Below are 115343 nucleotides of genomic sequence, written 5' to 3'. Positions count from 1 at the left end.
AGCGTTGCGCGTCGGTCGCCATTTTAAGCGCCAGCCCAGCAAGCACCGTGCCCATCATCCAGCGCTGGATGACCATCCATAGCGGCCGTCCGGCAAGAAAGGTGGCGATCGAACCGGCCGTTACCGCGATGATGGCATTGACGGTCAGGCTGATCGAGATCTGCGTGGCGCCGAGCACCAGAAGCTGCGACAGCACATGGCCCTTGCCCAGCGAGATGAACTGCGGCAGCAGCGACAGATAAAGCACCGCCACCTTGGGGTTGAGGAGATTGGTCATCAGGCCCATCGCGAACAGCTTGCGCGGCCTGTCCTTCGGCAGTTCGCGCACCTGGAATGGTGAGCGCCCGCCGGGCCGCACTGCTTGCCAGGCGAGCCATAGCAGATAGAGCGCGCCGGCAATGCGCAGTGCGTCATAGGCAAACGGCACGGCAAGCAGCAGCGCGGTGATGCCCAGCGCAGCCGATACGACATAGAACAGAAAGCCGGCCGCCACGCCGCCGAGCGAGATCAGCCCGGCCTTGGGGCCTTGCGACAGCGAGCGCGAGATCAGGTAGATCATGTTCGGCCCGGGCGTCAGCACCATGCCCAGGCAGACCAGCGCGAAGGCGAGATGGTTGGCGGTTTCGGGCACGGGCAATCTCCGGGAAGCGGTGACGATACCGAGCACGCGTTTTGACTCACCGCAAGAGCATGATGGCCGGAGACTTTGCGCCAGCGTCGAAAATGTCGAAAGCGGCGAAGCCGTCAATTTCCCCCGCAAGGGGGAAGATCAGCAGCTTCAACCCTCAGCTCACCACGCGCAGGTTCGAGAGCTCGTTGGCGATTTCCTTGAAATTGTCGGACAGCGTGGCGCCGGTCGCGTTCCAGAACAGTTTTGCAGGCTTGCTCGGGTCGGTCGGATCCTTGCGGAAGCGCGAGTCCGATGAGCACGTCTTCAGTGCCTCCATCGCGCTCTTGTCGCCGGCGTCGGTCGTCGACATGTCGAGCGCCACCGTCATCACCATGATGTTGGCCGCCTTGGCGTTGTTGCACAGCGTCGCCATCTGCTCGTTGAGCGCGGCGGTGTAGTTGCTCGACGAATAGTTGAGCTGGCCGATGGCGCTCGACGTGCCGCCGAACAGGCGGGTGACCGCAGTGCCGTTGTAGCCGACGCCGGTATAGCCATAGCCGGCATAGGTCGACTTGTTGCCGGCGGGGTCGGAACTCAACGTCGAATAGGTGTTCTCGCCGTCGGTGAGCACGATGACCACCTTGTCATTGCCTCGTTCCGTCTCAGGACGTCCTCCTGTGAAAGGCTCCGTGCTGGAGACGGTGCGCCAGCCCCAGGCCATGCCTTCCGGCACATTGGTGTTGCCGTTGGGCGTCATCAGGTCGATCGCAGCCTTGATCTTGGTCAGCCCGGCGGCGTTGGCGACGTCGGTCAGCGGTGTGATCGGCGTGGTGGTGCAGCTGTAATTCGGACCGGCACCCGTCCCCAGCACCGGCGCGTTCATCGGCCGTGGCTGGAAATACTTGGCCATGTTGGACTGCCTGGTCTTGCCGGTGGTGCTCGCCGGATCGTCGTTCCACCAGCTGTTGGCCGCGCCATAGGTCTTGGGGGCCACCTCGTCGGGGTCCTGCGTTATGTACCAATGATTGCCCGGCTCGTCTGGCGCGAACATCGGCACGAACATGGTCGCGGGATCGCCGACGCCGGTGCCGGTGTTGTTCGGTCCGCCGGAGGCCGGCGCGTCGTTGACATTATAGGGATAGGGCCGCACTTCGACGCAGCCCTGCCAGCTGGCGAACGGTCCGTATGTGTCGTTGTAGTCGTATTCGTTGTGGCTGTCCGAGCATGTATGATTGGCGCGATATTTGTCGCAGACCACGCGTTTGCTGCCGACGATGCGCTCGTGGCTGGTGACCACCTTCATGTCGCGGTAGAGCGAGAAGCGGGTCAGCATCTGCCCCTCCTGCTCACCCCAGCCAGTGCCTTTCTTGTACCAGATGCCGCCGATCTTCTGGGCATATTTGTCGGCTGCGTTAAGCGTGGACCAGGCGAAATTCTCATTGTGGATGGGCGACAGTCCGTAGGCGTCGATCCACGACGCGTTGTCGTTGCTGGCGCCGACATTGACCGAGGCGGCGAACGGCACAAGGCTGAACTGGACCGGCTTGTCGATCTGCTTGATCATCGCGGCCTGCAAGGCAAGCGTGTCGACGAGCTGCTTGGCGGCTTGCTTGAGAAGGTCGATGCGCTTTTGTCCGGCACCCGTGCCCGTGTTCGACATCGACCCCGAATTGTCGAGCACCATGGCCACTTCCAGCGTGTTCTTCAGCCGGACTTGCGAACACACGGAGTAGGTGACGTTTTCCGACGTCCTGCCGATCAGCATCGCCGCTGCCGGCAGGAAATAGGGCTTGTAGACCAGGCTGGCGCACAGCTTGACGATGCCGCCGCCGGTCGTGCTGCTGGGCAGCGTAACGCTGAGCGTCGTGTCGGCGGGATCGACGTCGTTGAGGTTTGCCTTGAAGAAGTCGAGCGCATAGGCCCGCAACTGGTCGTCGGTGGCGCCTTCCACCAGCCGGCGCGCGGTGGCGAAGTTGGCGGCGTCGAGCGCGTTGACCACCCTCTGCTTCTCGCTGACCACGCCGGTGTAGTCGACGGCCATGGCCACGCCGCCCATCAGTGGCACCATCGCCACAACGGTCATCAGAGCGTAATTGCCGCGGCGGTCACGCCAGAAGTCACGCCGGAATGTGCGCCAGAGTTCACGCATGTGATGTAAGCGGCCCCGCCTGCGGATTCTTCAATGCCGCCACAGTTTCACAAAACGTTGAAGGACGGGTTTGGGAAACTGCTCGATTGCGCGGATAGCGCTTCACCAGGCGCTAACCAAATGCGCCAGCTGCCGAACGCAAAACGCCCCGCCGAGGCGGAGCGCCTTGTTCGAAAGATCGCGCCGATCAGCTGACGATGCGCAGGTTCGACAGTTCGTCGGCGATTTCCTTGAAACTTTGCGACAAGGTGGCGCCGGTCGCGTTCCAGTACAGCTTCGCCGGTTTGCTCGGGTCGGTCGGATCCTTGCGGAAGCGCGAATCCGAGGAGCATTTCTTGAGCGCATCTATGGCAGTCTTTTCCGCCGGCTTGGAACTAACAAGGTCGAGCGAGACGGTCATCAAGAGAATGTTCGAATTCTTCGCATTGGCGCAAAGGGTTTGCATCTGCTCGTCAAGCGCGGCCGTGTAGTTGGTCGCCGTATAGGTTGTCTTGGCGACGGTCGTGTTGACGAACAGGCGGGTCGCAGGCTCCACTGGCTTCGGAAAATTAGGGCCGGTGTAGCCATAGGCGGCGTAGGTCGATCCATTCTTGGCGTAGTTGCTGGTCATGTCGTTGCTGGGGCCGATGCTATAGGTGTTTGCGCCGTCGGTCAGGACGATGACCACTTTGTCGTTGCCTCTTTCGGTGTTCGGCCGGCCTTGCGTAAAAGGCTCGTTGCTCGACACCGTCCGCCAGCCCCAGGCCAGCCCTTCCGGCACGTTGGTGTTGCCCGTCGGGGCCATGGCATTGATGGCATCCGTCAGGATTTTCTTGCCATCGGTGGTGGTTATGTCCTGCAACGGCGTGATCGCGGCGGTCGTGCATGCCGAATTGGGTCCATCATCGGCCGCAGCGGCTGCTGCGTCCCAGGGCTTTGTCAGAAAATACTTGCGCATATCCGCCTGGCGTTTGGGGACAGTCAGCGTGTCGGAATAATCGATCCACCAATTGTTGGCGTAACCCCACGTCGATGTGCTGGTGCGAGTTGTGTCGGTCCAGAAATTGCCAGCTTCGTCCGGCGCGAACATCGGCACGAACATGGTGGCGGGCGTGCCAGTGGTCGGCGACGTGTCGTCGTCATTATAGGGATACGGCCTCGCCTCCACGCAGCCCTTCCAGGCTTCGTATTTGGCGACGACGGAAGTCTTGCAAGTGCCGTTCGAGTTTTTCTTCGTACAGGTCGTTGCCATCATGTCCTGATAGAGGGTGAAACGCGTCATCTCCTTGTCTTTGTCAGTGCCCCAGCCCGTGCCGCGCTGGTAGTAAACGCTGCCTACTTTTTCGATCCATTTGGTGGCATTTGCCGCCGCTGTCATCGTCGACCAATCGAAGTTCTGATGATGGATCGGGGAAATGCCGGTCGTGTCCAGCCACGTCGGCAATGGAGCCGGGGGGATCGGAGCGCCGACATTGACCGACGCAGAAAACGGGACCAGCGAGAACTGCACCGGCTTGGTCACCTGCTTCATTTGTGCGGCCTGGAGCGCCATTGTATTGACAAGCTCGGTCGCGGCCTTCTTGAGCAAATCTATTCGCGGCTGGCCGGTGCCGGAGCCGTTGGTGCTCATAGAGCCGGAATTGTCGAGCACGAGAGACACTTCCAGCGTGTTTTTGAGGCGGATCTCCGAGCATGCCGATGTTGTGACGTCGGCGGCGGTTCTTCCGATCATCATGGCCGCTGCCGGCAGGAAATAGGGGTGGTACGTCAATTCGGCGCACAGCTTCAGCGTGCCACCACCTGCGTTGTTGTTGGGAAGCGTCACCGTCAGGGCCGTATTGGCTGCTTTGACGCGGCCGAGATTGGCTTCGAAGAAATCCTTCGCATAGGCCTTGACTGCCGTGTCGGTCGCCCCGGTGACGATCTGCTGCGCTGTGGCGATCCCGGCGGCATCCAGCGCATTCAGCATGTTCTGCTTTTGGCGCAAGAGATCGGTGTAGTCGATGGCAAGCGCCAGCGCGCCAATCAAGGGCACCATGGTGATCACTGTCATCAAGGCATAGTTGCCGCGTCTGTCGTTCAGAAATCTGCGGATCATGCCTTCAGCACCCCTGCCAGGACCCCAATATCGGTCCGAAGATGCCCACAAAATCGTTAAATTTCAGGTTGCTGAAATGCGTTCAACATAGGCCCATCTTTTCAAGGCTCGTTAACCACTCGGCCCTGGTGATCAGCGGTGCGACATTGTTTCGATAGACCGAAGCTCGGAGAAGGGTGGTTCCTGCCTGTGCAACCTTCGATCAGCCGTTGCGCAACAGCCTGGCAAGTGCCGAAAAGCTGGTGACAGGATGAAACGCTTCGGTTAATGCGGGGCCGGTTGCGGCGGACCGTCGGCTGCAGCTCTCGCAATGATCGTCACAGCAGGTAAACGGCATGGCGGATTCGCCTGATATCATCGGCTCGCTCGCGGATTTGTCGGGCGCCTACTCGGCCATCCTGTGCGATGTCTGGGGCGTGATCCACAATGGCGAATGGCATTTTCCGGCGGCTGCCGAAGCGCTTGCCGCCGCGCGTGCGGCGAAGGTCCCGGTCGTCCTGATCACCAACTCGCCGCGCCGCAATGCCGATGTGGTGGCGCAGATGAATGCGATCGGCGTTCCCGCCGCCGCCTACGACCGCGTCGTGACCTCAGGCGATGTGACCCGCGACCTTATCGCCGAAGGCCCACGAAAAATCTTCCATATCGGCGCCGACCGCGATTTCACCCTCTATGACGGTCTGGACGTCGAGCTCGTCGAGGAGTTCGAGGCCTCCGGCGCGGTCTGCACCGGGCTGTTCGACGACGAGGTGGAAACGCCTGAGGATTACGCCGATCTGCTGCGCCGGCTGCGCGCCAGGAACCTGCCTTTCATCTGCGCCAATCCCGACATCGTGGTCGAACGCGGCGAGCGCATGATCTGGTGCGCCGGCGCCTTGGCGCGCGACTATGCCCAGCTTGGCGGCCGCACGCTGATCGCCGGAAAACCTTATGCGCCGGTCTATGACGTAGCGCTGCGGGAGGTTGCCGTGCTTCTAGGCCGAGACGTCGCGCGCACCGAGGTGCTGGCCATCGGCGACGGCATGATGACCGACGTCAAGGGCGCCGCCGACAACGGCATCGACGTGCTTTACGTCTCGGGCGGCATTCACGCGCGCGACTATGGCGATCCCATGCAGCCGGACCCCGCCAGGCTTGCAGCCTTTCTGCAAAAGCACGGCTACCGGCCGGTCGCCGTCATTCCGAGACTGCGGTAGGGTTGCTGCATGAGCGCAGCTTTCGAACACATTTCAGCAACCGCGCCGCTGCCGCCGCATTTGCGCGGCGGCGTGGTGGCGATCGGCAATTTCGACGGCGTCCATCGCGGCCACCAGGCGGTGCTCGATCGCGCGCTTGCCGAAGCCGGGCGGCGCGGCGTGCCGGCGCTGGTGCTGACCTTCGACCCGCATCCGCGCAAGGTGTTCAGGCCCGATATGCCGCTGTTCGTATTGACGCCGCCGCCGATGAAGGCGCGGCTGCTGTCGCATCTGGGCTTTGCCGCACTCGTCGAACAGCCGTTCACGCGCGCCTTTGCCGGCCTGTCGGCCGAGGCTTTCGTGACCGATGTGCTGGAGACGAACCTCGGCATCACCCATGCCGTCACCGGCTTCGATTTTCACTTCGGCAAGGACCGGCAGGGCGGTCCTGCGTTTCTGATGGCGGCAGGCGAGCGCCATGGTTTCGGCGTCACCCTGGTCGACGCCTTTCGCGACGAGGGCGCCGAGGTGGTGTCGTCGAGCCGTATCCGCGAGCTGCTCTGCGAGGGAGAGGTCGCCGAGGCCGCAGGCCTGCTCGGCTACCGCTTCACCGTCGAAAGCGAAGTGATCGGCGGCCAGCAGCTCGGCCGCACGCTCGGCTTCCCGACAGCCAACATGAGGCTTTCGCCGGAAACGACTCTGAAGGAAGGGATTTATGCCGTCCGCTTTCGCCGCGCCGACGGCACGCTCTATGATGGTGTCGCCAGCTTCGGGCGTCGCCCGACTGTCGACGACAATGGCGCGCCGCTGCTCGAAACCTTCGTCTTCGACTTTGCCGGCGATCTCTATGGCGAGATCTGCGACGTATCGCTCTTCGGCTTTTTGCGTCCCGAGGTGAAGTTCGATGGGCTCGATGGGCTGGTGGCACAAATGAAGCGCGACGAGGCGGAGGCGCGCGCGCTGCTGGCCGGCGTCAGGCCGCTTTCGGATCTGGACGGCGCCATCGCTTTTTGAGCCTTCCGGCCGCTTACCTCTTCAAGCCCTACTTCTTCAACGCCAGTCCGAGAGCGATGAAGCTCCAGCCCTGGAAGATCAGGTCGATGGCCAGGAACAGGCCGAGCACCCACAGGCTGTTGACCGGCCAGCCCATGGCGATGGTCAGCCCCGCCAGCACACTGATCAGGCCCGCCGCGACGACCCAGCCCCAGCCCTTTTCCGGTCGGTGGCTATAGCCGACCCAGGCCCTGAGCGCGCCTGAAGCGACCAGCGCCACCGCCAGCAGCAAGGTCAGCACCGTCGAGGCCAGCAGCGGATTGTCGAAGGCAAAGAAACCGGCAACGGCATAAAGTAGGCCGCTGAGCAGCCAATAGAAGAAGCGACTCCAGGTCTTCACGCCGAAGGCATGCACGATCTCGATGATGCCGGCCATCAGCATCAGCCAGCCCACGACATAGACCGAGGCGACGGTGGCGATGAACAGATTGCCGAAGGCAATGCCGCCGAAGATGAGCAGCAGCACGCCGAGCGCGACGAACCACCCCCATTTGTCCCGTGTCCGGCCGATCGCATCTTTGAGGGTATCACCGTGCAGGGTCATGGCTGCATCTCCTCGAAATCGCCTGGCACCTTGCCGGGAGGTTAGCCCCGGCTGTAGCGGACGTCCAGCCGATGGCGACGGCTAGCAAAACAAACAAAGCGTCGGTGGCTTGAGGTTCGCGCGTACGTGTCAATTTATGGCAGCCCACCCAGTCACAAGGACGAGGACAAGCGTGACGATCGCTCCAGAGACGTAGACGATCGTTCTGACACTGCCACCCTTGGCGGCATTGCCGCCGCGTAGGTAAACCCCCAGGTGAAGCAGGCGTATCGCCACATGAACCCAGACAATGGTCGCCAACGTGGCCGACCCAACGCCAACCATCATGGCCAGCACCGCCGGGACGACAAAAGGCGCCAGCGCCTCGACCGAGTTCATATGCACGCGGTCGATCCTGTAGAGGAGATTGGCGTCGTCGGCCGGGATCACCGGACCGGAAAGCGCTCCGGCAAATCCCTTGGACGAACCCGAGTAAACCGCCAGCGCGACTGACAAAAGACAGAGGATCAGTACACCGAGGATGCTTAGCCAATAGGGTTCCATAATTGTGCTCCTTCAGGTCACCTCGCTGGCAAAAAGATCTTGGAATCGCCTGAGATACAGCGGCCAGCCTCGATCACCGTCAATCCCAAAGCGCACGCCTTCCCAGCCTTCGCCATGACGTTCGAGATTGCGATGCTCGATCTCGACGCGGGTCCGGCTATTCGTCTCCGCCGTAAACCGGACTTCCCACTCGCTGGTCATGTCCGGATTGGTCTCGATCTGCCATTGAGGGCTGATATCCCAACTCAGAAGCAGTCGGTTCGGCGGCTCGTAGGCCAGCACCCGTGCCCAGCGGCACTCGCTGCCATCCACACCGCGGTCGTAGACGTGACCGCCAACGCGGGGTTCGAAGATCGTCTCCGCGATCGGCACCGCAAGCAGGTTATGCTCTTTGGGTTTGAAACTGCCGAAGTCCTCGGTGAAGACCTTGAAGGCATGTGCGATCGGAGCCTCGACAAGGATGGAGTGCCTCACGGGCGGTTGATGTGTGCTCATTCCTGCTCCTTCAAGGGCTGTTCGACGACCACTTTGTAGGCGGCCAAGGTCTTGCTCCAGAACCGGTCGAGTTCGGCGCGCAGGCTGGCCAAGCCTTCCGGTTCGACCCGGTAGATGCGTTGCTTGCCTAGCCGTGTGTTGGCCACGAGGCCGGCGTCCTTGAGCACCTTCAGGTGCTGCGAGACCGCCGGCCGGGTGACAGGAAGCGCACGAGCCAATTCCCCGACCGAACAGGGTTGTTCGACCAGCAGTTCGAAGATCGTCCGCCTGGTCGGGTCGCCAAGCGCTGTCCATCTGTTCATGTTAGTCTGCACTAACGCGAATTTAGGCAACCTCGCTATTTCTGTCAACTCGCCACAGGCCCGGCGGCGCCCTGTTCAAATTGGCCACAGCGCAAAAAACAGGGTCGCAGTTGCCGCCACTGCTGTAGATTTTAAGTCAAATTTTACCGAACCGGCGCCATGGCTTTGGCTGCCGGGTGTTCTCTCCGTTTGTTTCGCGTATGGGGTGATGATGCGTATTGTCTGGACGATTCCGCTGTTTCTCGCCTCGGCGCTGCTCACTGTGTCCACCGCCAATGCGGGCGAGGGTGCCTTCGGCTGGATGTCCGGCGACTGGTACCTGACGCTTGGCGCCACCGGCATGGTCGCGCCGAAATTCGAGGGCTCCAACAGCTATCTGCTCAGCGCATCGCCGATCATCTCGCTGGGCAAGGCCGGCCCGGCCGCGCGCTTTACCTCGCGCAACGACAACATCTCGCTGGCGCTGGTCGACGATGGCGGCGTCCGCGCCGGCCTGACCGGAAAATTCCTGTTTTCCCGCGACAGCAAGGATGAGCTCAAGGGCCTCGACCCGGTGCGCTGGGGCGGTGAGGTCGGCGGCTTCTTCGAAATCTATCCGACGGACTGGCTGCGCGCCCGCGCCGAACTGCGCCATGGCATTCGTGCCCAGGATGGCTTTGTCGCCGACATCGCCGCCGATGCTTTCTACGACGTGACGCCGACTGTCAGAATTTCGGGCGGACCACGCGTGTCCTTTGCCTCGTCGGGCTATTTCGACTCTTATTATGGTGTCAACGCCAAGGAGGCTGCGGCCTCGGGCCTGAGCGAATACCATCCTGGCGGCGGCCTGAAATCGACCGGCCTTGGTGGCGCCATCACCTGGAAGGTGACCGATCCGATGACCGCCAGCCTGTTCGGCGAATATGCGCGCCTGATGGGCCCGGCTGCCGATTCCAGCCTGGTCAAGGAGCGCGGCGACCGTAACCAGTTCACGGTCGGCGTCTCGACCACCTATCGCTTCGACTTCGCGATGTAAGTGAATCGAACAAGAGACGCTTTATTCCTGCGGCTTTCTCGGCTAAAAGCCCGGCAATGACGAGCTTTTCACGCCTTCGCGCGCTGACGATACGAATTACAGGCCCGGTGTTCCGGGCGGCCTGAGCGCCGCCGGAGCCGCCGGGAGTTTTGCGCGCCCCCTCGCGCTTTTTCCAAATCATGATAGTTCACGCCCGAGCTTTTACGCCCGCCGGGCAATGCACATGGCAGACCAATGACCGACACTGTTGAAACGATCGACTATTCCAAGACGCTTTACCTGCCGCAGACGGATTTCCCGATGCGCGCCGGCTTGCCGGAAAAGGAACCGCTGCTGGTCAAGCGCTGGCAGGATATGGACCTTTACGCCAAGCTGCGCGAGGCGGCCGCCGGCCGCGAAAAATACGTGCTGCATGACGGCCCGCCCTACGCCAACGGCAACATCCATATCGGCCACGCGCTGAACAAGATCCTCAAGGACGTCATCACCCGCTCGTTCCAGATGCGCGGCTATGACTCCAATTACGTGCCCGGCTGGGACTGCCACGGCCTGCCGATCGAATGGAAGATCGAGGAACAGTACCGCGCCAAGGGCAAGAACAAGGACGAGGTGCCGGTCAACGAGTTTCGCAAGGAATGCCGCGACTTCGCCGCGAACTGGATCACGGTGCAGGGTGGCGAGTTCCAGCGGCTCGGCGTCGTCGGCGACTTCAAGAACCCCTATACGACGATGGCTTTCCACTCGGAGTCGCGCATCGCCGGGGAGTTGTTGAAGTTCGCCATGTCGGGCCAGCTCTATCGCGGCTCCAAGCCGGTAATGTGGAGCGTCGTCGAGCGCACCGCACTGGCCGAGGCCGAGATCGAATACCATGATTATGAGAGCGACACGATCTGGGTGAAGTTCCCGATCGTCGGCGCTGGATCAGGAAGAACTGTCACGACACCCGAGTTGGGTGGCGCTTGGGAAGCTATCAAGGAACTGAGGGATGCCCACGTCGTCATCTGGACGACAACCCCGTGGACGATCCCCGGCAACCGTGCCGTCAACTATTCGTCACGGATCGGCTACGGCCTTTATGAAGTTACCGCAGCCGAAAATTCGTTCGGTCCACAGCCCGGTGAAAAGCTGATCTTTGCAGATGCGCTTGCCGAAGACTCTTCGGCCAAGGCCAAGGTCACCTTGAATCGCCTTCGCAGCGTTTCGGTCGAAGAGCTTGGAAGCCTTACACTTTCACATCCCTTCAAAGGTCTCGGCGGCGGCTACGAATTCGCCGTGCCGATGCTGGCCGGCGATCATGTCACCGACGACGCCGGCACCGGCTTCGTCCACACCGCGCCCGGCCATGGCCGCGAGGACTTTGATGCCTGGATGGATGCGGCATCGGATTTGCGCGCACGCGGCATCGACCCTGCCATCCCCTTCACTGTAGATGATGCCGGCTTCTTCACTAGGGACGCGCCGGGTTTTGGCCCGGATCGCGAAGGCGGGGCGGCGCGCGTCATCGACGACAACGGCAAGAAGGGCAATGCCAACCAGGCGGTCATCGACGAACTGATCAAGCGCAACGCGCTGTTCGCGCGCGGCCGGCTGAAGCACAGCTATCCGCACTCGTGGCGGTCGAAGAAGCCGATCATCTTCCGCAACACGCCGCAATGGTTCGTCTATATGGACAAGGACCTCGGCGATGGCACGACGCTGCGCAGCCGTGCGCTGAAGGCGATCGATGACACACGCTTCGTGCCGGCGGCCGGCCAGAACCGTATCCGCGCCATGATCGAGGAACGCCCGGATTGGGTCTTGTCGCGCCAGCGCGCCTGGGGCGTGCCGATCGCCGTCTTTGCCGACGAGGACGGCAATGTGCTGAAGGACGATGCCGTCAACCAGCGCGTCATGGACGCATTCGAGAGGGAAGGCGCCGACGCCTGGTTCGCTGCCGGCGCCAAGGAGCGTTTCCTCGGCAATCACGATGCCTCCAAATGGAAGCAGGTGATGGACATCCTTGACGTCTGGTTCGATTCGGGCTCGACGCATGTCTTCACGCTGGAAGACCGTCCGGACCTGAAATGGCCGGCCGACGTCTATCTCGAAGGTTCCGACCAGCACCGCGGCTGGTTCCACTCCTCGCTGCTCGAAAGCTGCGGCACCAGGGGCAGGGCACCTTACGACACCGTCGTCACCCATGGCTTCACCATGGATGAGGAGGGGCGAAAGATGTCGAAATCGCTCGGCAACACCGTCGTGCCGCAAGACGTCATCAAGCAGTCCGGCGCCGACATTCTGCGGCTATGGGTGGTGACGACGGATTATTGGGAAGACCAGCGTCTCGGCAAGAACGTGCTGCAGACCAACATCGACGCCTACCGCAAGCTTCGCAACACCATCCGCTGGATGCTGGGCACGCTCGCCCATGATGATGGCGAGGAGGTGCCGCTGGACAAGATGCCGGAACTGGAGCGGCTGATGCTGCATCGGCTGGCCGAACTCGATGAGGTCGTGCGCTCGGGCTACGACGCGTTCGAGTTCAAACGCATCACCCGCACTTTGCTCGACTTCATGGTGGTCGAGCTGTCGGCCTTCTATTTCGACATCAGGAAGGACGCGCTCTATTGCGAGGGACCCGCCAGCGTGAAGCGCAAGGCCTCGGTACAAGTGGTGCGCCACCTCTTCGACTGCCTGGTGAAATGGCTGGCGCCGATGCTGCCCTTCACCACGGAAGAAGCCTGGCTCGACCGTCATCCGGATGCTGTCTCGCTGCATCTCGACCAGTTCCCCGACATTCCGGCCGACTGGAAGAACGAGGCACTGGCTGAGAAATGGCGCAAGGTGCGGCAGGTTCGCCGAGTCGTCACCGGCGCGCTCGAGATCGCACGCGCTCAGAAGGTCATCGGTGCCTCGCTGGAAGCCGTGCCGGTTGTGACCCTCGACGATGCCTCGCTAGAAACCGCGATCGCCGATGTCGACATGGCCGAAATGGCGATCACCAGCGATCTCGTCATCGCCCACGGCAAGGCGCCGGAAGGCGCCTTTGCGCTCGACGATGTCAAAGGTGTCGCGGTGGTGGTCGAAAAGGCCGAGGACCGCGGCTTGGTCAAATGCGCGCGTTCGTGGCGCTATACCGCCGATGTCGGGCAGGACGTGGAATTCCCCGACGTGTCTGCCCGCGATGCCGCCGTGCTGCATGAACTCAAGGCTCTGGGGCGTTTGTAAGCGCTCATAAGCCGGTGCACAAATGCCACGGCGGGCGGGTGAAAACCGCCCGCGCGTTGCCCTTAACGAGTGGTTCAGCTAAACAGACGAAACTCCGGAAGACAAATTGTCGCCGGAATTCCGTCGCAAGAGCGTGGACGATGGGGACCGGACCTTCGGCCGGTGGCGATCGAGAGGCTGTCTAGAGTGGGACTTTTTGGCATGACCAAGAGAACTTATGCGCGCGTTGCGCTGCTGGCGCCGCTTGTCGTGTCCGGCCTCGCTCTGTCCGGCTGCATGGGTTCGCCGACCTACGGCACCGACAAGACGGCTGGCGAGCAGCTTGCGGGCGACCTTTCCGGCGCCTTCGCGATCACGCCCAAGCACAAGGAACAGATCGACTACAGGCCGCGTCCGGAGCTGGTAAAGCCGGCGCCGGGGCAGAAGGAAGTGCTGCCGCCGCCACAGGAAAGCATCGAGACGGCCAGCACCGAATGGCCCGAATCGCCCGAGCAGCGCCGCGCCCGTCTGCGTGCCGACGCCACTGCCCACCAGGACGACCCGTCCTATCAATCGGGGATCGTCGACGACGTGCAGACCGATCCGGCTTCCGTGAAGAAGGCGCTGGCGGATTCGGGCTCCAGCCACCCGCCGGCCTGGTCGCCGAAGGATTCAGACAAGGGCCGCGCCGCCGAGATCCAGCGCCGCACCGCAGAGCAAAAGCAGGGCGACCCCAACACTCGCAGATATCTGAGCGAGCCGCCTCTGGCCTATCGAGCTGCCTCCGACACGGCGCCGCAGGGCGAACTCGGCGAGGATGAATACAAGAAGGAACGCCGCCTCAAGAAGGAAGCGGCCGCCAAGGGCAAGAGCGGCGGGCTCTTCGACTGGCTGCCCTCCTGGTAGGAACCGTCGCCTTCGGTAGCTGAAGGCTCTACGTTTCGCGTCTTTCCCGAAAGAATTCCCTTAGCAGCAGCGCCGCGTCGGCCTCGGCCATGCCCGGATAGATGTCGGGCTTATGGTGGCAAGTCGGCGAGGCGAAGAAGCGCACGCCGTTGACCACCGCGCCGCCCTTCTCGTCGGCCGCGCCGAAATAGAGCCGGCGCAGCCTGGCGAAGGAAATGGCGCCTGCGCACATGGCGCAGGGTTCCAGCGTCACATAGAGGTCGTGGCCGGTCAGCCGCTCGCTGGAGAGCGTTTGGCAGGCCGCGCGGATGGCCAGCATTTCGGCATGCGCCGTCGGATCGGCAAGTTCGCGGGTGCGGTTACCGGCGGATGCCACCACCGTGTCGCCGCTGGCGATGACGGCGCCAACCGGAACTTCTCCGCGCAAGGCGGCGGCTTGCGCCTCTTTCAGCGCCAGCGCCATGAAATCCGGCCGCTTCACGCGGTTTCCATTCCGATTATCTCCTCGCCACTTGGCGGTGATCCTGTTATGGAGCGCGTCAACCCGAATATCGGAACAGATTTTCGGAAATGATCATGCGCCAAATCAAAGTGCTATAGCGTCCTTTGCGCGTCCGAAAGGATGCGCCACGCTGTAGCAGCGCAACAAGGCAAAGGCCACATGGACGACAACGACAAGAAATCTCCGCGCCACAAAGGCCCGAGCAAAAGCGGCCCTGGAGCCGCGGGGCCGCGCCGCGATGGCGCCGCCGGCAAAAGCGGCAAACCCTCCTTCGGGGCCAAGAAACCCTATTCACCGCGCGGCGCCCGGCCGGCAGCGGCTGAGGGCGAGCGGCCCAAGCGCGATTTCAAAAGTGGCGACCGGCCATTCAACAAAGGTCCGCGCCCGGAAGGCAAGCCCTACGAAAAGCGCGACGGACCGCGCAAGCCATATGCACCACGTGGCGATCGCCCTATGGCGGCCGAGGGTGAACGCAAGCCCTATGAGAAGCGCGAGGGGCCGCGCAAGCCTTATGCACCGCGCGGCGATCGGCCGATTGCGGCCGATGGCGAGCGGCCAAAACGCGATTTTAAGGGCGGCGATCGGCCATTCAGCAAGGGGCCGCGTCCCGAAGGCAAGCCTTTCGAAAAGCGCGAAGGGCCACGCAAGCCTTACGCACCACGCGGCGACCGGCCGGTGGCTGCCGAAGGCGAAAAGCGTTTCGACCGACCAAAGCGCGATTTGGGCGATCGCGCGCAGCGAGACGCCGGAGATCGTCCCAAGCGTGACTTCAGCGATCGCCCCAAGCGCGATTTCGGTGGTGACCGGCCGCAAGCATCTGGCGGCGCCTTCAAGTCGCGCCCGCGTCCGGCAGATGCGGAAGAAGCCGGCGAGCGTATCGCCAAGCGGTTGGCCCGCGCCGGCCTGGCGTCGCGCCGCGACGCCGAAGACCTGATCGCGGCGGGCCGTGTCAAGGTCAACAACCGGGCTTTGACCTCGCCGGCCTTCAACGTCATGCCGGGCGACATCATCCATCTCGACGGCATGGAGATCCCGCCGATCGAGCGCACCCGCCTGTTCCTGTTTCACAAGCCGGCCGGCGTCGTTACCACCAACCGCGACCCCGAGGGCCGCAAGACCGTGTTCGACGTGCTGCCGGCCGAATTGCCACGGCTGATGACCATCGGCCGCCTCGACATCAACACCGAAGGCCTGCTGCTGCTCACCAATGATGGCGGTCTGTCGCGCGTGCTCGAACTGCCTGCCACTGGCTGGCTGCGCCGTTACCGCGTGCGCGTTCATGGCAAGGTCGAGGAAAGCATGCTCGCAGGCCTGCGTGAAGGCATTGCCGTCGACGGCGTCTTCTACGGCGCCATCGAGGCGACGCTCGATCGTGAACAAGGCACCAACGCCTGGCTGACGATCGGCCTGCGCGAAGGCAAGAACCGCGAAGTGAAGAACATCCTTGGATCGCTCGGCCTCGACGTGACGCGGCTGATCCGTATCTCCTACGGACCGTTCCAGCTCGACGATCTCGCCGAAGGCCATGTGCTGGAGATCAAGGGCCGCGTCTTGCGCGACCAGCTCGGCGAGCGACTGGTCGAGGAATCCGGCGCCAATTTCGACGCCGAGATCATCAAGCCGTTTTCCAACCAGCCGGTGCGGCGAGAGCGTGACGCGGAGCCGGAACGGCCGAAAGTCACCCGCGAGGGTGACCATCGGCCGATCGGCGAGGGCGGTCTTATCAAGAACCGCAAGCGCCGCGAAGGCAGCCGCGACGAAGCGCTCGGCAAGCTGTCGACCAGTCCCGAAAGGGGCGCGAGGCCGGAAAAGAGCTTTGGCGAACGCGGCCCGAGACCCGAGCGCAGCGAGTTTTCGGACAAGCCGCGCAGCGAGTTTCGCGAAAAGCCGCGCGGCGATTTTGGCGACAAGCCCCGTGGAGGCTTCGGCGACAAGCCGCGCGGCGCCTTTGGTGACAAACCGCGCGGCGGCAAGAAGCCCGAGCGCGAGCAGCGGCCGATCGATCCGCCGGGCCAGCGCAAGGCTAATGTCTGGATGGCGCCGGGCGCGCGTCCGATCGGCAAGGGCAGGGCGGAAGCCGATGCCGCCAAGGTGGCCGAGGCCAAGGCGCGCAAGGCGTCGTTCAAGCCGTCCTATGGCAAGCCGGCCTATGGCAAGCCGGGCGGAGCCAAGCCGTTCGGCAAGCCGGGTGGCGAGCGTCCGGATGGCGGTCGGGGCGGCGAGCGGCCACGCAACGGTCCCAAGGGCCCGAGGACCAGATGATGCCGGGACTTAAATGAGATCCGGCCTTAAATGAGACCCGGGCATAAATGAGAATCGTCGGCGGCCAATTTCGCGGGCGTCCGCTGGCGACGCCGCGCGACCATGCCATCCGCCCGACGACCGACCGCGCCCGCGAGGCCGTCTTCAACGTGCTGGCGCACCGCTTTGCCGACAAGCTCGACGGCGCGCGTGTGCTCGACCTTTTCGCCGGCACCGGCGCTCTCGGCCTCGAAGCGCTGTCGCGCGGCGCTTCCTATGGCGTCTTTATCGAAGAATCGGCCGAAGGGCGCGGCCTGATCCGCACCAATGTCGAGGCTTTTGGCCTTACCGGCCGCACCAAGATCTTCCGCCGCGACGCGACCGCCCTGGGTGAGGCCGGTACGCTTGCGACATTCGGCCTGGTCTTCGCCGATCCGCCCTATGGCAAGGGCCTTGGCGAGCGCGCCCTGCGCTCGGCCAGGGATGGCGGCTGGTTGCTGCCCGGCGCGCTCTGCGTGATCGAGGAAGCCGCCTCGGCGCCCTTCGAGATTGGGCCGGAATTCTCGGTGGTTGATGAACGAAACTACGGCGAGACGGTGGTCCGGTTCATCGAGCTTGCGTAAGGGTGTGGCGATCGGCGCCTTCAAAATGACGCACAATTCACTTTGCCTCCGCGGCTGACCTTGCCTATCGTCGCGCGATAACAACCGGAGCCATCAATGACATCTCATACTGAATGGCTGCGGAGGGCCTTGCTCGCCACCGCGCTGACCATGGCCGGCCCGGCCCTGGCCGCGGATGATGGCAAGGTGGCCAACTTCCTGCTCGACAATGGCATGGAGGTGGTGGTCATTCCCGATCATCGCGCCCCCATCGTCACCCATATGGTGTGGTACAAGATCGGCAGCGCCGACGAGCCGCCAGGCAAGTCCGGCATAGCGCACTTCTTCGAACACCTGATGTTCAAGGCCACGACCAACCACGCCGCGGGCGAGTTCGACCGCGCCATATCGGCCATCGGCGGCTCCAACAACGCCTTCACCTCATATGACTACACTGCCTTCCACGAGACGGTGGCGCCCTCGGCACTTGGTGAGATGATGAGCTTCGAGGCCGATCGCATGCGCAACCTCATCTTGACCGACGAGGTCATCAAGACCGAGCGCGACGTGATCCTGGAAGAGCGCCGCGCGCGCATCGACAGCAATCCGCAGGCGGTGCTCGACGAAGAGGTCGACGCGACGCTCTGGCAGAACCAGCCCTACCGCATTCCGGTGATCGGCTGGATGCAGGAGATGGAGCAGTTGAACCGCACCGATGCGGTTGCCTTCTATGACAAATACTACCGCCCCAATAATGCGGTGCTGATCGTGGCCGGCGATGTCGAGCCGGAGGTCGTGAAGGCGCTGGCCGAAAAAACCTATGGCAAGGTCGCGCGCGGTCCCGACCTGCCCCCGCGCATCCGCCCGGTCGAGCCGGAGCAGAACACCAAGCGCACGGTGACGCTCACCGATGGGCGCGTTTCGGTGCCGAGCTTTTCGACGCAATGGGTGGTTCCGTCCTACCACACGGCAAAACCCGGCGAGGCCGAGGCGCTCGACCTGCTGGGAGAGATCCTTGGCGGCGGCAGCCGCAGCAGGCTCTACCAGCAACTCGTGGTCAAGCAAGGCATCGCATCGGCGACCGGCGCCTTCTTCCAGGGTACGATGCTCGACGCCACCAATTTCACCGTCTATGGCGCGCCGCGCGGCGACGCCAAGCTGAGCGACGTCGAGGCGGCCGTCGACGCCGAGATCGCCCGCATCGTCAAGGACGGCGTCACCGCCGATGAGCTGGAGAAGGCCAAGGCCCGCTATATCAGGGCCATGATCTTCGCCCGCGACAAGCAGGACGAGATGGCCAATCTCTACGGCGCCGAGCTCGCCACCGGCGGCAACGTCAGGGATATCGAGGAATGGCCGGACCGCATTCGCAAGGTCACCGCCGATGAGATCAAGGCGGTCGCCGCACGCTATCTGCTGCTCGATCGTACGACGACCGGCTATCTCTTGCCGCAGCAACAGGCGGGGAATTGATGATGACGAGATTGAGCGTTAGCGCTGCCCCTCACCTGCCTGCCGGCATCCTCTCCCCCTATAGTGACGGGGAGAGGGGCGCTGTCATCGTCGATTTCGCCAACCATCAGCGTCGTAAGAAGAGCGCCAGCGTCGCGGCGAGACCCCTTCTCCCCGTCACTATACGGGGAGAAGTGCCCGGCAGCGCGATGAGGGGCGGAGCTGACCTTGGCGATCAATGGCCTGATGCGATTACTCATAGGCGCATCGCGGTTCTCCACGTCTTCGCCACACTGTTCCTCGGCATCTTCTTCCTCATCCTGCCGGCGCTTGCCGCGCACGCGATGGACATTCAGCCGGTGACCTCATCGAAAGGCGTCAACGCCTGGCTGGTCGAGGACCACTCCATTCCGATCGTCGCCATCCGCTTCGTCTTCGATGGCGGCTCGACGCAGGATCCGGCGGGGCGGGAAGGGCTGGTCAATCTGATGACCGGCCTATTCGACGAGGGCGCCGGCGACCTCGACAGCGAGGCCTTCCAGATCAAGCTTGACGATGCCGGCGCCGAAATGGGCTTCGAAGCGGCGCGCGACGGCACCTATGGCGCGATGCGGATGCTGGCCGAGCAGAAGGATGCGGCCTTCGACCTGCTCAGGCTGGCGGTCACCAGCCCGCGCTTCGACCAGGCGCCGATCGACCGTATCCGCGCCCAGATCCTGTCCGGCATCATCGCCAATGAGCGTGACCCCAACACCGTCGCGCAAACCAAATGGCTGCGCGCCATCTATGGCGACCATCCGTATTCCAGGCCCGACCAGGGCACCAAGGACAGCATCGCCACCATCACGGCAGCGGATCTGGCTGCCTTCCACAAGGCCAATTTCGCCCGCAGCGGCCTGCATGTTGCGGTGGTCGGCGACATAGATGCCGCGACGCTGAAACGGAAGCTCGATGAGGTCTTCGGCGATCTGCCGGAAAAGCAGGTGCTGCAACCGGTTGCCGATACCGAGCTGAAGCTCGGCCAGCAGCTCGAGGTCGACTACGACCTGCCGCAGACCTCGCTGCAGTTTGCCTACCCCGGTGTGAAGCGCGATGCGCCGGATTTCTTCCCCGCGGTGCTGATGAACCAGATTCTCGGCGGCGGCACCTTCACCTCGCGCCTCTATGACGAGGTGCGGGAAAAGCGCGGCTTGGCCTACTCCGTCGATTCCAACCTGGTCGACCACCAGCATTCCAATGCGCTGATCATCACCACGGCGACGCGTTCCGACCGCGCCGCCGAGACGCTCGGCATCGTCAAGGAGGTGGTCAAGAAGATGGCGCAGGAGGGGCCGACCGAGGCCGAGCTGGACGCGACCAAGAAATACATGGTCGGCTCCTATGCTATCAGCAATCTGGATTCTTCCAGCGCCATTGCCGCGACCCTGGTGGAATTGCAGCTCGACAATCTCGGCATCGACTACGTGCAGCGCCGCGCGGCGCTCATCAACGGCGTGACGCTCGATCAGGTCAAGGCAGCGGCGAAGAAGCTGCTGACGCCGGCGCCCGCGATCATGAGCATCGGGCCGAAGCTGGAGGCCAAATGACAGGTCCGACTTTCGGTATCGCCTTTGGCGGCGGCGGCGCGCGCGGCCTCGCCCATATCCACATCGTCGAGGCGCTGGACGAGCTCGGCATCAAGCCCGTGGCCATCGCCGGCTCCTCGATCGGCGCCATCATGGGCGCCGGCATGGCCTCGGGCATGAGCGGCAAGGACATCGAGGACTACGCCCGCTCGATCCTCGGCCGCCGCGCCGAGGTGGCGGCGCGCATGTGGCGCTCGCGTCCCGGCACCATCGCCGAGGCGATGCAGGGCGGCATCCGAGTCAGCCAGTTCAACATAGAGCGCATCTTGAAGGCGTTCCTGCCGGAAGCCATCCCGGAAACCTTCGCCGAGCTGAAAATCCCGCTGAAGGTGACGGCGACGGACTATTTCGGTCACAAGCTGGCCGTCTTCGACGAGGGCGACCTGCATTCGGCGCTCGCCGCCTCGGCTGCCATTCCCGCCGTGTTCCGCCCGGTGACGCGCGACGACCGCGTGCTGATCGACGGCGGCATCTACAATCCGGTGCCGTTCGACCTCATCGAAAACGACGCCGACATCATCATCGCCATCGACGTCGTCGGCGCGCCGAGCGAGGCCGAGCGCAAGCACCCGACCACGGTCGACCTGATGTACGGCGCGACGCAATTGATGATGCAGTCGATCATCGCCCACAAGCTGAACCAGCGCCCACCAGACATATTGATCCGCCCGCCAGTGTCGAAATACCGCGTGCTCGATTTCATGAAGATCGACACGCTGATGGCCGAGACGCAGGAGGTCAAGGACGAACTGAAGCGCGAGGTGGAAAGAGTGGTCGAGGCGCGTGCCAAGGGCAAGCGGGGGAAGAAAGTAGGGTGAGCTGCCGATCTCCCCCCTCGAGGGGGAGATGGCCGGCAGGCCAGAGGGGGTCGTCTCGCGTGAAGCTAGACCTCCTACTGTCGATAGGAGGTTGCGTCAGGACGGACCGACCGCCTCTGTCGCCTTCGGCGACATCTCCCCTCAAGGGGAGATTACCCACCAGCGTCTCACACCCTCCCAGCCGCATATTCCAGCGCCACCACGCCATTGCTGAACTGTACGGTCGAGATCGGCTCCAACGCCACCGGCATATCGGGCGGGAACAGCTTCTTGCCCTCCCCGACGGAGCCAGGGTAGCTCAGCAGCCTGACGCGATCGACCAGACCATGGCGCAGCAATTCCCGCGCGACGCTCAGGCTGCCATGCACATAGATGTTGCCGCCGCTGCCTTGCTTCAGCGCCCGAACCGCTTCCGGCAACACACCCTTCAGCAACTCGGCCGGTTTCCAGTCGAGTGCCTTCGGGCTTGTCGACGCGACATATTTCGGCAGCGCATTGAACCGGTCGGCGAAGTCTCCGGTTTCCTTGGGCCAAGAGCCGGCAAAAATCTCGTAGGTCGTGCGCCCCAGAAGCATGGCCCCGCTGTCGGCAAGCTCGTCCTCCTTGAACCTTTGCATCTCATCGTTCCAGGTCACGCTGGGCAGCTTCTCGACCTCGGCGATGCCATCGATGCTGATGAACTCGGTGATAATAAGGTTTCTCATGGCGCTCTCCTTCTTCTGTCAAAGGACGAACCGTGTGAGCCTTTTGCGACCGCTCTGCGAAAAAAAAGCGCTTTGTTGAGCAGGCGTTGCTGTCGGGCGCTGGCCCATCGCGCTTAAAGGGGGGCGCTTCGGACACCATCGACAAACGCCAGAACGACCACACACGGAGCAACGCAGTAAACCAGTCTCGCTCTGCGGCCCGTCTTCGTCACAGCGTCGTTTGCGTCGAGATCGACGGTGATGTCCTCATAGCCCAGCACTTCGCCATCAAGCGGGTAGACGGCCTTGTAGACAGCTTCCTTGGCGGCAAAAAGCATGCGACCGGCAAGACACAAGTCGGTTGCGTCGATCCGGTCAGCGGGGACTGCAACCAGCGCGAAGATGTCGTCGGGCAGGGGCAAAGCGGGCTCGATATCGATGCCGAGCGAGGCGACGTGGGAGAGCGGCGCGACGGCCGCCACGGCTATCTCGTCGTCGTGAGCCAGCGACCCCGTTACTCCATGAGGCCATACCGGTGCGCCGGAGGAGCCGCGGAGGATAGCGACGTCGTTCAAGCCCATATCCGCCAGCAGCTCGTGCGCGATCCACCGCGCCGCGCCACTCGCCCGCCGCATCAGCGGCAGGCGTGACGGGATGGAGCGTGCTTCCTGCGGCAGCAAATGGTTCTCATCGCCTTCGCGGATCGTGCGGCATCCGATCCGAACGCCGGCGGGTGCCATGGCGGCCATCGCCGCCAGCAACTGCGCCGACAGGCTGGCGCCGGCATCGAGCGGGCGCGTCATGGCTGTTCGCCCCGCAGAGCGAGGTCGGCGATCATTTCCCCGTCCTCGTCGGGCCCTTCTTCGACGAAACCGGCAGCGCGATAGAGGCGGCGTGCCGCTTCATTCCCAGGTTCGTAGCAGATCGAAACGTGGCTGATGTGGCCGAGCCGCATGATTTCATCCAGCACTTCGCGCAAAGCGGCCTTGCCGTAGCCTTGGCCCTGATGGACGCGATCGATCATGAAGCGGTAGATCCGCGCCTCGTCGTCGTCCTCTGGCGCCTCATACATCAGGAAACCGACGACGCGATCCCCTGCCATGACGACGCGCGGCCGTGCGTCCCCGTCGGTTTCGGCTTCGTCCAGCGACTCCGCATTGCTGGCGACAAAATCGATCTGATCCGCGGCCAGTTCCAGAGCCGCGACCAGGGCCCGGTTGGCCGCAGTCACCGAAACGAGACGGACGTCTGCGCCCATCAAGCCGTTGCCTTGACGCTATCCTCCGGCAGCGGCTCGACGAAGCGATGCAGCTTGGCCGGGTTGCCCCGCCAGATCGAGTTGGGCTCCAGCTCTTCGCCCTTCATCACGAAGGAGTCCGCGTCGACCATCGAGCCTTTGCCCATCACCACGCCGTAGTGGACAAAGGCGGAAGGCCCGAGCGTGCAGCCATCGCAGATGCGGATGAAATCGGACTTGAACGCGCCTTCTTCCAGCGAATGGGCCTGGATCACGCAGCCCTCGTTGAGCGTGACGTCGTCGCCGATCTCGACCAGCGAACGCTCGGTCAAATTGCTGCCGCCGTCATAGACCCGGCTGCCGACCTTGACGCCGAGCAGGCGCAGGATCATCGGCCGGAACGGCGTGCCGGCGAACAGGCGCACGATGGGCGAATCCGCCAGCTTCCAGTGGCGCTCGTGGCGCCAGAAGGCGACGTCGTAGATGGTCGTCATCTGCGGCTTCAAGCCGCGGAAACCAAGACTTGCCCGCTCGACCAGAATGTAGAACGGAATGGTGATCGCCGAGGTCAAGATGACGGCGGCGAACAGCGCCACCTCCGCCCATTCCGTATAGTAGTTCAGCGCCCGGTCCCAGATCGCCAGCGTGACGAACAGCATGACCCATTGCGTTGCCAGGAACAGAAGAATGGTCACCAGGTTGTGGCGGTTCTTGAACGGGATGCGCCGGCGCCGGTCTGCCTCGTCGACGCCCGCGATAAGCTCCTTGTCGCGGTTCACCATGCGCGGGATTTCAAAGGCGGGCGAACCGAGAAGGCCGACATTCTCGCGCAACGGCCCGTCGATGGGGATCATCACCTTGGTGCCGAGCAGGACGTTGTCGCCCGTGCGCCCGTCCGGCGGATAATAGATGTTGTTGCCGAGATAGTTGCGCTCGCCGATGCGCGTCGGCTCGAGCCTGAAGGCCGAGGCGGACTTGTGCATGTTGATCATGAACAGCCCGTCCGACACCATGGTCTCGGTGCCGATCTCGCACAGAAGCGGGTTTTCGTGCTGCTGGTTGGAGCCGAAATTGGAACCGGTCTGCACCACTCTGTTGAGGTTCCAGCCGATGGCGCGCATGTAGTGCACGATCGCCGAGCTGTCGCCGGCCAGGAGCCCGAGCACGCGGGAATTGCTGGCGAATTCGGCGACGGTCTGCAGCCAGTAGCGGAAACCGTAAAGCGTGTAGGTGCGGCCCGGCTTCAAGATCAGGCTCGTCAGGCGCGGCACCAGCGTCGCTGCCAGGAAAGCCGCCGCGATATAGCCGAAAAGCGTGACCGTGGTGCCGATTGCGACAAGGCCGATCGTCTCCTGATAGTCGTCGCCGACATATTCCCAGTAGCTGTGGAACAGGAGCGGCAGCGGGGTGACGAGGCCAAACAGGCCGACCAGCTGCAGCGCTTCATAGAGGAAGCGCCGGACCTGGTAAGGATTGACATTGCGCACCTTGCAATAGTCCGCCGTGGTCGGCACCGCCGGCGATCCATGCCAGTGCTCGCCGTCGGGAATGCTTTGCCCGCGATGCAGCGAGGACGAATGGCCGAGCTGGGCGCCGTTGCCGATCCTGGTGTCGATGTCGAGCGTGGAGCCGACGCCGACGAAGGCATCGCGGCCGATGGTCAGCGGCCCGGTGTGGATATAACCGGACTGGGCCCTGAAGCCGAGGATCATCGATTCCTTGCGCAGGATGGTGTTGGCGCCGATGGAAATAAGATCCGTGCAGACGGGCACGGACTTCGATTCGATGACGGCGTTTTTCCCGAGTTTGGTGCCGAGCAGCTGCAGATAGAGGCTGTAGAGCGGGCTGCCGCGGAACAGCACGACGGGTGCGGTGCGGATCAACGTCTTGACCACCCAGAAGCGGAAGTAGCGCACGCCCCAGATCGGAAACGCCTCGGCCTTCCAGCGGCCGATGAGCACCCATTTCGCCAGGACTGCAAAGCCCGACATGCCGAAGAACACGGCGGCCGAGAGCGCCACGCACCGGATATAGAGCTGCAGCGGATCGTCGAGCGCGTCATACATCCAGTTGAGGCCGTCATTGATCGCCCAGAGCGCCACGTAGCTGTAGAGGCCGTAGAACGAAAGCTGCGCCGCGCCGCAGGTCCAGTAGGCGAAATTCGAGGCCCGGCGGGTGAGGACCGGCTCGTTGGTTGCCGTCGTCATCTCCTCCGCTACCCCCAGATGCAGCGCCAGGCGCGCCACTGTGGGATAGAGATAGATGTCGCGCATCGACGTAGTCGCCCATTCCTTCCTTGTGCGCACGCGCGCGCAGAAATGCGCCATCAGCAGCGAGTTGGCGCCGAGATCGTCGAAGAAGTGGTCCTCGACGGACACGGCGTCGAATTTCAGCACCGTGGCCAGTGCGTCCGCCAGGAAGCGCTCGTCGTCATTGGCGGGCGGCACCATGGCGCGATCGGCCGAAAGCCGGACGCTCGTCGGCTTCGGCAGCTGGCGCAAATCCACCTTGTTGGAGACCGTCATCGGGATCGCTGGCAGTTCCTCCAGATAGGCGGGCACCATGTAATCCGGCAGCCGCCGCTTCATCGTCTGGGCGAGATCGGCGCGGGAAATCGCCGCTACGCCGGTTTTAAGCGCGTAGTAGGCCACGAGTTCGACGCGGCCGGGCTCGATCTCCCAGGTGGTGACGGCAGCCTGCGCGATCTCGGGCTGGTCGAGCAGCACCGCCTCGATCTCGCCGAGCTCGATGCGATAGCCCCGGATCTTCACCTGCGTGTCGATGCGCCCGGCATACTCGATCTCGCCGCTATCGTTGATCCGGCCAAGGTCGCCGGTGCGGTAGATGCGCTGCGACGGGTTGTTCGGCAGGCCGACGAAATCGGCAATGAATTTCTGCTCGGTCAGCTCCGGCCGGTTGAGATAGCCGACGGCGAGCCCGATGCCGGCAATGCCGATCTCGCCCAGTTCACCGGGCTCGGCAAGTTGCGGCAGCGAGGCGTCGAGAATGACGATCGAGTAGGTCGGCAGCGGCGCGCCGATGGTCACCGGACGGTCCGGCGTCAGCGCCCCCATCGTCGCGGTGACGGTCGCCTCGGTGGGGCCATAGGTGTTGAGGATCTGCCGGCCCGGCTTCGACCAGCGCACCACCAGATTGTGCGGGCAGGCCTCGCCGCCCACCAAAAGCGTGCGCAGGCTGGGCACGTCTGATGTCATCGACGACAGCAAGGTCGGGCTGCAGGCCATGCAGGTGATGTCATGGAGGCGCAGGAAATCCGCCAGTTCCTCGCCCACCAGCGGCATCTGGCCGGGTGCCGGCACGACCGTCGCGCCGGCGACGAACGGCACCCAGATCTCTTCGGAGGAGAAGTCGAAGGCAATGGTCATGCCTTGATAGACCCGGTCGCCCGGCCGGTAGCCGTAGGAGGCGGCGGCGACGTGTATGAAGTTGACAAAACTCTGGTGCCTGATGACCACGCCCTTGGGCTTGCCGGTGGTGCCCGAGGTATAGAGGATGTAGCAAATGTCGTCGGAAAACTTCGCATGCGGCTTCAGCGGCGCGGACGACTGTGCGGAGATTTCCGCGGCGGCGCTGTCGATCAGCACGTGCGGAACCGGCAGTTGACCGGCGCGCGACGCATAGGCGGCGATGGTGACGATCATGCTCACGCCGGCGTCTTCGATGATGAGCGCCATCCGCTCCTGCGGAAACGCGGTGGCCAGCGGCACGAAGGCAGCCCCCGCCTTCATCACCGCCAGCACTGCCACATAGGTTTCCGCCGACCGGTCGAGAATGAGCCCCACCCGGTGGCCCGGCCGCACGCCGTGCTTGATCAGCATGCGGGCGCACTGGTTGGCGCGGCTGTTCAGCTCCTGATACGTCCAGACACGCCCGTCGGAGATCACCGCCGGCAACGCGGCGAATGTCACGGCGAGCTGCTCGAAGACCGTATCGAGCCGCTCACCCGGCTGCCGGGCAAAGTCGGCGCCCGTCAGAACCTGGCCGTCCCGTGCCGGGCCGCGAGCGATCCTTGCCAGCGCATCGATGCTTCCCAGCGCATCGATGCTTGGCAGGCCGCCGATCGGCATTGCCGTGTCCAGTCCGGCGATATCGTAGTCCATTTCCATACTCTCTCGTCCTGGCCGGGCACCGCCCGGCTGTTCATGCCGCCGCGCGAGCAGGCATTGTGCCGCCGCTGCGATTTGACCGTTGTTTGTGGAGGACCGACGCTGCCAAAAAGGAAGAATCCGGAATCCCGACTGGGAAGCTTATGCCACCCGATCTTTTCGCCGGTTTTTCCGAACTGTTGAATTTTGTTTCTGGAGTGTGTCTGGGCGGGGCGGGCGAGACCCGCGGCCTGGTCTGATCGACCGCCAGCATTTCAACGTGCTGGTCGACGTGCTGATGGCCAAGACGGAGGAGATCAAGGACGAGCTGAAGCGGGAGGTGGAAAGAGTGGTCGAGGCGCGCGCCAAGGGCAAGCGAGGGAAGGAGGTTGGGTGAGGCGAGCTGGGCGCCGACGCTGATGCTGCCGATCTCCCCCCTTGCGGGGGAGATGCCTGGCAAGGCAGAGGGGGGTGTGAAGGAACGCCAGCATTTGAGGCTTCACCAGCCAGTAGCTGGCGCAACGCGCAAGTGGGGATCTCGTCGAAAGGCTGGCGGGACAGCACCCCCCTCTGGCCTGCCGGCCATCTCCCCCGCAAGGGGGGAGATTATCCTTCACCCCCCCAGCCGCATATTCCAGCGCCACCACGCCATTGCTGAACGTCATGGCCGAGATCGGTTCCAGCGCCACCGGCATGTCTGTCGAGAACAGCTTCTTGCCCTCACCGACGGAGCCGGGGTAGCTGAGCAACCTGGCGCGGTCGACCAGGCCGTGGCGCAGCAATTCCTGCGCGACGCTCAGGCTGCCATGCACGTAGATGTTGCCGCCGTTGCCTTGCTTCAGGTCCCTGACCGCTTCGGCCAGCGACCCTTTCAGCAATTCCACCGGCTTCCAGTCCACCGTCTTCAGGCTGGTGGAAGCGACAAATTTCGGCAGCGCGTTGAAGCGGTCGGCGAAATCGCCGGTTTCGCTCGGCCACAAGCCGGCAAAGATCTCATAGGTCGTGCGCCCCAACAGCATGGCGCCGCTGTCGGAAAGCTCATCTTCCTTGAACCTTTGCATCTCGTCGTTCCAGGTCACTTTGGGCAGCTTCTCGACCTCGGCGATGCCATCGACGCTGATGAATTCGGTGACGATCAATTTCCTCATGGCGGTACCCTCCTTTGTCAGAGGACGGATGGTGGGGGCCGGATGCGACATGCTCCGAAAAATGGCGCGGTGTTGTTCGCAAGAACTCAGCCGACATGAACGATGACATCATAGCCCAATGAGCGCAGCGCCTTGCTCGTACGTCCGTTTCTCGGCGGGAATCGTCCCGGCAAGGCCCATCCGACGATCTCTCCAAGGGCACTTACGCCAAGGAGGCCGACCTTTCGCTTTGGGTCTGAGAGGGCATCCCAAAGTCTCTGCGGCACGTCTTCTGGACGTCCACCATACAGGATAAAAACCAAGGTCTCGATCACCGACACCCCGCCTCGTTCTGGAGCGCGATAAATGTGCTTGGCGAGCGCATCAACCTTCTCGGGAATATCATAGGGCCGCCCGTCCTTGAGGCCGATAAACCGATTGGGAGCCCGTCTCGCGTACTCCCGGGCTGCATGGATACGGCCGAGCACTTTAACGAACTGATCCTCGGTCAAGGTCGGTAGAATTCTCTCCGAGAATGCCCTCTGTAAAGCCGGCGCGGTCTTGTTGAGCATTTTGTTCTCACTCGACGACGAGGGCAGCCTACGCCACCACCGGATTGCCGCTTCAACGGCGGCATCCGGGTCGTTCCGATTTCGCTGATAGTGGGTTTCGAAATCCGCCCGCCGACCATCAAACGTTTTCTGATAGTAATAGGCATGGAGGAATTGGTCCGCCTGCGCCCCGAGCGGTACAGCCGGACTGACCCACGACGGCCTGTTCTCGTTCGTCGATATCTTGGCGGCAATGTCTCTGATGGTCTGGAGGGTGCTGTTCCATTCGTCTAGAAAAGCTTGGCGGCGCCGATCGCTGGCAGATTTCGCGGTCGCCCGGACAAGCCCGTCCCAGTGAGGTACCAATCCAGTCGCCAAGGTCGCATCGTCGGCCTCCTTCTGCGCGAGCTTGCGCCGGGTCAATTCTTTGTTGCGGGCGGCGAGTAGGTCGAACAATTCCTGGGTGAGGGGTGCGGCATGCTTGTCGATTGCAGAGAACATATCTTCCAACTCGAGATCGTGTCCGCTCTCGAGAAGTTCAGCTTCCGTCAGAAAGACACCCGCCTCGACGTTGTTCCACCATGCACTCTGGGTGAGGTTGGCAGAGCCGATATAGGCGCCGTAACCTCGCCACCAGATGACCTTGGGATGAAACTTTCTGACAAGCTTGCAGACATATCGCCCCGACCTACGGTTCAGGAACCTATCGAGAACAGGTATGCTGACTGGGACCTGTTCGTCAAAGCGGCCCCAGAAACGAAGCGGTATCTTGTTGTCCCAGCACCAGTCGAACAAAAGATCGTTCTCACTGGCGTAGGCGACTGCCGCATCCACACGTTCGGTTTGGTCCGACGCATTGAGAAGGATGTTGCGTAGATATCCTCCGTTTATCCCATTGAGCACTAGTTGCAATTAAGGTCTCTCCCCCAAGAGATTACATTGCAGCAGAGATCGGAGCTCTCAATATTGATGCCGCCCTAAATGATCCGAAATCTTACTCGGGAAGATCCCAGTTCCGATCAGCATCGTTTCGGCGGTTATCCGCTTCAGGTGGCACGACCTCGGATGATCGCGGCTTGCCATCCGTTCCCGTCCAATCAAATCGCACGTGCCAACCTGTGCTCTTACCGCTATTGGTTTTGTAGCCTGAAATCTGCTTGTGAACTTTGATGCCAGCCAAGATCATCGATCCAGATCCGGGGCCGTGGTTTGCCATGAATACGCTATCCACGAGCCGATGGTCGGTCAAATCAGCCTCCACGAGGAGCGATGTGTCATTAATCGCAGCGGCGCGGCGCCGTTTTTCTGCGATCTGTGCTCGTAGTACTTCACTTTGTTCTAAATACACCTCGGCCCGTGGTGCCTGCTCGGGCTTGGTTCCCCGTTGCATAGGAAGCTGCCCAGCCTTGTATGCGGCGAGAACTGCAGCAGCCGCATCGGGGCCAATATCCACGACAAGATCGAAAATGCTGTCACGGTAATGGATGTCTGATCTTAAGCCTCCGACTAAAATGTCGCCTTCCAGGATGAGCTTGCGCGCCTTGCGAGGCATAATATTCGGTAAGTCGGCGAGAAAGTTTGTGAGGGACTGCATTTAATCAGGCCGCCATGTAGTGCGTATCTATGGGCTGGATTGCACCGACGGTCTCGGGGATGTCTAAGCCATCGCCGAAAAACATGATCTCGGTCCCTTTGCCTGCGGATCGAGCACTATAACCGATGCTGTAGGTAATAAAGCGTTCACCTTCGTAGATCGCCTGTATCTCAGGCACATTGTCGTATGAGACAATCCAGCTCTGGTCTTTGATCTGCGTCCGGACAACATCTGCGACGCGTTGATGGTCGTTTGGCAAGTAGAAGTCGTAGTACAGGTCTCGCCCCTTTACGTAGTAGGGTGGATCGAGATAGATCAGGGTCTTAGTTGGCCACCGCTTGATACCTGAATTGATAAAGCGGACTGCGTCCAGGCACGTCAGATTGATACGGTTCCTCATCTTCGCGATCGATTGTATCCGATGGATTAGCTCATCGGCGTTGTATCGAGCGTCGATCTTCCAGGGGCCTGTTTGGTCGCGACCACCGATGATACCAGCGTTCAAGATGCCGGATCGGTTTGTTCGATTGAGGAAGAACGTGGCAAAGCCGACTTCCAGATCTGTGTGCTGAGGTTCGTTTTTGAAGATCGCTTTCTGTTTATCCCAAGCCTCGACGGTTCGGGGGGTGTCTCGTATCAGCGCCGATAGTTCGTCGGTATGATGAAGGACGCTTTGCCAGAAGGACCAAACCGGACGGCTCACATCGTTAATATGGATCCGCGTGACATACTCGTGGAAGAGCAATTCTAAAGCGATGGCTGCACCGCCAGCATAGGGTTCGACATATTCCCCGTCCGTCAGCCTATTCGCCTTCATGATTCGCTTGACGTAGGCTGCCAGCTTTCCTTTTCCGCCGGGGTATCTCAAGGGAGTAAAGTGGTTCAACCTCCCCAATGGGCCATCGTTCGTCATTTCCAAATATTCCCGAAGAAGGCCTCAGAATTATTCCATGCCAGCACCAAATCGCCTTCTGACGGAGTCAAATTGCGATTGTGGACATAGGCATGTTGCAAATCAATCGATAAGGAATCGTTAGGGTTAGAGAGCGCCCGCTTGATGCCCTTGAAATCGTCGGTGTCTGCACCGGCGGCGGTCATCAGAGCGATTGATTCCTCGATCTTGTTCTTTAGAGATTTGTAATATGTCTTGCCGTCTTTGGTGTATTTAAGGCCGGTTCCATTGGCTGCCAGGTAATGGTCGACAGATAGCTCTGTGAAAACCCGATAGAGCACCGCGATAGCATTGCGGTGGGTGGCCAGCCTAAGGCTCATAAGCTCCGTATAAATCTCACCAATTCGGTTGTTTGTTACTTTTAGCTGGCAACCTTTTGGTATGATATGAAGGCGTTCGGGAGGTTTTTTCGTGCGCTTCTGTTTTGCAGGTCTGGTCTTGAATTCAGCTGCTGGAATATCTTCGATTGCTCTAGTCGTCTTTCCTGCCTTCGACAAGTCGGGTAGGTCGCTGGCATCAATAGTTTTGATGTAGTCTGTTTGCTGATGAACCAGCTTTAGATCTGTGACTTTTACCTTTTTTCCGTCACGGCCGACCGTCAGATCGAGTGCTATTCGCTTCAGTGGCTTAATCGCTTCGTCCGCTGGTAGATTGGTTCGAAGCTTGTTGTCCTTGATCTCGAAGCCAATGTGTTTCCTGACTGCGGGGGTGGATAGAAGGCGATCGAGCGTAGTTATCGGGAACTTCGCCAGGGCTTTCTGCTCTTCGTCACTTAGACCGCCGTGCTGTCGCACGAAATCGAGGGCTTGCAGGGCAGGATCTCCTTCACTGAATCGACGACCTGCCTCAGATGACCATCGTACGATACCCTCCCTTCGTCTTCCCCGCGATGCCGTTGGTCAATCCATGTGGCCGCCGCCGCCCTATCGGCAACCTCGAAGCAGCGCACCGGCTCAACAGTGGCCTTGTCAAATCTCTTCGATGCAGCCTCTATTCGCTTCTGAGTTGCTGAAGGAATCGCCAGCCCGGTCATCGCGGCAGGATTGGTCAGCAGTTTCAACGCAAGGGTGCGGCGGTTACCTTCCAAGGCGATGTAGCGGCCGTCCGCATCCTTTAGAACAAGCAGAACATCCATAGGATTGAGCCCGCCTTCGTCAACGATGCTCTCCGCTAGGTTCGCGAGCTTCACACCTTGCTCGTCAGCCATGGCCTGCATGGCTGCATGCTGATCATCGACCTTTCCAATACGCGGATTAAGCAGGTCGAGCTTCAATTGGTCGATCTTTAGATTCTTCGAAGCCATTATTGTCCCCCCATCTTAGGTTAAACACCTTTCAAGAGAAGCGGAAGTAGCTCCAGTCCTACTTTTCTACATTCACAGAATTCTGTTGTAGCTCCGGCCGTGCCTCCACTTATGAGACTGGAACATTCCAGCTGGCGGCCCTTGATGCCTGTTCCACCACTCGGTGTAGTCGAGCCGCTCTGGGCCGGCTTGCACGAACCAATCCGGCTCCGGATACCTCGGTCTGGCTACGAAGGCGCGGCGCTGCCATTTTGACGGAGGACGCGACGAATCCATCCCCTTGCCATCCCTAAATCCTTCCCCTAATCTCCTTTGAGAAAACCTTTTCCCAATCGCCCTGCGGCCGCTGACCTCACCCGTCATCACTCCACAGGGCAATAAGAGAAAACCTTTTTTCAAACGAGGATCACCACCCGCAAAATGGCCCCCGACACATCGCCACCACCCGCCAAGACCCCCGTCACCCTCCGTGAAGTGGCGGCGATGGCTGGCGTCAGCGTGGCCACGGCGTCGAAAGCGCTGAACGGGCAGGGGCGGATGACGGCCGAGACGCGCCAGCGCATTCGCGAGACGGCGCAGCGGCTTGGCTTTCGCCCCAACAGCCTGGCGCAGAGCCTGCTGCGGCGGCGCTCCTTTACCGTCGGTCTGCTGACCAACGACACCTATGGCCGCTTCTCGCTGCCGGTCATGTCGGGCATTTCGGATGCGCTGGTCGATGCCGGCGTCTCGGTGTTCATGTGCAATGTCGAGGACGATCCGCGGCTGGCGCAGCTGCATGTCGAGGCGATGCTGGACAAGCGCATCGACGGCATCATCGCCAGCGGCAAGCGCATCGACCGCCATCTGCCGGTCGACCTCGCCAATCTGGGCGTGCCCGTGATCTACGCCTTCAGCCAGCCCGATCCCGGCGCCATCGCCTTCGTCTCGGACGATGCCGGCGGCGCACGGCTGGCGGTCGAGCATTTTTGCCGGCTCGGGCGGCGGCGCATCGCCCATGTCAGCGGTCCCGCCAGTTTTGCCGTGGTGAATGAGCGGGCGCAGGCTTTTCGCGATGTGCTGGCCGCACACGGCCTGCCGGTGACCGAGCCCTTGCTCGGCTCGTGGTCGGAAGCCTGGGGGCATGAAGCCGTCGGAAAGCTGTTCGACGGCCCAACGCTCTTCAACAAGAAGGGAGAGAAACCCGACGCCGTGTTCTGCGGCAACGACCAGATCGCGCGCGGCGTCATCGATGCGCTGCGCGAGCGCGGCTTAGGCGTGCCTGGCGATGTCGGCGTCATCGGCTTCGACAATTGGGAGATCGTGGCGGAGGCAACCCGCCCGCCGCTGACCTCGGTCGACATGAACCTGGCAGCGCTCGGCCGCGAGGCCGGCCTCACACTGCTTTCGCTCGTCGGCGGCCAACCCGCCGCGCCGGGCATTCGAAAACTGCCGTGCCGGCTGGTGGTGCGTCAGTCATGCGGCCGTCCGCCGGACGGCTAGGAGAACGCGCGGCGCCATCTAAGGGAGCGCCGCAACAGGGAGGAGAACAGAACCATGAGGAGGAAAACCATGAAGACCGTGATTACCGGGTTCGCGCTCGCCGCGAGCATCATTGCCTTGCCTGCAATGGCCGCCGACACCGCCAACATCTGGGTGCGCGCCGACGGCTCGAACTTCATGCCGCGCATCGTCGATGCCTTCAACAAGGGCCATGAGAACCAGGTCAAGCTGGACATCATTCCCAATGCCGAGATCATCCCGAAATATGGCGCCGCCGCCGCCGGCGGCACGGCGCCAGACGCGCTGTCGCTCGACCTGATCTACACGCCGTCCTTTGCCGCCGCCGGCCAGCTCGAAGACATCACCGACTGGGCGAAATCGCTGCCCTATTTCGCCAGCCTGTCGCCGGCGCATGTCAAGACCGGCACCTACAAGGACCACATCTACGGGCTGCCGTTCTCGGCCGACGCCTCGGTGCTGATCTGGAACAAGAAACTGTTCAAGCAGGCGGGGCTCGATCCCGACAAGGGGCCGGCCAACTGGGCCGAGATCGAGGCCGATGCCGAGAAGGTCAACGCGCTCGGCGGCGACATCAAGGGCTTTTATTTCTCCGGCAATTGCGGCGGCTGCAACATCTTCACCTTCACGCCGCTGGTGTGGGCCTCGGGCGGCGATATCCTCTCCGAGGACGGGTCGAAGGCGACGCTGGACAGCCCGCAGCTGCGCGGCGCCATCGACCTCTACCGCTCGATGGTCAAGAAGGACCTGGTGCCGGCCGGCGCGCAGACCGACACCGGCGCCAACTTCTTTGCCGCCTTCGCCACCGGCAATATCGGCATTTCGCCGTCCGGCGCCTTCGCCATCGGCGCGCTCAACACGCAGTATCCGGATATCGACTATGGCGTCACCTTCCTGCCGGGCAAGGACAGCGGCTGGTCTTCGTTTGCCGGCGGCGACAATTTCGTCGTCACCAAGGGCACCAAGAAGCTCGCCGTGGTGAAGGAGTTTCTCGACTTCGCCTATTCGCTCGAAGGCCAGACCATCCTGGCCAAATACGGCAGCCTGCCGGTGCGCGGCGACATCGCCAAGGAGGCGCTGAAGGATCTCGATCCGCGCTACCAGATCGCCGCCGAAGCCATGGCCAAGGGCCGCACGCCCTATTCCGTGGTGTTCAACGACCTGATCAACTCGGCCAACGGTCCGTGGACGCAGATGATCAACGAGGTCGTCTTCGGCGACGACGTCGATGGCGCCATCGCCAATGCACAAGAGACCATGCAGTCGATCATCGACCAGGCGCCGCAAAAGTAAGCGCCGCCCCTACCTCCCCCTCGAGGGGAGGTCGGACCGCAGGTCCGGGTGGGGTCGTTCCGGCAGTGCTCGACGTTCTTTTTCGTCGGCGCACTGCGCGGAGGACCCCACCCCCGGCCTGCGGCCGGACCCTCCCCTCGAGGGGGAGGGGGATCACCGCACCCGGAGCCCACGTATGACCGCAATCACCACCACCCCGCCACGCGCCAGAAAACTGGTCGGTGCCGGCCGCCGGCAGTGGATCGGCCTGCTCTATGTCGCGCCGGCCGTGGCGCTGGTCGTCGTATTCTTCATCATCCCGCTCGGCATGACGGCCTGGATGTCGCTGCACAACTGGCCGCTGATGGGCGAGCATTTTTACATCGGTTTCGACAATTACCGGGCGATCCTGCGCGACAACCGTTTTTGGAACGCGCTGAGCTTCACCGCCTACTACACCGTGATCGTCACCATCGTGATCTTCGCCGTCGCCTTTCCGCTGGCGCTGTTCATCGAAAAGCCCAGGCGGCTGACCGGCTTTTACCGGACATCCTTCTTCATGCCGGCGGTCGTCGGCTTCGCCTCGGCCAGCCTGCTGTGGTCGTGGCTGCTCAATGTCGATTCCGGCCTGTTCAGCCCGGCCGCCTACGATTTCGGCCTGACCGCGAAAAAGTTCAACCTGCTGGCGACGTTCCAGCCGGCCTTCTGGTCGATCATCGCCATGGTCGTGTGGAAGGTGGCGGGCTTCACCATGATCATCCTGATGACCGGCCTGCAGTCGATCCCGACCGATCTGCAGGAAGCGGCGATGATCGACGGGGCAGGGCCGTTCGCGCGCTTTCGCGCCATCACCCTGCCGCTGATGCGCCGCACGCTGGCGCTGGCGCTGATCCTGTCGATCGCCGGCTCGATCCTCGCCTTCGACCAGTTCTACATCATCCTGCGCGGCGGCCCGCGCAACCAGACGCTGACCGCCGTGTACTGGATTTTCAACCAGTCCTTCGTCTCGTTCAAGCTCGGCTATGGTGCGGCGCTGTCGATGATCCTGCTGGCCATACTGGTGGCGCTCAGCCTGGTTCAGCTCTGGCTGCTGCGCAAGCCGGAGGGCATCGACTGATGGCGCAGGCAAGAAGCCGCAGCAGCCGCCTCTGGCTCAGGATCGCCGAGCATTCGACCGGCATGATCGCCTCAGTGCTGTTCATCGCGCCGATCGTCTGGGCCGTGCTGTCGACCTTCAAGCCGGCCCAGGAGGCGCGCCAGCCGCCGCTGCCGCCATGGCCGACGACCGGCTTCTCGGTCGAGAACTACCGCACGCTCGACACCTTTGGCGACGGCCTCTGGCTGCCGGCGCAAAACAGCCTCTATGTCGCCTCGATGACGGTGATCCTGTCGGTGATCGTCAGCGTGCTCGCCGGCTACGGCTTTTCGCGCTTCCGCTTTCCGATGAAGGATGTGCTCTTCATCGTCATCCTGTCGACGATCATGATCCCGTTCCAGTCGATCCTGACGCCGATCTTCCTGGTGCTGACCAAGGTCGGCCTGCACAACACGCTGACCGGGCTGGTCCTGGTCTACGTCACGCTGCAACTGCCGTTCTCGATCTTCATGATGCGCAACGCCTTCGACGCGGTGCCGCGCGAGATCGAGGAGGCCGCGCGCATGGATGGCGCCAACAACGTCACCATGCTGTTGAAGGTGATGCTGCCGCTGGTCTGGCCGGGCATCGTCACCATCGCGCTGTTCGCCTTCCTCGGCGCCTGGAACGAATTCCTGGCCGCACTCGTGCTGATGACCGACCAGTCCAAATTCACGCTGCCGATCATGATGACCGCACTTCAGTCGGGCCGCTTCGGCGCCATCGACTGGGGCGCGGTGCAGGCGGGCGTCACCGTGATGATGGTGCCGTGCCTGGTGCTCTTCCTGTTGCTGCAGCGCTTCTACATCCGCGGCCTGATGGCCGGCGCGGTGAAATGACCCGCCGTGAAATGACCAATATCCAACGGAGTGACACGATGACCGTTCAACCATCCGCCAAGCCCGGCAAACTCGCCTTCCGCCCACTGCCGGTGCCGCAGGTCGATGTCCGCGGCTTCTGGGGCAACCGTGTCGATGCCGTGGCGTCGCGCACCGCCGACATCCTCTACGAGCGCTGCGTCGAGGCGCGCATGCTGGAGCAGATCGACCCGGACCGGCCCTCGCCGGGCGTCGTCATTCCGTTCCATTCGCCGTCGCCCGACGAGGCTGCCAGCCCCGGCTTCACCGGCTCGACGGTGACGACGCAGATGTTCTGGGACTCCGATTGGGGCAAGACCATCGAGACCGCGGCCTATTCGCTCTACCGGCGCAAGAATGCGGCGCTCGAGACGAAGATCGATGCCGTCATCGACCTCTACGGCAGACTGCAGCAGGAAGACGGTTATCTCTCCAGCTGGTACCAGCGCATCCAGCCCGGCAAGCGCTGGACCAATCTGCGCGATTGCCACGAGCTCTATTGCGCCGGCCATCTGATCGAAGGCGCGGTCGCCTACTACCAGGCCACCGGCAAGCGCAAGCTGCTGGATATCATGTGCCGCTACGTCGACCATATCGCCGACACCTTCGGTCCGGAGCCGGGCAAGAAGAAGGGCTATTGCGGCCATGAGGAGATCGAGCTGGCGCTGGTCAAGCTGGCGCGGGCGACCGGCGAGCAGAAATACATGGACCTGGCCAGGTATTTCATCGACCAGCGGGGGCAGCAGCCGCATTATTTCGACGAGGAGGCGCGTGCGCGCGGCGCCGACCCGAAGGCCTATCATTTCAAGACTTATGAGTACAACCAGTCGCACAAGCCGGTGCGCGAGCAGGACAAGGTCGTGGGACATGCGGTCAGGGCGATGTACCTCTATTCCGGCATGGCCGACATCGCCACCGAATATGGCGACGATACGCTCAGGGTAGCGCTCGACCGTCTGTGGAACGATCTCACCACCAAGAACCTCTATGTCACCGGCGGCCTCGGGCCGTCGGCGCACAATGAGGGCTTTACCAGCGACTACGACCTGCCCAACGAAACCGCCTATGCCGAGACCTGTGCCTCGGTCGGCCTCGTGTTCTGGGCCAGTCGCATGCTCGGCATGGGTCCCAACGCCCGCTACGCCGACATGATGGAGCGGGCACTCTACAACGGCTCGATCTCCGGCCTGTCGCTCGACGGCTCGCTGTTCTTCTACGAGAACCCGCTGGAGAGCCGGGGCAGGCACAATCGCTGGAAATGGCATCGCTGCCCCTGTTGCCCGCCGAATATCGGCCGCATGGTCGCCTCCATCGGCAGCTATTTCTACAGCCTGTCGGACGACGCGCTGGCCGTTCATCTCTACGGCGACAGCACCGCGCGCTTCGACATATCGAACCGGGCGGTCAGTCTGATTCAGACCAGCAATTATCCCTGGGATGGCGCGGTCTCGATCCGGATCGAAGCCGACGCTCCGGTGGAATTCACCTTGCACCTGCGCGTCCCGTCCTGGTGCGGCAAGGCGGCGCTCAAGATCAACGGCGCCGCCGTCGATCTGGACGGCATCACCAGCGACGGCTATGCCGCGATCCGGCGCGAGTGGCGCCAGGGCGACCGGGTCGAACTCGATCTCGAAATGTCGATCGCCCGTCTGTTCGCCAATCCGGAGGTGCGTCAGGACATCGGCCGCGTCGCACTTGCGCGCGGTCCGCTGATCTATTGCGTCGAGGAGACCGACAATGCCGGCCAGTTGCATCGGATCGCTCTGCCGCGAACGGCAAAAATCGAGGCGCATGCCGAGCCGAACCTGCTCGGCGGCATCGTCACGCTTTCGGCACTTGCCAGCAAGGAAGCCCAGGAAAACTGGGAAACCGGGCTCTATCGCACCGATCCGCCGACGGTGAGCGAAACGAAAATCACCGCCGTCCCGTACTTTGCCTGGGACAACCGTGAACCCGGTGAGATGCTGGTCTGGCTGCGGGACGGATGAGTTACAGGCTGACGAACGCCGTCAGCGGCAAATGATCCGACGCAACCCGCGACAGCGGCGTATCATGAGCTTCCACCGACGAGACCATGCCGTGCCGGTTGGCCATGATCCGGTCGAGCGCCAGCACCGGCAGGCCTGAGGGAAAAGTCGGCACCGCCGCCGGCGTGAAACCAAAGGTGGCGTGCAGCGTCTTGAGCGCCGAGCGGTTGCCCAGCCGCCATTCGTTGAGGTCGCCGAGCAGCAAGGTCGGCCTTTCATCCTGGTTGCTCATGATGTCGAGCACGACGCGGGCCTGCTCCGAACGCGAGCGGCGCAACAGGCCGAGATGCGCGGCGATGACGCGCAGAGTGCGCGTTTCGTCGAGGTCGATCTCGGCAACCAGCGCGCCGCGGGGCTCCAGTCCCGGAAGCTTGATCTGATGGACGTCGCGCACCGTGCCGCGCTTGAACAAAAGCACGTTGCCGCGCCAGCCATGGCCCTTGCCGCTTCCGGAAACCGGCACCGGCACAAGCCCTGTTTCGTGTTCGATCCGGGCAAGGTCGAGCAGCCCGGCGCGATCGCCGAAGCGGTTGTCGGCCTCCTGCAGCGCGATGACGTCGGGGCCGATCTCGCGGATGACGCGAGCGGTCCGTTCGGGGTCGAACCTGCGGTCGGTGCCGATGCATTTGTGGACGTTGTAGGAGGCGACCACCATCTGGGCGCCTTCAATGTGCTTGCGCGGCGTCGCGTTCGCCTTGCGCGCTTTCCTGCCGCGGATCGACAGGAGCACTGTTTCAGGAAGGCTGCGTCCGTTTATGTCCATAGGCCTGCGTTCAATCTGTCCTGATTCTAAAGATAGGGCGATCCCAGCCATAACAACCGGTCAAAAACCCGGATGACAAATGGCCGCGCTCTTAGGGTTGCGAGTGTGACGGGTTTGGCGGAAGCGATTGCCGCTCCGATGCGCCCCTCGATCTCGGCGGCAAAGCCGGTATCCAGCACCTCCAGGTCGATTTCGAAATTCAGCCGCAGCGACCGGGCGTCGAGGTTGGAGGAGCCTACATAGGCCCACACGCCATCGACCGACAACAGCTTCGAATGGTCGAACGACCCTTCATGGCGCCAGACGCGGCAATAGTGCTTCAGCACCTGGTCGTACTGCGCCGTCATGGCGCGGCCGACCAGGAAGAGATTGTTGACCGCGGGCACGACGATGTCGATCTCGACGCCGCGCCGGGCAGCCGTGACCAGCGCGCTGACAAATTCCCGGTCCGGCAGGAAATAGGGCGACATGATGCGGATCGATTTGCGGGCGACGGAAAATGCCCCCGTCAGCAATTTGTGGTTGGTTTCGATGCTGGCGTCCGGCCCCGACGCCACCGCCCGCACCAGGATCGGCTGACCGGGTGGCGGCGAGGGCTTTTCTACGTGCCAAACCTCGTCCTTGAGGGCCTCGTTGCCGGCAAAACGCCAGTCTTCGGCGGCAACCGCGAACAGGTCGGCCACGACCGGCCCCGTCACCTGGAAATGCGTATCCGCCGAACTGGCGCTGCCGGCGAATTCGGCCGAAAATCCCTTGCGGATGTTCATGCCTCCCGTGAACGCCACCACACCGTCGACGATCAGGATTTTTCTGTGCGTCCTCAAATTCGCATAGGGAAGTCTCAGGCCCATGACGATGTTGCCGTTGAACAGATCGACGGTGACGCCGGCTTCCCGGAGTGTCCCAAGGATGCTGGGCACGGAATAGCGCACGCCGACCGCATCGATCAGCACGCGAACCGTCACGCCGCGCCGGACCGCTCCGGCCAGCGATTCGACAAAACGTCGTCCGATCTCGTCATTGTCGAAGATGTAGGTCTCGAGCAGAATGCTGCGCTGTGCGCTGTCTATCGCCCGGCACATTGCTGCGTAAGCTTCGTCGCCGGTCCTGAGGATCGTGATCGCGTTTGCCGACGTCAGTGCGCGCCGCGCCACCCTGTCGCCTAGCGTCTTCAGGCCGGCAAAGCGCTGGCCGAATTCGGCTGAGATGAGTGTTTCGAGCGCAATGTCGTGGTCGTGTTTGGCTGTCTCGGCTTCACCGGCGACGGGCCGCATGGCGCTGATCGTGGCGCGTCGGATGCGGTTGATGCCGGCAATGGCATAGATGATCGCGCCAAGGAACGGCGACAAGATCATCACGCCGACCCAGCCGGTGGCGGCGCGCACGTCTTCCTTGGTCATGATTGCGTGGACGATGCCGATGGCGGCCATCAGCATCGGAATGATCACAAGGATCAGAGGCCAGTAGGTCACAAAGGTCTGCCACATCGGCAGGACTATCGAGCCAGCGGCCGCAGAAGGCAATGCAACGGATCAACCCGGACGGAAGCGCTCGCGCGTCAGTCCTTCGCCCGCTCCACATAAGCACCGTCAGCCGTCATCACCACCACGCGGGTGCCCGGCGCGATGTGCGGCGGCACCAGCGTGCGCACGCCGTTGGAAAGCACGGCCGGCTTGTAGGACGAGGACGCCGTCTGGCCTTTGGTCGTCGGCTCCGTCTCGACCACTTCGAAAGTAGCGCGCTGCGGCAGCACCAGGGCTATGGCGATGCCGTTGAACTGCGAGATCTGCACCGCCATGCCTTCGAGCAGGTAGGGCGCCATGTCGCCGACCACGCTTTCCGGCACCGCGACCTGGTCGTAGCTTTCCGGGTTCATGAAGTGATACCCCTCGGCGTCGGCGTAGAGGAAGGTGTGCTCGCGCTCCTCGACATAGGCGCGCTCGACCTGCTCGGTGGTGCGGTAGCGCTCCGAAACCTTCACCCCGTCGGAGATGCGGCGCATGTCGAGCTGGGTGACCGGCGTACCCTTGCCAGGGTGGATGTTTTCGGCAAAGAGGATCACGTAAAGCTTGCCGTCCTTGTCGACGACATTGCCTTTACGGAGCGAACTGGCGATGACCTTCACCACGGTTTTCAATCCTAGACTTCGTTGGCCTGAAACGATCGTTCGGCGCAAATCGGCTGCGAGAGCCGTCGCCGTAGCGCATCTTGGCCCGAACCGCCAGCCCTGTCAGCAATTCCGTTGCCCGGCAAACCCATGACTGGCGCTTCGCCCTGGTGGACGCCGGATGTTCACGCCGACCGCCGGCCGCGGCTGATGGCGCGTAACGCCATAGCTGCCGCAATGCGCAGCTGGTTTGGCGAGCGCGACTTCATCGAGGTCGAGACGGCGGCGCTGCAGATATCACCGGGCAATGAGGCGCATCTCTCAGCCTTTGCCACCGAGGCGATCGGCGCCGACGGTGCGCGCCGGCCGCTTTACCTCCACACCTCACCGGAATTCGCCTGCAAGAAGCTGCTTGCCGCCGGCGAACGGCGCATCTTCAGCCTGGGCGCCGTCTGGCGCAACCGCGAGCGCGGTCCTTTGCATCACCCGGAGTTCACCATGCTCGAATGGTACCGGGTCGGCGAAACCTATGAGAGCCTGATGGCTGATTGCGCCGAACTGCTGAAGCTCGCGGCTGAGCGGGCCGGCGCCAAAACCTTCCGCTTTCGCGGCCGCGAGGCCGATCCGTTTGCCGAGCCGGAACGCGTGAGCGTGGCGGAAGCTTTTGCGCGTTACGCCGGCATCGATCTTCTTGCCACCGTTTCTGCCGATGGCGGCACAGACCGCGCCGCACTCCATGATGCTCTGGTCAAGGCCGGCCTGCGCACGGCCGACGATGACAACTGGGCCGATTTGTTCAGCCGGGTAATGGTCGAGAAGGTCGAACCGGTGCTGGGGCAGGGGCGGGCCACCATCTTGTACGGCTATCCGATCTCGGAAGCGGCGCTCGCCCGGCCGAGCGCGGAGGACCAGCGCGTGGCCGAGCGCTTCGAGCTCTATTGCTGCGGCGTCGAGCTCGCCAATGCTTTTGGCGAACTGACCGATCCGGCCGAGCAGCGCCGGCGCTTTGCCGCCGAGATGGACGAGAAGGAGCGCGTCTATGGCGAGCGCTATCCGCTGGATGAGGATTTTCTCGCCGCCCTCGCCATCATGCCGCAAGCCAGCGGCTCGGCGCTCGGTTTCGACCGGCTGGTGATGCTGGCAACGGGCGCGACGAGGATCGATGACGTGATCTGGACGCCGGTCGCCACTCCTTGACGGAAATCGGCCTTGGTTAAACTCACAAACCGGTCAAGCCGCGCGTCTGTGGCGGCCGCCGCGGATGGGCTTTGCGGGCCGCTTGGGCGCTATGCCGCAGCGGGACAATTGCCCGTGCGCCATTGCACAAGCCGCATTGGGACAATAGATGGTGCAACAGCCGCTACCGCCCGGCGCGGCTTCAGCCAGGACCATGCGCATGACCGATACATCAGAGGCAGCGAAATTGACCGACCGCGTCGCGGCACTGGTCGAGGCTGCCAAGCGGGCCGGCGCCGACGCCGCCGACGCGGTTGCCGTGCGCGGCCGCTCGATCGGCGTGTCGGTGCGGCTGGGAAAGGTCGAGAACACCGAAGCGTCCGAGGGCGACGATGTCTCGCTGCGCGTCTTCGTCGGCAACCGGGTGGCGAGCGTCTCGGCGACGGCGGCATCGGACCCCAAGGCGCTGGCTGAGCGCGCCGTGGCCATGGCCAAAGTCTCGCCCGAGGACCCCTATCAGGGTCTCGCCGATCCGGCTTTGCTGGTCGGCAAGGTGCGCGACCTCGATCTGTTCGACGCCACCGAGGTTTCGGCCGATCAGTTGAAGGAAGCGGCCCTTGCCGCCGAGGAAGCGGCCCTTGCAGTCAAGGGCGTCACCAATTCGGCCGGCAGCGGCGCCAGCGCCGGTCTTGGCGGGCTGGTGCTGGCCACGTCGAACGGCTTCGTCGGCCACTATGTCGCATCGCGCTTTTCGCGTTCGGCCAGCGTTATTGCGGGCGAAGGCACCGGCATGGAGCGCGACTACGAATACTCCTCGAACCAGCATTTTTCCGATCTCGACGCGCCGGAGCTGATCGGCCGCAAGGCCGGCGAGCGCGCCGTGCGCCGCCTCGGCGCCCGCAAGGCGGCGACCGGTCCGGTCAACGTTGTGTTCGATCCGCGCGTCGCGCGCGGCATTGCCGGCCATCTCGCCGGCGCCATCAACGGCGCTTCGGTGGCGCGCAAGACCAGTTTCTTGCGCGAGATGATGGGCAAGCAGGTTGCGTCGGCTGCCATCACCGTCACCGACGAGCCGCTACGGCGTCGCGGCCAGGCCTCGCGCCCGTTCGACGGCGAAGGCGTCGAGGGCGAAAAGCTGTTGATGGTCGAGAACGGCGTGCTGAAGCACTGGTTCCTGTCGACGTCCGCCGCGCGGGAATTGGGGCTGACCACCAACGGACGCGGCGCGCGCAGCGGCTCGTCGGTATCGCCGTCTTCGACCAATCTCGCCATCGAGCCGGGCGACAGGACGCCGGAAGACCTGATCAGGTCGCTGAAATCCGGCTTTTATGTCGCCGAAGTGTTCGGCCAGGGCGTCGACATGGTGACGGGCGAATACAGCCGTGGCGCATCCGGCTTCTGGATCGACAATGGTGAGCTTGCCTATCCGGTGGCCGAGGTGACCATCGCCTCCAATTTGAAGACGATGTTCCTCAACATGGTGCCGGCGAGCGATCTTGACCGCGATTTCGGCACCGCCGCACCGACGCTGCTGATCGAAGGAATGACCCTTGCCGGAGCGTGACCCGGTCATATCGGCCGGGGCCTCGGACGACCTCGATCTGCTGCGCGACGCCGCCCGCGAGGCGGGCGCGATCGCCATGCGCTATTTCGGCAAGAACCCGCAAGTGTGGATGAAGGGCGGCACCTCGCCGGTCAGCGAAGCCGACCACGCGGCGGACGCCTATCTGCGCGAGACCCTGCTTGCGGCGCGGCCGGACTATGGCTGGCTATCAGAGGAAACGACTGACGATCCGGCGCGGCTTCTGGCGCGGCGCACCTTTGTCGTCGACCCCATAGACGGCACCCGCGGCTTCCTCGAAGGTCTGCGCTCGTGGTGCGTCAGCGTCGCGGTGGTCGAGAACGGCCGCACGCTCACCGGTGTGCTCGAATGTCCGGCCAAGGGCGAAACCTATTGGGCGTTGCCTGGCCATGGAGCTTTCTGCAACGGCAAGCCGATTGCCGTGCGCGGCCTGGGTAAGACGGTCGAGATCGGCGGGCTGAAGCAGTTGATCGACCTGATGCCGCCGCAATGGCAGGGCCGGGTGCGGCGGGCGGCGCACATCCCCTCGCTCGCCTACCGGCTGGCGATGGTCGCCAACGGCACGCTCGACGCAACCTTCGTCAAGCCCAACGCGCATGACTGGGATATCGCCGCCGCCGATCTCATCTTGCGCGAGGCTGGCGGCGCCGTGCTCGACGGCCATGGCCGCGCGCCGCTTTATGCCGGGGAGATCATCCGTCACGGCGCGCTGGTCGCCGGCAGCGGGCAGTTGCTGACCGTGCTTGCCGGCGTCATTGCCGATACGGAAGCGTGATCGAAGGTTCCAAAGTCGGCAGCTTTGGGCTAGACCTGTCGCAAACTCACAATATGTGAAGGACCGAAATGGCCGCGGAAGACGGAAAGAAACAGCTTTTGCACCTGGTGTTCGGCGGCGAGCTGAAGAAGCTGGGAGGCACCGAGTTCCGCGATCTCGACGCGCTCGACATCGTTGGCGTTTATCCGGACTATCAAACCGCGCACACCGCGTGGAAGGCCAAGGCGCAAGCCAGCGTGGACAATGCCCATATGCGCTATTTCGTCGTCCATCTGCACCGGCTGCTCGACCCTGAAAGCAAGGCCGCCGGTTGACAGCGATGGAGCATGAAGCGGTGAAAGGGCAGCCCACCGGCGCCGCGGTCCGAAGAAGACGCGGCGGCAGTTCGAAGACATTCTGGCGCAAGATCCGCGAGCCGTTGGCGCAGTCGCGAATCGTCAAGAGCATGATCGTCAGCCTGCTCGCCCAGTTCGTCCGCCTGGTGCGCCTGACCAACCGCGTGGTCGAAGGCTCGGCTAAATTTTCAGGCGGCGACTACGCCGAATTCGAACCCGGCATCATCGCGCTCTGGCATGGCCAGCATCTGCTGACCCCAGCCTATTATCCCAAGGGACGGCCGCTGGTCGCCATGGTCTCGCGCAGCGCCGACGCCGAACTCAACGCGCTGATGATCGAAAAATTCGGCATCGAGGCGGTGCGCGGCTCCGGCGGGCGTGAAAGCACGAAGCATCTCGACAAGGGCGGCGCCAAGGCGCTCATCGCCCTGAAAAAGTCACTCGTCGCCGGCAAGAACGTCGCCATGATCGCCGACATTCCCCACGGCACGCCGCGCGACGCGGGGCTTGGTATCGTTCTGCTGGCACGCCTTTCCGGCCGGCCGATCATGCCTGCCGCCATCGCCACCAGCCGCCGCAAGGTGCTGGAAAGGAGCTGGGACAAGACCACCATCAACCTGCCGTTCGGCCGCTCCTCGATCGTCATCGGAACGCCGGTTTTCGTGCCGGCCAATGCCGACGAGGCCGAAATGGAGCGCAAGCGCCAGGAAGTCACGGCCGCGCTCAATGCCGCAACCGCCGAGGCCTATCGGCTCGTGGACGGCAGGCCATGAGCGTCGGCTGGGCGCGCGCCTTCCTGGCGGCCTACCGCCTTGCCGGTGCAGCCGCCTATCCGCTGATGGGTCCCTATGTCGCCTGGCGCACATCGCAGGGCAAGGAAGACCGCAGCCGCAGCCGTGAGCGCTACGGCGTTGCCGGGCGGCCGCGCCCCGAAGGGCCGGTGATCTGGATCCATGCGGCAAGCGTCGGCGAGACCCTTGCGGTCGTGCCGCTGGTGCAAAGCATCCTCGACTACGGTGTCAACATCGTGCTGACGACGGGAACAGTGACCTCGGCGCAGGTTGCCGACGAACGGCTGGGCGACCGCATCATCCACCAATATGTTCCGCTCGACCTGAAGCCGGCCGTCAGCCGCTTTCTCGATCACTGGCGGCCGGACCTGGCTATCATCGCCGAATCCGAGATATGGCCGATGACCATCCTCGAGCTCGGCGCCCGCCACGTGCCGCAGGTGCTGGTCAACGGCCGGCTCTCCGACCGTTCGTTCAAATCCTGGAAGAAGCGCGCCAACATCGCCGAGGCGCTGTTCGAGAACCTCGCACACGTCGTTGCCCAGTCGGATGTCGACGGCGAACGGTTTCGCGCGCTTGGCGCCCGGCCGGTCACCGTGTCCGGCAACCTCAAGGTCGACACCTTGCCGCCGCCGGTCGACGAACGGGCGCTGGCGACGCTGAAGCGCCAGATCGCCGGCCGCCCGACCTGGGCGGCAATTTCGACCCATGACGGCGAGGAGGTGGTCGCGGCGGAAGTCCACGCCACGCTCTACAAGCGCCACCATGGCCTGCTGACGATCATCGTCCCGCGTCATCCCGACCGCGCCGAAGCGCTGGCCGCACAGATTTCCGGCATGGGCCTGAAGCTGGCGCGGCGCAGCAAGGGCGACCGGATCACCGCCGACACCGATATCCTGCTCGGCGATACGATCGGCGAGATGGGGCTTTATCTCCGGCTGACGGAAATCGCCTTTGTCGGCCGCTCGCTGACCTCGGAAGGCGGCCAGAATCCGCTGGAGCCGGCCATGCTCGACACCGCTGTGCTGGCCGGCCGCAACGTCCAGAATTTTCGCGAGGCCTATCAGCGCCTGCTCGACAGTGGCGGCGCCAAGCTGGTGCGCGACCGCGACATGCTGGCCGGCGCCGTCAATTTCCTGCTGAGCAATGAAGTTGCGCGCCATGAGATGATGGCGGCCGGTGCCGCCACAGTCGACCAGATGCGCGGTGCGCTGGCGCACACGCTGAAGTCGCTCGAGCCTTATATCCAGCCATTGATCGTCAAGTCGCGCCTGAAGGGCGCCGACGGGCGATAGGTGGCGTCGGAAGCACCACCTTTCTGGTGGGAAGCGCCGGACTGGCGGGTCTTTGCGCTGTCGCCGCTATCAGCCGTCTATGGCATCGTCGCCGGCCGCCGCATGCATCGGGCGGTACGTGAAAAGATCGACGCGCCAGTGCTTTGCGTCGGCAACTTCACCGTCGGCGGCAGCGGCAAGACGCCGATCGCCATCGCGCTGGCCAAGCAGGCCCGGCGCATGCAGCTCAATCCCGGATTCCTGTCGCGCGGCCATGGCGGCTCGTTCGCGCAGCCGCATGTCGTCGATGCCAGTCACGACGCTGCAAAGCATGTCGGCGACGAGCCGCTGCTTTTGGCCGAGCACGCGCCGGTTGCGGTGAGCCCCAACCGCGCCGCCGGCGCCAAGCTGCTCCTGAAAGCCCATGGCTGCGATTTCCTGATCATGGATGACGGTTTTCAGAGCGCGCGCATCCATATCGACTATGCGCTGGTCGTCGTCGACGCCCGCTACGGCATCGGCAACGGCCGCGTCATTCCGGGTGGACCGCTGAGAGCCAACATCGTCGACCAACTGGTGTTCACCGATGGGCTGTTGAAGATGGGCGAGGGCGCTGCCGCCGACCAGGTCGTGCGCCAGGCGGCGCGCGCCGGCCGGCCAGTCTTCGAGGCGCATGCCGAGCCCGCGGCCAAGGAGCGGTTTGCCGGCCGGCGGTTCCTCGCCTTTGCCGGCATCGGCCATCCCGAAAAATTCTTCGACACGCTGCGCGGCACAGGCGCTGAGGTGGCGCTGAGCCGGTCGTTTCCGGACCATCACTTCTATGCCCCTGATGAACTCGCGGAACTGGCGGCAACCGCGCGCCGCGATGGACTAGGCCTCGTCACCACCGCCAAGGACGCCGCCCGGCTGCGCCATGGCGCTGCCCCGGCCGATTTCCTCGCTGAACTCGCCGTGCTGGAGATCGACGCCACGTTCGAACTCGACACTGTGCCGGAGCGCATCATCGACGAGACGCTGGATGCCTGGAGACAGCGCAAGCTGCGAGGGTAGGGCGTGCAGCGTCACGCGGAGATGCTGGCGGACAGCACCCCCCTCTGGCCTGCCGGCCATCTCCCCCGCAAGGAGGGAGATCAGCAGCTTTGCCAATGGCGCTCATTCTGCAACGCTGGTGATTTGGCGAAAGCAAAGATGATCATCCAATCTCCCCCGTTGCGGGGGAGATGTCCGGCAGGACAGAGGGGGGTGTGAAGGAACGCGACCAACGGCTCTGTGCGCGCCTTTAACCCCGGCTGCGCAGGTCCGGATGCATCTCGATCTCGCGGCGCAGCGAGGCGGCGGCGCTGACATAGGGCTCCTGCCTGGCGACGCTCCAATATTTGAGCTCGTCCAGCGGAATGCTCTCGCCGGTCACAGCGCAGCGCACGAATGCGCCGGGGCTGGTGACCTGGAAGTCGCCGTCGAGATAGCGGATCCGGGCTTCCTTGCCGCCAGGGCCTTCGAAGCGGTTCATCATGGGGTGGTGCCAGAGTTCATGCTGATTTCATCGCCATAAATTGCCGGCAAGGTCAAGCTTGACGCAATGCTGAGGCGCTATTGTCGGCTCCAAACCATTCTTATGGGACCGGCATGGACATTTCATCCGCCCGCCTGACTGCGCTGCTGCGCGAGGCCATGATATTGGCAGCGGTGCCGTCGGCGAAGGCCGATCCGGCGAAAGCAGCACTTATAAAGGCGCTGGTGCAGCCGCCGACGCCATCCGGTGCGCCTTTGCAGCCGGCAGCGGCGCCGGCGCTGCAGGCGCTGTTGTCCGCAGCCACCGCAAAGGGGCAGCAGACGGGTTCAGCCGAGATCCTGCAGGCCTATCTGGCCCTTGCCGAACCGGGTGACGCGGCGCCCGACGATTTCGGGCCGACAACGGCTGCGACAGGCAAGGCGACGCCAGCCAACGACGATGCACAGCGCGGTCTGCCGGTGCCGCCGGCCAGGGCCGATGATGGCGCTGCCGCAAAGCCGGCAGGACTGCCCTGGTTTGCGCTTCTCGCACCGGGGGTTTCGCCGCCGCGCCGCGCCTCCGCCACCGACGCGGCGGCGAAGCGGGGGCAGGCGATGTCTGGGTCGAATGACACGGTCCAGCCCGAAGGCCGGCAGCAGATGCGTGTCGGCCTGATGGCGCTGGCTGCCGGGTTTCTGGCCGTTGCCATTGTCGGGCTCGCCTTGCTGGTGCTTGGCTGAGCACCGAACGATCGCCGCTATCGCTCGGCTTCGAGGAATGCTTCCATCTTGTCCATCGCCAGCCCCGCCTCGACAGCGATACGGCGTGAAAGTTCGGCGGCAGCCGTGCGTGGCCGCCCCAGCGGCCGGTCGAGCCAGTACGACACCGGGTTCAGCGCCCTGCGCTCGTCGACGGCGACGATGCGGCCTGCCTCCAACTGGTGTCCGGTCAGCGGTGGCCGCGCCAGCGCGATGCCGAGCCCGTAAGCTGCGGCGTCGAGCACGAGATTGTAGTCCTCGAAGCGGCGATCCTGCGGGCGCGGGCGGTAGTCCATCCCTTGCGCGGCAAACCAGGCACGCCAGCCGGAGGCGTCGGAATCGTTGATCAGTGGAAACCTCAGCAGCCGGGCCGGGTCGCCGCGGCCGATCTCGCGGGCAAGGCCGGGCGCGGCGACGGGAAAGACATGTTCCTCGAACAGCTTCACCGAGATGCGGCCCGGAATGCCGCCGCGGCCGCAGCGGACCGACAGGTCGATGCCTTCATCGGCAAGGTCGGCCTGGCGGATGTCGACGTCGAGGACGATGCGCAGCTTGGTGGGATTGTTCTCCAGCGCCGCCATGCGTGGCATCAGCCACAGCCCGCTGACGGAGGGTATCGAGGTCAGCCGCACCACGGCGGTGCCGCGCGGCTCGACCCAGCGGTCGGAATGGCTGGAGATCAGCGCAAAGGCTTCCGCCGTGCGCAGATGCAGGCGGTTGCCCTCGATGGTCAGCGAGACGCCGCGCGCGCCGCGGTCGAACACTTTCAAGCCCAGCCAGTCCTCCAGCTTGGCGATCTGCCGGCTGACGGCGCCGTGGGTGATGTTGAGCTTCTCGGCCGCGGCCGAAAAGCTCCCCGTTCGCGCCGCCGCATCGAAGGCGCGCAGGGTCTCGAGCGGCACCATTGTGTCTGAGCTGTGATCCATAGTCACAGGTGATCCTCGATTTGATCGTTTGTCAACGGCGCCGAAAAGGCGCTTTCTGCCTTTCAACTCTGGGAACCCGAGGACAGGCAGATGAGCGCAACGACCAGCACGTCGAATCCGACACAGCGGATGGACACCACGGCGGCCATCGCCGTGGCGTTGACGGTGGTCGGCTGGGCCTCGGCCTTTCCGGCGATCCGTGCCGGCCTCGCCGCTTTCGGGCCGCTGGAACTCGGTGCGCTGCGCTTTGCCATTGCCGCGGTGCCGGCGGCGATCTTTCTTGCCGTCAAGCGCCCGGCGCTGCCGAGGCTCGACGAAGTGTGGCGCCTGGTCTTTGGCGGCGCCATCTTCGTCGCGCTCTACACTGTCATGCTCAATTTCGGCGAACTGACCGTGTCGGCGGGTGCCGCCGGTTTCATCATCAATGTCAGCCCGATCTTCACCGCCATCATGGCAATGGCATTGCTCGGCGAGCGCTTCTCAAGCTGGGCCTGGTTCGGCACGGCGATTTCTTTCGCCGGCATCGGCATCATCGCCGTGGCCGACGGCAATGGCTTGAGTTTCGACACCGGCGCGCTGCTGGTTCTTGGCTCCGCGCTGTGCTCGGCCGTCAACACGATCGTCCAGAAGCCGCTCTTTGCCCGCCATCACCCGCTGACCATTTCGGCCTCGAACATGATCCTTGGCGCGCTTTGCCTGGCACCCTTTCTGCCGAGCGGCTTTGCGCAGGCCGCGGTCGCCAACACGGCCGGTATCGGCGCCGTGATCTTTCTTGGCATCGTGCCCAGCCTGATCGCCTATGCCGCCTGGGCAACCGCACTGTCGCGTCTTCCGGCAGCGCGCGCCTCGAACTTCCTCTATCTGGTCTCGCCCATGTCGGCCCTGATCGGCTTCTTCTGGCTGGGCGAAGTGCCGACACTGCTCGGTCTCCTCGGCGGCGCGCTGGCGCTCGGCGGCGTCATCGTGGTGAATTTGAAGCGTTAAAACAAAAAGTTGGAACCGTTTCCGGACTCAAACCGGGAGCCGTATCCGCCAGCTGCAGACACCCGGAGGAAGGACCGTTATGGTGAGTTGCCTGGCTGGGGGATGGAATGGGAAAACTGTTCATATCGGCAATCTTTTGCGTTTTGCTGCTGACCGGGAAAGCCGTCGCTGGCTGGTACCAGGTCGAAAACTACGAAGGGTCCATCGGGCCTAATCCAGTCCATCTGTCACTGCAGAGATATGACAGTTTCGGCAGCGGGATTACGGTCGAAGGAAGCTATTTCTACGACGCGAAGCAAAGCCCGATAGCGGTGTACGGCAAGATCACCGGTACCAGCGTCTCCCTTTGCGAGATTGCGGACGACAAGGAATTCGACCGGGTCCTGGTCATTGGATCGAAAACGCCGGTCGACACCGCCCGATGTCCGTTTTCTCTCGACCTTGGCGAAAGCGGCGCAACGGGGACCTGGAACAGAGGCCTGGACAAGTTCCCGATCGTGCTGAAGAAGGTCGCAAGCCTCGACGATACCGGTGAGGCGAAGGTTGACGGCACCGTCGAGATCCCCTTCTGGGCGCAGACAGCCACCCACAGATTTGCCGGGGTCTACGAGAAAGCCGGCTTTCTCGTCTGCATGAGTAAGCTGCGGGTCATCGACAAGAAGAAAAAGAAGGTCGTTCAGGAGATCGTTTTCGATGACGACGATTGCGATGCCGGCATGCTGATGACTCCCATCTACATGAATGTTCAAAAGCAGGTTGGGGGAAGCTTCGAGACAATCTCCGTGAATTTTCGCGGCGGTAGCGCCGGCTACTCAAGGGATTACGTTTTCTCTCATAGATTCAAGGACTATCGCCTGTTGGTGAATTGAGCGTGTGCCCTGACCTGGCTTGTGCTCACCGCCGTCCGAACAGCCGCTCGATATCGGCAAGCTTCAGCTCGATATAGGTCGGGCGGCCGTGGTTGCAGGTGCCGGATCCCGGCGTCGCCTCCATCTGGCGCAGCAGCGCGTTCATCTCCTCGGCCTTGAGCAGACGGCCGGAACGCACCGAGCCGTGGCAGGCCATGGTGGCGGCAATCTTGTCCAGGCGCTCTTTCAGCGTCTCGACTGTATCATTGTCGGCGATCTCATCGGCAAGGTCGCGCACCAATTGCTGGACATTGGTTTCGCCGAGCATGGACGGCGTCTCGCGCACCGCCACCGCACCGGGGCCGAAGCGCTCGATGCCGAGACCGAACCGGGCAAGTGTCTCCGAATGCATGGCCAGCCGCTCGGCGTCTTCTTCCGGCAGGTCGACGATCTCCGGCAAAAGCAGCATCTGCGAGGGCACCGCGCGTAAGTGCAGCGCATTCTTCAGCGCCTCGTAGACCAGCCGCTCATGCGCCGCGTGCTGGTCGACGATGACAAGCGAATCCCTGGTCTGGGCGACGATGTAGTTCTCGTGGACCTGCGCGCGGGCGGCGCCCAGCGCGGTGCCGAGCAGCGTCTCGGCCGGCTCGGCTAAGCCGGCACGCGCATCGGCGCTGGCGAGCGGACCGGCGTCGAATGCAGCCTGGTCGTTTTCGCGGAAGCCGGCGCCGTCAAATCCCATATCCAGCGGCCGCTGTGGCGAGCGGTCAAAGCCCGAAAAGCCCGAGGCCCGGTAGGCCGCGTCATAACTGCGATGACCGTTGGCAGGACCCGCATGGGCGTAGGAGGCGGCTCCCGGCCGGAACGCCGCCACCATCCCGGCGGCCCCGCTGGTGGCGGCGCGGATGCCGGCATTGGCCAGCACCTCGCGGATGGCGCCGACGATCAGCCCGCGTACCAGGCCGGGATCGCGGAAGCGAACATCGGCCTTGGCTGGGTGGACATTGACGTCGACGGTCGCCGGATCGAGCGTCAGGAACAGCACGGTCACCGCGTGCCGGTCGCGCGGCAGCACATCGGCGAAAGCGCCGCGAATGGCGCCAGCAATCAGCTTGTCGCGCACTGGCCGGCCGTTGACATAGGCATATTGCTGCAGCGCGTTGGCGCGGGTGAAGGACGGGATCGAGACGTGGCCGGTCAGGTGCACGCCGTCCCGGCTGGCGTCGATAGCGATGGAATTGTCGGGAAACTCGGCGCCCATCACCTGGGCGACGCGGCGCAGGCTGCCCTCGGTACTGTCATCGGTCGCCGGCAATTCCAGCGTCGAGCGGTCCGAGCCGGCCAGCGTGAAGCGCACGGCGGGGAAGGCGATGGCGATGCGCTTGAGCACGTCGCTGGTGGCGGAGCTTTCGGCGCGCTCGCCCTTCATGAACTTGAGCCGGGCCGGCGTGGCGAAGAACAGGTCGCGCACCTCGACCGTGGTGCCGCGGTTGGCCGCCGCCGGTTTGACCGCCGAAACGCGGCCGCCTTCGATGGCGATCTCGGCTGCAGCGTCGCCTGCGGCCGTGCGCGAGCGAACCGACAGTCGCGACACCGAACCAATTGACGGCAATGCCTCGCCACGGAACCCGAGCGAGCGGATATCGTGAATGTTGTCGGCAAGTTTCGAGGTGCAGTGGCGCGCAATGGCCAGCGCCAGTTCCTGTTCGGGGATACCGGAGCCGTCATCGGTGACGCGGATCAGGTTCAGCCCGCCGCCGGCAGTGACGACCTCGACGCGGGAGGCGCCGGCGTCGAGCGCGTTTTCGACCAGTTCCTTCACCACGCTCGCCGGACGCTCGATGACTTCGCCGGCGGCGATCTGGTTGATCATCGTTTCGGAAAGCTGGCGAATGGGCATGGGGGTATTATAGGCGGATTCGAAGGGTGTGCGGAAGGCTTCAATGAATGCCGGACATTGGAGACGCCAGCGGGACAGCACCCCCCTCTGGCCTGCCGGCCATCTCCCCCGCAAGGAGGGAGATCAGATGTCACGACGGCTTTCGCCAATCTTCAATGCTTGAAGGGTGACGCGACATATGAACTGCCAATCTCCCCCCTTGCGGGGGAGATGTCCGGCAGGACAGAGGGGGGTGTGAAGGAACTCCGCGATAGTGACTACGCTGCAACCGATTTCAAGCCTGCGCCGCCAGCCAGTCCCTGACTTTCCGCGCATTCTCGCTCAACTCCCGGTTCTTCGGCCAAACCACATAGAACGCCTTGCCGGTTCTCAGCACATGGTCGGTCACCGGCACCAGCAGCCCCGACGCCAGGAGCCGTTCGGCCAGATGCCGCCAGCCGAGCGCGATGCCCTGGCCCTCCATGACGCCCTGGATCACGAGGCCGTAATCGTTGATGCGCAGGCCGCGCGCGGTGTTGTCGAGGCTGCCGCCCGCCGACTGGAACCATTCGTCCCAGCTAGCCGCCTCGCGGTAGGGCTCCTCGAGGTGGATCAGGCGATGCGTCGCCAGCTCCGCGACGCTCCTTGGCATGCCGAATTTCGCGAGATAGCTGGCGCCTACGACTGGAAAAATCTCCTCGTCGGCCAGCGGCAGCGAATGATAGTCGGCCCAGTCGCGCGGCTCGCCGCCGCGCACGGCGAGCGGGATGCCCTCGGCGATGATGTCGAGATCGCGGTCGGCGGTCTGGATGCGCAAGTCGATGCCCGGCAGTTCGTCGCGGAACTGCTGCAGCCGCGGCATCATCCAGAACGAGCCGAAGGCGGTCGACGCCGCCAGCGTGACATGACCGCCGGTCGCCTGCAGGCGCAGATCCTCCGCCGATTTGCGGATATGCGACAGGCCGAGTGAGACGTCGGCATGGAAGCGTTCGCCCGCTTCTGTCAGGACGACCTGGCGGTGGCGGCGCTGGAACAGCTGGGCGCCAAGCTGTTCCTCCAACCCGCGCACCGCATAGGAGACGGCGGCCTGCGTCATGCCGAGCTCGCGCCCGGCAGCGGTGAAGCTCGACAGCCGGCCCGCCGCCTCGAAGACGATCAGGCTGCCGGCCGAGGGCAGGAGGTGGCGTAGGCTTCGCATAAGCTGAGCTTATACAAGAGATCAGGATTTTCCAGCATCACATCCATATTTCCTCTCGCTAACTTGGTTGGACGGAATGAGGAGGCTCCATGAACGCACCGGCCACTGAACTGACCGAGCAAACCCACCGCCGCGGCGGCGGTCGCCTCGGACGCAAGGCGCTGAGGAGCGCCCCCGTCACCTCGTTCCCAACGCTGGTCCGCGAGATTCCCACCTACCAGATGGTCCCGGACGAGGCGGTGGAACTGATCCACCAGGAGTCACTCGCCATCCTCGAAGAGGTCGGTTGCGAGTTCCGCGACGACGAGGCGATCGCCATGTGGAAGGCGGCGGGCGCCGACGTGTCCGAGACACGCGTCCGCATCGACCGCGGCCTGCTGATGGAACTGGTCGCGAAGGTTCCGTCCGAATTCACCCTCAATGCGCGTAATCCCGAGCGCACCGTGCGCGTCGGCGGCAAGAACTCCATCTTCGCGCCGATGTATGGCGCGCCTTACGTGCGCGACCTCGACAACAACCGGCGTTATGGCACGCTTGAAGACCTCAACAATTTTCACAAGCTCGCCTACATTGCCCCGGCGCTGCATTCGTCGAGTTCGATCATCTGCGAGCCGATGGAGATCGCGGTGCCGAAACGGCATCTCCACATCATCCATTCGGCGCTGAAGCATTCCGACAAGCCGTTCATGGGCATCGTTACTTCCAAAGACCGCGCCGAAGACACGATGGCGATGGCGGGCATCGTCTTTGGCGAAGATTTCGTTCGCGACAATCCGGTGCTGGTGTCGATTACCAACTGCAACTCGCCGCTGGTGTGGGACGCCACCATGCTGGACGCGATGAAGGTCTATGCCCGCAGCAATCAGCCGCTGATCCTGGCGCCCTTTGCGCTGTGCGGCGCATCGACTTCGGCCTCGGCCGTCGGCGCGGTGGCGCAGGTCAATGCCGAAGCATTGGCCGGCGTCGCTTTCACCCAACTGCTGCGCCCGGGTTCGCCCCAGATCTACGGCCAGTTCATGGTGACGGTTGACATGAAGACCGGCGCGCCGATGGGCGGCACGCCGGAGGCTGCGCAGATGATGTATCTGATGGGCGCGTTGGCGCGGAAATACAAACTGCCCTGGCGAACCTCCGGCTTCCATGTCGGCTCCAAGCTCAACGACGCCCAGGCCGGCTATGAATCCAACATGCTGATGCATGCCGCCATCCTCGCCGGCGCCAATTACATCTGGCACTCCGCCGGCTGGCTCGAGGCCGGGCTCACCTGCGGCTATTCGAAATTCGCCACCGACTGCGAGCAGCTTGTCGGCTGGTACAAATATGCCGGCGGCCTGTCGTTCGACGACTTCAAGGAGGCCATGGCGGCGATCCGCGAAGTCGGGCCGCAGGGCCATTTCCTCGGCACCCAGCACACGCTCGATCACTACGAGTCGGCATTCTTCATGCCCACCATCATGGATTTCAACTCCTACGAACAATGGAAGGCTGGAGGGGCGAAGGACCACGACACGCGCGGCCGCGAGAAAGCCCGCAACATGCTGGCCGACTATGAAGAGCCGAAACTCGATGAGGGCATTGCCGAGGGCCTCAGGGACTTTATCGCGCAGCGCGAGGAGAGGCTGCCCGACAGCGTTAGCTAAGAGAACGACGAATGAGTTGATAAAGGGCGAAGACCCGATGGGAACCGCAAGGGAGAAAGACATGACACTTTTCAAAAGCAATGGCGATCGCGTGCCAACGGCCATCGAGGCGATGGCGCAAGAGACGCGTGCTGGCCGTATGGACCGGCGCGAGTTTCTTGCATTGGCAAGTGCGTTCGGCGCATCGACGGCGCTGGCCTACGGCATGATCGGCCTTGCCGCGCCGGGACAGGCTTTTGCCGAGGAGCCGAAGAAGGGCGGCACGCTGCACATATCGATGTCGGTCAAGGCCCAAAAAGATCCGCGCACCTATGACTGGGTGGAACTCGCCAACATCTCGCGCTGCTGGCTGGAGCCGCTGGTCCGCTACACCAGGGAATTCACCTTCGAGCCAGTGCTGCTCGAAAGCTGGGACATCAATGACGACGCCACTGAATACACGTTGCATGTGCGCAAGGGCATCACCTGGAACAATGGCGATGCTTTCAACGCCGATGACGTGGTCTTCAATGTTACCCGCTGGTGCGAGAAGAAGGTCGCCGGCAACTCCATGGCCGCTCGCGTCGGCGGGCTGATCGACGAAAAGTCGGGCAAGGCCAGGGAAGGCGCGATCGCCAAGGTCGACGACAATACGGTCAAGCTGACGCTCAGCGCGCCCGACATTTCGCTGATCCCGAACCTCACCGATTATCCCGCGCTCGTCGTCCACCGCAATTTCGACGCCGAAGGCGCCGACCCGGTCAAGAAGCCGATCGGCACGGGCCCGTTCGAACTGGTCTCCTACGATGTCGGCCAGAAGGCGGTGGTCAAGCGTCGTGAAAACGGCAAGTGGTGGGGCGGCGAAGCGCCGCTCGACAGCGTCGAGTTCATCGACTACGGCACCGACTTCAACGCTTCGATCAACGCCTTCGAATCCGGCGAGATAGACCTCAATTTCGAGACGCCGGCCGACTTCATCGACATCCTGGATAAGATGGGGCTGGAGAAGTCCGAGGTTGCGACGGCAACCACGCTGGTTGCCCGCACGAACGTTACCCACAAGCCCTACGACGACCAGCGGGTGCGCAACGCGCTGCAGATGGCGGTCGACAACAATGCGGTGCTGGAACTCGGCTATGCCGGGCGAGGGACGGTCGGTGAAAACCACCATGTCAGCCCTATCCATCCTGAATATTTCGCGCTGCCCAAGAAGACGCGCGACGCGGCCGGCGCCAAGAAACTGATGGCCGACGCTGGGCAGGCCGATTTCGAGCACGAGCTGATCACCGTCGAGGACGATTGGCAGAAGAACACCGGCGACGCGATTGCCGGCCAACTGCGCGACGCCGGCATCAAGGTCAAGCGCACGGTGCTGCCGGGCTCGACCTTCTGGAACGACTGGACGAAATATCCCTATTCGATGACCATCTGGTACATGCGCCCGCTTGGCGTCCAGGTCCTGGCGCTTGGTTATCGCACCGGCGAGGCCTGGAATGAATCGGCCTATTCCAACCCGGACTTCGACGCCAAGCTGAAGCAGGCGCTGTCGCTGATCGATGTGGAGAAGCGGCGTGAGGTGATGAAGGATGTCGAGCAGATCCTGCAGGATTCCGGCGTCATCATTCAACCCTTCTGGCAGAAGCTCTACAGCCACATGAACAAGAAGGTGAAGAACTACGGCGTCCACCAGACCTTCGAGATGGACCTGCAGAACGTCTGGCTTGATGGCTGAGACGGTGCAGCCGGGGCTTCATGAGCCGCAAAAAAACCGATATGCAGGATGTCTGGTATTGCACCTTGCCGCCAAACGTCCGGAGATCCTGCATGAAACCGATAGTGCTTGCCGCTGTCTTTTCGATTGCCTTGCCAGCGACAGTGCTGGCCGGGCCGGCTTCCAACGCCGTCAAGTTCTTTTATGTGCCTGAAGTGAAATTCGAGGGAGACGCAAAGTACCGCGACCGCTTCACCGAGCCGGTGACCAAGCTGTTCGATCTCAACGACCAGGCAACGAAGAACAAGCCCGACGAAGTCGCCTGCCTCGACTTCGATCCCGGCCTTGACGCCCAGGATTTCGACCAGAAGTCGATTGCCAAGACATTGAAGCTGGCCGAGACCGTCAATGGCGATACGGCCGAAGTCACCGCCACCTTCAGCCTTTTTGCGGAAGGCGATGATTCCAAACGCGAAATGCTGTGGTCGCTGAAGAAAATCGACGGCAAATGGAAGGTCGCCGACATTACCTCCAAGACCAGCAGCTGGACGCTGAGCGCGCTGGAATGCATGCCCGACAAAGCGCCGGAGTGATCCTGTGCTCCGCCGTCTTGCCCTGGCGCTGTCGCCCATGTGCGTGCTGGCCGTGGCTACGAGCGCAGCCGCGGCACAAGGCCTGTTGGGCCCGCCGCCAGCCAATGCCCCGGCCATGACGGCACCGGCCGGCGCAGCACCGCCCGCAAATCCACCCGGGACAGCGGTGGAAGCGGCGACACCGCCGGTTGGGTGGTCGCCGGCCGACGCCGCACCGGCCGCACCTATTCTGCCGGGATCCCCGACGGCGGTGGTGCGGCCATTTTACGATCAGGTGGGGCTGGAGATCGATCCGGCGCAGCGCAGCCACTTCATCGACCCGGCAAAAACCGTTCTCGACAAGAGCGACGCGTTGCGCAAATCCGGGCAGGGCGAATGCCTCGACCCCAACATGGCGCTCGACAATGCCGACTATGACAAGGCCGAGATCGATAAGAGCCTGAAGACACTCGAAGCGATCAATGGCGACCAGGCCAAGGTCATTGTCGCCTTCGTCGTCGCCGGCAACCCGCATCGCCTTGAATGGAAATTCAGGAAAGTCGACGGCGACTGGAAGATATCCGATCTGCTTTCGGTGACCGGTGAATGGGCGCTCAGCCAGTACCAGTGCGAATAATGTTGATTGAGGATCAGCGCCTGCGATCCTTCGCGCCCCTCTCTGTCCTGCCGGACATCCCCCCCGGGTGGGGAGATCAGCAGTTCCAACGTCTCGCCCGCTCCGCATCATTTGAGATTAGCTAAAGCCGGCGTAGCGGCCAATCTCCCCCGTGTGGGGGAGATGTCCGGCAGGACAGAGGGGGGCGCTGTCCCGCTAAAGTTCCGCAAAATAGCTTCAGCCCCTTCCGCGATAGGGGGCAACGCCGGTGTCGGGCAACCAGGCGCCTTCGGGCGGAGCGCCGGTCTGCCAGAAGACATCGATCGGAATGCCGCCGCGCGGATACCAATAGCCGCCTATGCGCAACCACAGCGGCTTCGTTGCCGCCACAATGCGGCGGCCGATCATCACCGTGCAGTCTTCATGGAAAGCGCCATGGTTGCGAAACGAGGTCATGAACAGTTTGAGCGACTTCGATTCCACGAGCGTGGTATCGGGTGCGTAGTCGATGACGATATGAGCGAAATCCGGCTGTCCGGTTACCGGGCAGAGCGAGGTGAATTCCGGGCAGGTGAAGCGCACGATCGCCGGCGGTCCGTCGCCGCGCTGGAACGGCACGGTCTCCAGGACCGCAGTCTCCGGGCTCTGTGGCGTCTCGACGTGGGCGCCGAGCTGGGTGAGGGTTTTGGTATCGATCATCGCGGTTTTCCTGGGGATTTCCGCGCTCATTAGCACCGGACCGAAAAGTGTGCAGCGATTTTCGAATAAATTCGATGCTTAAGACAAGAACTGGAGCAGCACGCGCTGCTCCGACACAAATTGGAATGGCAGGAAGATGATGACCAGCAACGACCCGCTTCTCCAGCCTTACCAGCTCAAACACCTGACGCTGAAGAACAGGGTGATGTCGACCAGCCACGAGCCGGCCTATTCCGAGGACGGCATGCCGAAACAGCGCTACCGGCTCTACCACGCCGAAAAGGCCAAGGGCGGCATGGCGCTGACCATGACGGCGGGCTCGGCGATCGTCTCGCGCGACAGCCCGGCGGCCTTTGGCAATCTGCATGTCTATGACGACCGCATCGTGCCGTGGCTGGCCCAACTGGCGGACGCCTGCCACGAGTATGACTGCAAGGTGATGATCCAGATCACCCATCTTGGTCGCCGCACCGGCTGGAACAAGGCCGACTGGCTGCCGGTGCTGTCGGCCTCGCCGGTGCGTGAGCCGGCGCACCGCGCGTTCCCGAAAACTATCGAGGACTGGGACATCGAGCGCATCGTCGCCGACTATGCGTCCGCTGCGCAGCGCTGCCAGGCGGCCGGCCTCGACGGCATCGAGTTCGAATCCTACGGCCATCTGATGGACGGCTTCTGGTCGCCGGCCACAAACCATCGCGACGACGAGTTCGGCGGTTCGCTCGACAACCGGCTGCGCTTCACCGACATGGTGCTGGATGCCGTGCGGGCTGCCGTCGGTGAAAAGTTCATCGTCGGCATCCGCATGGTCGCCGATGAGGACTTTGACAAAGGCCTGTCGAAGGCCGAGGGCGTCGAGATCGCCAGACGGCTCGCCAATTCTGGCAAGGTCGATTTCCTGAACATCATCCGCGGCTCGATCGAAAGCGACGCGGCGCTCACCAAGGTTATCCCGGTGACCGGCATGCGCTCTTCGCCGCATCTCGATTTCGCCGGCGAGGTGAGGGCGGCAACAAAATTCCCGACCTTCCATGCGGCGCGGATTTCCGATGTCGCCACGGCGCGCCATGCCATCGCCACCGGTAAGCTCGATATGGTCGGCATGACCCGCGCCCATATCGCCGACCCGCACATCATCAAGAAGGTCATGGAAGGTCGCGAGCACGAGATCCGGCCTTGCGTCGGCGCCACCTATTGCCTCGATCGTATCTATGAAGGCGGCGAGGCGCTGTGCGTCCACAATGCCGCGACCGGCCGCGAGGCCGAGATTCCGCACATCATCGTCATGACCGAAGGGCCCAGGCGGAAAGTCGTCGTCGTTGGCGCCGGCGCCGGCGGGCTGGAGGCAGCTCGCGTCATGGCCGAACGCGGCCACCATGTCACGGTGCTCGAAGCCTCCGGTCAGGCCGGCGGCCAGGTTCGGCTGGCGACGCAGAACCCGCGCCGCAAGGAGTTGATCGGCATCATCGACTGGCGGCTGGCGGAACTCGACCGGCTCGGCGTCGGGATCCGCTACGATACATGGGCCGAGCAGGACGATGTGCTGGCGCTGTCGCCCGACGTGGTGGTGATCGCCACCGGCGGCCTGCCGCAGAACCCGCCGCTGACATCAGGCGACAATCTCGTCACGTCGAGTTGGGACATCATGGCCGGCAGCGTCAAGCCGGCGGAGAACGTGCTGCTCTTCGACGACAATGGTGGCCACCAGGGCATGGGCGCGGCGGAGCTGATCGCCAATGCAGGGTCAAAACTGGAGCTGGTTTCGCCGGAGCGCTTCTTCGCCCCCGAAATGGGCGGCATGAACCACGTGCCCTATATGCGCGCCTTCCAGGAGAAGGGCGTCACCATCACCATCAACACCAGGCTGCGCTCGGTACGGCGCGAGGGCAACCAACTGGTCGCCGAACTCGCCTCCGACTTTGCCGATGGCTGGCGTGGCGAAAGGCGGGTCGACCAGGTGGTGGTCGAGCACGGCACGGCGCCGCTCGACGATCTCTATCTCCAGCTGAAACCGCTGTCGAAGAATGGTGGCGCGGTCGATTACGAGCGGCTGGTCGGCGGCGGCGATATTTTTCCTTCACGCAACCCCGAAGGCGGCTTCGTGCTGTTGCGCATCGGCGATGCGGTCGCCTCGCGCAACATCCACGCCGCCATCTATGATGGCATCAGGTTCGGCTTGCGGGTTTGAGCCTACAAGCCGGCCTACGGCTTGTTCCAAAGCTCGATCTCACCCTTCCGGCGGGCGCATCTCGATCGATCAAAGTGATGGGTGGCGCGCAGCCAAACCTCTGTGCGGAGAGCCACCTTGCACATCCGTCCGAACTGCGCGCCGCGTACGCCACCAGCCGAGAGCCAGGCGACGCACGATGCGGAATGCTTTTCAACCGGGAGGCAACGCGCGGCAGGGCTCAAATCATCCTGGCCGTCGCCATGCAAAGTACGGTGAGTACCAGAAGCCAGGCGGCGATGCGCTCGCCGCGGGCCATTTTGGTGCGCAGCGCCGCTTCCGTTGCGGCGTCCGCGCCGGCAAGCTGCCGGCTGGTCTTGCGGACGACGACGCTGAGAACGCCGGCAGCGGCGAAGGCGGCCAGGATGCCTAGCGCCAGCACCATTTCCATCGAGCCGAAATAGGCGCCGTGGAAGAAATACCAGAGCAGGGCGCCGGTCACGAACACCATGCCGGCCGAGCCCATTTGCGGTCCGATAAAGCGCTCCGCCCTGATCTCGGGGTCGCGGGCAAGCGTGATGGTGGTGCCGGCCCAGAACACACCGGCCATGACGTGAAGGCCGATAACGACGATGTAGACATATTGCATGACCGCTTCCTCCTTGCCCGCCGCCCGTCCTCGGATCCCTGTCGAATGCAGGATGATACGAACTCGGTAGATCGACACGCATGATAGTTAGGTATCAAATGATTCGATGTCAATGTATAATGCCGCGTTCCATCGCTCGGCGCCTTGTTCTACTGTCGGCGCATGACTCCCTTTGACCGTCCGCCAATCGGCATGAATCTCGCGCGCACCTCCAAGCTGGTGGCGCAGGCCTTTGACGCCGCTTTGGTCGAGGCCGGCGGCACGCTGCCGGTGTGGCTGACCTTGCTTTCGGTCAAGTCGAGCGAGCTTGCCAACCAACGCGAACTTGCCGGCATGATCGGCATCCAGGGCGCCACGCTCACCCACCATCTCAACGCCATGGAGGCGCAAGGCTTGCTGACGCGCCGCCGCGATCCGGACAACCGCCGGGTTCATCTGGTCGAACTGACGCAGGCGGGCGAAACGATGTTCCTGAAGCTGCGGGCGGCGGCTCTCATCTTCGACAAGCGGCTGCGCGCGGGATTGCCGGACGACAGGCTGGCGGAGTTCGCCGAGGTGCTGGCGGCATTGCGGGCGAATGTCGCGCCGGCCAAATGACCGGCACCGGTGGGCAATAGTCTAGGCTAAATTGCCCTGAAGCACCTTCAGCTTGGCTTTCTTCGGGCTGCGCGCCAGCAGCCATTCGCGCGCTTTGTCCTGCGGCATCGGGAAGGCGATGGAATAGCCCTGCACCTGATCGCAGCCGATTGCCATCAGCGAATCGAGCTCGGCTTCGGTTTCCGCGCCCTCGGCGACGATCGAAATGCCGAGACCGCGCGCCAGCTCGGTGATGGCGCGCACGATCTTGGTGTTGTCGCCATTCTCGTTGATGTTCTGGACGAAGCGGCGGTCGATCTTCAGCCGGTCGATCTCGTTGGGATTGACGTGGCTGAGCGAGGCATAGCCGGTGCCGAAATCGTCGAGCTCAAGATGGACGCCGGCAGCGCGGATGTGGCGCAGCTTCGCCGCGATGCCCGTCTTCTCGTCGTCGAGAATGACGGATTCGACGATTTCCAGCGACAGTTTCTGCGGAGCAAGGCCGGCCTTTTCCAGCGTCGCGAACAGGAAGCGGTCGAAGTCGGGTTCGCGCAGCTCGGTGCCGGACACGTTGACGGCAAGCCGGCCGAAAGCGATGCCGGCGCGATCCCATTCGGCTGCTTGCTCGATCGCCTTGGTAAAGACGATGCGGCCGATCTCGGGCATGAAGCCGCATTTTTCGGCGACCGGAATGAACTCGCCCGGCGCAATCATGCCGCGCTCGGCATGCTTCCAGCGCACCAGCGCCTCGATGCCGCTGATGGCGCCGTTGCTCAGCGACACCTGCGGCTGGAAATAGACCTGGAAGGCGTTCTCCGAAATCGCGACCTTGATGTCGTGCTCGAGCTGCTTGCGGTAGTCTAGCTCGCGCCTGAGTTCCTCGGAGAAGAACGAGAAGCTGCCGCCGCCGAGCTTTTTGGCGGAATAGAGCGCGAGGTCGGCGTGGACGAGCAGATCCTCGGCATTGTCGGCGTCGATGGGATAGACGGCAATGCCGGCGCTGGCCCCTGGAAGGATGGTCGTGCCCTGGAAGGTAATCGGCTCGTTGATCTCCTCCAGGATGCGCCGGGCCAGCATGTTGATGTCCTCGGGGCCGCCGGCGCCATTGAGGATCATCACGAATTCGTCGCCGCCAAGGCGCGCGCAGAGATCCGACGCGCGGCAGGAATCGCGCATGCGCTGCGCGGTGACGACCAGAACATAGTCGCCGGCGGCGTGGCCGAGTGTGTCGTTGATCTGCTTGAACCGGTCGAGGTCGAGCTGGATCACCGCCAGCCTCTCACGCCGGCGATGCGCGCCCTTGATCAGCGTTTCGAAGTGATCGGTCAGGAAGGTGCGGTTGTGCAGGCCGGTCAGCCCGTCATGTACGGCGATGAAGGCCATCGAATTGCGGGCATCGACAAGCTCGTGCGTCTTGCGCAGGATCGCCTTCGACATCGGCCGGAAGATGAAAAGCGCCACCAGGACGATGACGCCGATGGTGGCGTAGAACAAGGTGCGATGGAGATCGAGGAGCTTTTCCGACCGCTCGTCTGCGAATGCGGCGATGCGTTGGCCGAGCGCGGCATAACCCGACAGCGTCGCATTGGCGACGGAAGCATCGAGATTGACGCGCTCGCCGCCGCCCTTGTAGGCGGCATTGCCGGAGAGCTGGGATTCGAAGGACGAGATCAGCCTTTCGCCATTGGCGACCAGCCCGACCGAGAAATAGTCGAGGTGGAACGGCTTGCCGTAAAGCACGCTCTCGATCGACTTTGGATCGGACAATGCCGGTGACAGCGGGTCGGCTCCCGTCTGTTTGAGCAGCAGGTCGTAGTTCGTCTCGAACTCGGCGGTCGCCTGTTTTAGCGCGGCAACCAGGGCCGGCTGCTTGTCACGCGCGGCGGAGCCGGTTGCGCTGGTCAAAAAGACGATGCGCTGCGACAGCGCCTTCTGGGTGCTGACGATGTCGAGCAGAGTGTGGTTGTGCTGTTGCGCCGCCATCATCTGCTGCAGCAGGATGAAGGAAGCCATCACCATAGCCGCGATGATCAGCAGCGCCAGCCAATAGCCGCTCTTGATCAGCAGGATGAGTTTGCCCGAGACGGTTTGCGCCGGCTGCTGCGACATATTCTAGGTGACCCCTCGGTCGACGGATTTCTGCCACCGATTCGTGGCAAGAACACCATTGCCTTGAAAGGGTTAACAGGTTTGGAAGCCGGCGGAACTGTTGCTTCCGCAGTAAACGAAAGCTGCTGAGATGGTTATCATGTTCTTTCGCGGCACGGCCGTATTCGCGTGCCTGCTACTCCAGCATGCTGGCCATGCGATCGGGTCGCGCCAGGGTTGAGCCCGCCGTGCCACCGAAACGGTCGCTTTTGCGATGGATTTTTAGTGCGCGTAGCGCGACAGTCGCGCCAATCTCAACAGGACCCGATCATGAGCGCGGCATTCCTCTCCCATATCGACAATGCACTGCAAGGTCTGAAATCCGCCGGGCTCTACAAATCCGAGCGGGTGATCACCTCGACCCAGTCGGCTGAGATCGAGGTCGGTGGCGACAAGGTGCTGAATTTCTGCGCCAACAACTATCTCGGCCTCGCCGACAGCGCCGAATTGCGTAACGCAGCCAAAGGCGCGCTGGACCGCTATGGCTACGGCATGGCGTCGGTACGTTTCATCTGCGGCACGCAGGAAGAGCACAAGCAGCTTGAATCAACGATTTCATCTTTCCTCGGCATGGACGACACCATCCTCTACGGCTCCTGCTTCGACGCCAATGGCGGCCTGTTCGAGACACTGCTCGGTGAGGAGGATGCGATCATCTCCGATGCGCTGAACCACGCCTCGATCATCGACGGCGTGCGACTGTCGAAGGCCAAGCGCTTCCGCTACGCCAACAACGACATGGCTGATCTCGAAGCGCGGCTGAAGGAAGCGAAGGATTGCCGCTTCCGCCTGATCGCCACCGACGGCGTGTTCTCCATGGACGGCATCATCGCCAATCTGAAAGGCGTCTGCGACCTCGCGGAAAAATACGACGCCATGGTCATGGTCGATGACAGCCATGCCGTCGGCTTCGTCGGCAAAAACGGCCGCGGCTCGGCCGAACATTGCGGCGTCGAGAGCAGGGTGGACATCATCACCGGCACGCTCGGCAAGGCGCTGGGCGGCGCGTCGGGCGGCTATACCTCGGGCAAAAGCCAGGTAGTCGACTGGCTGCGCCAGCGCTCGCGGCCCTATCTCTTCTCCAACACGCTGATGCCGGCGATCGCCGGCGCCTCGATCAAGGTTTTCGAGCTGATCCGAAATGGCGATGCGCTACGCGAGCGCCTCTATGCCAATGCGGCGCGGTTCAGGTCCGAGATGGGCAAGCTCGGCTTCACATTGGCCGGCGCCGATCACCCGATCATCCCGGTGATGCTGGCAGATGCCAGCCTGGCGCAGGAAATGGCGGCGCGCATGCTGAAGCGCGGCATCTATGTCATCGGTTTTTCGTTCCCGGTGGTGCCGAAAGGCCAGGCGCGCATCCGCACGCAGATGTCGGCGGCGCATTCCGCCGCCGACATCGACCGCGCCGTGGCGGCATTCGCCGCAGTCGGCAAGGAACTGGGCGTGATTGGCTGAGAGTTTTACCCTCCCCCTTTATGGGGAGGGTCGACTTTCGACCGCTTGCGAAGCAAGCGGGCGGGAGGCGGGGTGGGGGTCTGCAGGGTCACGACCTCCGCCAGTTTTTGACCCCCACCCGGCCCTTCGGGCCACCCTCCCCACAAGGGGGAGGGTAAGGAGTTGTAGCATGTCGAACATGATGAAGGCGCTGGTGAAGGCCAAGGCTGAACCGGGCATCTGGATGGAAGAGGTGCCGGTGCCGGAGATCGGCCCCAACGACGTGCTGATCAAGGTCAAGAAGACGGCGATCTGCGGCACCGACGTCCACATCTACAATTGGGACCAGTGGGCGCAGAAGACCGTGCCGGTGCCGATGGTGACCGGCCATGAATTCGTCGGCACGGTGGCCGATTTCGGCGCTGCGGTCACCGAATACAAGGTCGGCCAGCGTGTCTCCGGCGAAGGTCACATCGTCTGCGGCCATTGCCGCAATTGCCGCGCCGGCAGGGGGCATCTCTGCCGTAACACGCTCGGCGTCGGCGTCAACCGCCCCGGCGCCTTCGGCGAATATCTGGCGATCCCGCAGCACAATGTCGTGCCGATCCCCGACGATGTGCCCGACGAGATCGCCGCGATCTTCGATCCCCTGGGCAATGCCGTCCACACCGCTCTGTCCTTCGACCTGGTCGGTGAAGACGTTCTGGTCACCGGCGCCGGGCCGATCGGCATCATGGGCGCGCTCGTTGCCCAATGTGTGGGGGCGCGAAAAGTCGTCATCACCGACATCAACCCGGTGCGGCTGGCGCTGGCCAAAAAGCTCGGCGTCCAGCATGTCGTCGATGCCTCGAAGGAAAAACTGCGCGACGTTATGCCGGCGCTGGGCATGACCGAGGGTTTTGACGTCGGCCTCGAAATGTCGGGCGCCGCGCCCGCCTTTCGCGACATGATCGACACCATGAACAATGGCGGCAAGATCGCCATTCTGGGCATCGCGCCGACCGGCTTCGAAATCGACTGGAACAAGGTCATCTTCAAGATGCTGCACTTGAAGGGCATCTACGGCCGCGAAATGTTCGAGACTTGGTACAAGATGATCGCCCTGGTGCAGGGGCCGCTGGATGTGTCGGGTCTGATTACGCACCGCATTGGGATCGACGATTTCCAGACGGGGTTTGACGCGATGCGGAGCGGCAGTTCGGGCAAGGTGGTGATGGATTGGTGAGGCACGTGTGGGTGCAAGATGGCGGACAATGAGCACGGTCGTATCATTGCCTCGCAGGCAAAGCTCGTACTGAAGCCGGCCGGATTTCGACGCAAAGGGCAGTCCCGAATCTGGATCGCCGATCGCGGCTTCTGGCTAAGTGTAGTCGAGTTCCAGCCCAGTTCCTGGTCCAAGGGCACTTACCTTAACGTAGCAGTCCACTGGCTCTGGGGTTCGCTTCCGGAAACGATTACCTTCGATCGCGTTGAGCGCATTGGACAGTTCGTTCCGTTCGAGAGCCCGCCACAGTTTCTTCTCGCGGTTGATCAAATGGCCAAGAAGGTCGTCGAAATCGATCAGGTTCACCGATCGATGTTCCCTTCCGTCCAGGCGACAGCGAAAATCCTCGTGAGTGAATTGCAGCCGGGCGCCTACGGCGAGTGGGCGGCCTTCCACGCCGGGGTGGCGGCTGGTTTGGCCGGTGGTTTTGAAACGGCAAGGCGACTGTTTGAAAGCGCTCAAAGACACGCGGCTTCGCAAGCGCAGGCGCTTCTAGCCTACATTGATGATCCGGTGGCATTTCGAAGCCGTGTCAGAGGCTTCATTGAAGCCGAACGCGCCTATTACGGTCTAGGGGCGTTGCCTGCCGCATTCGCGATCTGATTTCAGCGACGGTCGAACTTATGGGAAGATCTCAACCCAAGGTGAGTTTTGCCTCCAGCGCCGCCACCCCATTCACAATCGCCGCCCGCTCTTCCGTACCAAGCCTCGCCAGCAACTGCCGTTCAAAGGCTTTCGCCAGCGGCACCATCTCGCGATAGGCGGCCAGTCCCGCCTTGGTCAGCGCCAAACGCTCCACACGCCGATCATTCTCGTCCGGCGTGCGCGTCAGCCAGCGCCGCCGCTCAAGCTCCGCCACCGCCCGCGAAACCTTGGTCTTGTGCATGGCCGACTGCTCGCCGAGCGCCGTCGCGGTCATCGTGCCGCGCTGTCCGAGCCCAGAGAGTGTGCGCCATTCCGGCCGCGTCAGACCGTGACGGTCGCGGTAGATTTTTGAAAATTCTCGGCTGACGGCATCGGCCAGCCGGTACAGCCGGTAAGGCAGGAAGCTTTCGAGTTCCAGAATCTCCGGTTCCATCTGCACCATGGATGCGGCATTCGCCCGTTGATAGTTACATTTTCGATGGTTACAAATGAAACCAGTTTGGTCAACATCGCCGGCAGGCCGCGCTTCGCGGCGGTCGGGATCAGGGAGGATCGGATGGAATTTTCCTACATGCCGGGCTTCGGCAATGATTTTGAGACCGAAACGCTGCCCGGCTCGCTGCCGCAAGGGCGCAATTCCCCGCAGCGGCCGGCTTACGGACTTTATGCCGAGCAGCTCTCGGGCTCGCCCTTCACCGCCCCGCGCGGCACCAATGAGCGCTCCTGGCTCTACCGCATCCGGCCGAGCGTAAAACACACCGGCCGCTTCAAGGCGGCGAGCTATCCCCTGTGGAAGACCGCTCCCAATGTCGGCGACCACGAGCTGGCGCTCGGCCAGTACCGCTGGAACCCGGTGCCGATGCCGAAGGAGCCGACCGATTTCATTCAAGGGATGCGCACCATCACCACCGCCGGCGACGTGCTGGGCCAAAGCGGCATGGCGGCGCATGTCTATGTCGCCAACCGCTCGATGGTCGACGATCATTTCTTCAACGCCGACGGCGAGTTGCTGGTCGTCCCCCAGGTCGGCGCCTTGCGCTTCGTCACCGAGATGGGCGTCATCGAGCTGCGGCCCGGCGAGATCGCCGTTTTGCCGCGCGGGCTGGTGTTCAAGGTCGAGCTCATCGACAAGGAAGTGCGCGGCTATGTCTGCGAAAACTATGGTGCCAAGCTGACGCTGCCCGACCGCGGTCCGATCGGCGCCAATTGCCTCGCCAATCCGCGCGACTTCAAGACGCCCTGCGCCTGGTTTGAGGAGAAGGAGACGCCGTGCCGGCTGACGGTGAAATGGTGCGGCAATTTCCATGTCACCGAGATTGGCCATTCGCCGCTCGACGTCGTCGCCTGGCACGGCAACTACGCGCCCTACAAGTATGATCTGGCGACGTTTTCTCCGGTCGGCGCCATCCTGTTCGACCATCCCGATCCGTCGATCTTCACCGTGCTGACGGCGCCGAGCGGCGAGGAAGGCACTGCCAACATCGACTTCGTCATCTTTCCGCCGCGCTGGCTGGTGGCGGAGGATACGTTCCGGCCGCCCTGGTACCACCGCAACATCATGAGCGAGTTCATGGGCCTGATCCACGGCCAGTATGACGCCAAGGAGGAAGGTTTCGTGCCCGGCGGCATCAGCCTGCACAATCTGATGCTGGCCCACGGCCCAGACGCGCCTGGCTTCGAAAAGGCCTCGCGCTCCGAGCTGAAACCGGTCAAGCTCGACAACACCATGGCCTTCATGTTCGAGACCCGATTCCCGCAAATGCTCACCCGCTACGGCGCCGAGCTTGAAACAAGGCAGGACAATTACATCGATTGCTGGACCGATCTGAAGAAGCGTTTCAACGGCACGCCGGAGGGCGACTGGTCTTGAGATCAGCCCGATGAACGACCGGCTGGTGCTTCTCGGCTCCAAGGGCGGCCCGGCGCTGCGGCCGGGCGGGCCGTGGCCGAGTTCGTCGCTGCTGGAACTGGGCGGGCGAACCATCGTCGTCGATTGCGGGCTCGGCGTCACGCGCGGCCTGGTCGATTCCGCCGTCAGCCTGAAGGCGCTCGACCTGGTCTTCATCACCCATCTGCATTCCGACCATGTGCTGGAACTGGGTCCGTTGCTCCACACCGCCTGGACCGCCGGCCTCGCCAGCCCGGTGACGCTGTTCGGACCGCCCGGCACCGGCCAGTACTGGCGCCGCTTCTGCCAGGCGATGGAGTTCGACATTGAAATTCGCATCGTCGATGAGGGCAGGCCGGACATTCGCGAAATGGCTTCGATCGTGGAATTCGGCGAGGGCGAGATTTTTGCGCAGCGCGGCCTGAAGGTCTCGGCACTGCGCGTCGACCATCCGCCGGTCACGGACTGTTTCGCGCTGCGTTTCGACCACGCTGGCAAAAGCATCGTCTTCTCGGCCGACACAGCCTTCTTTCCGCCGCTCGCAGGCTTTGCCCGAAATGCCGACATTCTCGTCCATGAGGCCATGCTGGAAGAAGGCATCGAGCGGCTGGTCGCCAGGACCGGCAACGGGGCGCGGCTGAAAGAGCATCTGCTTGCCAGCCACTCATTTGCCGAGCAGGCAGGTCGCATCGCCAGCGATGCCGGGGTGAAGAGGCTGGTGCTCAACCACCTCATTCCGGCCGATGATGCCGCGATCGGCGAGGCCGACTGGGAGGCGGCCGTCAGGAAATCGTGGGCGGGTGACTTGACGATTGCCCGCGACGGCCTTGTTGTGAACTTAGACGGCGCCAAAGCCGCATCAGGAGAGGAAACCGCATGAAGCTTGCCACATTGAGGGACGGGACGCGCGACGGAAAGCTTGTCGTCGTCTCGCGCGACCTGACGCGCTTCACCGACGCCTCGTTCCTGGCGCGCACGCTGCAGGCGGCACTCGACGACTGGCAGCGGATTTTGCCGCACCTGGCGACGATCGCCGAATCGCTGGAGAACAATGCGGTGCCGTCGGCACGCTTCCATGAGCATGACGCCCATTCGCCGCTGCCGCGCGCCTATCAATGGGCCGATGGTTCTGCCTATGTGAACCACGTCGAGCTGGTGCGCAAAGCCCGCGGCGCCGAGATGCCGGCAAGCTTCTGGACCGATCCGCTGATCTACCAGGGTGGCTCGGATTCCTTCATCGCGCCGCGCGAGCCGATCCGCACGGCGGACGAAGCCTTCGGCATCGACATGGAGGCGGAAGTCTCCGTCATCGTCGACGATGTGCCGATGGGCGCCAGCCTCGACCAGGCGCGCGCCGCCATCCGGCTGGTCATGCTGGTCAATGATGTGACGTTGCGCGCGCTCACCGGACCCGAGCTCGCCAAGGGGTTTGGCTTCTTCCAGTCGAAGCCGTCCTCGGCTTTTTCGCCGGTGGCGGTGACGCCGGACGAACTCGGCGACGCCTGGGATGGCGGCAAGGTCAACCTGCCTCTGCTCGCCGACGTCAACGGCAAGCCGTTCGGCCGTGCCAATGCCGGCGTCGACATGACCTTCGACTTCCCGGCGCTGATTGCCCATGCCGCAAAGACACGGCCGCTGGTTGCCGGCACCATCATCGGCTCCGGCACCGTCTCCAACAAGCTGGATGGCGGGCCGGGCAAACCGGTGGCGGCCGGCGGCGCCGGCTATTCCTGCATCGCTGAACTGCGCATGATCGAGACCATTGAGTCTGGCGAGCCCAAGACGCCGTTCCTGCGCTTTGGCGATACAGTGCGTATCGAGATGAAGAATAAAAGCGGAAACTCGATCTTCGGCGCCATCGAGCAGAAGGTCGAGAAGTCCCAGGCATAAGAGGGGCAATGCAATGACGGGCGAGGCGTTCTACCTGCTGGCCGTCGTCTGGGCGTTGGCCATTCTGGTGGTCTTCATCCAGGCGATCCGGCTGAGCTACCGCATCGAGGCGCGCTCGCCCGATCTGACCAATCACAGTGGCTACCCGCGCAAGGCGATGATGTTTCACACCATCACCAACACCAACGTGGCGCGCGACGAGGAGACACAGGCCATGCGCCGGCGCATGAACCGGCTGCTGCTGATCGTCGTCGCCGGCTTCGCGGTGATGGCGGCAGGCATTGGCCTGATCAGACGAATGAACGCGTGACCCTGCTCGAGCATTTCAGCCGCATGGCCGGCAACAATCTCTGGTCGAACGACCGGCTCTATCGCGCCGTGCTGCAGCTAAACCCCGGCGAATTCGAAGCCGAACGCACCAACTTCTTCCCGTCGATCAAGGCAACGCTCAACCACATCCTTGCGGTCGATCATCTCTATCTCGATTTTCTCGAAGAAGGCGGCGTCGGTGCGGCCGCCTATGACGACTACGTGCCGTTCGATGTGCCGCAGGCGCTGTTTGCCGCCCAGGTCGCAGCAGATCGACGCCTGATCGCCTTTTGCGAGAAGCTGTCGGAGGCGGATCTCGACCGTCAGGTCATCACCGACCGGCGCGAGGATGGCATGATCCCCGAAAAAATCGGCGACATTCTCGCCCATGTCTTCCTGCACGACATCCACCATCGCGGCCAGGTGCACGCGATGCTCTCCGGCACGTCAGTCGCGCCGCCGCAACTGGACGAGTTCTTGCTCGATTATGATTTGAAGGTGAGGAGGGAAGAGGTCGTGCGGCTGGGCCTCTGACCTTTATCTGGTGTACTCGTTCCATTCAGGGCCGAGTTTGTCGAAATCGTCAGAAATCCAAATCTTGCCCTTCAGGGCACCTATGCGCGACAACAAGTCTTCTCGAACTGGTGGCACGAGCCGCGCCGCGATCTTGCCGTGATGAGTGATGACTATCTCCTCGCCGGCCTCCGCGCGGCCGACGAGTTCCGATAGTTTGGCCTTTGCTTCGGTTATGGAGACGTTCACGGCTTGACCCTTGTGATCGAAATTTAGATCAAAGCCGATCGAGCCGCAAACAAGCTTACGGTTTCAGGCCGCTTTCCCGTCCACCTTGATCACGCCGCGCTTGATCTGGTCCTGTTCGATCGATTCGAACAGCGCGCGGAAATTGCCTTCGCCAAAGCCTTCGTCGCCCTTGCGCTGGATGAATTCGAAGAAGATCGGGCCGATCACCGTCTTGGAGAATATCTGCAGCAGGATCTTGGTCATGCCGCCGTCGACCACGCCTTCGCCGTCGATCAGGATGCCGTGCTTCTTCATCCGCTCGATCGGCTCGTCATGCCCGTTCACCCTGTTGTACGACATGTCGTAATAGGTCCCCGGCGGACCGGGCATGAACTTCAGCCCGTTGTCGGCAAGCTTGTCGGTGGCGGCGTAGATGTCGTCGGTGCCGACGGCGATGTGCTGGATGCCCTCGCCATTGTATTTCTTCAGATACTCGGCGATCTGGCTGGTGTTGTCCTTGGACTCGTTCAGCGGGATACGGATCTTGCCGCAGGGCGAGGTGATGGCGCGGCTGACCAGGCCGGTGATCTTGCCGTCGATGTCGAAGAAATGGATCTGCTTGAAGCCGAACAGTTCGCGATAAAAGTCCCACCATTTGTCCATCTGGCCGCGATAGACATTGTGGGTGAGGTGGTCGAGGAAATAGAAGCCGACGCCTTGCGGCCGCGGGTCGCGCTCGCCCAGCCACTCGAACTCGGCATCACAGGCCGAGCCCTTCTTGCCATAGGCTTCGATGAAATAGAGCAGCGAGCCGCCAATGCCGACAATGGCCGGCACGTCGAGCGCCTTGTCGTTGCCGTCGTAGGGCGTGGCGCCTTTCGATACCGCATGCTCGAACGCATGCTTTGCATCGACCACGCGCCAGGCCATCGAGGCGGCGCAGGGGCCGTGCTTGTCGACGAATTTCATCGCATGCGAGCCGGGCTCGGCATTGACCACATAGTTGATGTCGCCTTGGCGCCAGACGGTGATGTCCTTCGTGCGATGCTTGGCCACCGCGACATAGCCCATGCGGGTGAACAGCTCGGCGAGCTTCTGCGGCTCCGCATGGGCGAACTCGACGAACTCGAAACCGTCGGTGCCGGCGGGGTTTTCCTTGCTGATCTTGGCGGGCGGTGCGTCGTGCGGGAAGGGACCCATGGCATTCCTCCAAACGGATGGTGGCCGCATCGGACCACAAGATGACGCATGATAGCGCGGAGCGGCCGCACGGTGCTTGCATTCAAACGCTTGAAATGATCATCTCGTGCGTAATTCATGCATGATTGGGGATAAATCCATGGATGACGCGCGCATAGACCAATTCGACCGCAAGATAATGGCTCTCTTGCAGGGCGACGCGCGGCTTACCAACAACGACCTCTCGGAACGCGTGAACCTGTCGGCATCGCAATGCTCGCGCCGCCGCCAGCGGCTGGAGGAAGACGGCTTCATCAAGGGCTATCGGGCCGTGCTCGACCGCGACAAGCTTGGATTCTCGCTGGTCAATGTCATCTCGGTGACGCTCGCCACCCATAACCGCGACAATGCCAGGCGCTTCGGCGAGCTGCTGGCGCGGCTGCCGGAGGTGCAGGAGGCGCACGCGCTGACCGGCGAGATGGATTATATCTTGAAGGTGGTGACGCCCGATCTGAAATCATTGTCGGAATTCGTCAACGGTGTGCTCCTGCCGCACGAATCCGTGCAGCATGTGAAGACGGCGATCGTGTTGGAGACGCTGAAGGAGACCGGCGCGCTACCGATCTAGTTTGAGAGAGTTTCAGTTGATACGTCGGCGGGACAGCACCCCTCTCTGGCCTGCCGGCCATCTCCCCCGCAAGGAGGAGATCAGCAGCTTTGTCCAGCGCTCATCCTGCAACGTCGGCGATTGGCGAAGAGCGAAGGCGACATCCGATCTCCCCCCTTGCGGGGGAGATGTCCGGCAGGACAGAGGGGGGTGTGAGGGATCGCCAGCGCCTCAGGATGCTCACCCCTTGGACTGCTGAATCAGCCCGTAGAGATTGGTGCAGCGCGCGCCGGAGCGGCAATAGGCAAACACCGGGCCTTCGAGCGCGTCGAGCGCTTCGGCCTGATCTTCGACATTCTCGGCTGTGATCTGGCCGCTGGTCACCGGGATGTAGCGGAAGGCCAGCCCCGCGGCTTCGACCGCCGCCTTGACGCTGTCGGCCGTAGGCTGGTCGGGCTGCTCGTCATCCGGCCGGTTGCAGATCACGCTCTTGAAACCGGCTTCCTTGATGGCGGCGGCATCTTCGGGCTGGATCTGGCCCGAGACCGAATAGTCCTCGCTGATTTCGCGATATTCCATGGCTCTCATCCTCGCAATCTGGTTTGGCGCGAAGTCTTGCCACTCTCACACGAGGTCGGCAATCCGCGCCGGAAAGAAATCCCTCGGCGCAGATAGACATTTGCGGCCCCAGATCCAACCCAGGCTCAAGAGGTTTCGCGCTGTTGGCCTTGCCCGGAGGCGGCAGCGACTCTAAACAGGCGCACCGACAAACGAAGGAACCATCCCATGAGCATTCGTCGCATCGATGTTGGCCCGCGCATGAGCCAGATCGTCATCCACGGCAACACCGTCTATCTCGCCGGCCAGGTCGGAACGCCCGGCGCCAGCGTTGGCGAGCAGACCAGGTCGATCCTCGCATCTATCGACGAACTGCTGGCCAAGGCCGGCACCGACAAGACCAAGATCCTGCAGGCGATCATCTGGCTGGCCGATATGGGCACCTTCGCCGAGATGAACAAGGAATGGGACAAGTGGGTCCCGCAAGGCAACACGCCCGCCCGCGCCACGGGTGAGGCCAAGCTTGCAGGGCCGGAATACACTGTCGAGATTATCGTTACGGCGGCGATTTAAAGTGCAGCCTTCTACCTCCCCCTTGTGGGGAGGTCGGACCGAAGGTCCGGGCGGGGGGCTGGCGCCGACCCCCACCCCGCTGCTTCGCAGCGACCCTCCCCACAAGGGGGAGGGTAAAGGAGCTACCCCTGCGAAGGCCTGAACCGCGCCACCAGCGTGTGGCTCTCCGCGGCGTAGGTGAACCTCACCTGCGTCACCGGGTGCTCGGCGCTCCAGGTTCGGCGCTCGACCACCAGGCAGGGCGCGCCGGTTGCGATGTCGAGCGCTTCGGCAATATGTCTGTCGGCCGCGACCGCGCGGATACGGTGCTCTGCCTCGCTCCATGGCACGCGGCCGATCAGCCAAGGGCCGGGGGCGATGTCGAGAAACTCCTCCTCGGCGGCTTCCGCGACGGCGGCGAGATTGATCAGCCGCTGTTCGTGCGCGAACGGCCGCTTGCCGGCAAAATGCCGGCATTCGAGCGCCAGCACTTGTCCGGCTGCGTCCAGTTCCAGCAAGGCGCGATCCTCGGCGCTGCTGCGCCTTTTCTGCCGCGCCAAGCGCTCGTAACGATAAGCCAGGCCAAGCGACTCAACCTCGATCCTGATGTCGTGGATTTCCAGCACCGCGGCCTGCGACTGCGGCTGGCGGACAAAGCTGCCCGAACGGCGGCGGCGCTCTATCAGCCCGGCCTTGGCCAGCTGCGACAGCGCCTTGTTCACCGTCATGCGCGAGCAATTGTATTCGGCCGTCAACTCGTGCTCGAACGGGATGCGGTGACCCGGCGCCCAGGCGCCGGACATTATTTTCTCGCTGATGTCGGACAGGATGCGCTGGTGCAGCGAACCGCCGCCTTCCACCGCCGCTGTCTCTGATATGCTCATGCCGAAAGCGCCGTCATCACATGGCGAAAGCGCTCGGCGATCGTCTCACGCGCTGCATGCCGGCCGCCGCTGACTTGTTTTTTTCCGTGCACCCAGACGCAATCGACCTTGCCGCCATTGGCAAAGATCCAGGCGTCGAGGATCGCATCGCCACTTTTTCCGGCCAGCGAAGGATGGTTTTCGTCGAGGGAGACGAAATCAGCCGCGGCGCCGGCGGCGATCCGCGACGGGCCGGCGCCGAGTGCGGTGCTGCCGCCATCGAGGGCGGCGTCGAACAGAGCCCGCCCGGTCGAGCCGCCGGCCACCGCCAGCACATTGCGGGCGCGGTGTGCGAGGCGCTGCGAATATTCGAGCTGGCGCAATTCATCCGGCAGGCCGATCAGCACGTTGGAATCCGAGCCGACGCCGAAGCGGCCGCCATGTTCGATGAACAGAGGTGCTGAAAAGGTGCCGTCGCCGAGATTGGCCTCGGTGATCGGGCAAAGCCCGGCAATGGCGCCGCTTCTGGCCATGCCGGATGTCTCAGCCTCGGTCATGTGGGTGGCGTGAATCAGGCACCAACGCTTGTCGATCCCGGCATTGGCGAGCAGCCATTCGACCGGTCGCGCACCCGACCACGCCAGGCAATCCTCGACCTCCTTCACCTGCTCGGCGACATGGATGTGGATCGGTCCGTCCGGCGCAATGGCGGCAACAGCGCTGAGTTCCTCCGGCGCCGCGGCGCGCAGGCTGTGCGGGGCGACGCCGACGACAGCCTGATTCAACGCACGAACCGATTCGCGGCTTTTCTCAAGCAAGCGTTCGAACCGATTCACATCGTTGATGAATCGCCGCTGGCCTTCGTTGGGCGCAGCGCCGCCGAAGGAGGAATGGGCATAAAATACCGGCAGCAGCGTCAGGCTGATCCCTGTTTCGTTGGCAGCGGCGGCGATCCGCTCCGCCATCTCGGCCAGGTTGGAATAGGGTGTTCCGTCGCGATCGTGGTGGAGATAATGAAACTCGCCGACGCGCGAGAACCCGGCCTCCAGCATCTCGACGTAAAGCTGTGCGGCGACCGCCTCGACCTGGTCCGGCGTCATCGACAGCGCGAAGCGGTACATCACCTCGCGCCAGCTCCAGAAGCTGTCGGCGGAGGGACCGCGCAGTTCGGCAAGCCCGGCCATGCCGCGCTGGAAGGCGTGGCTGTGCAGGTTCGGCATGCCGGGGACCAGAATGGCGTGGCGTTCGTCACCGCTCCGCGGCGACGTGTCGACTTCGACGGTTGCGATGCGACCGTCCGTGACGACGATCCGCACCTTGTCATGCCAGCCATCGGTCAGCAGCGCCTGTTCCGCAAAGATCGCCGTCACGTTTTTCTCCGAATTCCATAAACAATGCACTTGCAGCGCGTTTCAATATGTATATACATAATCGCCATCCAAGCAACGGAAAAAGATGATGGCGGCACAAGACAAAAGCCGGGCAGGGGGCCTTCAGCTTTGGCGTGATGCGCGCCTGGCAACCATGGCCGAAGGCGTTGCCGGACTTGGCATCGTCGAAAAGGGCGCGATCGTCTCCCGTGACGGCATCATCGTCTATGCCGGCCCGGAAGCCGACATGCCGTCAGCGTTGGCTCAGGGCGGCGAGACTACCGATTGCGAAGGCCGCTGGATCACGCCCGGCCTGATCGACTGCCACACCCATCTCGTCCATGCCGGCAACCGTGCCAACGAGTTCGAGATGCGGCTGGCCGGCGCCACCTATGAAGAAGTCGCCCGTGCCGGCGGCGGCATCGTCTCCTCGGTCAAATCCCTGCGTGCCGCGAGCGAAGACGCACTGGTTGCGCAGACGCTGCCACGCCTCGATGCGCTGATGGCCGAGGGCGTCACCACGGTAGAGGTAAAGTCGGGTTACGGGCTCGATCTCGAACATGAACAGAAGTCGCTTCGCGCCGCGCGGCAGCTGGACAAGCAACGCCCGGTCACGGTCCGCACCACCTTCCTCGGCGCGCATGCGCTGCCGCCGGAAGCAAAAGGCGACAAGGACGCTTTTGTCGATCTCGTCGCCAACACCATCCTCCCCGGAATCGCCGCCGAGGGCCTGGCTGACGCCGTCGACGGCTTTTGCGAGGGCATTGCCTTTTCGCCGGAACAGATTGCCCGCGTCTTCGACAAGGCCAAGGCGCTTGGCCTGCCGGTCAAACTCCATGCCGACCAGTTGTCCAACCTGCATGGCGCCGAACTCGCCGCCCGCTATGGCGCGCTGTCGGCCGACCATCTCGAATACACCGACGAGGCCGGCGCCGCAGCGATGGCCAAGGCCGGCACCGTGGCGACCATCCTGCCCGGCGCCTACTATTTCATCCGCGAAACCAAGAAGCCGCCGGTCGGCCTGTTCCGCCAGCACGGCGTCAAGATGGCGGTCGCCACCGACAACAATCCCGGGACGTCGCCGCTGACCTCGCTGTTGCTGACCATGAACATGGCAGCGACACTTTTCGGCCTGACCGTCGAGGAATGCCTGGCCGGCACCACTCGCGAGGCTGCCCGCGCGCTTGGGCTGCTTGGCAAGACCGGCACGCTTGAGGCAGGAAAATCCGCCGACCTGGCGATCTGGGACATCGAGCGTCCGGCCGAACTCGTCTACCGCATGGGCTTCAACCCGCTCCATGCCCGCATCTGGAGAGGACAATGACCGAACTTAACCTGAAGCCCGGCAATGCGACGCTGGCCGACTGGCGCGCTATCTATCGTGGCGCCATGCCGAAGCTCGACGCCTCCTGCCGGCCAAAAATCAAGGCCAGCGCCGAGGCAGTCGCCCGCATCGTCGCCAAGGGTGAGCCGGTCTACGGCATCAACACCGGCTTCGGCAAACTGGCCAGCGTCCGCATTCCGGCCGAGGATCTAGAGACCCTGCAACGCAACATCGTTTTGTCGCATGCCGCCGGTGTCGGCGAGCCGATGCCGGTTTCGGTGGTTCGGCTGATGATGGCGCTGAAGCTCGCCAGCCTTGCGCAGGGCGCGTCGGGCGTACGGCCGCAAACCATCGAGTTGCTGGAAGCGATGCTGGCCAACGACGTCATCCCCATGGTGCCGGCGCAGGGCTCGGTCGGCGCCTCCGGCGATCTCGCGCCGCTGTCGCACATGACGGCGGTGATGATCGGCGTCGGCGAATGCTTTACACCGCATGGCCGCTTCCCGGCCAAGGTCGCTTTCGTCTCGCACGGCCTGGAGCCCGTGACGCTCGGCGCCAAGGAAGGTCTGGCGCTGCTCAACGGCACGCAGTTTTCCACCGCCTACGCGCTGGCCGCTCTGTTCGAGGCCGAAGTGCTGTATCAGTCGGCGCTGGTCGCCGGGGCGCTGTCGACCGACGCTGCCAAGGGCTCGGACGCGCCCTTCGATCGGCGCATCCATCTCCTGCGCAAACATCCCGGCCAGATCGAGACGGCGGAAGCGCTGCGCAACCTGATGGCCGGCAGCGCCATTCGTGAATCGCACCGCGTCGGCGATGAGCGCGTGCAGGATCCGTACTGCCTGCGCTGCCAGCCGCAGGTGATGGGTGCGGCGCTCAACGTGCTGCGCCAGGTCGCCGATACGCTCGGCACCGAGGCCAATGGCGTCACCGACAATCCGCTGATCTTCGCCGAGGACGATACTGCGCTGTCCGGCGGCAATTTCCACGCCGAGCCGGTGGCTTTCGCTGCCGACATGATCGCGCTTGCCGTCTGCGAGATCGGCTCGCTGTCGGAGCGCCGCATCGCCATGCTGGTAGACCCCGCGCTGTCCGGCATGCCGGCCTTCCTGACGCCGAAGCCCGGCCTGAACTCCGGCTTCATGATCCCGCAGGTGACGGCGGCGGCGCTCGTCTCTGAGAACAAGCAGAAGGCCTATCCGGCAAGTGTCGATTCCATCCCGACCTCGGCCAACCAGGAAGACCATGTCTCGATGGCCGCACACGGCGCTCGCCGGCTGATCGGCATGATCGAAAACGCCACGGCCGTCATCGGCATCGAACTCCTGGCCGCCGCGCAAGGCTGCGATTTCCATGCGCCGCTGGCGTCGAGTGCAGCTCTGGAAGCGGTTCGCAAGCTGGTCCGCGCCGAGGTGCCGCATCTCGACAATGACCGGCATTTCCACCCTGACATGGAAAAAGCCATCGCCATGGTGCGCAGCGGCGCTGCCATCAAGGCTGCGAGCGCGGTGACATTGCCTTCGATCTCGGGAGTCTGACATGACCGACTGGCTGACAGTGACGGAAGGCACGGCACCCCTGTTGGTGTCCATCCCGCACACGGGTATCGATCTCGCCGGCATCGACAATCGGCTGGTCTCGCCCTGGCTCGGCCGCCGCGATTGCGACTGGTGGATCGACAATCTCTACGATTTTGCCGCCGGCCTTGGCGCGACTGTCGTGCACACGTCGATCTCGCGCACCGTCATCGATGTCAACCGCGATCCTTCCGGCGCCTCGCTCTATCCCGGGCAGACGACAACGACGCTATGCCCGACCGAGACCTTCGACGGCGATCCGCTGTATCTGCCCGGCGCGGAACCGACGCCATCGGAGATAGACCAGCGCCGCATAGCGTATTTCGTGCCCTACCATGAAATGCTGGCGGCTCAGTCCGTCAGGCTGCGCGGCCTGCATGAGAAGGTCGTCATTTACGATTGCCACTCGATCCGGTCGGTGCTGCCGCGCCTGTTCTACGGCACGCTGCCGGTGTTCAATCTCGGCACCAATGACGGCCAGACCGCGGATCCTACGCTGCAGGCGCTGGTTGGCCAGATCATGGCCGAGAGCGGTGAAAGCAATGTCATCAACGGCCGTTTCAAGGGTGGCTGGATCACCCGCTATTTCGGCAATCCGCAAGGCGGCTACCATGCGCTGCAGATGGAACTTGCCGATCGCGGCTATTTGCGCGAGCCCGAGGGCAAGGGCGAACCGGACAATTGGCCGGTGCCTTATGATGCCGAGTTCGCCGCGCCGATGCGCGCCACACTGACGAAAATCCTCCAATCCGCCATTGACTGGGCCGGGCGCTGAGACGCCGCCTTACTCCAAAGGGACAATGATGAACAATCCTCGCCACAACATCCGCGAAGTGCGCGCGCCCCGCGGCGACAAGCTCAACGCCAAATACTGGACGACCGAAGCGCCGCTGCGCATGCTGATGAACAACCTCGATCCCGATGTCGCCGAAAACCCCAATGAGCTCGTCGTCTATGGCGGCATCGGCCGGGCCGCGCGCACCTGGAACGATTTCGACAGCATCGTCGCCTCGTTGAAGACCCTCAATGAAGACGAGACGCTGCTGGTCCAGTCCGGCAAGCCGGTCGGCGTCTTCCGGACGCACACCGATGCGCCGCGCGTGCTGATCGCCAACTCCAACATCGTGCCGCATTGGGCGACCTGGGATAAATTCAACGAGCTCGATAAAAAAGGCCTGATGATGTACGGCCAGATGACGGCCGGCTCCTGGATCTATATCGGCACGCAAGGCATCGTGCAGGGCACCTACGAGACCTTCGTCGAGGCCGGCCGCCAGCACTACAATGGCAACCTTACGGGCAAATGGATCCTGACCGGCGGCCTCGGCGGCATGGGCGGCGCCCAGCCGCTTGCCGCCGTCATGGCCGGCGCCTGCTGCCTCGCCATCGAATGCAATCCGGACTCGATCGATTTCCGGCTGCGCACCCGCTATGTCGACGAGAAGGCCGAGACGCTCGACGAAGCGATGGAAATGATCGAGCGCTGGACCAAGGCCGGCGAGGCGAAGTCGGTCGGCCTGCTCGGCAATGCGGCCGACATCGTGCCGGAAATGTTCAAGCGGGGCATCCGCCCCGACATGGTCACCGACCAGACCTCGGCGCATGACCCGATTAACGGCTATCTGCCCAAGGGCTGGACGATGGCTGAGTGGCGCGAGAAGCGCGTCTCCGATCCCAAGGCTGTCGAGAAGGCCGCCCGCGCCTCGATGCGCGAGCATGTCGAGGCGATGGTCGCGTTCTGGAATGCCGGCGTGCCGACGCTCGACTATGGCAACAACATCCGCCAGGTCGCCAAGGACGAAGGCTTCGAGAACGCCTTTGCCTTCCCGGGCTTCGTGCCGGCCTATATAAGGCCGCTGTTCTGCCGCGGCATCGGCCCGTTCCGCTGGGCTGCTCTTTCGGGCGATCCCGAGGATATCTACAAGACGGACGCCAAGGTGCGCGAACTCACCCCCGGCAACACCCATCTGCACAACTGGCTGGACATGGCACGTGAGCGCATCGCCTTCCAGGGCCTGCCGGCGCGCATCTGCTGGGTCGGCCTCGGCGACCGCCACAGGCTGGGGCTCGCCTTCAACGAGATGGTGGCCAGGGGCGAACTCAAGGCGCCCGTCGTCATCGGCCGCGACCACCTCGATTCCGGCTCGGTGGCTTCGCCCAACCGCGAGACGGAAGCGATGAAGGACGGCTCCGACGCCGTCTCCGACTGGCCGCTGCTCAATGCGTTGCTCAACACCGCGTCGGGCGCAACCTGGGTGTCGCTGCATCATGGCGGTGGCGTCGGCATGGGCTTCTCGCAGCATGCCGGCATGGTCATCGTCGCCGACGGCACGCCGGACGCCGCAAGGCGCCTGCAGCGCGTGTTGTGGAACGATCCGGCGACAGGCGTCATGCGCCACGCCGATGCCGGCTACGACATCGCCATCGAGTGCGCGAAGGAGCACCAGCTCAATCTGCCCGGTATTTTAGGCTGATTGGCTTAAATGATGCGCATCCTACGGGCCGCCGACTACCGGGTCATGCCGTGGAAGAATGGCGGCGGCACGACCACCGAGATCGCCGTCTCGCCGGACGGCGCCGGCCTGGACGATTTCGACTGGCGCGTTTCGATGGCGCGAGTCGAGGATAGCGGGCCGTTCTCGGGCTTTGCCGGCGTCGACCGCACGCTGGCCGTGCTGGAAGGCGAGGGCATCGTCCTCGACATTGCTGGCCGGCGGCCGGCCGAAGTGACGGCGGCTTCCGCCCCGCTGTCCTTCCCGGCCGATGTGCCGACCTCGGCGGCGCTGATCTCCGGTCCGATCACCGACCTCAACGTTATGACCCGCCGCGGGCGGGCCATGCACACGGTCGAGCGCCTGGTGGTCTCGGTTCCGACCGATATCCGGCCGACCAGCGCTATGACCCTGATCCTGCCGTTCGACGGCGAGGTCGGCCTCAGCGGCCCGACATCGTCTCGTCTTGGACCCCTCGACACGCTGTTGCTCGGTCCGCAGGCGAAACTACGGGTTGAACCGGTACGGCCGACGACCGTGTTCGTCGTCCGGATAGCCAGGCTGGGCCAGCCGCACCGCCAGCACAACGATTAACGCCTGTTGCCAAACATGATCGCACGCCGGAGAAATCTGGCGTAAGCTGTTGTCTGGATCACGAAAAAGCCCGAATCCTTCCGTCGTTCCAAGGCGGACGGGAGGGCAGGGGTGCTCGTCCTTGAGTTGTCGAAAGCCCCACTTAAAATGTCGAAGGGATAACGCCTCTGGCGTGGTGCGAAGCAAAACTTTCGGCCAGTGTAATCATGCAACCAATTGCATTTGAATCGGTTTTAGGGACATTGCCGTGGCGGTGGCGCCGCATCGCGTCCCCCATGCGGAATTTTCAATGAATATCCAGACAAATCCTGCCCATATCGAAAAGTCCAGCGCCGGCTTCCCGGTCATCACCGAAGAGCCGATACGCTCCAATTTCCTGCCCGAAGAGCGGCTGCGCGCGCTGGGCGAAAGCCTTGCCAAGGGCGACATCAAGGACCTGTTCGGCCTGACGCCGTTCGATTTCCAGGCCCGCATCCGCGACAGCGCCAAGAAAATCCTCGAAGTCTACCGCTCGACCAATGCCGCCCAGGCCAAGGGCGAAACCATCACGCCTGCCGCCCAATGGCTGCTCGACAACAATTATCTCGTCGAGGAGACCATTTTTCAGGTGAAGCGCGACCTGCCGCGCCGTTTCTACCGGCAGTTGCCGACCCTGAAAGTGGCCGATCGCGCCGCGGTGCCGCGCGCGCTGGCTCTGGCCTGGAGCTATGTCGCCCATTCCGACAGTTCGGTTTCGGCGACCATGTTCAAATCCATCGTCGAGGGTTTTCAGTCGGTCGAGCCGCTCAAGATCGGCGAGCTCTGGGCGCTGCCGTCGCTGCTGCGCTTCGTTTTGATCGAGAATCTGCGCCGCATCGCCGTGCGCGTCGACCGCACCAGGCAGATGCGCCATATCGCCAACGAGGTCGCCGACCGCGTGCTGGCGACCGACGACAATGCAGACCGCCGGAAGATCCTGTCGGGCTACGGCGCGCATGCGCAGGACACCACCTTCGCCACCCAGTTGCTCTACCGCCTGCGCGACGGCTCGCAGAATGCCGGCAGGGCGCTGGAATGGCTGGAGGTCGAGCTCGAGAAAACCGGCTCCGACGCCGAGGAAATCATCATTTCCGAGCATCGCACGCTGTCCAGCGGCAATGTCACCACCGGCAATATCATCCGCGGCCTGCGCCTCATCAACGACGTCGACTGGACGGTGTGGTTCGAGGGCGTCAGCCGCATCGACACGCTGTTGCGCGAGCGCACCGATTTCGCCGCGCTCGATTTCTTTTCGCGCGACCAGTACCGCACGTCGATCGAGCAACTGGCGCGCCGCTCCGACCTGTCCGAATTCCGTGTCGCCGAAAAGGCCATCGAGCTGGCCAGCCATGTTCCCGGGGTCACCGATGCCTCCGGCGTGCCGGATGCATCAGCCGATCCGGCCATGCATACCGATGTCGGCTTCTTCCTGGTCGGCCCGCGCCGGCCGGATCTGGAAAAGGCGATCGGCTATCGGCCGCCCTTCCATGTGACTTTCAAGCGCGCCTTCACCGCCACGGGCTGGCTCGGCATCGTTGTGCCGGTCTTCCTGCTGACGGTGCTGCTGCTGGTTGTCTCCGGCAATGCGCTTGCCCATCTCGGACTGTCGGTGGAATCCATCACGCTGATGCTGGCGCTGTTTGCGGTGCCTGCCAGCGAAGGCGCGCTCGCCTTCTTCAACACCGTTGTTTCACTGTTCCTGAAGCCGACGCGGCTCGTCGGCTATGATTACAAGCACGGCATTCCGGCGGCATCACGCACCTTGGTCGTGGTGCCGTCGCTGATCGGCTCGCGCGATGATGTCGAGGAAAACATCCGCAACATCGAGGTGCATCACCTCGCCAACACGGCCGAAGAAATCCATTTCGCGCTGCTGTCCGACTGGCCGGATTCCAAGACCGAGATCGACGCCGCCGACATCGAGATCCTGCAATATGCGCGCGACGAGATCGCCAGGCTCAATGCCCGTTATCCCTCGGAAGGCGCGCCGCGTTTCTATATCCTGCATCGCCGCCGGCTCTACAACCAGGCGCAGGGCGCCTGGATGGGCTGGGAGCGCAAGCGCGGCAAGCTGCATGAGCTGAACCTTCTCTTGCGCGGCGACAGCGACACCACCTTCCTGCCGCTCGACGTGCCGCTGCCGGAAAAGGTCGTCTATGTCATGACGCTCGACGCCGACACGCGCACCACGCGCGACGCCGTGTCGTCACTGGTCGGCAAGCTCGCCCATCCGCTCAACCGCCCGCATTTTGACGCGACAAAGCGCGTCGTTACCGCCGGCTACACCATTCTGCAGCCGCGCATCACAGCCTCGCTCACCAGCGGCGACGACGCTTCTTTCTTCCAGCGCGTCTTCTCGTCCAACAGCGGTCTCGATCCTTACGTCTTTGCCGTCTCGGATCTCTACCAGGACGTCTTCAGCGACGGCTCCTTCACCGGCAAGGGCCTTTATCACGTCGACGCTTTCGAGGCGGCGCTGCAGGGCCGCATCGAGGAAAACACCGTCCTCAGCCACGATCTGCTCGAAGGTGCGCTGGCGCGCGCAGCACTTGTCACCGACGTCGAACTGGTCGAGGACTATCCTACCCGCTACTCGGTCGACGCCTCGCGCCACCACCGCTGGGCGCGCGGCGACTGGCAGCTGCTGCGCTTCATCTTCTCGCCGCGTTCCGGCGTGCCGGCGCTGTCGCGCTGGAAGATGGTCGACAATCTGCGCCGCTCGCTGACCCCGATCTTCTGGGTGATGGCGGCGATCGCCGGCTGGACGCTGCTGCCCTTCACGCAGGCCGCGCAGTGGCAGGCGCTGCTGATCCTGTCGCTGTTCATGGCGCCGACCTTCGATGTCGTCAACGCCATCCTGCCCAAGAGCGGCGACCAGACGCCGCGCGGCCATTTCTCCGCACTGGCGCACGACACCGTCTTCGGCACGGCCCTTGTGGCGCTGAAAGTGCTGTTGATGGCGCACAATGCCTGGATGATGGGCGACGCCATCGTGCGCACGCTCTACCGCCTGTTCGTCAGCCGCCAGAACCTGCTGGAATGGCGCACCGCGTCGCAGGCGCACAAGGGCGGCGACAACGATATCGGCTCCTATTACAGCATGATGTATGGCGCCGTGATCATCGGCGTCGTCGGTCTCGCTATCCCCGTGCTGGCCGATTCCACCGGTGCCTTCGTCGCCTTCTTCTTCGCTCTGTTCTGGATCGGTTCGCCGGCGGTTGCCTGCTGGATCAGCCGCTCGGCCGAGACCGAGGACCGCCTGCGCATATCGCAAGCCGACATCCACGCGCTGCGCACCGTGGCGCGCCGCACCTGGCATTATTTCGAAACCTTCGTCACGGCCGAGCACCACAATCTGCCGCCCGACAATTTCCAGGAAAGCCCGGCGCCGGTTGTGGCGCCGCGGACGTCGCCGACCAATATCGGCGTCTACCTGCTGTCGGTGGTGTCGGCACGCGATTTCGGCTGGATTGCGCTCTCCGACGCCATCACTCGCATCGACGCCACGATGACGACCATCGAGAGCATGCCGCGCAACCGCGGCCACCTCTTCAACTGGTACGACACCACGACGCTCAAGCCGCTCTATCCGCTCTACATCTCGGCCGTCGACAGCGGCAATCTGGCCGGACATCTGGTCGCGGTGGCGGCGGCCTGTGCCGAGTGGGCGGAAGCCCCGTCCGTTCACCTGCAGGGCGATTTCGAAGGCGTCCTCGACACGGTGAGTATCCTCGACGAGAGCCTCGAGGAATTGCCTGACGACCGCCGGCAACTGCGGCCGTTGCGCCAGCGTCTGGCCGATCGCCTCGATGGCATGCGGCGCGCCGTCATGACCATCAAGGCGCAGCCGGAGATGGCCTCGATCCGCACGATTAACCTGGCCGTGCTTGCCGGCGAGATCCGCAAGCTCGCCACCGCCATCCACACCGAGGCCGGATCGCAGCGGAGCGACATTATCGCCGACTGGGCGGCACGGCTGGAAGCGACCTGCGAGGCGCATGTGCATGACTCGCACAGCGACGAAAACGCCGTCGAAGCCTTGCGCGCCAAGCTGCTGGCGCTGCGCGAACGCTGCCGCCGCTATGCCTTCGAGATGGATTTCTCTTTCCTGATGCGTCAGGAGCGCAAACTGCTGTCAATCGGCTACCGGGTCGAGGAGCATCAGCTCGATGAGAGCTGCTACGATCTGCTCGCCTCCGAGGCGCGGCTGACCAGCCTGTTCGCCATCGCCAAGGGTGACCTGCCCACGGAGCATTGGTTCCGGCTTGGAAGGCCGATCGTCGAGATCGGCTTCCAGGGTGCGCTGATGTCCTGGTCGGGCTCGATGTTCGAGTATCTGATGCCGCCTTTGGTGATGAAGGAGCCGCAGGGATCGATCCTCAACCAGACCAGCAAGCTGATCATCAAGCGCCAGATCCAGTACGCGCGTTCGAAGAACGTGCCCTGGGGTATTTCGGAAGCGGCCTACAATGCCCGCGACCGCGAACTGACCTACCAGTATACCAATTTCGGCGTGCCCGGACTTGGTCTCAAGCGCGGCCTTGGCCAGAACACGGTGATCGCGCCTTACGCCACGATCCTCGCGGCGCAGTTCACACCGCGCGAATCCGTCCAGAATCTGGCCAGGCTGCGCTCCATCGGCGCGCTCGGCCGGCATGGCTTTTATGACGCCGTCGACTTCACGCCGCAGCGCGTGCCGGAAGGCACCGACCATGCCGTTGTCCTGAACTACATGGCGCATCACTCCGGCATGTCGATCGCCGCCGTTGCCGACGCCATCTTCGAGGGCAGGCTGCGCGACCGCTTCCACAGCGATCCGGTGATCGAGTCTGCCGAACTCCTGCTTCAGGAGAGGGCGCCGCGCGACATCCCGACCGCCACGGTCAGGACCGAAGCCGACGAGCGCTCGAAGGACGAGACCGAGGTCGAGAGCCCGGATTCGCGCATCGTCCTCGACCCGCTGAGGGCGTTGCGCGCCACCAGCGTCATGTCCAATGGCCGCTACTCCGTCATGGTCTCGGCCACCGGTTCCGGTTACAGCCGCTGGGGCGAACTCGCCGTCACCCGTTGGCAGCCCGACCCGACCGAAGACCGGCTCGGCTCCTACATCTTCCTGCGCGACGCCGGCAGCGGCGACTGGTGGTCGGCCACCGCGGAGCCGAAGCAGGCGACCGGCGAGAGAGTGCAGACGCTGTTTTCCGACGACAAGGCGAGCTTCGTCAAAACAGTGGCCTCGCTGCGTTCGGAGGTCGAATGCATCGTCATCTCGGAAGGCAATGGCGAGGGACGGCGCGTCACGCTCTACAACGACGGCGCCACTGACCGGCATATCGAGGTGACCTCCTTTGCCGAGCTGGTGCTGGGCAACGAAGCCTCCGACAATGCCCATCCTGCGTTCTCGAAAATGTTTATCGAGACCGAGATCGCTGCCAACAACGGCGCCATCTTTGCCACCAGGCGCAAGCGCGAGAAGAACGAGCCTGACGTCACCATGGTGCATTTCGTCACCGATCCGTCCGGGTCGGCGCGCGATGCCGAGGCCGAAACCGACCGCCGTGCCTTCATCGGCCGTGGCCGTACCATCGCGGAAGCGGCGGCCTTCGATCCCGGCGCCAAGCTTGGCGGTCACCACGGCTTCACCCTCGATCCGGTAGCGGCCCTGCGCCGCCAGGTGCGGGTGCCGGCCAACAAGAAGATATCGCTGACCTTCTGGACCGCCGTCGGCGCCAACCGCGCCGAACTGGACGAGGCCATCGCCAGGCTCGACCATCCCGAAAGTTTTGCCCGCCAGGCGATGCTTGCCTGGACGCGTTCGCAGGTGCAGACCCGCCATCTTGGTCTCAGCCTGACCGACGCCGCCAACGTGCAGAAGCTGGCGCGCTTCCTGATCTATCCCGATCCGTTCCTGCGCCTGCCCGGCGAATCCATCGCTTCGGGGCTGGGCAAGCAGTCCAGCCTGTGGCCGACCAGCATTTCGGGCGATTTCCCGATCTTCCTGGTCCGCATCGGCGACGTGGCCGACCTCGAAATTGTCGCCCAGGCGCTGCGCTTCCAGGAGTATATGCGCGCCCGCGGCATGATGATCGACTTCGTGGTCGTCAACGAGCAGGCATCGTCCTATGTCCAGGATCTGCAGCGCGCGGTCGAGACGCTGTGCGAAAACAGCCGCCTGCGCGGCAAGGAACTCGGGCCGCGCCAGCACATCTTCGCCGTGCGCCGCGACCTCATGGACGAGGCGACGTACAAGACGCTGCTGGCGGTTGCCCGCGTGGTTCTGCACACGCGCAACGGCACCATCTTCGACCAGATCGAACGCGCCGAGGCGGCAGCCTTGCAAGCACGCGATGCCCTGCAGCCGGCGCCCCCCGCGTCACTGCGCGAGCCGTCTCTGCCGGTGCCGGCGGCGCCTGCATACCATGCCGCGTCCGACAGCAGCGCCGACGGCAGCGGCCTCAGCCAGTGGAACGGCTTTGGCGGTTTCGAGGGCGACGGCCGCCACTATGTCACCCGCCTTGCAGGCCGGCGCTCGACGCCGCAGCCCTGGATCAACGTCGTCTCGAACGCCTCGTTCGGATTCCATGTCTCGGCCGAAGGCGCTGCCTTCACCTGGAGCCGCAACAGCCGCGATTACCAGCTGACGCCATGGTCGAACGATCCGGTCACCAACCGGCCGGGCGAGGGCATCTACATCTACGACCAGACCAGCGGCAAGGCATTCTCGCCACTGGCTGCCGTGGTCCGCGATCCCTTGATGACCTATGAGACATGGCACGGCCAGGGCTTCTCGACCTTCCGGTCCAAACGCGGCCCGCTGTCGATGGATCTGACGCACGTCGTCGATCCCGTTGATCCAGTGAAGATCACGCGGCTGCGCATCCAGAACTCAGGCCCGGCGCCGGCGCGGCTGCGCGTCTATGCCTATGCCGAATGGGTCCTCGGCAGCCATCGCTCGAGCACGGCTGCGACCATCATCCCGTCCAGGGATCCAGCGACTGGCGCGCTTCTGGCGCAAAACCCCTACGGTCTCGATTTCGGCGACCGGGTGGCCTTCCTGGCCGCCACTGGTCCGGTGCATTCGGTGACAGCCGATCGCGGCGAGTTCATCGGCAGGCACGGCACCAGCGCCTTCCCGCACGCCGTCGTCAGCGGCGCCGGCCTGTCGGGCCGCGTCGAGGCCGGCGACGATCCGTGCGCAGCTGTCGCCAGCGAAATCGATATCCCTGCCGGCGGCGACGTCACGCTGGTCTGGCTGCTTGGCGACGCCGCCACATCAGCCGAGGCGAGCGCGTTGGTGCAGACTCATTCGGGCAAGGATTTCGACCAGCGGCTGGCCGACAATGAACGCGTCTGGCGCGGCTTCCTCGACACCATCCAGGTCGAGACGCCCGACAAGGCGCTCGACGCCATGGTCAATCACTGGCTGCCCTATCAGAGCCTGGCCTGCCGCATCCGCGCCCGCTCGGCCTTTTATCAGGCAAGCGGCGCCTTCGGCTTCCGCGACCAGCTGCAGGACACGCTGGCCCTGCTTGCGCATGATCCGAAACTGGCGCGCGACCAGATCCTCAATGCGGCGCGCCGGCAGTTCCCCGAAGGCGATGTCCAGCATTGGTGGTTGCCGCGCACCGACGCCGGCGTGCGCACCATGATCTCCGACGATGTGGTCTGGCTGGCGCATGCCACCAATCGCTACATCGAGGTGACCGGCGATACAGGGATCCTGAAGGAGCAGCTGCCTTTCATCGACGGGCAGGTGCTGGGCGAGGGCGAGCACGACGCCTTCTTCACGCCGGAAATCTCCAAGACGAACGCTTCGCTCTACGACCATTGCGCGCGTGCGCTCGACCTTGCGATCAAGCGCAGCAGCCCGGCCGGGCTGCCGCTGATCCTCGGCGGCGACTGGAACGACGGCATGAACCGCGTCGGCGAAGCCGGCAAGGGGGAGAGTGTCTGGCTCGGCTGGTTCCTTTTGAAGACGCTGGGCGACTTTACCACCGTGGCCAAGGGGCAGGGCGACACCAAGCGGGCGCAGGCCTGGACAAAACACGCCGATGTGCTGAAGCGGGCGCTGGAAAGCACCGCCTGGGACGGCCAGTGGTATCGCCGCGGCAGCTACGACGACGGCACGCCGCTTGGCTCGCACAATTCGGACGAGTGCAAGATCGACTCCATCGCGCAGTCGTGGAGCGTGCTCTCCGGCGAGGGCGACCCCGCGCGCTCGACCACGGCGATGCAGCAGGCGACGAACCTGCTGGTCGACGACAAGCTCAAGATCGTCAAACTGTTTACCCCGGCCTTCCAGAACACGAGAAAGGACCCTGGTTACATCAAGAGTTATCCGCCGGGCGTGCGCGAGAACGGCGGCCAGTACACCCATGCGGCGACCTGGTTCGTGATCGCGCTCGCCGAAATGGGCCGCACCGACGATGCCTATCGCTGCTTCTCGATGCTGAACCCGGTCAACCATGCGCTCGACGATGCATCGGCCGAGCATTATCGCGTCGAGCCGTACGTCGTCGCCGCCGACATCTATTCCGGTGAGGACAAGGGCGGTCGCGGCGGCTGGACCTGGTATACGGGCTCAGCGGGATGGCTCTACCGTGCTGCGGTCGAAGGAATTCTGGGCATTGAGCGGCGGGGCAAGCAGATCACGTTCCGGCCGAAACTGCCCAGCCATTGGGACGGCTATTCTGCAACGCTGAAGATGCTGGGGGCGGAGGTCAAGGTTCGCGTCATCCGCGACAAAAAGGCCAAATCCATCTCGCTCGAAGTCAATGGAACCAAGACAAAGTCTTCCGGTTTTCAGCCGAAGGCCGGCGACAAGACCGAGGTGGTCGTCAAGATACCCGCGTAAAATCAAGGGCTTCAGATTGTTGACGCGCGCCTTTCGAGGCGCGCGTTTTCTACTTGGGCATGCTCCTGGCGCAGTACGGCGTGCCTTCCCGGATACCGGCGGGCCAAGCGTGCAGTGATTAAAAATGTGGCAGCGCCAGCTGCTGCCATGATTTTGCCGCAAGACTGACATTTCACCTTTTATCTCAAACCGTTAGGTGATCACGGCAGATTTCGCAACGTCGTCATCTTTTGTTCGCAGAATGGGAACGGAAGAGGTAGACGGGCATTGTTTTGCGACCCGTTAACCGGTACGTGTCAAGAAATGGTGCGGTGCACAATAATGTTTTGGGCGGAGTAGCTGAAGTGTCACTTCTGCAAATCTACTGGAGAGCGCTGGGTTATCTCGCAGCCGACAGGAAGCGCGTTGCGTTTATCTGCGGTGCGAATGTCGCGCTCGCCATTATCGCCATCCTCGAGCCGATCATGTTCGGCCGGGTAATCGACGCCATCTCCGATAAGGGTTCGGTGTTTTCGACGCTGGCGCTGTGGGCCGGTCTCGGCGCCTTTAACATCGTCGCCTTCGTGCTGGTGGCGCGCGGCGCCGACCGTTTTGCCCACAAGCGGCGCAGCGAGGTGCTGTGCCAGTCGTTCGAGCGCGTGATCACCATGCCGCTCGCCTGGCACCACCAGCGCGGCACCTCCAACGCGCTGCACACGCTGCTGCGCGCCGTCGAGACGCTGTTCAGCCTGTGGCTTGAATTCATGCGCCAGCATCTGTCGACGGCTGTTGCGCTGGCTCTGCTGATTCCGACAGCTATAAGCATGGATCTTCGCATGTCGCTGGTGCTGATGGCGCTGGGCGTTCTCTATGTCGGCATCGGCCGGCTTGTGATGAAGCGCACCAAGGCGGGCCAGGCCGCGGTCGAGCGCCACTACCATCAGGTGTTCGCGCATGTGACCGACTCGGTCAGCAATGTCGCCGTGCTGCAGAGCTACAACCGTCTCGGCCACGAGGCCGATACGCTGCGCCGCTATGTCAAGAACCTGCTCGACGCGCAGAACCCGGTGCTCGACTGGTGGGCGATGGCCAATGCGCTGCACCGCCTGTCGTCGACCATTTCGATGATGGTTGTGCTTTTGATCGGCGCCTATCTGGTCACCCATGGCCAGCTCAAGATCGGCGACGTCATCGCCTTCACCGGCTTTGCCACGCTGCTGATTGCCCGCCTCGACCAGATGTCGGCTTTCGCCAACCAGATTTCCGAAGCCCGCGCCAAGCTCGAGGACTTCTATCACCTCGAGGATTCGGCCGCCGACTCCGCCGAGCCGGACGGCTTGCGCGACCTCACCAACGTCACCGGCCATGTCCGCTTCGAGAATGTCGGCTTCGAGTTTGCCAATTCGCGGCAGGGCGTCGACGACGTCTCCTTCGAGGTCCAGGCCGGGCAGACGGTTGCCATCGTCGGCCCGACCGGCGCCGGCAAGACGACGCTGATCAACCTCTTGCAGCGCGTCTTCTCGCCGTCTCATGGCCGTATCCTGATCGACGGCATCGACACCCGCACGGTGACCCGCAAGTCGCTGCGTCATTCGATCGCCACCGTCTTCCAGGATGCCGGCCTGCTCAACCGCTCGATCGAGGACAACATCCGCGTCGGTCGTGCCGAGGCGACTTATGACGAGGTTCACGCCGCCGCCAACGCGGCTGCCGCGCAGGATTTCATCCTTGCCAAGAGCGCCGGTTACGACACCGTCGTTGGCGAGCGCGGCGGCCAGCTTTCGGGCGGCGAGCGTCAGCGCATCGCCATTGCCCGCGCCGTGCTCAAGGACGCACCGATCCTGGTGCTCGACGAGGCGACGAGCGCGCTCGACGTCGAGACCGAGGACCGCGTCAAGGAAGCCATCGACGAACTGAGGCGCAACCGCACCACCTTCATCATCGCCCACCGCCTGACCACCGTTCGCGACGCCGACCTGGTCGTGTTCATGGACAAGGGCAAGGTGGTCGAGATGGGCGGCTTCGCCGAACTGTCGCTGCGCAATGGCCGTTTCGCCAGCCTGTTGCGCGCCGGCGGCCTGCTCAACGACGAGGAAGTCCGCCGTCTCAGCCGCACGGTGAATATCGAAGCGGCGTAGGCTTTTTTACCTCCCCCATGTGGGGAGGTCGGACCCGTAGGGTCCGGGTGGAGGTAGTGCCCCACCACCCCCACCCCGCTGCTTTGCAGCGACCTCCCCACAAGGGAGAGGGTAAGCACTGCGACAACCGCTCGATTGCCCCGAACGCGCCGCCGGTCTATCTAGACCTTATGAGCGACACCTCCTCACGCCTCGCCGGCTGGACCGACCTCGCCAACCCGACGCGCTTTGTCGGGCTGGCCGACAGGCTGGTGCCGTGGCTGGCGTCGATCGCCGCGATCCTGCTAGCCATCGGTCTCTATATGAGCTTTGCCGCGCCTGAGGATTTCCAGCAGGGCATCACGGTGCGCATCATGTACATCCACGTGCCTTTCGCCTGGCTCGCCATGATGTGCTACACGGTGATGGCGGTCGCCGCGCTCGGTACGCTGGTCTGGCGCCATCCGCTGGCCGACGTCGCGCTGAAATCTGCAGCCCCGATCGGCGCCACCTTCACCGCGCTTGCGCTGGTCACCGGCTCCATCTGGGGCAAGCCGATGTGGGGCACCTGGTGGGTGTGGGATGCCCGCCTGACCTCAGTCTTCATCCTCTTCCTGATGTATCTCGGCATCATCGCGCTGACGCGCGCGCTGGATGACGCCAGCCGTGCCGCCTGGGCCGCCGCCATCATCACGCTGGTCGGCTTCATCAACATCCCGATCATCAAATTCTCGGTCGACTGGTGGAACACGCTGCACCAGCCGGCCTCGGTGTTCCGGCTCGGCGGACCGACGATCGATCCCAGCCTGCTATGGCCGCTGCTGGTGATGGCGCTCGGCTTCACCGTGCTGTTCTTCGCGCTGCACCTGACGGTGATGCGCACCGAGATCCGCCGCCGGCGGGTGATCTCCATGCGCAGGGTGGCGGCAAGGCAGGCCGACTAGCGCGATTTCAAACGGAAGGGACAGCCATGCGCCTGCCGCCAGAAACATTAGCATGTGCTGCTATGTTGCGGTGCGGCAACAAGAATTCTCAAAAGATCGTTCCCGACCTCGCTTTGCTCCTTGATCTCGTTTGCGTTCTTGACAGCTCGGCCGCCAAGCAAGAGTGATATTAGTCACTAGTTGTTGCGAGGGGATTCGACGATGAAACTGTGCCTGCTGGCTGGCGTTTCGACATTTGCATTGGCGCTTGGCTGGAGTTCGGCCTACGCCGCAGACGCGCTTGTCGACGTGCCGAGGGCGGAGGATCTCTGGTACGTCACGCTCTTCGGCGGCGCCAGCTTTGCCAACAATGTGAAGACGGACTACGATAGTGGTCGGTATTCCGTGGATCTTGACAGTGGGTTCGTGATCGGCGGCGCTGTCGGTCGGCGGATCAACGACACGTTCCGCGTGGAAGGCGAACTGTCCTACGCGCGCTACAAGGCAAGCGAGTACAGCTTCAGCTTCCCTCCTGCCGACCAAGGTTCCGGCCCAGCTTCCGGCAATCTGTCGGCCACCTATCTTCTCGCCAACGTCTGGGCCGATGTTGCGCATTTTGGTGATGCCAAACTCTATGTCGGCGGCGGTCTCGGCGCGGCCTATGTTACCGCCGATACTCATTTTGATGGCCACGCCTATGGATACGGGCCTGGCGGCTGGGGTTTCGCCGGCCAGGTGGGCGCCGGTGTTACCTACGCGGTAACGCAGAATGTCGACCTCGATTTCGGTTACCGCTTCAAGGCCGTGACAAGCGTGGATCTAGACGACAATGATGGCGGCGGCACATACGAGAACGCCAAATTGTACTCCCACAATCTCCAGCTTGGCGTTACCCTGAAGTTCTGATTGGTTCGTCGCAGGTCGCGACCGGGATCTGACGGATGCCGCTCTTGCCACGCCGGCAACCCCTGGGTCTGCCGGCAATGATCTCAGCCTCGCTGCCGACCGCCGGTGAGCCGGCGGAAAAGACATTGCAGCGCGGCATCGACCTGCAACGGCGCAAGCGTTTTCGCGAGGCCGAGTTCTGCTACCAGACGGTGCTTCGCACGCAGCCCAAAAATGCCATGGCGCTGAACCTGATGGGCACGCTCGCCATCGAGGCCGAGCATCATGACGCCGCCATTGCCTATATGGAAAGGGCGGTCAAGCTCGAACCGGACAACGCCATCTTCCGCAACAATCTCGGCAATGCCTACAATGTCACCGGCAACGTCGACAAGGCGCGCAGACATCTGAGAAAGGCGATCGAGCTCGACGGAGGGCTCATCGAAGCGCTGTGCAATCTCGGCCGCTCCTATCGTAGCCAGCTCGAGGGCGACATTGCCGAAGGGTTCTATCGCCAGGCGCTGGCTATCGACGGCCAGTCGGTGATGGCACTTGCCGATATGGGCGATTTGCTCACCGACATTGGCCGGCCGGCCGAGGCGGTCGAATGCTTCAGCAAGGCCCTTGCCATCGACCCGGGCCATGTCGAGGCGCTGGCTGGAATGGCGCTTGCGCGCCGGGCGGTCAAGGACGATCCGACGTTGCCTTTGGTGCTGAAACGCCTGGAATTGCCGACAACCACCGATCGCGAGCGGGTAGTGCTGCACCACGCCGCCGGCAAGATGCTCAACGATCAGCGCGAGTATGGCCCGGCCATCCGCCATTTCGCGAGGGCCAAGGCGATTTCCGGCAATGATTTCGACATCGACCGGCACACCCAGCTTTACGACAGCTTCATCGACACTTTCGACGCTGGCTTCTTCAAGACGCGAGCCAGTTTGGGAAATCCATCCAGGCGCCCGGTCTTCATCGTCGGCATGCCCCGGTCGGGAACGACGCTGACCGAGCAGATATGCGCCAGCCATCGCGATATCTATGGCGCCGGCGAGTTGTCGACCATTCGTTCACTTGCCGGCGAACTTGGGTTCGACAAGCTCGACCCAGCCATTTTCACCAAGGGCATGGCGGCGCTCACTGCGGCCAAGGCCAAGGAGCTTGGATCGAAGTATCTCGACGATCTCAGCAGACGCAACAGCAAGGCGCGGCTTGTCGTCGACAAGATGCCGCATAATTTCGAGCTGCTGGCCTTCATCAGCCTGATCTTGCCGAACGCCCGCATCATCCATTGCCGGCGTGACCCGATGGACAATTGCGCGTCCTGTTTCATGCATAATTTTTCCGAGGCGCACGGCTATAATGCCGATCTGACCAAGCTTGGGCAGTATTACCGGCAGTATGACCGCCTGATGCGCCATTGGGCCAAGGTCATCCCGCTGGATATCCACGACATGCCCTACGAAGAAACGGTCGCCGATTTCGAAAATCGCGCCCGCGGATTGATCGGATTCCTCGGGATCGAGTGGGACGATGCCTGCCTGCGTTTCAACGAGACCGAGCGCACCGTGCGGACGCCGAGCCGCTGGCAGGTGCGCCAGCCGATCTATTCATCCTCGGTCGAGCGCTGGAAGCTGTATGGCGACGCGCTGGATCCGCTGAAGGCGGCGCTGGGTCCGGTTTATCAGTCCTGATTTCAGTTGGCCCGAACGACCTCGCGCTCGACGCGCGCTGGCGTAGATTAGACCTGAGTTGCATCGTGCTTTGGGGCCAAATGAAAGCCGAATGCTTTCATGACCGCCAGTGTGGTTTCCAGCGTAGGATTACCGTTTTCGCTGAGCGAGGTATAAAGATGCTCGCGAGCCAAGCCGGTCTTTCTGGCAATGTTGCTCATCCCCTTGGCGCGGGCAACGACACCGAGGGCGGACGCGACGAATTTGGCGTCTCCGGTTTCCATTGCCTCTGCCAGAAACGCCTCGATTGCCGTATCGGAATCGAGCATTTCGGCGGGATCGAAATCATAGATTTTTTCAACCATTGTCGTCACTCCATTCTACGGCCAGGCGCTTTGCTGTCCGTATGTCGGTTTCTTGTGAACTTTTATCCCCGCCGCACAGGAGCAGGATGACCGTTTCACCGCGCTTGTGAAATAAACGCGATAGCCGGGCCCATAGTGAATGCGCAATTCACTGATGCCTTCACCCACTGGGGCCACGTCGCCGGGATTTCCTACAATCAAACGTTGCAGCCGAACGGCAATTGCCGCCTTGGCTCTTCCGTCTTTCAGCTTTTGGTGCCACCTCCGAAAGGTGGCTGTCTGCTTCAGGATTGCCATGGTGACTAGTAAGTTATAAATTACAATTCGTCAATGTCGAAATAGGGCGAGCCTCCAAAACGAAAAGCCTCACCCCATCCGCCCACGCGCTTCCACCTTCAGCGTTTCCAGCACCTTGTCACCGTCGATCAGATGCACCTGGTCGAACAGGTTGGTCACGACGCAGCAATGATCAGGCACCACGCGCACGCGCTCGCCAATGCGAAGCTTCGCACCATTTCCAAGCGTGACCGTGCCATGTTCCTCGCTCAAGCTGGTGACGCGGGCGCCGGGCATGCCGAGCAGCTCGCCAAAATCGGCGAGCCCCAGCGTGTCGCTGGACAGCGCCTTGCTGCCGCTGTCGAGGATGGCGCGGGCCGGCGTCGGATGGCTGACCACGGTGGCGAGCACCGTCAGCGCACAATCGTCGAGCGTGCCGACGCCTTTGGCGACCTGGTAGCGGTCGAGGTAGATGTAGGTGCCGGGGCGGTATTCGGTAACGACGCTGTCCTCGCCGGAGCGCCACATATCAGGCGTGCCGCCGCTTGAAATGCGATCACAGGCGAGACCCGAGGCCGCGAGCGTTTGTTTGGCGCCGGCCAGCCAGGATTCAGCCTCGGCGGCGCGGCCGGCCGCGGGGTAGGTCATCAGCCCGCCGAAGGTGAGCCCCTTGGCTTGGTCGATCAACTTCGCCAGTGCCAGCGCCTCGGCGGCGCTCTGCACGCCGCAACGGCCCATGCCGGTGTCGCATTCGACCAGGACGGGCAGGGGGTGCCAGGTATCGGTGAAGGTGGCGGCGAGCCCATCCAGCGTTTCGAGGCTGTCCACCGTCACTGACAGTGTCACAAGGCCATGCAGCGCCTTGAGGCGCTCCAGCTTGGCGCGGCCAAGGATGTTGTAGGGCAGAAAAATATCGGTCAGCCCGGCATCGGCCATCACCTCGGCTTCGCCGATCTTCTGGCAGGTGATGCCGACCGCGCCGGCCGCCACCTGCTTCTTCGCCCAATAAGGCAGCTTGTGCGTCTTGATGTGCGGCCTGAGTTTCAGCCCGTGGCGGTCGGCATGCGCCTGCGCTCGTGTGATGTTGGCTTCGGCGCGGGCTGCGTCGATGAGGATCGCCGGCGTGTCGAGGTCGTCTATGCCTTGCATGAAATATCACCCTGGGAAATCTGGCTGACTTATGGCCCCGATCCGCACGGATGTCATGGGGCCAGCACGCAGTTTGCGTCGACACCGCAGCGCTGTTCGGCTATGCGCTTCAGATAACTCCAGGGAACGCGACGCGAAGGGATCACGATCATGAAACGCTCCACCGTCAACGACATCATCCGCGATGCAGACGCCTTCATCCGCTCGTTCGGCTACATCATGCCGCCCTTCGCCTACTGGAGCCCGGAAGAGATGAAGGCGCGCAAGGCCGACTCCGCCGCCATTTTCACCTCGCGGCTCGGTTGGGACATCACCGATTACGGCCAGGAAAAATTCGACGAACTCGGCCTGTTCCTGTTCACCGTTCGCAACGGCGTCTATGCCGACATGAAGAAGGGCATGGGCATGCTTTATGCCGAGAAGATCATGATCTCGCGCAAGGATCAGCTGTCGCCGATGCACCGCCACAACATCAAGGCCGAGGACATCATCAACCGCGGCGGCGGTAAGCTCGTGCTGGAACTGTTCATGCACGATCGCGACGGCGGCATCGATCCGAAGGCCGAAGTGACGGTGCCGGTCGACGGCACCATCCACAGGCTGCCGGCAGGCGGGCTCCTGAAGCTCGACCCGGGCCAGAGCGTGACGCTGCTGCCCGGCGTCTGGCACGCCTTCTGGGCCGAGGGCAAGGATGTGCTGATCGGCGAGGTCTCGACCGTCAATGACGACCTTACCGACAACGTCTTCCGCGAACCGATCGGCCGCTTCTCCAACATCCACGAGGACATTGCGCCGGTGCACCTGCTGGTGTCCGACTATGAAAAGTGGGTGGGGTAGGCGGCCTCGCCGCTTTTACTTCGTTTGATTGAGAAGTGCGCCCAGCCTGCGCACTTCGGCGATCAGGCGAGGCATGTCCTGCCGCGCCGCAGCCATGAAATCCTGGTCTTCGGCCGTGGCGCTGGCCATTTCGATATCGTCGCCGCGATCCGCGCCTTCGTCGGTTTGAATGAAATTCGATCTGCTCAGCAAATCCCGACCCTCGACCCATGATTTCCATGGGCCGGGCTGAGCTGCGGCAGCACGCGCGCCTCCATTTCCTGGAGTTCGAGCTCGGATGGAGAGGTGTTCATGGTGACCGATTACTCGACGCTGTTAACGACAAAGCGAAATGCACTCTCGAACAGCACGCCCGAGATCCTCTGGCGTATCTGTTGAAGACAAGATCGTGTCCAGCGGCACGGCACTCTCTCTGTTGACTTTGGCATAGGGGGTAAGTGTGAATTTGTCGTCCCTTCCCTGGTCGACCGACATCTGACGGGATTTCCGAAGGAGGGAGTTGTACGACTTGAAGCCGAACCGCGAAGCCGAGCTGTCAAGAAGAACCGTGTGTACGATGTCGTCGGGCACATCGCTGGCATAAGCACCAAGCGCGTTGAGTGTTGCTAGACCGATCTCTTTGTCGGAGACCGAAGGTAGCTCGCCAATCAAAATGACGGGACCTGCGAACTTCTCCCAGCCGTCGCGGGTGGTAGCCATCGGAATTGCAAACACACTTTTATCAACTATGTTCAGGAAGCAATGTCTCATGTATCGACTCCCATCTGAGGCACAGCTCACCGCTGATACTTATCCGCCTTGCGGTTGCCCAACAGCAGCTTGCGTTCGAGCTGTGCCCGCAGCTCGCCATAATAGGCGGTGAGGAAGGCCCTGGAATCGACCGGCTCGATCGTCATGCCGATCTTGCGTCCGATCGTTTCGGCCACGGCTTTCAGCGCGAAATAGTCGTCGCGGCGCAGCACTTCCTCCAGCTTGTGCAGTTCGGCGATGCCATAGGCATCGAGCTGCGCCTGGGTGAAGCGGAATGCGCGGGTGGTGGTGTCCTGGCGTTGCGACAGGTCTTCGACCAGCGCCAGTTTCGGCGCCTCGACAACCCACGTTCCGGCCAAAAGGTCGCCGATGCGCATGCGGTCGCGGTTGAACAGCGGGAAGAGCGCAAACAGCAGCGTCCAGACCAGCCCGAAGATCGTCGACAACGTGTCGGCGAGCCCCATCTCGCTGCGGCCGAGGATGATCGACAGCGGCAGGAAGATCTCGATCTCGCGCATCAGATTGCGGGCGATGACCTGATCGACCGATAGGCCGGCGCCGCTGCGCGATGCCACCCGGATGCCGAGCATCCGCTTGCCGGGCGTGGCGGCGCGGCGGCCGGCTTCGAAGACGATGAAGTAGGCGTTGCGCAGGAAGAAGATCAGGATGATCCAGACGATGAACAGCGGCTGCGCGCCTTCGCCTTTGAGGCCGGCCAGCCCGAACAGTGCAACGATCGAGATCACGATCGCCGTGACGATGATGATGACAAAGTCGAGCAGGAAGGCGGCGGCGCGAGTGCCGGCATCGACGAGCTTGATCCGGAGATCGACCCCTTCCGGCGTGATCAGCGGCCGTATCGTCGAGACGGTAGCACGCCTAGCGGTCGCCATGCCGCACCACCCTGAACAAATAGAAATAACAGAGCCACAGCGTCAGCATGCCGCCGCCAATGGCGTAGCGTGTAGCGTCGCTGGTGATCACCTGCCTGCCGATGCCTTCGAGCAGGCCGGCAAACAAAAGCATGATCGTCACCCCGACCATGGTGGTTGCGGCCACGCGCCCGGCATCGGCTGCCGCCGTCATCCGCGTCAGTTCGCCGGGGAAGGCGATGCGCGTGCCGATGCGCATGCCGGCGGCGCCCGCCAAGGCGATCGCGAACATCTCGGTGGTGCCGTGGATGGACAGCCAGCCGCCCAGCTCCAGCCCGAGCCCCTTGGCGATGTAGATCTGGAACATCGCGCCAAGCAGGCAGCCATTCATCAGGATCAAGAGCACGCTCGGCACCGCGAAGGCAAAGCCCAGCGCGAAGGCCAGGATCGCCACCTGGACATTGTGCGTGAACAGATAGGCGGCGAAGCCCGACAGGAAATTGCTGTCGGCGCCGTCATAAAGCACCTGTCGCAGGACTTCGACTGAGGCATCCGGGTTGCGCCCGCCGGCCAGGCTCGGCGGAATGATGGCGTCGAACCAGCCCTTGTCTTTGGCCACCAGCCAGTAGCCGGCGCCGGCGCCGACAAAGGTCAGGACGACCGACAGCAAGGTCTCGCGCCACAAATCGCGAATTGCATGCGGCCAGTCATGCAGAAAGAAATCGCCGATGCGCTGCCGCAAGCCGCGACGCGCGCCATAGAGGTAGAAGTAGCCGCGCAGGCAAAGCGCTTCGAGATAGCTGACCAGCGCATTGTCGAGCGAGGTCGCCCGCGCCACCGAAAGCGAGGACAGCGCCGAGCGGTAGAGCAATGGCAGCGACAGCAGTTCGTCTTCCGATAGCGTGCGTGGCGCACGTTTCTCGACCCGGGCAAGCAGCGCCTCGAACGCCTTCCAGTCGGCCTCGCGCTCCGAACGGAAGCTCGCCAGCGACTGGCGCACCGCATCCTTGCCGACCAGCGCGTTCACAACAGATCCTCCCGCTTTAGCTCGAGATAGCGTTCGACCAGCGCCGGTCCGAGCCTCTGATGGTCGGCTTCGATGACATGCGCGCCGAGCAGCCTGAGCCTGCCGATGACGACCTGCCTTTCGCGCAGCAGCCCGCCGGCGACGACCGAGCGCGCCACATCCTCCGGTGCGTCCGGCGGCATGTCGGCCAGTGTCTCCAGTTCGACATCCTTCATCATCATGAACAGCACCAGATGCCGTTCGGTGAGCCGACCGACGGTGCGCAGCATCAGTTCGGCGCTGATCGGATCGACGAAGTCGGTGAAGATGATCACCAGCGAACGCCGGTCGAGCTTTGCTGCAAGGGTCGTCAGCGCCAGGGTGAAATTGGTCTCTTCGGTGGAATAGTCGATCTCCGCCGCCCGCTTCTGGATCATGGCGAAGCTGGCGGAGCCGCGCACGGCGCCGCTGGAGACGCGCGGCCGCGCATCGAAGCCGAACAGGGAGACCATGTCGCCGCCCTTCAGCGCAATGAACGCCGACAGCAAGGCGGCGGTGACCGCGCGGTCGACCTTCGGCACGCCGTCGACGGGCTCGCACATCAGCCGGCCGCTATCGATGGCCAGCACGATGTTGTTGTTCTCCTCGATACGGAATTCGCGCGCCAGAAGCCTGCCGTGGCGGGCGCTGCGCTTCCAGTCGATCATGCGCCGGCCCATGCCGGGCTGGTAGTCCTTGAGCGCCTCGAATTCGCGGCCCTGGCCGGCGCGGCGCTGCGCATGTCCGTCGGGCAGCGCCTGGCGCTGCAGAAGCGTGATCGCCTCGTCGCGGGCGCTGCTGACGTTGGGCAGCACCGCCACCTTGCCGTCCATCGGCAGCACCACCTGGTTCCAGACCAGCCCGAACGGCCCGCGCCAGCGCACCCACAGGCGATCGAACCTGGCAATGCCGCGCCGCAGCGCCTGAAATCTGAGATCGAGCGATGCGCTGCCGGCCTCGGCGGTCGATGCGCCGCCGGTGCCGCCCAGCGGTTGCAGCCGCTCGTCATGGCCAAGACGCGCCTGCACGGCGCGCGGCCGTCCGCCGAGCCTGGCGGTGACATTGACGGTGAGCTGGCCGCCGACGCTGACCTGCGGCGGGGCGTGGATGCTGGCGTTCAGAGAAGCCCGTCCGCGCCCGGCGGCCGCGTCCACGGCCAGGAAAGCAAGCAGCGCGCAGATCCACAACAGGCCGAGATACCACATCGACGGCAGCGCGAGCGCGATCAGGAAGGCCGGTATTGCACCGGCCGCACCTGCCCAGACTGCCCGGCCGCTCGGATAAATCAACGTGGCGCTTCCGTCTGGTCTACAAGGTCGGTCACGATCTGTTCGACCAGGCGGCCGTCGATCTGCGCCGCCGGCGACAGGATAACGCGATGGCGCAGCGCCGGCACGGCAAGCGCCTTGACGTCGTCGGGGATGACATAGGCACGCCCGTCGAGCGCTGCCCGAGCCCGTGCGGCTCTCGCCAGCATGGCGCCCGCGCGCGGGCTGGCGCCGACCTCGAGGTCGGGGCTTTCGCGCGTGGCCCGCACCAGCCTGGCGATATAGTCGACGACATCATCGACCAGCGTAACCTCGCCGACGGTCGCCAACGCCTTTTCCAGCGTCTTGCGGTCGGCCTGGGCCTTGATGCCGTACTGCTTGATGTCGTGCGAGGCGGTGCCGCCGCCATGGTGGATGATGATCGCCTTTTCCTCTTCCGGGCCGGGGTAGCTCACCCGGTGCTTGAACAGGAAACGGTCGAGCTGGGCTTCGGGCAGGGGATAGACGCCCTGGTGCTCGATTGGGTTCTGCGTCGCGACCACCATGAAGTTCGGGCCGAGCGCATGGGTGGTGCCGTCGAAGGTGACGGCATGCTCCTGCATCGCCTCCAGCAGGGCTGCCTGGGTCTTCGGCGGCGTTCGGTTGATTTCGTCGGCGAGCAGCAGATCGCAGAAGATCGGGCCGCGCGTCAGCGTGAACTGCCCGGTCTGGAAATTGTAGATGTTGGAACCGACGATATCGCCGGGCATCAGGTCGGGCGTGAACTGGATCCGGCCATAGGCGACGCCCAGCGCCTGGGCAAAGCAGCGCGCCGTCATCGTCTTGGCCGTGCCCGGCGGTCCTTCGAGCAATATATGCCCGCCGGCGAACAATGCCGTGAGCATCAGATCGACCGTATCGTGTTGCCCGGTGATGGCCTTGGCCACCTCTTCCCTGATCTGTGTCGCCAGGGCCTTCACATCATCGACGTTCACCGAGCCTCCTTGCCGTCCAGTCGTGCAGCTTTTCGGCTGCATCATGCATTTGTGTCAGGGTCTTTGCCGCGTTCGCAGCTTGCAGGCGGGTCGTGAAACCGCCGGCTTCGTCCTTGTCGCGGGAATCGAGCCAGCGGTCGAGCGCTTCGCCCTGCAAACCGTGCGGCGCGCCGAGCAGCGCGCCGGCGCGCACGCGTGCCAGTGCTCCATAGCGGTCGCCCAGTTCCTCCAGCCGGCCGGCGCGGCGCAACAGCATCGCCGTGGTGTCGACCAGCGCGCGTTTGCCGAAGGCGATGGCGCGCTGATCGGCCCGTGGCGGCCCGAACCGGCCAAGGCCATGCAGGAAGGCAAGTGCCGCCGCCGCCAGGATGGTCAGCGTCAGCGCCAGGAAGGGCGGCTCGACCAGAAGCTTGGCGAGATCGTATTTTCGCCCGACGCCATGCAGCGTCAGGTCGAACATGACGGCACCCTCTTCGGGCTGCAGGAGCTCGATCAGCTTGAGCGCCGCCGCCGCCTTGTCGGGATCTTTCAAGCCGGCGTTATTGATGAGATCGGGGTCCGTCAGAATGTAGAACCGCTCGTCTTCGACCTCGGTCAGCACGGCCTTACCGTTGCCGGCGGCAATCAGCGGGTGTTCGTCGGCCACCCATTGCAGCTGGTCGGGAACGCTGACCATTTGCCCTGAGACGTCGAGTTGCTTGACCGTGGTCTCACCTTCGCCGAGCTTGGCCTTGGCGATCCGGGCGAGCCAATCGTTGACCACGACGTCCGGCAGCCGCTGGATCTTCATCTCCCACCCCTCGTGCTCGAACAGCGGCAAGGTCGCCCATTTGGGCAGCACGAACAGCGTATCCAGGCCCTTGCGAAGCTTGACGATGTTGGCAAGCGCATCCGGGTCGCTGTCGGGCGAAATCGTGACGATCAGGAGGTTCGTGTCGATCTGGAGATCGCTGTCGGACCGCGCCATGTCGGGCGCTTCGCCGGTCAGCTCCAGCCATTCCGCCAAGCCGGCATAGCCGATGCCGCTCTTCGAGAGCGGCGTTGCGCCACCGACGCTCGGCTGGCGAAAATCGGGGGCATAGGTGGACAAAAGGAAGAAGCCCGCCGCCGCGAGCAGGCTGGCGAAAATGCCCCAGAACACCGTCCTGCGGCTGAACGGTTCCTGCTGGGCGATGTCGGCTGTCGCGTCACTCACGTCCAGGCATCCCTGAAGACGAATCGCTCATAGGCGCTGCGCGCCTCCTGCCAGCCCTCGGGCCCGACCGGCCGGCGCGCGAACAACGCCGCCTCGACGATGCGCGCGATCTGGGTAAAGGCGCCACGCGCCCGCGTTGGCAGCGACGCCGCTCCCGCGATATCGCGCGCGGTCAGCGACGGGCGCAGGAAGTCGGGCAGGCGGCCGGCAATGTCGGCAACGCTGCGGCGCAGCAGGAGATGCACCGCCTCGTCATACTCGCCCCGGGCGGCCAGCGCATCGGCTTCCGACAACAGGATCTGCGCGGCGCCAACGTCGGGGTGCCATATCGCTTCCGCCTCGGTCACGCTCTTTTTGCGCCACCAGGGCAGGCGCCAGGCGACGCCTTTCACTTCAAGGACAATCAGCAGCAGAATGATCGCGGCACCTGTCATCACCGCGCCCCAGAACAGGTAGATCATGTACGGGCCGAGCGATTTCAGGAACTCGCCCAGCGGTCTCAGCCACTCGGGTGTCTCGGGTGGTCTGTAGGCCGGCAGGTCGAACTGGATCGAATCGTCCGACAGCAACTGCTTGTGCAGTTTGGCCAGCCATTCGGCTTGCGCAGCGTCCGGCTGTGCAGCAGTCACCTTCTCGCCCCCCTGCAACCTGCGGTTCGCGAGCCGACACTGGCAATGCAGCGTAACTTTTGCAAGTGGGCTAGACGCCAGTCGTTAATCTTGGCAAATTTACTACTGCGGCTGCCGGACAATATTCGGCGGTGGAACAGGGGGCGCATCATGACTTCGGCAACATTTGCACGGCCTGAGAAATTTCAGATCGGCAGGGTCTTCAACAACAGCTTCTCCGTCATCGGCCGCAACGTCATACTTTTCGTGGGGCTTTCGGTGCTGTTTGCGGGGGTGCCGGCAGTTATTCTTCGGCTATGGACCGAATCGCGCATGCAGGCGCTCCTGACGGCCAATCCCGGCGCTGCGGCCGACCCCGCCCTGGTGTTTAGCAACATTTGGGTGACGCTCCCGGCCAGTTTCATTGCCTCCCTTTTCGTACTGGTGCTGCAGTCGGCGCTCGTGCGAGCCACAATCGAGGATTTGAACGGCAAGCGGCCGACCTTGGGCGATTGCCTGCAGATAGCCATCCGATATTTTCTGCCGACATTGGCGATCGGCCTGCTCGTCGGCCTGGGCGCAGGCCTAGCCGCGCTTGCGTTGCTGGTGCCCGGCATCATCTTGTGGCTGGGCTGGTCGGTTGCGATACCGGTTCAGATCCAGGAGCGGCTCGGCGTGTTCGGCTCGATGTCGCGCAGCCGCGCCCTGACCAAGGGCAGCCGCTGGTCGCTCTTCGGCTTGTTCCTTGTCCTGATCATCATCGGCATGGTCATCCAGGGCGCGGTGGGCGTGTTTGTCTACCTGTTTCACGACATTGTCGCTACTGTCGTGGCGGCACTGGTGCAGAGCGTGATGTCGATGTTGCTGTCGGTCGCCGCCGCGGTCAGCTATGTCGAGCTGCGCCAGGTCAAGGAAGGCACCAGCGTCGACGAACTGGCCGAGATCTTCTCGTAAGCCGACGGGTTTGCACCGCCTTGACCCGGTCAGGTCAAGGCGGGTGCCAGGGCAGGAGGCATCGTGACGTCACTGGCGCAGGACCGACCGGAAAAATTCCGCATCGGCAGGGTTTTCAGCAACAGCTTCGCGGTCATCGGCCGCAATCTGGGTTTCCTTGCTGTGGTCGTCGGACTTTTCTCAACCCTGCCCGCACTGCTGTACAACCTCTGGAACCTGTCCCGGGTCGCTACATTGGTGAACGTCGACAGCGCCGGGAACGCCGCCGCTTTCGAAACGTCGGCCATGGGAGACTACTCGGGCTTATCGATAGTCGCTTCCTTGATCATTTTCGTTCTGGCCTTGCTGGTGCAAGCGGCGCTTGTCAGGGCGGCAATCGAGGATTTGAACGGCAAGCGGCCGGTCATCGGCGACTGCATCCAGATAGCATTGCGCAGCTTCTTGCCCACGCTGGGCATAGGCATTCTGATCATTGTCACTCTGGTGGTGGCTGTTTTTGTGATGGTTTTCATCGCCTGGGTCATTCCCCCTATCGGGTGGCTGATCGGGCTTGCCCTGGCGTTTATTCCCGCTTTCATGTGGCTGATTTCCGTATCGGTTTCCGTGCCCATTGCGGTTCAGGAGCGGCTTGGCGTGTTCGGCTCGATATCGCGCAGCCGTGCCCTGACCAAAGGCAGCCGCTGGTCGATATTCTGGCTGCTGCTGATCATTGGCGTGGCGGCGATGCTCATCCAGGCGGTGTTCTCGTTGTTTTTCGGACTGGCGCTCGCCACCGCCGGCGGCGTCACCGGTGTCGGTGTCCTGGTCGGAGCGATTGGCAGCACTCTGGTGTCGACGATCTTTTCGACGATGCTGTCGGTGACCATTGCCGTCACCTATGTCGAACTGCGCCAGGTCAAGGAAGGCACCAGCGTCGACGAACTGGCGCAGATTTTTTCGTAACGGCACATCGACCGGGGTAGGGCAATCGTGACGTCGATGACGCCGGAGCAGCCAGGCAAATTTCGCATCGGCAGGGTTCTCCGAGATACGTTCGCGATTATCCGGCGCAATCCGGTGCTGTGCTTGGGAGTGGCGTTGTTCGTATACGCCTTGCCGGAGTTTGGATTTTCCTACTGGTTCTGGGTATCCGTTGGGTCGGTAGAGCCCGAATACTCGATGCGACGGTTGACGATCACGGCAATCTTCACGTTGGGCTTTTTTGTGCTGGGGGCTTTCATGCAGGCGGCATTGACGCGAGCGGCCCTGATGGATCTGCGCGGCGAACGGCCGTCGGCACGCGATTGCATCAGAACAGCCTGTGCGCTTCTGCTACCGGCAAGCGCCGCCTCGATCCTGATCACATTCGCCTTCTGGCTGGGCCTGGTACTCATCATCGTTCCCGGACTGTTGCTGCTGGCGCGCTGGTCGGTCACGACGCCGGTAATTGTCGGTGAAGGGCGTGGCGTGTTCGCCAGCATGCAACGCAGCCGCGACCTGACCAAAGGCAGCCGCTGGCCGTTGCTGTGCATCTGGCTTGTCGTGCTCGTGCCTTCAATCACCGTGGATATTTGGGCGAACGCCTTCTTTTTCTCATTTGGTCTGACACTGGGCTTTTTGCTCAACGCCCTGGTCGATACAGCCCAAGGCTTGGTGGTATCGATCGCCATCGTCGTCATGTATGTGGAGTTGCGACAGCTCAAGGAAGGCACCAGCATCGACGATCTGGCTGAGATTTTCTCGTGAGCGAAAGTCGCCGATTTCGGTCGGTTGGCTGCCCTCTCAACGACAGCAGCTACGGTCCGCCTGCGGTCTCGTCCGGCACAGGCATGACGACGTGATCGCCACATTAGCCTTGGCCAGTGCTACGTCGAGCTTCTCCTGCACCCCCGGCAGTTCCACGCTCTCGCCGCGCCGCTTCAGACATTCCACCAACCCGTGCAGCGACCAGACATTGTCGGGGTGCTGGGCGCAGAGCTGGACCTTGCCGCTCAGGCCGAGGTCGTCGCGATAGACCTGCTCGGCCTCGTCAGTGTGGCCCTGGTCGAGGACCAGTGCCGCCAGCGCATGGCGCGGCGGTGCATCCAGGCCCAGGGCTCGGTGTAGGACAGATTGTCGTCGAGTTCGACGGATTGGCGCAGATGGGCGTAAGAGTCGTCATGCTGCCCCTGGTGGTAGGCCAACTCGCCATCGAGCAAGGCGGCGCCGACGGCTAGCGAGGCCCGTGCCGGGTTGCTGAGGAAGCGCCGCTCGGGCGCAATGCTCTCGACATGCCTGCGGAAATTTTCGCGCTCACGCTCGGCTGCCGCGAATTGCTTGAGCGTCGCATGGGCGACGCCCTTGGCGTAGTGCTGCATGGAGGCGGCCAGCACATAAAGTGCCGGCTCGTCCACCATCGGCTCATCGATGATCTCCTGCCAGCGGCCGAAGCGCACCTGCACATGCGATTTTATCGCATGATAGCCCTCCACTGTTTGCGTCAGCTTTGGCCGGTCCTGGATGGCGACCACGTCGCGCGTGACCAGGCTGCGCACCTTGTCAGCCGCCCACAGTGCCGGCTGGTACTGGCCAAGGAACATGCAGGTGAACATCATCAGATGCAAATCGTGGCAGCAGCCGAGCAGATAGTAGGTCGTCTCACCGGCATAGGCGAGGTAGAGGTCGTTGGCGCGCACCGCCTTTTCGCCGGCCAGCTTTGCCTTCTCGTACTCGCCGCACAGCACATGGATATGGCCCGGCATATGGTTCATGTGGCCGGCATCGGGGCACATGGTGCCGAGCCGGTCCGCCGAGCGCATGCCGCGTTCCGGCTGCGTCGACATCTCGAGCAGATGGATATGCAGGTGCAGGATCGCCGGATGCGGCGCCGTGCCGGCTTCGCCCGAAAGCCGGATCGAGCGCTCGCATTCCGCCATGTCAGTACTGCTAAGGGAGACGGCACTAGAAAAAAGTTCCTACGCGATAGACCACATGATGTCGTTCTATCGTAACCCGTGGGAGCCTTATGAGGCTCGAGTTAGAGCGATTGACGAAAAGCGCGAGGGGCTTGCTGTCTAACTAGCTTTTGGCGCAGGTAGTGGCGCGATCAAGCCGGCGCGGCTTTAAACGCAGCGCCGGCCACCTTAATCCTAGAACGATCACCCCTCCAGCCACACCTTCTCAAAATGCTGTTCCAGCGACTGGTGCTGTTCGCAGCCTTGCACGCCCTTGCGGTAGGTGCGGTAGACCGAGCGCCAGTAGGGCTGGATGATGATGCCGGAATCGCGCAAATTCTGCTCGATCCTGGCCATGATCTCCTTGCGCTGGGCGGCGTCCGGCGTTGCCAGCGCCTTGTCGAGGAGTTCGTCGAACTCTTTGCTGGCGTAAGCACTTTCGTTCCAGGCGGCGCCCGATTTGTAGGCGAGCGCCAGCACCTGGACGCCGAGCGGGCGGCCCAGCCATTCGGTTGTGGAGAAAGGGTATTTGCTCCAGTCGTTCCAGAAGGTCGCGGCCGGCAGCACGGTGCGCTTCATCTTCAGGCCGGCCTCGCGCATCTGCGCGGCGATCGCGTCGCCGGTGCTCTTTTGCCATTCGATGTCGACCGAGATCAGCTCGAATTCGTGGTCGGCCTTGCCGGCTTCAGTGAGCAGTTTCTTGGCCTGATCCATGTCGCGCTTGGCCGGGCCGATATCGGCAAATTCCGGGTGCATCGGGCCGACATGGTGGTTGTCGGCCGGCTTGCCGCGGCCGCCGAGGCCGAGCGCCAGCACGGCGGAATTGTCGACGGCAAGCTGGGCGGCGCGGCGCACCTTGACGTCGTCATAGGGTGCGTTGCCGACATTGAAACGGGCAACGATGGTCGATCCGGTGGCGATCTCGGAATTCAGCAAGCCCATCTGCTCGGTCTGCGACACGGCGTCGGACGCGGTTTCGTGGTCGGTGTCGATCTCACCGGATTCGAACGCCGACAGCATGGCGTTGGGGTCGGAGCCGTAATCGACCCATTTGATGCCATCGAGATGGAAGTCGCCTTTCCACCAGGGCTTGTCCTTGCGCTTCACCTCAGCACTGGTCTCGGCATTCCAGC

99 protein-coding genes and 2 pseudogenes (1 of these 101 running past the window's edge) are annotated in these 115343 nt (G+C 63.3%); 55 read left to right on the top strand and 46 right to left on the bottom strand.

The window, feature by feature from the left end; translation table 11 throughout:
* The 3 genes from NKI96_RS24205 to NKI96_RS24195 all read right to left on the bottom strand — a co-directional run.
* A protein-coding gene (locus NKI96_RS24205; protein WP_023730458.1) for a LysE family translocator crosses the window boundary here: on the bottom strand, window positions 1-631 show its 5' portion. The gene continues 2 nt to the left of window position 1, outside the view; only the first 631 of its 633 coding nucleotides appear in the window; it begins with the start codon at window positions 629-631; the stop codon is cut by the window's left edge — 1 of its three bases falls inside, at window position 1.
* Window positions 632-785: 154 nt separating this feature from the next.
* The gene (locus tag NKI96_RS24200) at window positions 786-2759 is read right to left on the bottom strand and encodes a pilus assembly protein TadG-related protein (RefSeq protein ID WP_352806550.1); all 1974 of its coding nucleotides are present in this window, start codon (window positions 2757-2759) and stop codon (window positions 786-788) included.
* 187 nt (window positions 2760-2946) lie between these two features.
* On the bottom strand, window positions 2947-4836 hold the full coding sequence (locus NKI96_RS24195) for a pilus assembly protein TadG-related protein (protein WP_352806547.1): 1890 nt from the start codon (window positions 4834-4836) through the stop codon (window positions 2947-2949).
* A gap of 335 nt (window positions 4837-5171) precedes the next feature.
* Here NKI96_RS24195 and NKI96_RS24190 point away from each other — a divergent pair, with 335 nt between their 5' ends.
* Both NKI96_RS24190 and NKI96_RS24185 read left to right on the top strand, forming a co-directional pair.
* Window positions 5172-6032: a TIGR01459 family HAD-type hydrolase gene (locus tag NKI96_RS24190; RefSeq protein WP_023671533.1), complete on the top strand. Its 861-nt coding sequence runs from the start codon at window positions 5172-5174 to the stop codon at window positions 6030-6032.
* Window positions 6033-6041: 9 nt separating this feature from the next.
* Window positions 6042-7025 (top strand): bifunctional riboflavin kinase/FAD synthetase, encoded by a 984-nt coding sequence (locus NKI96_RS24185; RefSeq protein WP_023682976.1) that lies wholly within the window; start codon window positions 6042-6044, stop codon window positions 7023-7025.
* 28 nt (window positions 7026-7053) lie between these two features.
* Here NKI96_RS24185 and NKI96_RS24180 read toward each other — a convergent pair whose 3' ends face one another.
* The 4 genes from NKI96_RS24180 to NKI96_RS24165 all read right to left on the bottom strand — a co-directional run bounded on the left by NKI96_RS24180 (window position 7054) and on the right by NKI96_RS24165 (window position 8948).
* Entirely contained in the window at window positions 7054-7608 is a 555-nt protein-coding gene (locus NKI96_RS24180; RefSeq protein ID WP_023671535.1) for an HdeD family acid-resistance protein, read from the bottom strand.
* A 129-nt stretch (window positions 7609-7737) separates the two neighbouring features.
* Window positions 7738-8151, bottom strand: a complete 414-nt coding sequence (locus NKI96_RS24175) for an MAPEG family protein (RefSeq protein ID WP_023671536.1) — start codon at window positions 8149-8151, stop codon at window positions 7738-7740.
* A gap of 12 nt (window positions 8152-8163) precedes the next feature.
* A complete protein-coding gene (locus tag NKI96_RS24170) occupies window positions 8164-8646 on the bottom strand; it encodes an SRPBCC family protein (protein WP_352806545.1) in 483 nt (160 codons plus the stop codon).
* Window positions 8643-8948, bottom strand: a complete 306-nt coding sequence (locus NKI96_RS24165) for an ArsR/SmtB family transcription factor (protein ID WP_023689559.1) — start codon at window positions 8946-8948, stop codon at window positions 8643-8645. The genes NKI96_RS24170 and NKI96_RS24165 overlap by 4 nt, the downstream gene beginning before the upstream one ends.
* A gap of 211 nt (window positions 8949-9159) precedes the next feature.
* On the opposite strand from NKI96_RS24165, the gene NKI96_RS24160 reads away from it, so the two are divergent.
* From NKI96_RS24160 to NKI96_RS24150, 3 genes are all read left to right on the top strand, one after another.
* A complete protein-coding gene (locus NKI96_RS24160) occupies window positions 9160-9963 on the top strand; it encodes a MipA/OmpV family protein (RefSeq protein ID WP_352806556.1) in 804 nt (267 codons plus the stop codon).
* A 234-nt stretch (window positions 9964-10197) separates the two neighbouring features.
* Window positions 10198-13170: an isoleucine--tRNA ligase gene (gene ileS / locus NKI96_RS24155; RefSeq protein ID WP_352806542.1), complete on the top strand. Its 2973-nt coding sequence runs from the start codon at window positions 10198-10200 to the stop codon at window positions 13168-13170.
* A gap of 201 nt (window positions 13171-13371) precedes the next feature.
* Window positions 13372-14055: a hypothetical protein gene (locus NKI96_RS24150; RefSeq protein ID WP_352806540.1), complete on the top strand. Its 684-nt coding sequence runs from the start codon at window positions 13372-13374 to the stop codon at window positions 14053-14055.
* Window positions 14056-14083: 28 nt separating this feature from the next.
* On the opposite strand, the gene NKI96_RS24145 is transcribed toward NKI96_RS24150, so the two are convergent.
* Window positions 14084-14536, bottom strand: coding sequence for a nucleoside deaminase (locus NKI96_RS24145; protein ID WP_023682972.1), 453 nt, complete (start codon window positions 14534-14536; stop codon window positions 14084-14086).
* 180 nt (window positions 14537-14716) lie between these two features.
* Here NKI96_RS24145 and NKI96_RS24140 point away from each other — a divergent pair, with 180 nt between their 5' ends.
* The 5 genes from NKI96_RS24140 (at window position 14717) to NKI96_RS24120 (ending at window position 21295) form a co-directional block, all read left to right on the top strand.
* Entirely contained in the window at window positions 14717-16819 is a 2103-nt protein-coding gene (locus NKI96_RS24140) for a pseudouridine synthase (protein WP_352806537.1), read from the top strand.
* 47 nt (window positions 16820-16866) lie between these two features.
* Window positions 16867-17421, top strand: coding sequence for a 16S rRNA (guanine(966)-N(2))-methyltransferase RsmD (gene rsmD / locus NKI96_RS24135; protein WP_352806534.1), 555 nt, complete (start codon window positions 16867-16869; stop codon window positions 17419-17421).
* Between the two features lie 96 nt (window positions 17422-17517).
* The gene (locus NKI96_RS24130) at window positions 17518-18873 is read left to right on the top strand and encodes a M16 family metallopeptidase (RefSeq protein WP_023750501.1); all 1356 of its coding nucleotides are present in this window, start codon (window positions 17518-17520) and stop codon (window positions 18871-18873) included.
* Between the two features lie 188 nt (window positions 18874-19061).
* The gene (locus NKI96_RS24125; protein WP_352806531.1) at window positions 19062-20438 is read left to right on the top strand and encodes a M16 family metallopeptidase; all 1377 of its coding nucleotides are present in this window, start codon (window positions 19062-19064) and stop codon (window positions 20436-20438) included.
* The gene (locus tag NKI96_RS24120; protein ID WP_023712767.1) at window positions 20435-21295 is read left to right on the top strand and encodes a patatin-like phospholipase family protein; all 861 of its coding nucleotides are present in this window, start codon (window positions 20435-20437) and stop codon (window positions 21293-21295) included. The genes NKI96_RS24125 and NKI96_RS24120 overlap by 4 nt, the downstream gene beginning before the upstream one ends.
* 167 nt (window positions 21296-21462) lie before the next feature.
* Here the strand turns inward: NKI96_RS24120 and NKI96_RS24115 are convergent, their stop codons facing one another.
* The 10 genes from NKI96_RS24115 to NKI96_RS24070 form a co-directional block, all read right to left on the bottom strand.
* The gene (locus NKI96_RS24115; RefSeq protein ID WP_023697685.1) at window positions 21463-21999 is read right to left on the bottom strand and encodes a dihydrofolate reductase family protein; all 537 of its coding nucleotides are present in this window, start codon (window positions 21997-21999) and stop codon (window positions 21463-21465) included.
* Window positions 22000-22112: 113 nt separating this feature from the next.
* Window positions 22113-22781 carry a 4'-phosphopantetheinyl transferase family protein gene (locus tag NKI96_RS24110; RefSeq protein ID WP_352806527.1) on the bottom strand — a complete coding sequence of 223 codons (669 nt, stop codon included), beginning with the start codon at window positions 22779-22781 and terminating at the stop codon, window positions 22113-22115.
* A complete protein-coding gene (locus NKI96_RS24105) occupies window positions 22778-23236 on the bottom strand; it encodes a GNAT family N-acetyltransferase (protein WP_031199606.1) in 459 nt (152 codons plus the stop codon). The genes NKI96_RS24110 and NKI96_RS24105 overlap by 4 nt, the downstream gene beginning before the upstream one ends.
* Entirely contained in the window at window positions 23236-27342 is a 4107-nt protein-coding gene (locus NKI96_RS24100; RefSeq protein WP_352806524.1) for a Pls/PosA family non-ribosomal peptide synthetase, read from the bottom strand. The genes NKI96_RS24105 and NKI96_RS24100 overlap by 1 nt, the downstream gene beginning before the upstream one ends.
* 296 nt (window positions 27343-27638) lie before the next feature.
* Window positions 27639-28460, bottom strand: a complete 822-nt coding sequence (locus tag NKI96_RS24095) for a dihydrofolate reductase family protein (RefSeq protein ID WP_352806521.1) — start codon at window positions 28458-28460, stop codon at window positions 27639-27641.
* Window positions 28461-28555: 95 nt separating this feature from the next.
* The gene (locus NKI96_RS24090; protein ID WP_352806553.1) at window positions 28556-29902 is read right to left on the bottom strand and encodes an anti-phage END nuclease; all 1347 of its coding nucleotides are present in this window, start codon (window positions 29900-29902) and stop codon (window positions 28556-28558) included.
* 91 nt (window positions 29903-29993) lie between these two features.
* The gene (locus NKI96_RS24085) at window positions 29994-30593 is read right to left on the bottom strand and encodes a hypothetical protein (protein WP_352806518.1); all 600 of its coding nucleotides are present in this window, start codon (window positions 30591-30593) and stop codon (window positions 29994-29996) included.
* Between the two features lie 4 nt (window positions 30594-30597).
* Complete coding sequence (locus tag NKI96_RS24080) at window positions 30598-31506, bottom strand: DNA adenine methylase (RefSeq protein ID WP_352806515.1); 909 nt, start codon at window positions 31504-31506, stop codon at window positions 30598-30600.
* A complete protein-coding gene (locus tag NKI96_RS24075; protein ID WP_352806513.1) occupies window positions 31503-32339 on the bottom strand; it encodes a hypothetical protein in 837 nt (278 codons plus the stop codon). Before NKI96_RS24075 ends, NKI96_RS24080 begins: the two co-directional genes overlap by 4 nt.
* Complete coding sequence (locus NKI96_RS24070; protein ID WP_352806510.1) at window positions 32318-32848, bottom strand: ParB N-terminal domain-containing protein; 531 nt, start codon at window positions 32846-32848, stop codon at window positions 32318-32320. Before NKI96_RS24070 ends, NKI96_RS24075 begins: the two co-directional genes overlap by 22 nt.
* A 420-nt stretch (window positions 32849-33268) precedes the next feature.
* Between NKI96_RS24070 and NKI96_RS24065 the strand changes: the two genes are divergently transcribed.
* The 5 genes from NKI96_RS24065 (at window position 33269) to NKI96_RS24045 (ending at window position 39597) form a co-directional block, all read left to right on the top strand.
* On the top strand, window positions 33269-34327 hold the full coding sequence (locus NKI96_RS24065; RefSeq protein WP_352806507.1) for a LacI family DNA-binding transcriptional regulator: 1059 nt from the start codon (window positions 33269-33271) through the stop codon (window positions 34325-34327).
* A 69-nt stretch (window positions 34328-34396) separates the two neighbouring features.
* Complete coding sequence (locus NKI96_RS24060; RefSeq protein WP_023752063.1) at window positions 34397-35638, top strand: ABC transporter substrate-binding protein; 1242 nt, start codon at window positions 34397-34399, stop codon at window positions 35636-35638.
* A gap of 175 nt (window positions 35639-35813) precedes the next feature.
* The gene (locus tag NKI96_RS24055; RefSeq protein ID WP_023705752.1) at window positions 35814-36734 is read left to right on the top strand and encodes a carbohydrate ABC transporter permease; all 921 of its coding nucleotides are present in this window, start codon (window positions 35814-35816) and stop codon (window positions 36732-36734) included.
* Window positions 36734-37591 (top strand): carbohydrate ABC transporter permease, encoded by an 858-nt coding sequence (locus tag NKI96_RS24050; RefSeq protein WP_023705753.1) that lies wholly within the window; start codon window positions 36734-36736, stop codon window positions 37589-37591. The genes NKI96_RS24055 and NKI96_RS24050 overlap by 1 nt, the downstream gene beginning before the upstream one ends.
* A gap of 38 nt (window positions 37592-37629) precedes the next feature.
* Window positions 37630-39597, top strand: coding sequence for a glycoside hydrolase family 127 protein (locus NKI96_RS24045; RefSeq protein ID WP_352806504.1), 1968 nt, complete (start codon window positions 37630-37632; stop codon window positions 39595-39597).
* Between the two features lies 1 nt (window position 39598).
* Here the strand turns inward: NKI96_RS24045 and NKI96_RS24040 are convergent, their stop codons facing one another.
* The 3 genes from NKI96_RS24040 to efp all read right to left on the bottom strand — a co-directional run bounded on the left by NKI96_RS24040 (window position 39599) and on the right by efp (window position 42527).
* Entirely contained in the window at window positions 39599-40399 is an 801-nt protein-coding gene (locus tag NKI96_RS24040) for an endonuclease/exonuclease/phosphatase family protein (RefSeq protein ID WP_023671569.1), read from the bottom strand.
* A 26-nt stretch (window positions 40400-40425) separates the two neighbouring features.
* Window positions 40426-41886 carry a phospholipase D-like domain-containing protein gene (locus NKI96_RS24035; protein ID WP_023816275.1) on the bottom strand — a complete coding sequence of 487 codons (1461 nt, stop codon included), beginning with the start codon at window positions 41884-41886 and terminating at the stop codon, window positions 40426-40428.
* A gap of 71 nt (window positions 41887-41957) precedes the next feature.
* Entirely contained in the window at window positions 41958-42527 is a 570-nt protein-coding gene (efp, locus tag NKI96_RS24030) for an elongation factor P (protein ID WP_023682947.1), read from the bottom strand.
* 129 nt (window positions 42528-42656) lie between these two features.
* On the opposite strand from efp, the gene epmA reads away from it, so the two are divergent.
* The 7 genes from epmA to lpxK all read left to right on the top strand — a co-directional run bounded on the left by epmA (window position 42657) and on the right by lpxK (window position 49489).
* A complete protein-coding gene (epmA, locus tag NKI96_RS24025; protein ID WP_352806501.1) occupies window positions 42657-43703 on the top strand; it encodes an EF-P lysine aminoacylase EpmA in 1047 nt (348 codons plus the stop codon).
* Between the two features lie 199 nt (window positions 43704-43902).
* A complete protein-coding gene (locus NKI96_RS24020) occupies window positions 43903-45246 on the top strand; it encodes a TldD/PmbA family protein (RefSeq protein ID WP_031247166.1) in 1344 nt (447 codons plus the stop codon).
* Window positions 45233-46039: a 3'(2'),5'-bisphosphate nucleotidase CysQ gene (locus NKI96_RS24015; RefSeq protein WP_023745487.1), complete on the top strand. Its 807-nt coding sequence runs from the start codon at window positions 45233-45235 to the stop codon at window positions 46037-46039. The genes NKI96_RS24020 and NKI96_RS24015 overlap by 14 nt, the downstream gene beginning before the upstream one ends.
* Window positions 46040-46107: 68 nt before the next feature.
* Window positions 46108-46353, top strand: coding sequence for a DUF4170 domain-containing protein (locus tag NKI96_RS24010; protein WP_023682943.1), 246 nt, complete (start codon window positions 46108-46110; stop codon window positions 46351-46353).
* A gap of 5 nt (window positions 46354-46358) precedes the next feature.
* Window positions 46359-47147 carry a lysophospholipid acyltransferase family protein gene (locus NKI96_RS24005; RefSeq protein WP_023682942.1) on the top strand — a complete coding sequence of 263 codons (789 nt, stop codon included), beginning with the start codon at window positions 46359-46361 and terminating at the stop codon, window positions 47145-47147.
* Complete coding sequence (waaA, locus tag NKI96_RS24000; protein WP_023671577.1) at window positions 47144-48460, top strand: lipid IV(A) 3-deoxy-D-manno-octulosonic acid transferase; 1317 nt, start codon at window positions 47144-47146, stop codon at window positions 48458-48460. Before NKI96_RS24005 ends, waaA begins: the two co-directional genes overlap by 4 nt.
* Entirely contained in the window at window positions 48461-49489 is a 1029-nt protein-coding gene (gene lpxK, locus NKI96_RS23995) for a tetraacyldisaccharide 4'-kinase (RefSeq protein ID WP_023724837.1), read from the top strand.
* Between the two features lie 229 nt (window positions 49490-49718).
* Here the strand turns inward: lpxK and NKI96_RS23990 are convergent, their stop codons facing one another.
* The gene (locus tag NKI96_RS23990; protein ID WP_023694434.1) at window positions 49719-49952 is read right to left on the bottom strand and encodes a DUF2093 domain-containing protein; all 234 of its coding nucleotides are present in this window, start codon (window positions 49950-49952) and stop codon (window positions 49719-49721) included.
* 113 nt (window positions 49953-50065) lie between these two features.
* Here NKI96_RS23990 and NKI96_RS23985 point away from each other — a divergent pair, with 113 nt between their 5' ends.
* Window positions 50066-50671, top strand: coding sequence for a hypothetical protein (locus tag NKI96_RS23985; RefSeq protein ID WP_023745489.1), 606 nt, complete (start codon window positions 50066-50068; stop codon window positions 50669-50671).
* Between the two features lie 17 nt (window positions 50672-50688).
* Here NKI96_RS23985 and NKI96_RS23980 read toward each other — a convergent pair whose 3' ends face one another.
* Window positions 50689-51615 (bottom strand): LysR substrate-binding domain-containing protein, encoded by a 927-nt coding sequence (locus tag NKI96_RS23980; RefSeq protein ID WP_023724839.1) that lies wholly within the window; start codon window positions 51613-51615, stop codon window positions 50689-50691.
* A 90-nt stretch (window positions 51616-51705) separates the two neighbouring features.
* Here NKI96_RS23980 and NKI96_RS23975 point away from each other — a divergent pair, with 90 nt between their 5' ends.
* Both NKI96_RS23975 and NKI96_RS23970 read left to right on the top strand, forming a co-directional pair.
* Window positions 51706-52599, top strand: a complete 894-nt coding sequence (locus NKI96_RS23975; protein WP_023715225.1) for a DMT family transporter — start codon at window positions 51706-51708, stop codon at window positions 52597-52599.
* 107 nt (window positions 52600-52706) lie between these two features.
* Window positions 52707-53468 carry a hypothetical protein gene (locus tag NKI96_RS23970; RefSeq protein ID WP_023715226.1) on the top strand — a complete coding sequence of 254 codons (762 nt, stop codon included), beginning with the start codon at window positions 52707-52709 and terminating at the stop codon, window positions 53466-53468.
* Between the two features lie 25 nt (window positions 53469-53493).
* On the opposite strand, the gene mutL is transcribed toward NKI96_RS23970, so the two are convergent.
* Both mutL and NKI96_RS23960 read right to left on the bottom strand, forming a co-directional pair.
* Entirely contained in the window at window positions 53494-55347 is a 1854-nt protein-coding gene (gene mutL, locus NKI96_RS23965; RefSeq protein WP_352806495.1) for a DNA mismatch repair endonuclease MutL, read from the bottom strand.
* A 274-nt stretch (window positions 55348-55621) separates the two neighbouring features.
* Entirely contained in the window at window positions 55622-56524 is a 903-nt protein-coding gene (locus NKI96_RS23960) for a LysR substrate-binding domain-containing protein (protein WP_023682936.1), read from the bottom strand.
* Between the two features lie 89 nt (window positions 56525-56613).
* On the opposite strand from NKI96_RS23960, the gene NKI96_RS23955 reads away from it, so the two are divergent.
* From NKI96_RS23955 to NKI96_RS23940, 4 genes are all read left to right on the top strand, one after another.
* A complete protein-coding gene (locus NKI96_RS23955) occupies window positions 56614-58164 on the top strand; it encodes a trimethylamine methyltransferase family protein (RefSeq protein ID WP_352806493.1) in 1551 nt (516 codons plus the stop codon).
* Window positions 58165-58225: 61 nt separating this feature from the next.
* Window positions 58226-59875 (top strand): ABC transporter substrate-binding protein, encoded by a 1650-nt coding sequence (locus tag NKI96_RS23950; protein WP_023682934.1) that lies wholly within the window; start codon window positions 58226-58228, stop codon window positions 59873-59875.
* 92 nt (window positions 59876-59967) lie between these two features.
* Entirely contained in the window at window positions 59968-60447 is a 480-nt protein-coding gene (locus tag NKI96_RS23945; RefSeq protein ID WP_023694426.1) for a DUF3828 domain-containing protein, read from the top strand.
* Window positions 60448-60451: 4 nt separating this feature from the next.
* The gene (locus tag NKI96_RS23940; RefSeq protein WP_023807907.1) at window positions 60452-61063 is read left to right on the top strand and encodes a hypothetical protein; all 612 of its coding nucleotides are present in this window, start codon (window positions 60452-60454) and stop codon (window positions 61061-61063) included.
* 216 nt (window positions 61064-61279) lie between these two features.
* On the opposite strand, the gene queF is transcribed toward NKI96_RS23940, so the two are convergent.
* A complete protein-coding gene (gene queF, locus NKI96_RS23935) occupies window positions 61280-61741 on the bottom strand; it encodes a preQ(1) synthase (RefSeq protein ID WP_023672924.1) in 462 nt (153 codons plus the stop codon).
* 139 nt (window positions 61742-61880) lie between these two features.
* On the opposite strand from queF, the gene NKI96_RS23930 reads away from it, so the two are divergent.
* Window positions 61881-63926, top strand: coding sequence for an oxidoreductase (locus NKI96_RS23930; RefSeq protein ID WP_023807908.1), 2046 nt, complete (start codon window positions 61881-61883; stop codon window positions 63924-63926).
* 220 nt (window positions 63927-64146) lie between these two features.
* Here the strand turns inward: NKI96_RS23930 and NKI96_RS23925 are convergent, their stop codons facing one another.
* A complete protein-coding gene (locus NKI96_RS23925; protein WP_023745497.1) occupies window positions 64147-64554 on the bottom strand; it encodes a hypothetical protein in 408 nt (135 codons plus the stop codon).
* 192 nt (window positions 64555-64746) lie between these two features.
* On the opposite strand from NKI96_RS23925, the gene NKI96_RS23920 reads away from it, so the two are divergent.
* Complete coding sequence (locus NKI96_RS23920) at window positions 64747-65151, top strand: MarR family winged helix-turn-helix transcriptional regulator (protein WP_023672921.1); 405 nt, start codon at window positions 64747-64749, stop codon at window positions 65149-65151.
* A gap of 21 nt (window positions 65152-65172) precedes the next feature.
* Here the strand turns inward: NKI96_RS23920 and NKI96_RS23915 are convergent, their stop codons facing one another.
* Window positions 65173-67239 (bottom strand): putative bifunctional diguanylate cyclase/phosphodiesterase, encoded by a 2067-nt coding sequence (locus tag NKI96_RS23915; protein WP_023672920.1) that lies wholly within the window; start codon window positions 67237-67239, stop codon window positions 65173-65175.
* A gap of 309 nt (window positions 67240-67548) precedes the next feature.
* Here NKI96_RS23915 and NKI96_RS23910 point away from each other — a divergent pair, with 309 nt between their 5' ends.
* From NKI96_RS23910 to NKI96_RS23900, 3 genes are all read left to right on the top strand, one after another.
* Window positions 67549-68736: a glycine C-acetyltransferase gene (locus tag NKI96_RS23910; protein WP_352806490.1), complete on the top strand. Its 1188-nt coding sequence runs from the start codon at window positions 67549-67551 to the stop codon at window positions 68734-68736.
* A 169-nt stretch (window positions 68737-68905) separates the two neighbouring features.
* Window positions 68906-69940: an L-threonine 3-dehydrogenase gene (gene tdh, locus NKI96_RS23905; protein ID WP_023672918.1), complete on the top strand. Its 1035-nt coding sequence runs from the start codon at window positions 68906-68908 to the stop codon at window positions 69938-69940.
* 18 nt (window positions 69941-69958) lie between these two features.
* The gene (locus NKI96_RS23900) at window positions 69959-70582 is read left to right on the top strand and encodes a DUF4304 domain-containing protein (RefSeq protein ID WP_023672917.1); all 624 of its coding nucleotides are present in this window, start codon (window positions 69959-69961) and stop codon (window positions 70580-70582) included.
* Window positions 70583-70613: 31 nt separating this feature from the next.
* On the opposite strand, the gene NKI96_RS23895 is transcribed toward NKI96_RS23900, so the two are convergent.
* Window positions 70614-71057 (bottom strand): MarR family winged helix-turn-helix transcriptional regulator, encoded by a 444-nt coding sequence (locus tag NKI96_RS23895; RefSeq protein ID WP_023753725.1) that lies wholly within the window; start codon window positions 71055-71057, stop codon window positions 70614-70616.
* Window positions 71058-71180: 123 nt separating this feature from the next.
* Between NKI96_RS23895 and hmgA the strand changes: the two genes are divergently transcribed.
* Genes hmgA through NKI96_RS23870 form a run of 5 tightly spaced genes read left to right on the top strand, consistent with a single transcriptional unit; the run spans window position 71181 to window position 75245 of the window.
* Entirely contained in the window at window positions 71181-72494 is a 1314-nt protein-coding gene (gene hmgA, locus NKI96_RS23890; RefSeq protein WP_031215466.1) for a homogentisate 1,2-dioxygenase, read from the top strand.
* A gap of 10 nt (window positions 72495-72504) precedes the next feature.
* A complete protein-coding gene (locus NKI96_RS23885; protein ID WP_023672914.1) occupies window positions 72505-73392 on the top strand; it encodes an MBL fold metallo-hydrolase in 888 nt (295 codons plus the stop codon).
* A complete protein-coding gene (locus tag NKI96_RS23880; protein ID WP_352806485.1) occupies window positions 73389-74402 on the top strand; it encodes a fumarylacetoacetate hydrolase family protein in 1014 nt (337 codons plus the stop codon). Before NKI96_RS23885 ends, NKI96_RS23880 begins: the two co-directional genes overlap by 4 nt.
* 13 nt (window positions 74403-74415) lie before the next feature.
* Window positions 74416-74712 carry a hypothetical protein gene (locus tag NKI96_RS23875; protein WP_023672912.1) on the top strand — a complete coding sequence of 99 codons (297 nt, stop codon included), beginning with the start codon at window positions 74416-74418 and terminating at the stop codon, window positions 74710-74712.
* Entirely contained in the window at window positions 74709-75245 is a 537-nt protein-coding gene (locus NKI96_RS23870; RefSeq protein ID WP_023672911.1) for a DinB family protein, read from the top strand. The genes NKI96_RS23875 and NKI96_RS23870 overlap by 4 nt, the downstream gene beginning before the upstream one ends.
* A 3-nt stretch (window positions 75246-75248) precedes the next feature.
* Here NKI96_RS23870 and NKI96_RS23865 read toward each other — a convergent pair whose 3' ends face one another.
* The gene (locus tag NKI96_RS23865) at window positions 75249-75473 is read right to left on the bottom strand and encodes a type II toxin-antitoxin system Phd/YefM family antitoxin (RefSeq protein WP_023672910.1); all 225 of its coding nucleotides are present in this window, start codon (window positions 75471-75473) and stop codon (window positions 75249-75251) included.
* A gap of 63 nt (window positions 75474-75536) precedes the next feature.
* Window positions 75537-76652, bottom strand: a complete 1116-nt coding sequence (gene hppD, locus NKI96_RS23860; protein ID WP_352806481.1) for a 4-hydroxyphenylpyruvate dioxygenase — start codon at window positions 76650-76652, stop codon at window positions 75537-75539.
* 139 nt (window positions 76653-76791) lie between these two features.
* Here hppD and NKI96_RS23855 point away from each other — a divergent pair, with 139 nt between their 5' ends.
* Window positions 76792-77259 (top strand): Lrp/AsnC family transcriptional regulator, encoded by a 468-nt coding sequence (locus NKI96_RS23855; RefSeq protein ID WP_023715237.1) that lies wholly within the window; start codon window positions 76792-76794, stop codon window positions 77257-77259.
* Between the two features lie 219 nt (window positions 77260-77478).
* Here NKI96_RS23855 and NKI96_RS23850 read toward each other — a convergent pair whose 3' ends face one another.
* The gene (locus NKI96_RS23850) at window positions 77479-77817 is read right to left on the bottom strand and encodes a protein tyrosine phosphatase family protein (RefSeq protein ID WP_352497314.1); all 339 of its coding nucleotides are present in this window, start codon (window positions 77815-77817) and stop codon (window positions 77479-77481) included.
* A gap of 207 nt (window positions 77818-78024) precedes the next feature.
* Between NKI96_RS23850 and NKI96_RS23845 the strand changes: the two genes are divergently transcribed.
* Window positions 78025-78369: a RidA family protein gene (locus NKI96_RS23845; RefSeq protein WP_023672906.1), complete on the top strand. Its 345-nt coding sequence runs from the start codon at window positions 78025-78027 to the stop codon at window positions 78367-78369.
* 122 nt (window positions 78370-78491) lie between these two features.
* Here NKI96_RS23845 and hutC read toward each other — a convergent pair whose 3' ends face one another.
* On the bottom strand, window positions 78492-79232 hold the full coding sequence (gene hutC / locus NKI96_RS23840; RefSeq protein WP_023724862.1) for a histidine utilization transcriptional repressor HutC: 741 nt from the start codon (window positions 79230-79232) through the stop codon (window positions 78492-78494).
* Window positions 79229-80581, bottom strand: a complete 1353-nt coding sequence (locus tag NKI96_RS23835; protein WP_352463665.1) for a formimidoylglutamate deiminase — start codon at window positions 80579-80581, stop codon at window positions 79229-79231. The genes hutC and NKI96_RS23835 overlap by 4 nt, the downstream gene beginning before the upstream one ends.
* Before the next feature lie 88 nt (window positions 80582-80669).
* Between NKI96_RS23835 and hutI the strand changes: the two genes are divergently transcribed.
* The 10 genes from hutI to NKI96_RS23785 all read left to right on the top strand — a co-directional run bounded on the left by hutI (window position 80670) and on the right by NKI96_RS23785 (window position 101026).
* Window positions 80670-81905, top strand: a complete 1236-nt coding sequence (gene hutI, locus NKI96_RS23830) for an imidazolonepropionase (RefSeq protein ID WP_023816261.1) — start codon at window positions 80670-80672, stop codon at window positions 81903-81905.
* Window positions 81902-83440 (top strand): histidine ammonia-lyase, encoded by a 1539-nt coding sequence (gene hutH / locus NKI96_RS23825; protein ID WP_023736403.1) that lies wholly within the window; start codon window positions 81902-81904, stop codon window positions 83438-83440. Before hutI ends, hutH begins: the two co-directional genes overlap by 4 nt.
* A 1-nt stretch (window position 83441) precedes the next feature.
* Complete coding sequence (hutG, locus tag NKI96_RS23820; protein WP_023689634.1) at window positions 83442-84254, top strand: N-formylglutamate deformylase; 813 nt, start codon at window positions 83442-83444, stop codon at window positions 84252-84254.
* 28 nt (window positions 84255-84282) lie between these two features.
* Entirely contained in the window at window positions 84283-85953 is a 1671-nt protein-coding gene (gene hutU, locus NKI96_RS23815) for a urocanate hydratase (RefSeq protein ID WP_023705777.1), read from the top strand.
* A 12-nt stretch (window positions 85954-85965) separates the two neighbouring features.
* Entirely contained in the window at window positions 85966-86565 is a 600-nt protein-coding gene (locus NKI96_RS23810; RefSeq protein WP_031215462.1) for a HutD/Ves family protein, read from the top strand.
* A gap of 289 nt (window positions 86566-86854) precedes the next feature.
* Window positions 86855-95434, top strand: coding sequence for a glycoside hydrolase family 94 protein (locus NKI96_RS23805; protein ID WP_352806476.1), 8580 nt, complete (start codon window positions 86855-86857; stop codon window positions 95432-95434).
* 344 nt (window positions 95435-95778) lie between these two features.
* Window positions 95779-97551 (top strand): glucan ABC transporter ATP-binding protein/ permease, encoded by a 1773-nt coding sequence (locus NKI96_RS23800; RefSeq protein WP_023672897.1) that lies wholly within the window; start codon window positions 95779-95781, stop codon window positions 97549-97551.
* A gap of 170 nt (window positions 97552-97721) precedes the next feature.
* Window positions 97722-98474 (top strand): heme ABC transporter permease, encoded by a 753-nt coding sequence (locus NKI96_RS23795; protein ID WP_023672896.1) that lies wholly within the window; start codon window positions 97722-97724, stop codon window positions 98472-98474.
* 201 nt (window positions 98475-98675) lie between these two features.
* Complete coding sequence (locus tag NKI96_RS23790) at window positions 98676-99359, top strand: outer membrane protein (protein ID WP_023672895.1); 684 nt, start codon at window positions 98676-98678, stop codon at window positions 99357-99359.
* 77 nt (window positions 99360-99436) lie between these two features.
* Entirely contained in the window at window positions 99437-101026 is a 1590-nt protein-coding gene (locus tag NKI96_RS23785; protein ID WP_352806474.1) for a tetratricopeptide repeat-containing sulfotransferase family protein, read from the top strand.
* Window positions 101027-101073: 47 nt separating this feature from the next.
* On the opposite strand, the gene NKI96_RS23780 is transcribed toward NKI96_RS23785, so the two are convergent.
* The 3 genes and pseudogenes from NKI96_RS23780 to NKI96_RS23770 all read right to left on the bottom strand — a co-directional run bounded on the left by NKI96_RS23780 (window position 101074) and on the right by NKI96_RS23770 (window position 102795).
* Entirely contained in the window at window positions 101074-101370 is a 297-nt protein-coding gene (locus tag NKI96_RS23780) for an addiction module antidote protein (RefSeq protein ID WP_023672893.1), read from the bottom strand.
* Window positions 101363-101667 (bottom strand): annotated as a pseudogene (locus tag NKI96_RS23775) (type II toxin-antitoxin system RelE/ParE family toxin). Before NKI96_RS23775 ends, NKI96_RS23780 begins: the two are co-directional and overlap by 8 nt.
* A gap of 69 nt (window positions 101668-101736) precedes the next feature.
* Window positions 101737-102795, bottom strand: a complete 1059-nt coding sequence (locus NKI96_RS23770) for a D-TA family PLP-dependent enzyme (RefSeq protein WP_352806471.1) — start codon at window positions 102793-102795, stop codon at window positions 101737-101739.
* A gap of 150 nt (window positions 102796-102945) precedes the next feature.
* On the opposite strand from NKI96_RS23770, the gene NKI96_RS23765 reads away from it, so the two are divergent.
* Complete coding sequence (locus tag NKI96_RS23765) at window positions 102946-103632, top strand: D-lyxose/D-mannose family sugar isomerase (protein ID WP_023689647.1); 687 nt, start codon at window positions 102946-102948, stop codon at window positions 103630-103632.
* 315 nt (window positions 103633-103947) lie between these two features.
* Here NKI96_RS23765 and NKI96_RS23760 read toward each other — a convergent pair whose 3' ends face one another.
* From NKI96_RS23760 to NKI96_RS23730, 7 genes are read right to left on the bottom strand one after another with little or no spacing between them, the layout of a single operon-like run.
* Window positions 103948-104382 (bottom strand): hypothetical protein, encoded by a 435-nt coding sequence (locus NKI96_RS23760; protein WP_155921574.1) that lies wholly within the window; start codon window positions 104380-104382, stop codon window positions 103948-103950.
* A 26-nt stretch (window positions 104383-104408) separates the two neighbouring features.
* Window positions 104409-105275: an RDD family protein gene (locus NKI96_RS23755; RefSeq protein WP_352806468.1), complete on the bottom strand. Its 867-nt coding sequence runs from the start codon at window positions 105273-105275 to the stop codon at window positions 104409-104411.
* A complete protein-coding gene (locus NKI96_RS23750; RefSeq protein WP_352806465.1) occupies window positions 105262-106281 on the bottom strand; it encodes a stage II sporulation protein M in 1020 nt (339 codons plus the stop codon). Before NKI96_RS23750 ends, NKI96_RS23755 begins: the two co-directional genes overlap by 14 nt.
* On the bottom strand, window positions 106278-107588 hold the full coding sequence (locus NKI96_RS23745) for a DUF58 domain-containing protein (RefSeq protein ID WP_352806462.1): 1311 nt from the start codon (window positions 107586-107588) through the stop codon (window positions 106278-106280). Before NKI96_RS23745 ends, NKI96_RS23750 begins: the two co-directional genes overlap by 4 nt.
* Complete coding sequence (locus NKI96_RS23740) at window positions 107585-108541, bottom strand: AAA family ATPase (RefSeq protein ID WP_023715251.1); 957 nt, start codon at window positions 108539-108541, stop codon at window positions 107585-107587. Before NKI96_RS23740 ends, NKI96_RS23745 begins: the two co-directional genes overlap by 4 nt.
* Window positions 108528-109736: a hypothetical protein gene (locus tag NKI96_RS23735; RefSeq protein WP_023682901.1), complete on the bottom strand. Its 1209-nt coding sequence runs from the start codon at window positions 109734-109736 to the stop codon at window positions 108528-108530. Before NKI96_RS23735 ends, NKI96_RS23740 begins: the two co-directional genes overlap by 14 nt.
* The gene (locus NKI96_RS23730; RefSeq protein ID WP_352806458.1) at window positions 109733-110365 is read right to left on the bottom strand and encodes a DUF4129 domain-containing protein; all 633 of its coding nucleotides are present in this window, start codon (window positions 110363-110365) and stop codon (window positions 109733-109735) included. The genes NKI96_RS23735 and NKI96_RS23730 overlap by 4 nt, the downstream gene beginning before the upstream one ends.
* Window positions 110366-110515: 150 nt before the next feature.
* Between NKI96_RS23730 and NKI96_RS23725 the strand changes: the two genes are divergently transcribed.
* The 3 genes from NKI96_RS23725 to NKI96_RS23715 all read left to right on the top strand — a co-directional run bounded on the left by NKI96_RS23725 (window position 110516) and on the right by NKI96_RS23715 (window position 113023).
* On the top strand, window positions 110516-111298 hold the full coding sequence (locus NKI96_RS23725; RefSeq protein WP_023715254.1) for a hypothetical protein: 783 nt from the start codon (window positions 110516-110518) through the stop codon (window positions 111296-111298).
* A 63-nt stretch (window positions 111299-111361) separates the two neighbouring features.
* Entirely contained in the window at window positions 111362-112240 is an 879-nt protein-coding gene (locus NKI96_RS23720) for a hypothetical protein (protein ID WP_023715255.1), read from the top strand.
* A gap of 27 nt (window positions 112241-112267) precedes the next feature.
* A complete protein-coding gene (locus NKI96_RS23715) occupies window positions 112268-113023 on the top strand; it encodes a hypothetical protein (protein WP_023743642.1) in 756 nt (251 codons plus the stop codon).
* Window positions 113024-113059: 36 nt separating this feature from the next.
* On the opposite strand, the pseudogene NKI96_RS23710 reads toward NKI96_RS23715, so the two are convergent.
* Window positions 113060-114183, bottom strand: a pseudogene (locus tag NKI96_RS23710) (hypothetical protein); the annotation flags it as partial.
* A gap of 231 nt (window positions 114184-114414) precedes the next feature.
* Window positions 114415-115343: ABC transporter substrate-binding protein (locus tag NKI96_RS23705; RefSeq protein WP_352806455.1), on the bottom strand; the 929-nt coding region annotated here is incomplete at its 5' end.

It is taken from the genome of Mesorhizobium sp. M0292 (assembly GCF_040321695.1).
Lineage (GTDB): Bacteria > Pseudomonadota > Alphaproteobacteria > Rhizobiales > Rhizobiaceae > Mesorhizobium.
This window is presented reverse-complemented; position numbering and strand designations above follow the sequence as displayed.

Excerpts from the sequence above, each read along its gene's own strand:
- NKI96_RS24200 (WP_352806550.1), bottom strand. The coding sequence starts at position 2,759 with ATGCGTGAACTCTGGCGCACATTCCGGCGTGACTTCTGGCGTGACCGC.
- NKI96_RS24195 (WP_352806547.1), bottom strand. The coding sequence starts at position 4,836 with ATGATCCGCAGATTTCTGAACGACAGACGCGGCAACTATGCCTTGATG.
- NKI96_RS24190 (WP_023671533.1), top strand. The coding sequence starts at position 5,172 with ATGGCGGATTCGCCTGATATCATCGGCTCGCTCGCGGATTTGTCGGGC.
- NKI96_RS24185 (WP_023682976.1), top strand. The coding sequence starts at position 6,042 with ATGAGCGCAGCTTTCGAACACATTTCAGCAACCGCGCCGCTGCCGCCG.
- NKI96_RS24180 (WP_023671535.1), bottom strand. The coding sequence starts at position 7,608 with ATGACCCTGCACGGTGATACCCTCAAAGATGCGATCGGCCGGACACGG.
- NKI96_RS24175 (WP_023671536.1), bottom strand. The coding sequence starts at position 8,151 with ATGGAACCCTATTGGCTAAGCATCCTCGGTGTACTGATCCTCTGTCTT.
- NKI96_RS24170 (WP_352806545.1), bottom strand. The coding sequence starts at position 8,646 with ATGAGCACACATCAACCGCCCGTGAGGCACTCCATCCTTGTCGAGGCT.
- NKI96_RS24165 (WP_023689559.1), bottom strand. The coding sequence starts at position 8,948 with ATGAACAGATGGACAGCGCTTGGCGACCCGACCAGGCGGACGATCTTC.
- NKI96_RS24160 (WP_352806556.1), top strand. The coding sequence starts at position 9,160 with ATGCGTATTGTCTGGACGATTCCGCTGTTTCTCGCCTCGGCGCTGCTC.
- ileS (WP_352806542.1), top strand. The coding sequence starts at position 10,198 with ATGACCGACACTGTTGAAACGATCGACTATTCCAAGACGCTTTACCTG.
- NKI96_RS24150 (WP_352806540.1), top strand. The coding sequence starts at position 13,372 with ATGACCAAGAGAACTTATGCGCGCGTTGCGCTGCTGGCGCCGCTTGTC.
- NKI96_RS24140 (WP_352806537.1), top strand. The coding sequence starts at position 14,717 with ATGGACGACAACGACAAGAAATCTCCGCGCCACAAAGGCCCGAGCAAA.
- rsmD (WP_352806534.1), top strand. The coding sequence starts at position 16,867 with ATGAGAATCGTCGGCGGCCAATTTCGCGGGCGTCCGCTGGCGACGCCG.
- NKI96_RS24130 (WP_023750501.1), top strand. The coding sequence starts at position 17,518 with ATGACATCTCATACTGAATGGCTGCGGAGGGCCTTGCTCGCCACCGCG.
- NKI96_RS24125 (WP_352806531.1), top strand. The coding sequence starts at position 19,062 with ATGAGGGGCGGAGCTGACCTTGGCGATCAATGGCCTGATGCGATTACT.
- NKI96_RS24120 (WP_023712767.1), top strand. The coding sequence starts at position 20,435 with ATGACAGGTCCGACTTTCGGTATCGCCTTTGGCGGCGGCGGCGCGCGC.
- NKI96_RS24115 (WP_023697685.1), bottom strand. The coding sequence starts at position 21,999 with ATGAGAAACCTTATTATCACCGAGTTCATCAGCATCGATGGCATCGCC.
- NKI96_RS24110 (WP_352806527.1), bottom strand. The coding sequence starts at position 22,781 with ATGACGCGCCCGCTCGATGCCGGCGCCAGCCTGTCGGCGCAGTTGCTG.
- NKI96_RS24105 (WP_031199606.1), bottom strand. The coding sequence starts at position 23,236 with ATGGGCGCAGACGTCCGTCTCGTTTCGGTGACTGCGGCCAACCGGGCC.
- NKI96_RS24100 (WP_352806524.1), bottom strand. The coding sequence starts at position 27,342 with ATGGAAATGGACTACGATATCGCCGGACTGGACACGGCAATGCCGATC.
- NKI96_RS24085 (WP_352806518.1), bottom strand. The coding sequence starts at position 30,593 with ATGCAGTCCCTCACAAACTTTCTCGCCGACTTACCGAATATTATGCCT.
- NKI96_RS24080 (WP_352806515.1), bottom strand. The coding sequence starts at position 31,506 with ATGACGAACGATGGCCCATTGGGGAGGTTGAACCACTTTACTCCCTTG.
- NKI96_RS24070 (WP_352806510.1), bottom strand. The coding sequence starts at position 32,848 with ATGGCTTCGAAGAATCTAAAGATCGACCAATTGAAGCTCGACCTGCTT.
- NKI96_RS24065 (WP_352806507.1), top strand. The coding sequence starts at position 33,269 with ATGGCCCCCGACACATCGCCACCACCCGCCAAGACCCCCGTCACCCTC.
- NKI96_RS24060 (WP_023752063.1), top strand. The coding sequence starts at position 34,397 with ATGAAGACCGTGATTACCGGGTTCGCGCTCGCCGCGAGCATCATTGCC.
- NKI96_RS24055 (WP_023705752.1), top strand. The coding sequence starts at position 35,814 with ATGACCGCAATCACCACCACCCCGCCACGCGCCAGAAAACTGGTCGGT.
- NKI96_RS24050 (WP_023705753.1), top strand. The coding sequence starts at position 36,734 with ATGGCGCAGGCAAGAAGCCGCAGCAGCCGCCTCTGGCTCAGGATCGCC.
- NKI96_RS24045 (WP_352806504.1), top strand. The coding sequence starts at position 37,630 with ATGACCGTTCAACCATCCGCCAAGCCCGGCAAACTCGCCTTCCGCCCA.
- NKI96_RS24040 (WP_023671569.1), bottom strand. The coding sequence starts at position 40,399 with ATGGACATAAACGGACGCAGCCTTCCTGAAACAGTGCTCCTGTCGATC.
- NKI96_RS24035 (WP_023816275.1), bottom strand. The coding sequence starts at position 41,886 with ATGTGGCAGACCTTTGTGACCTACTGGCCTCTGATCCTTGTGATCATT.
- epmA (WP_352806501.1), top strand. The coding sequence starts at position 42,657 with ATGACTGGCGCTTCGCCCTGGTGGACGCCGGATGTTCACGCCGACCGC.
- NKI96_RS24020 (WP_031247166.1), top strand. The coding sequence starts at position 43,903 with ATGACCGATACATCAGAGGCAGCGAAATTGACCGACCGCGTCGCGGCA.
- NKI96_RS24010 (WP_023682943.1), top strand. The coding sequence starts at position 46,108 with ATGGCCGCGGAAGACGGAAAGAAACAGCTTTTGCACCTGGTGTTCGGC.
- NKI96_RS24005 (WP_023682942.1), top strand. The coding sequence starts at position 46,359 with ATGGAGCATGAAGCGGTGAAAGGGCAGCCCACCGGCGCCGCGGTCCGA.
- waaA (WP_023671577.1), top strand. The coding sequence starts at position 47,144 with ATGAGCGTCGGCTGGGCGCGCGCCTTCCTGGCGGCCTACCGCCTTGCC.
- NKI96_RS23990 (WP_023694434.1), bottom strand. The coding sequence starts at position 49,952 with ATGATGAACCGCTTCGAAGGCCCTGGCGGCAAGGAAGCCCGGATCCGC.
- NKI96_RS23985 (WP_023745489.1), top strand. The coding sequence starts at position 50,066 with ATGGACATTTCATCCGCCCGCCTGACTGCGCTGCTGCGCGAGGCCATG.
- NKI96_RS23980 (WP_023724839.1), bottom strand. The coding sequence starts at position 51,615 with ATGGATCACAGCTCAGACACAATGGTGCCGCTCGAGACCCTGCGCGCC.
- NKI96_RS23975 (WP_023715225.1), top strand. The coding sequence starts at position 51,706 with ATGAGCGCAACGACCAGCACGTCGAATCCGACACAGCGGATGGACACC.
- NKI96_RS23970 (WP_023715226.1), top strand. The coding sequence starts at position 52,707 with ATGGGAAAACTGTTCATATCGGCAATCTTTTGCGTTTTGCTGCTGACC.
- mutL (WP_352806495.1), bottom strand. The coding sequence starts at position 55,347 with ATGCCCATTCGCCAGCTTTCCGAAACGATGATCAACCAGATCGCCGCC.
- NKI96_RS23960 (WP_023682936.1), bottom strand. The coding sequence starts at position 56,524 with ATGCGAAGCCTACGCCACCTCCTGCCCTCGGCCGGCAGCCTGATCGTC.
- NKI96_RS23955 (WP_352806493.1), top strand. The coding sequence starts at position 56,614 with ATGAACGCACCGGCCACTGAACTGACCGAGCAAACCCACCGCCGCGGC.
- NKI96_RS23950 (WP_023682934.1), top strand. The coding sequence starts at position 58,226 with ATGACACTTTTCAAAAGCAATGGCGATCGCGTGCCAACGGCCATCGAG.
- NKI96_RS23945 (WP_023694426.1), top strand. The coding sequence starts at position 59,968 with ATGAAACCGATAGTGCTTGCCGCTGTCTTTTCGATTGCCTTGCCAGCG.
- queF (WP_023672924.1), bottom strand. The coding sequence starts at position 61,741 with ATGATCGATACCAAAACCCTCACCCAGCTCGGCGCCCACGTCGAGACG.
- NKI96_RS23930 (WP_023807908.1), top strand. The coding sequence starts at position 61,881 with ATGACCAGCAACGACCCGCTTCTCCAGCCTTACCAGCTCAAACACCTG.
- NKI96_RS23925 (WP_023745497.1), bottom strand. The coding sequence starts at position 64,554 with ATGCAATATGTCTACATCGTCGTTATCGGCCTTCACGTCATGGCCGGT.
- NKI96_RS23920 (WP_023672921.1), top strand. The coding sequence starts at position 64,747 with ATGAATCTCGCGCGCACCTCCAAGCTGGTGGCGCAGGCCTTTGACGCC.
- NKI96_RS23915 (WP_023672920.1), bottom strand. The coding sequence starts at position 67,239 with ATGTCGCAGCAGCCGGCGCAAACCGTCTCGGGCAAACTCATCCTGCTG.
- NKI96_RS23910 (WP_352806490.1), top strand. The coding sequence starts at position 67,549 with ATGAGCGCGGCATTCCTCTCCCATATCGACAATGCACTGCAAGGTCTG.
- tdh (WP_023672918.1), top strand. The coding sequence starts at position 68,906 with ATGTCGAACATGATGAAGGCGCTGGTGAAGGCCAAGGCTGAACCGGGC.
- NKI96_RS23900 (WP_023672917.1), top strand. The coding sequence starts at position 69,959 with ATGGCGGACAATGAGCACGGTCGTATCATTGCCTCGCAGGCAAAGCTC.
- NKI96_RS23895 (WP_023753725.1), bottom strand. The coding sequence starts at position 71,057 with ATGGAACCGGAGATTCTGGAACTCGAAAGCTTCCTGCCTTACCGGCTG.
- hmgA (WP_031215466.1), top strand. The coding sequence starts at position 71,181 with ATGGAATTTTCCTACATGCCGGGCTTCGGCAATGATTTTGAGACCGAA.
- NKI96_RS23885 (WP_023672914.1), top strand. The coding sequence starts at position 72,505 with ATGAACGACCGGCTGGTGCTTCTCGGCTCCAAGGGCGGCCCGGCGCTG.
- NKI96_RS23880 (WP_352806485.1), top strand. The coding sequence starts at position 73,389 with ATGAAGCTTGCCACATTGAGGGACGGGACGCGCGACGGAAAGCTTGTC.
- NKI96_RS23875 (WP_023672912.1), top strand. The coding sequence starts at position 74,416 with ATGACGGGCGAGGCGTTCTACCTGCTGGCCGTCGTCTGGGCGTTGGCC.
- hppD (WP_352806481.1), bottom strand. The coding sequence starts at position 76,652 with ATGGGTCCCTTCCCGCACGACGCACCGCCCGCCAAGATCAGCAAGGAA.
- NKI96_RS23855 (WP_023715237.1), top strand. The coding sequence starts at position 76,792 with ATGGATGACGCGCGCATAGACCAATTCGACCGCAAGATAATGGCTCTC.
- NKI96_RS23850 (WP_352497314.1), bottom strand. The coding sequence starts at position 77,817 with ATGGAATATCGCGAAATCAGCGAGGACTATTCGGTCTCGGGCCAGATC.
- NKI96_RS23845 (WP_023672906.1), top strand. The coding sequence starts at position 78,025 with ATGAGCATTCGTCGCATCGATGTTGGCCCGCGCATGAGCCAGATCGTC.
- hutC (WP_023724862.1), bottom strand. The coding sequence starts at position 79,232 with ATGAGCATATCAGAGACAGCGGCGGTGGAAGGCGGCGGTTCGCTGCAC.
- hutI (WP_023816261.1), top strand. The coding sequence starts at position 80,670 with ATGGCGGCACAAGACAAAAGCCGGGCAGGGGGCCTTCAGCTTTGGCGT.
- hutH (WP_023736403.1), top strand. The coding sequence starts at position 81,902 with ATGACCGAACTTAACCTGAAGCCCGGCAATGCGACGCTGGCCGACTGG.
- hutG (WP_023689634.1), top strand. The coding sequence starts at position 83,442 with ATGACCGACTGGCTGACAGTGACGGAAGGCACGGCACCCCTGTTGGTG.
- hutU (WP_023705777.1), top strand. The coding sequence starts at position 84,283 with ATGAACAATCCTCGCCACAACATCCGCGAAGTGCGCGCGCCCCGCGGC.
- NKI96_RS23810 (WP_031215462.1), top strand. The coding sequence starts at position 85,966 with ATGCGCATCCTACGGGCCGCCGACTACCGGGTCATGCCGTGGAAGAAT.
- NKI96_RS23805 (WP_352806476.1), top strand. The coding sequence starts at position 86,855 with ATGAATATCCAGACAAATCCTGCCCATATCGAAAAGTCCAGCGCCGGC.
- NKI96_RS23795 (WP_023672896.1), top strand. The coding sequence starts at position 97,722 with ATGAGCGACACCTCCTCACGCCTCGCCGGCTGGACCGACCTCGCCAAC.
- NKI96_RS23790 (WP_023672895.1), top strand. The coding sequence starts at position 98,676 with ATGAAACTGTGCCTGCTGGCTGGCGTTTCGACATTTGCATTGGCGCTT.
- NKI96_RS23785 (WP_352806474.1), top strand. The coding sequence starts at position 99,437 with ATGATCTCAGCCTCGCTGCCGACCGCCGGTGAGCCGGCGGAAAAGACA.
- NKI96_RS23780 (WP_023672893.1), bottom strand. The coding sequence starts at position 101,370 with ATGGTTGAAAAAATCTATGATTTCGATCCCGCCGAAATGCTCGATTCC.
- NKI96_RS23770 (WP_352806471.1), bottom strand. The coding sequence starts at position 102,795 with ATGCAAGGCATAGACGACCTCGACACGCCGGCGATCCTCATCGACGCA.
- NKI96_RS23765 (WP_023689647.1), top strand. The coding sequence starts at position 102,946 with ATGAAACGCTCCACCGTCAACGACATCATCCGCGATGCAGACGCCTTC.
- NKI96_RS23760 (WP_155921574.1), bottom strand. The coding sequence starts at position 104,382 with ATGAGACATTGCTTCCTGAACATAGTTGATAAAAGTGTGTTTGCAATT.
- NKI96_RS23755 (WP_352806468.1), bottom strand. The coding sequence starts at position 105,275 with ATGGCGACCGCTAGGCGTGCTACCGTCTCGACGATACGGCCGCTGATC.
- NKI96_RS23725 (WP_023715254.1), top strand. The coding sequence starts at position 110,516 with ATGACTTCGGCAACATTTGCACGGCCTGAGAAATTTCAGATCGGCAGG.